Origin of the sequence: Polaromonas aquatica, assembly GCF_042659145.1 — a bacterium.
In the GTDB taxonomy this organism is placed as follows: domain Bacteria; phylum Pseudomonadota; class Gammaproteobacteria; order Burkholderiales; family Burkholderiaceae_C; genus Polaromonas; species Polaromonas aquatica.
Map to the genome: position 1 here is coordinate 964095 of NZ_JBHSRS010000084.1, position 112313 is coordinate 1076407.

113 protein-coding genes, 1 tRNA gene and 1 pseudogene (1 of these 115 only partly in view) are annotated in these 112313 nt (G+C 61.7%); 41 read left to right on the plus strand and 74 right to left on the minus strand.

All coding sequences use genetic code 11. The features are described 5' to 3' along the window. The 11 genes from ACFQND_RS25780 to ACFQND_RS25830 form a co-directional block, all read right to left on the minus strand. On the minus strand, positions 1-578 hold the start of the coding sequence (locus tag ACFQND_RS25780) for a GspE/PulE family protein (protein WP_371435146.1). 1234 nt of this gene lie to the left of the window's left edge; only the first 578 of its 1812 coding nucleotides appear in the window; the start codon lies at positions 576-578; its stop codon lies off the left edge, out of view. 50 nt (positions 579-628) lie between these two features. Then, a complete protein-coding gene (locus tag ACFQND_RS25785) occupies positions 629-1396 on the minus strand; it encodes a spermidine synthase (RefSeq protein ID WP_371435147.1) in 768 nt (255 codons plus the stop codon). A gap of 117 nt (positions 1397-1513) precedes the next feature. Next, positions 1514-2122, minus strand: a complete 609-nt coding sequence (locus ACFQND_RS25790) for a hypothetical protein (RefSeq protein WP_371435148.1) — start codon at positions 2120-2122, stop codon at positions 1514-1516. A 29-nt stretch (positions 2123-2151) separates the two neighbouring features. Continuing rightward, positions 2152-2748, minus strand: coding sequence for a GTP-binding protein (locus ACFQND_RS25795; RefSeq protein WP_371435149.1), 597 nt, complete (start codon positions 2746-2748; stop codon positions 2152-2154). 8 nt (positions 2749-2756) lie between these two features. Further along, on the minus strand, positions 2757-3860 hold the full coding sequence (locus tag ACFQND_RS25800; protein WP_371435150.1) for a hypothetical protein: 1104 nt from the start codon (positions 3858-3860) through the stop codon (positions 2757-2759). After that, on the minus strand, positions 3857-4351 hold the full coding sequence (locus ACFQND_RS25805) for a hypothetical protein (protein WP_371435151.1): 495 nt from the start codon (positions 4349-4351) through the stop codon (positions 3857-3859). Before ACFQND_RS25805 ends, ACFQND_RS25800 begins: the two co-directional genes overlap by 4 nt. An 84-nt stretch (positions 4352-4435) precedes the next feature. Continuing rightward, a complete protein-coding gene (locus ACFQND_RS25810; RefSeq protein ID WP_371435152.1) occupies positions 4436-5185 on the minus strand; it encodes a PhnD/SsuA/transferrin family substrate-binding protein in 750 nt (249 codons plus the stop codon). Next, positions 5182-5679, minus strand: coding sequence for a PAS domain-containing protein (locus tag ACFQND_RS25815; protein ID WP_371435153.1), 498 nt, complete (start codon positions 5677-5679; stop codon positions 5182-5184). Before ACFQND_RS25815 ends, ACFQND_RS25810 begins: the two co-directional genes overlap by 4 nt. Positions 5680-5689: 10 nt before the next feature. Then, entirely contained in the window at positions 5690-6058 is a 369-nt protein-coding gene (locus tag ACFQND_RS25820) for a roadblock/LC7 domain-containing protein (RefSeq protein WP_377415059.1), read from the minus strand. A 154-nt stretch (positions 6059-6212) separates the two neighbouring features. Continuing rightward, positions 6213-6761, minus strand: coding sequence for a DNA-deoxyinosine glycosylase (locus ACFQND_RS25825; protein ID WP_377415062.1), 549 nt, complete (start codon positions 6759-6761; stop codon positions 6213-6215). Then, entirely contained in the window at positions 6758-7603 is an 846-nt protein-coding gene (locus tag ACFQND_RS25830) for a TatD family hydrolase (RefSeq protein ID WP_377415065.1), read from the minus strand. The genes ACFQND_RS25825 and ACFQND_RS25830 overlap by 4 nt, the downstream gene beginning before the upstream one ends. A 192-nt stretch (positions 7604-7795) precedes the next feature. Here ACFQND_RS25830 and ACFQND_RS25835 point away from each other — a divergent pair, with 192 nt between their 5' ends. From ACFQND_RS25835 to ACFQND_RS25850, 4 genes are all read left to right on the plus strand, one after another. Continuing rightward, positions 7796-8731, plus strand: a complete 936-nt coding sequence (locus tag ACFQND_RS25835) for a S1C family serine protease (protein WP_377415068.1) — start codon at positions 7796-7798, stop codon at positions 8729-8731. Between the two features lie 50 nt (positions 8732-8781). Beyond that, positions 8782-9801, plus strand: a complete 1020-nt coding sequence (locus tag ACFQND_RS25840; RefSeq protein WP_377415071.1) for an AAA family ATPase — start codon at positions 8782-8784, stop codon at positions 9799-9801. Positions 9802-9942: 141 nt separating this feature from the next. Continuing rightward, the gene (locus ACFQND_RS25845; protein ID WP_377415074.1) at positions 9943-10899 is read left to right on the plus strand and encodes a DUF58 domain-containing protein; all 957 of its coding nucleotides are present in this window, start codon (positions 9943-9945) and stop codon (positions 10897-10899) included. 26 nt (positions 10900-10925) lie between these two features. Beyond that, entirely contained in the window at positions 10926-11975 is a 1050-nt protein-coding gene (locus ACFQND_RS25850; RefSeq protein WP_377415077.1) for a VWA domain-containing protein, read from the plus strand. A gap of 32 nt (positions 11976-12007) precedes the next feature. Here the strand turns inward: ACFQND_RS25850 and ACFQND_RS25855 are convergent, their stop codons facing one another. The 6 genes from ACFQND_RS25855 to ACFQND_RS25880 all read right to left on the minus strand — a co-directional run bounded on the left by ACFQND_RS25855 (position 12008) and on the right by ACFQND_RS25880 (position 17214). Further along, positions 12008-13258, minus strand: a complete 1251-nt coding sequence (locus tag ACFQND_RS25855; protein WP_377415081.1) for a hypothetical protein — start codon at positions 13256-13258, stop codon at positions 12008-12010. A gap of 36 nt (positions 13259-13294) precedes the next feature. Beyond that, positions 13295-14041: a hypothetical protein gene (locus tag ACFQND_RS25860; protein ID WP_371435162.1), complete on the minus strand. Its 747-nt coding sequence runs from the start codon at positions 14039-14041 to the stop codon at positions 13295-13297. A 160-nt stretch (positions 14042-14201) separates the two neighbouring features. After that, positions 14202-14753, minus strand: a complete 552-nt coding sequence (locus ACFQND_RS25865; protein WP_371435163.1) for a hypothetical protein — start codon at positions 14751-14753, stop codon at positions 14202-14204. Positions 14754-14785: 32 nt separating this feature from the next. Next, a complete protein-coding gene (locus ACFQND_RS25870; protein WP_371435164.1) occupies positions 14786-15061 on the minus strand; it encodes a J domain-containing protein in 276 nt (91 codons plus the stop codon). 186 nt (positions 15062-15247) lie between these two features. Then, entirely contained in the window at positions 15248-15931 is a 684-nt protein-coding gene (lolD, locus tag ACFQND_RS25875; protein ID WP_371435165.1) for a lipoprotein-releasing ABC transporter ATP-binding protein LolD, read from the minus strand. A gap of 29 nt (positions 15932-15960) precedes the next feature. Beyond that, entirely contained in the window at positions 15961-17214 is a 1254-nt protein-coding gene (locus ACFQND_RS25880) for a lipoprotein-releasing ABC transporter permease subunit (RefSeq protein WP_371435166.1), read from the minus strand. 34 nt (positions 17215-17248) lie between these two features. Here ACFQND_RS25880 and ACFQND_RS25885 point away from each other — a divergent pair, with 34 nt between their 5' ends. Together ACFQND_RS25885 and recJ are read left to right on the plus strand one after the other, a co-directional pair. Then, positions 17249-18214 (plus strand): hypothetical protein, encoded by a 966-nt coding sequence (locus tag ACFQND_RS25885; protein WP_371435167.1) that lies wholly within the window; start codon positions 17249-17251, stop codon positions 18212-18214. 26 nt (positions 18215-18240) lie between these two features. Next, positions 18241-19965: a single-stranded-DNA-specific exonuclease RecJ gene (recJ, locus tag ACFQND_RS25890; protein ID WP_371435168.1), complete on the plus strand. Its 1725-nt coding sequence runs from the start codon at positions 18241-18243 to the stop codon at positions 19963-19965. 69 nt (positions 19966-20034) lie between these two features. On the opposite strand, the gene ACFQND_RS25895 is transcribed toward recJ, so the two are convergent. Beyond that, a complete protein-coding gene (locus ACFQND_RS25895; RefSeq protein ID WP_371435169.1) occupies positions 20035-20718 on the minus strand; it encodes a glutathione S-transferase in 684 nt (227 codons plus the stop codon). A gap of 136 nt (positions 20719-20854) precedes the next feature. Here ACFQND_RS25895 and ACFQND_RS25900 point away from each other — a divergent pair, with 136 nt between their 5' ends. The 6 genes from ACFQND_RS25900 (at position 20855) to ACFQND_RS25925 (ending at position 26182) form a co-directional block, all read left to right on the plus strand. Continuing rightward, positions 20855-21733, plus strand: coding sequence for a 3',5'-nucleoside bisphosphate phosphatase (locus ACFQND_RS25900; protein WP_371435170.1), 879 nt, complete (start codon positions 20855-20857; stop codon positions 21731-21733). Next, the gene (locus tag ACFQND_RS25905) at positions 21730-22644 is read left to right on the plus strand and encodes a DMT family transporter (RefSeq protein ID WP_371435171.1); all 915 of its coding nucleotides are present in this window, start codon (positions 21730-21732) and stop codon (positions 22642-22644) included. Before ACFQND_RS25900 ends, ACFQND_RS25905 begins: the two co-directional genes overlap by 4 nt. A gap of 18 nt (positions 22645-22662) precedes the next feature. After that, positions 22663-23298 carry an L-threonylcarbamoyladenylate synthase gene (locus ACFQND_RS25910; RefSeq protein ID WP_371435172.1) on the plus strand — a complete coding sequence of 212 codons (636 nt, stop codon included), beginning with the start codon at positions 22663-22665 and terminating at the stop codon, positions 23296-23298. 50 nt (positions 23299-23348) lie between these two features. After that, positions 23349-24017, plus strand: a complete 669-nt coding sequence (locus tag ACFQND_RS25915; protein WP_371435173.1) for a site-2 protease family protein — start codon at positions 23349-23351, stop codon at positions 24015-24017. A gap of 19 nt (positions 24018-24036) precedes the next feature. Beyond that, positions 24037-25362 (plus strand): tryptophan--tRNA ligase, encoded by a 1326-nt coding sequence (locus ACFQND_RS25920; RefSeq protein WP_371435174.1) that lies wholly within the window; start codon positions 24037-24039, stop codon positions 25360-25362. Between the two features lie 235 nt (positions 25363-25597). Further along, positions 25598-26182, plus strand: a complete 585-nt coding sequence (locus ACFQND_RS25925; protein WP_371435175.1) for a LuxR C-terminal-related transcriptional regulator — start codon at positions 25598-25600, stop codon at positions 26180-26182. Positions 26183-26408: 226 nt separating this feature from the next. On the opposite strand, the gene ACFQND_RS25930 is transcribed toward ACFQND_RS25925, so the two are convergent. The 7 genes from ACFQND_RS25930 to ACFQND_RS25960 all read right to left on the minus strand — a co-directional run bounded on the left by ACFQND_RS25930 (position 26409) and on the right by ACFQND_RS25960 (position 33411). Further along, the gene (locus ACFQND_RS25930; RefSeq protein ID WP_371435176.1) at positions 26409-27050 is read right to left on the minus strand and encodes a 3-oxoacid CoA-transferase subunit B; all 642 of its coding nucleotides are present in this window, start codon (positions 27048-27050) and stop codon (positions 26409-26411) included. After that, positions 27047-27709, minus strand: a complete 663-nt coding sequence (locus ACFQND_RS25935; RefSeq protein WP_371435177.1) for a 3-oxoacid CoA-transferase subunit A — start codon at positions 27707-27709, stop codon at positions 27047-27049. The genes ACFQND_RS25930 and ACFQND_RS25935 overlap by 4 nt, the downstream gene beginning before the upstream one ends. Positions 27710-27784: 75 nt before the next feature. Continuing rightward, positions 27785-28654: a fumarylacetoacetate hydrolase family protein gene (locus ACFQND_RS25940; RefSeq protein ID WP_371435178.1), complete on the minus strand. Its 870-nt coding sequence runs from the start codon at positions 28652-28654 to the stop codon at positions 27785-27787. A 22-nt stretch (positions 28655-28676) separates the two neighbouring features. Next, positions 28677-29618 carry a VOC family protein gene (locus ACFQND_RS25945; RefSeq protein WP_371435179.1) on the minus strand — a complete coding sequence of 314 codons (942 nt, stop codon included), beginning with the start codon at positions 29616-29618 and terminating at the stop codon, positions 28677-28679. Beyond that, positions 29615-30721, minus strand: coding sequence for an aromatic ring-hydroxylating dioxygenase subunit alpha (locus ACFQND_RS25950; protein WP_371435180.1), 1107 nt, complete (start codon positions 30719-30721; stop codon positions 29615-29617). Before ACFQND_RS25950 ends, ACFQND_RS25945 begins: the two co-directional genes overlap by 4 nt. Before the next feature lie 27 nt (positions 30722-30748). Further along, positions 30749-31732: a Bug family tripartite tricarboxylate transporter substrate binding protein gene (locus ACFQND_RS25955; RefSeq protein ID WP_371435181.1), complete on the minus strand. Its 984-nt coding sequence runs from the start codon at positions 31730-31732 to the stop codon at positions 30749-30751. Between the two features lie 41 nt (positions 31733-31773). Continuing rightward, on the minus strand, positions 31774-33411 hold the full coding sequence (locus ACFQND_RS25960; RefSeq protein WP_371435182.1) for an FAD-dependent monooxygenase: 1638 nt from the start codon (positions 33409-33411) through the stop codon (positions 31774-31776). Positions 33412-33501: 90 nt separating this feature from the next. Between ACFQND_RS25960 and ACFQND_RS25965 the strand changes: the two genes are divergently transcribed. Both ACFQND_RS25965 and ACFQND_RS25970 read left to right on the plus strand, forming a co-directional pair. Further along, on the plus strand, positions 33502-34428 hold the full coding sequence (locus ACFQND_RS25965) for a LysR family transcriptional regulator (RefSeq protein WP_371435183.1): 927 nt from the start codon (positions 33502-33504) through the stop codon (positions 34426-34428). Positions 34429-34761: 333 nt separating this feature from the next. After that, complete coding sequence (locus ACFQND_RS25970) at positions 34762-35121, plus strand: RNA recognition motif domain-containing protein (protein WP_371435184.1); 360 nt, start codon at positions 34762-34764, stop codon at positions 35119-35121. Between the two features lie 396 nt (positions 35122-35517). Here the strand turns inward: ACFQND_RS25970 and ACFQND_RS25975 are convergent, their stop codons facing one another. Next, a complete protein-coding gene (locus ACFQND_RS25975) occupies positions 35518-36525 on the minus strand; it encodes a porin (RefSeq protein WP_377415090.1) in 1008 nt (335 codons plus the stop codon). A gap of 366 nt (positions 36526-36891) precedes the next feature. On the opposite strand from ACFQND_RS25975, the gene ACFQND_RS25980 reads away from it, so the two are divergent. Next, complete coding sequence (locus tag ACFQND_RS25980; RefSeq protein ID WP_371435187.1) at positions 36892-37182, plus strand: hypothetical protein; 291 nt, start codon at positions 36892-36894, stop codon at positions 37180-37182. 407 nt (positions 37183-37589) lie between these two features. Here ACFQND_RS25980 and ACFQND_RS25985 read toward each other — a convergent pair whose 3' ends face one another. Further along, complete coding sequence (locus tag ACFQND_RS25985; protein ID WP_371435188.1) at positions 37590-39557, minus strand: FAD-binding monooxygenase; 1968 nt, start codon at positions 39555-39557, stop codon at positions 37590-37592. A 102-nt stretch (positions 39558-39659) separates the two neighbouring features. On the opposite strand from ACFQND_RS25985, the gene ACFQND_RS25990 reads away from it, so the two are divergent. After that, positions 39660-40562, plus strand: coding sequence for a LysR family transcriptional regulator (locus tag ACFQND_RS25990; RefSeq protein ID WP_371435189.1), 903 nt, complete (start codon positions 39660-39662; stop codon positions 40560-40562). Here ACFQND_RS25990 and ACFQND_RS25995 read toward each other — a convergent pair. From ACFQND_RS25995 to ACFQND_RS26020, 6 genes and pseudogenes are all read right to left on the minus strand, one after another. Then, positions 40559-40672, minus strand: a pseudogene (locus tag ACFQND_RS25995) (4-hydroxyphenyl-beta-ketoacyl-CoA hydrolase); the annotation flags it as partial. The gene ACFQND_RS25990 and the pseudogene ACFQND_RS25995 overlap by 4 nt on opposite strands. A 271-nt stretch (positions 40673-40943) precedes the next feature. After that, positions 40944-41031: transfer RNA gene (locus ACFQND_RS26000), tRNA-Ser, on the minus strand. A 17-nt stretch (positions 41032-41048) separates the two neighbouring features. After that, complete coding sequence (gene serS, locus ACFQND_RS26005) at positions 41049-42377, minus strand: serine--tRNA ligase (RefSeq protein WP_371435024.1); 1329 nt, start codon at positions 42375-42377, stop codon at positions 41049-41051. Positions 42378-42401: 24 nt separating this feature from the next. Further along, positions 42402-43343, minus strand: a complete 942-nt coding sequence (locus ACFQND_RS26010; RefSeq protein ID WP_371435023.1) for a threonine/serine dehydratase — start codon at positions 43341-43343, stop codon at positions 42402-42404. A gap of 6 nt (positions 43344-43349) precedes the next feature. Then, positions 43350-44351, minus strand: coding sequence for a 4-hydroxy-3-methylbut-2-enyl diphosphate reductase (ispH, locus tag ACFQND_RS26015; RefSeq protein ID WP_371435022.1), 1002 nt, complete (start codon positions 44349-44351; stop codon positions 43350-43352). Then, entirely contained in the window at positions 44348-44836 is a 489-nt protein-coding gene (locus ACFQND_RS26020) for an FKBP-type peptidyl-prolyl cis-trans isomerase (RefSeq protein WP_371435021.1), read from the minus strand. Before ACFQND_RS26020 ends, ispH begins: the two co-directional genes overlap by 4 nt. A 143-nt stretch (positions 44837-44979) precedes the next feature. Between ACFQND_RS26020 and radC the strand changes: the two genes are divergently transcribed. Both radC and ACFQND_RS26030 read left to right on the plus strand, forming a co-directional pair. Further along, complete coding sequence (radC, locus tag ACFQND_RS26025) at positions 44980-45654, plus strand: RadC family protein (protein ID WP_371435020.1); 675 nt, start codon at positions 44980-44982, stop codon at positions 45652-45654. 9 nt (positions 45655-45663) lie between these two features. Then, entirely contained in the window at positions 45664-46320 is a 657-nt protein-coding gene (locus ACFQND_RS26030; protein ID WP_371435019.1) for a Smr/MutS family protein, read from the plus strand. Positions 46321-46450: 130 nt separating this feature from the next. Here ACFQND_RS26030 and ACFQND_RS26035 read toward each other — a convergent pair whose 3' ends face one another. After that, positions 46451-47194: a helix-turn-helix transcriptional regulator gene (locus ACFQND_RS26035; protein WP_371435018.1), complete on the minus strand. Its 744-nt coding sequence runs from the start codon at positions 47192-47194 to the stop codon at positions 46451-46453. Between the two features lie 146 nt (positions 47195-47340). On the opposite strand from ACFQND_RS26035, the gene ACFQND_RS26040 reads away from it, so the two are divergent. From ACFQND_RS26040 to ACFQND_RS26050, 3 genes are all read left to right on the plus strand, one after another. Next, positions 47341-48396 carry a class I SAM-dependent methyltransferase gene (locus tag ACFQND_RS26040; protein ID WP_371435017.1) on the plus strand — a complete coding sequence of 352 codons (1056 nt, stop codon included), beginning with the start codon at positions 47341-47343 and terminating at the stop codon, positions 48394-48396. Positions 48397-48407: 11 nt separating this feature from the next. Continuing rightward, positions 48408-48626 carry a DUF1059 domain-containing protein gene (locus ACFQND_RS26045; protein ID WP_371435016.1) on the plus strand — a complete coding sequence of 73 codons (219 nt, stop codon included), beginning with the start codon at positions 48408-48410 and terminating at the stop codon, positions 48624-48626. Positions 48627-48948: 322 nt separating this feature from the next. Continuing rightward, positions 48949-50265 carry an esterase-like activity of phytase family protein gene (locus tag ACFQND_RS26050; protein ID WP_371435054.1) on the plus strand — a complete coding sequence of 439 codons (1317 nt, stop codon included), beginning with the start codon at positions 48949-48951 and terminating at the stop codon, positions 50263-50265. A 266-nt stretch (positions 50266-50531) separates the two neighbouring features. Here the strand turns inward: ACFQND_RS26050 and ACFQND_RS26055 are convergent, their stop codons facing one another. The 18 genes from ACFQND_RS26055 to apbC all read right to left on the minus strand — a co-directional run bounded on the left by ACFQND_RS26055 (position 50532) and on the right by apbC (position 73514). Continuing rightward, positions 50532-50978, minus strand: a complete 447-nt coding sequence (locus tag ACFQND_RS26055) for a group II truncated hemoglobin (RefSeq protein WP_371435053.1) — start codon at positions 50976-50978, stop codon at positions 50532-50534. Between the two features lie 15 nt (positions 50979-50993). Further along, positions 50994-53552, minus strand: coding sequence for an ABC transporter permease (locus ACFQND_RS26060; RefSeq protein ID WP_371435015.1), 2559 nt, complete (start codon positions 53550-53552; stop codon positions 50994-50996). Positions 53553-53595: 43 nt separating this feature from the next. Next, on the minus strand, positions 53596-55149 hold the full coding sequence (locus ACFQND_RS26065; protein WP_371435014.1) for a C13 family peptidase: 1554 nt from the start codon (positions 55147-55149) through the stop codon (positions 53596-53598). Next, entirely contained in the window at positions 55146-56243 is a 1098-nt protein-coding gene (locus ACFQND_RS26070; protein ID WP_371435013.1) for a formate dehydrogenase accessory sulfurtransferase FdhD, read from the minus strand. The genes ACFQND_RS26065 and ACFQND_RS26070 overlap by 4 nt, the downstream gene beginning before the upstream one ends. An 88-nt stretch (positions 56244-56331) precedes the next feature. Continuing rightward, complete coding sequence (locus ACFQND_RS26075) at positions 56332-56745, minus strand: hypothetical protein (RefSeq protein WP_371435012.1); 414 nt, start codon at positions 56743-56745, stop codon at positions 56332-56334. 13 nt (positions 56746-56758) lie between these two features. After that, positions 56759-57949: a formate dehydrogenase subunit gamma gene (locus ACFQND_RS26080; protein WP_371435011.1), complete on the minus strand. Its 1191-nt coding sequence runs from the start codon at positions 57947-57949 to the stop codon at positions 56759-56761. 14 nt (positions 57950-57963) lie between these two features. Beyond that, a complete protein-coding gene (locus tag ACFQND_RS26085; protein WP_371435010.1) occupies positions 57964-58203 on the minus strand; it encodes a hypothetical protein in 240 nt (79 codons plus the stop codon). Continuing rightward, positions 58200-58820: a formate dehydrogenase FDH3 subunit beta gene (fdh3B, locus tag ACFQND_RS26090; RefSeq protein WP_371435009.1), complete on the minus strand. Its 621-nt coding sequence runs from the start codon at positions 58818-58820 to the stop codon at positions 58200-58202. The genes ACFQND_RS26085 and fdh3B overlap by 4 nt, the downstream gene beginning before the upstream one ends. Before the next feature lie 96 nt (positions 58821-58916). Further along, the gene (locus tag ACFQND_RS26095; RefSeq protein WP_371435008.1) at positions 58917-61892 is read right to left on the minus strand and encodes a formate dehydrogenase subunit alpha; all 2976 of its coding nucleotides are present in this window, start codon (positions 61890-61892) and stop codon (positions 58917-58919) included. Positions 61893-61930: 38 nt separating this feature from the next. After that, complete coding sequence (locus tag ACFQND_RS26100; protein ID WP_371435007.1) at positions 61931-62146, minus strand: formate dehydrogenase; 216 nt, start codon at positions 62144-62146, stop codon at positions 61931-61933. 202 nt (positions 62147-62348) lie between these two features. Continuing rightward, positions 62349-62966, minus strand: coding sequence for a TorD/DmsD family molecular chaperone (locus ACFQND_RS26105; RefSeq protein WP_371435006.1), 618 nt, complete (start codon positions 62964-62966; stop codon positions 62349-62351). A 13-nt stretch (positions 62967-62979) separates the two neighbouring features. Continuing rightward, a complete protein-coding gene (locus ACFQND_RS26110) occupies positions 62980-65103 on the minus strand; it encodes a 4Fe-4S binding protein (RefSeq protein WP_371435005.1) in 2124 nt (707 codons plus the stop codon). Further along, a complete protein-coding gene (locus ACFQND_RS26115) occupies positions 65030-65722 on the minus strand; it encodes a DUF3306 domain-containing protein (RefSeq protein ID WP_371435004.1) in 693 nt (230 codons plus the stop codon). The genes ACFQND_RS26110 and ACFQND_RS26115 overlap by 74 nt, the downstream gene beginning before the upstream one ends. Then, positions 65715-66302 carry a DUF3305 domain-containing protein gene (locus ACFQND_RS26120; protein WP_371435003.1) on the minus strand — a complete coding sequence of 196 codons (588 nt, stop codon included), beginning with the start codon at positions 66300-66302 and terminating at the stop codon, positions 65715-65717. Before ACFQND_RS26120 ends, ACFQND_RS26115 begins: the two co-directional genes overlap by 8 nt. A 67-nt stretch (positions 66303-66369) precedes the next feature. Continuing rightward, positions 66370-69252, minus strand: a complete 2883-nt coding sequence (fdhF, locus tag ACFQND_RS26125) for a formate dehydrogenase subunit alpha (RefSeq protein ID WP_371435002.1) — start codon at positions 69250-69252, stop codon at positions 66370-66372. Then, the gene (locus tag ACFQND_RS26130) at positions 69249-71081 is read right to left on the minus strand and encodes an NADH-ubiquinone oxidoreductase-F iron-sulfur binding region domain-containing protein (RefSeq protein WP_371435052.1); all 1833 of its coding nucleotides are present in this window, start codon (positions 71079-71081) and stop codon (positions 69249-69251) included. The genes fdhF and ACFQND_RS26130 overlap by 4 nt, the downstream gene beginning before the upstream one ends. Before the next feature lie 380 nt (positions 71082-71461). Then, the gene (locus tag ACFQND_RS26135; RefSeq protein WP_371435001.1) at positions 71462-72409 is read right to left on the minus strand and encodes a LysR substrate-binding domain-containing protein; all 948 of its coding nucleotides are present in this window, start codon (positions 72407-72409) and stop codon (positions 71462-71464) included. A 13-nt stretch (positions 72410-72422) separates the two neighbouring features. After that, the gene (apbC, locus tag ACFQND_RS26140) at positions 72423-73514 is read right to left on the minus strand and encodes an iron-sulfur cluster carrier protein ApbC (RefSeq protein WP_371435000.1); all 1092 of its coding nucleotides are present in this window, start codon (positions 73512-73514) and stop codon (positions 72423-72425) included. Between the two features lie 189 nt (positions 73515-73703). On the opposite strand from apbC, the gene metG reads away from it, so the two are divergent. Continuing rightward, positions 73704-75794 carry a methionine--tRNA ligase gene (metG, locus tag ACFQND_RS26145; RefSeq protein ID WP_377415101.1) on the plus strand — a complete coding sequence of 697 codons (2091 nt, stop codon included), beginning with the start codon at positions 73704-73706 and terminating at the stop codon, positions 75792-75794. An 88-nt stretch (positions 75795-75882) separates the two neighbouring features. On the opposite strand, the gene ACFQND_RS26150 is transcribed toward metG, so the two are convergent. Both ACFQND_RS26150 and ACFQND_RS26155 read right to left on the minus strand, forming a co-directional pair. Next, positions 75883-76830 (minus strand): c-type cytochrome, encoded by a 948-nt coding sequence (locus ACFQND_RS26150; protein ID WP_371435051.1) that lies wholly within the window; start codon positions 76828-76830, stop codon positions 75883-75885. Between the two features lie 125 nt (positions 76831-76955). Continuing rightward, positions 76956-77687, minus strand: coding sequence for a c-type cytochrome (locus ACFQND_RS26155; RefSeq protein ID WP_371434998.1), 732 nt, complete (start codon positions 77685-77687; stop codon positions 76956-76958). Between the two features lie 256 nt (positions 77688-77943). Here ACFQND_RS26155 and ACFQND_RS26160 point away from each other — a divergent pair, with 256 nt between their 5' ends. Beyond that, complete coding sequence (locus tag ACFQND_RS26160) at positions 77944-79614, plus strand: SulP family inorganic anion transporter (RefSeq protein WP_371434997.1); 1671 nt, start codon at positions 77944-77946, stop codon at positions 79612-79614. A 61-nt stretch (positions 79615-79675) separates the two neighbouring features. Here ACFQND_RS26160 and bamE read toward each other — a convergent pair whose 3' ends face one another. Then, entirely contained in the window at positions 79676-80191 is a 516-nt protein-coding gene (gene bamE / locus ACFQND_RS26165; RefSeq protein ID WP_371434996.1) for an outer membrane protein assembly factor BamE domain-containing protein, read from the minus strand. A gap of 134 nt (positions 80192-80325) precedes the next feature. Between bamE and ACFQND_RS26170 the strand changes: the two genes are divergently transcribed. Beyond that, entirely contained in the window at positions 80326-80559 is a 234-nt protein-coding gene (locus ACFQND_RS26170; protein WP_371434995.1) for a DUF3460 family protein, read from the plus strand. Between the two features lie 102 nt (positions 80560-80661). Further along, complete coding sequence (locus tag ACFQND_RS26175) at positions 80662-81552, plus strand: segregation and condensation protein A (protein ID WP_371434994.1); 891 nt, start codon at positions 80662-80664, stop codon at positions 81550-81552. Between the two features lie 20 nt (positions 81553-81572). On the opposite strand, the gene pabB is transcribed toward ACFQND_RS26175, so the two are convergent. From pabB to nadC, 3 genes are read right to left on the minus strand one after another with little or no spacing between them, the layout of a single operon-like run. Then, positions 81573-83351 carry an aminodeoxychorismate synthase component I gene (pabB, locus tag ACFQND_RS26180; RefSeq protein WP_371434993.1) on the minus strand — a complete coding sequence of 593 codons (1779 nt, stop codon included), beginning with the start codon at positions 83349-83351 and terminating at the stop codon, positions 81573-81575. Further along, positions 83351-84457 (minus strand): quinolinate synthase NadA, encoded by a 1107-nt coding sequence (nadA, locus tag ACFQND_RS26185; protein ID WP_371434992.1) that lies wholly within the window; start codon positions 84455-84457, stop codon positions 83351-83353. The genes pabB and nadA overlap by 1 nt, the downstream gene beginning before the upstream one ends. 22 nt (positions 84458-84479) lie before the next feature. After that, complete coding sequence (gene nadC / locus ACFQND_RS26190) at positions 84480-85343, minus strand: carboxylating nicotinate-nucleotide diphosphorylase (RefSeq protein ID WP_371434991.1); 864 nt, start codon at positions 85341-85343, stop codon at positions 84480-84482. Between the two features lie 150 nt (positions 85344-85493). Here nadC and panD point away from each other — a divergent pair, with 150 nt between their 5' ends. The 4 genes from panD to panC all read left to right on the plus strand — a co-directional run bounded on the left by panD (position 85494) and on the right by panC (position 88934). After that, complete coding sequence (panD, locus tag ACFQND_RS26195) at positions 85494-85874, plus strand: aspartate 1-decarboxylase (RefSeq protein ID WP_371434990.1); 381 nt, start codon at positions 85494-85496, stop codon at positions 85872-85874. 64 nt (positions 85875-85938) lie between these two features. After that, complete coding sequence (locus ACFQND_RS26200; protein ID WP_371434989.1) at positions 85939-87081, plus strand: ABC transporter substrate-binding protein; 1143 nt, start codon at positions 85939-85941, stop codon at positions 87079-87081. Positions 87082-87150: 69 nt separating this feature from the next. After that, positions 87151-88059 (plus strand): 3-methyl-2-oxobutanoate hydroxymethyltransferase, encoded by a 909-nt coding sequence (gene panB, locus ACFQND_RS26205; RefSeq protein ID WP_371434988.1) that lies wholly within the window; start codon positions 87151-87153, stop codon positions 88057-88059. A 26-nt stretch (positions 88060-88085) separates the two neighbouring features. Further along, positions 88086-88934, plus strand: a complete 849-nt coding sequence (panC, locus tag ACFQND_RS26210) for a pantoate--beta-alanine ligase (RefSeq protein WP_371434987.1) — start codon at positions 88086-88088, stop codon at positions 88932-88934. A 129-nt stretch (positions 88935-89063) separates the two neighbouring features. Here panC and ACFQND_RS26215 read toward each other — a convergent pair whose 3' ends face one another. The 6 genes from ACFQND_RS26215 to ACFQND_RS26240 all read right to left on the minus strand — a co-directional run bounded on the left by ACFQND_RS26215 (position 89064) and on the right by ACFQND_RS26240 (position 95614). After that, positions 89064-89789 (minus strand): ABC transporter ATP-binding protein, encoded by a 726-nt coding sequence (locus ACFQND_RS26215; RefSeq protein WP_371434986.1) that lies wholly within the window; start codon positions 89787-89789, stop codon positions 89064-89066. Beyond that, a complete protein-coding gene (locus ACFQND_RS26220; protein WP_371434985.1) occupies positions 89782-91584 on the minus strand; it encodes a branched-chain amino acid ABC transporter ATP-binding protein/permease in 1803 nt (600 codons plus the stop codon). Before ACFQND_RS26220 ends, ACFQND_RS26215 begins: the two co-directional genes overlap by 8 nt. Then, positions 91581-92441: a branched-chain amino acid ABC transporter permease gene (locus ACFQND_RS26225; protein ID WP_371434984.1), complete on the minus strand. Its 861-nt coding sequence runs from the start codon at positions 92439-92441 to the stop codon at positions 91581-91583. Before ACFQND_RS26225 ends, ACFQND_RS26220 begins: the two co-directional genes overlap by 4 nt. Next, a complete protein-coding gene (locus tag ACFQND_RS26230) occupies positions 92438-93664 on the minus strand; it encodes an amino acid ABC transporter substrate-binding protein (RefSeq protein ID WP_371434983.1) in 1227 nt (408 codons plus the stop codon). Before ACFQND_RS26230 ends, ACFQND_RS26225 begins: the two co-directional genes overlap by 4 nt. A gap of 48 nt (positions 93665-93712) precedes the next feature. Then, positions 93713-94567, minus strand: a complete 855-nt coding sequence (locus ACFQND_RS26235; protein ID WP_371434982.1) for a fumarylacetoacetate hydrolase family protein — start codon at positions 94565-94567, stop codon at positions 93713-93715. Between the two features lie 75 nt (positions 94568-94642). After that, on the minus strand, positions 94643-95614 hold the full coding sequence (locus ACFQND_RS26240) for a VOC family protein (protein ID WP_371434981.1): 972 nt from the start codon (positions 95612-95614) through the stop codon (positions 94643-94645). Between the two features lie 139 nt (positions 95615-95753). Between ACFQND_RS26240 and ACFQND_RS26245 the strand changes: the two genes are divergently transcribed. Continuing rightward, positions 95754-96467 carry a GntR family transcriptional regulator gene (locus tag ACFQND_RS26245; RefSeq protein ID WP_371434980.1) on the plus strand — a complete coding sequence of 238 codons (714 nt, stop codon included), beginning with the start codon at positions 95754-95756 and terminating at the stop codon, positions 96465-96467. Positions 96468-96509: 42 nt separating this feature from the next. On the opposite strand, the gene ACFQND_RS26250 is transcribed toward ACFQND_RS26245, so the two are convergent. From ACFQND_RS26250 to ACFQND_RS26265, 4 genes are all read right to left on the minus strand, one after another. Further along, a complete protein-coding gene (locus tag ACFQND_RS26250; RefSeq protein ID WP_371434979.1) occupies positions 96510-97526 on the minus strand; it encodes an NAD(P)H-dependent glycerol-3-phosphate dehydrogenase in 1017 nt (338 codons plus the stop codon). A 41-nt stretch (positions 97527-97567) separates the two neighbouring features. Continuing rightward, positions 97568-98041: a protein-export chaperone SecB gene (secB, locus tag ACFQND_RS26255; RefSeq protein ID WP_371434978.1), complete on the minus strand. Its 474-nt coding sequence runs from the start codon at positions 98039-98041 to the stop codon at positions 97568-97570. 105 nt (positions 98042-98146) lie between these two features. Next, a complete protein-coding gene (gene grxC / locus ACFQND_RS26260) occupies positions 98147-98407 on the minus strand; it encodes a glutaredoxin 3 (protein WP_371434977.1) in 261 nt (86 codons plus the stop codon). 42 nt (positions 98408-98449) lie between these two features. Then, the gene (locus ACFQND_RS26265; RefSeq protein WP_371434976.1) at positions 98450-98860 is read right to left on the minus strand and encodes a rhodanese-like domain-containing protein; all 411 of its coding nucleotides are present in this window, start codon (positions 98858-98860) and stop codon (positions 98450-98452) included. Between the two features lie 119 nt (positions 98861-98979). On the opposite strand from ACFQND_RS26265, the gene gpmA reads away from it, so the two are divergent. From gpmA to ACFQND_RS26280, 3 genes are all read left to right on the plus strand, one after another. Next, positions 98980-99723 carry a 2,3-diphosphoglycerate-dependent phosphoglycerate mutase gene (gpmA, locus tag ACFQND_RS26270; RefSeq protein WP_371434975.1) on the plus strand — a complete coding sequence of 248 codons (744 nt, stop codon included), beginning with the start codon at positions 98980-98982 and terminating at the stop codon, positions 99721-99723. A 182-nt stretch (positions 99724-99905) separates the two neighbouring features. Continuing rightward, positions 99906-101345: a S41 family peptidase gene (locus ACFQND_RS26275; protein WP_371434974.1), complete on the plus strand. Its 1440-nt coding sequence runs from the start codon at positions 99906-99908 to the stop codon at positions 101343-101345. A gap of 31 nt (positions 101346-101376) precedes the next feature. Further along, positions 101377-102126, plus strand: coding sequence for a HesA/MoeB/ThiF family protein (locus ACFQND_RS26280; protein ID WP_371434973.1), 750 nt, complete (start codon positions 101377-101379; stop codon positions 102124-102126). Positions 102127-102151: 25 nt separating this feature from the next. On the opposite strand, the gene ACFQND_RS26285 is transcribed toward ACFQND_RS26280, so the two are convergent. Beyond that, entirely contained in the window at positions 102152-104200 is a 2049-nt protein-coding gene (locus ACFQND_RS26285; protein ID WP_377415113.1) for an AsmA family protein, read from the minus strand. A 309-nt stretch (positions 104201-104509) separates the two neighbouring features. On the opposite strand from ACFQND_RS26285, the gene ACFQND_RS26290 reads away from it, so the two are divergent. Continuing rightward, positions 104510-104890 carry a response regulator gene (locus tag ACFQND_RS26290; protein WP_371434971.1) on the plus strand — a complete coding sequence of 127 codons (381 nt, stop codon included), beginning with the start codon at positions 104510-104512 and terminating at the stop codon, positions 104888-104890. 24 nt (positions 104891-104914) lie between these two features. Here ACFQND_RS26290 and ACFQND_RS26295 read toward each other — a convergent pair whose 3' ends face one another. Next, positions 104915-105547 carry a response regulator gene (locus tag ACFQND_RS26295; RefSeq protein WP_371434970.1) on the minus strand — a complete coding sequence of 211 codons (633 nt, stop codon included), beginning with the start codon at positions 105545-105547 and terminating at the stop codon, positions 104915-104917. Between the two features lie 134 nt (positions 105548-105681). On the opposite strand from ACFQND_RS26295, the gene ACFQND_RS26300 reads away from it, so the two are divergent. The 7 genes from ACFQND_RS26300 to ACFQND_RS26330 all read left to right on the plus strand — a co-directional run bounded on the left by ACFQND_RS26300 (position 105682) and on the right by ACFQND_RS26330 (position 109763). Continuing rightward, the gene (locus ACFQND_RS26300) at positions 105682-107034 is read left to right on the plus strand and encodes a sensor histidine kinase (RefSeq protein WP_371434969.1); all 1353 of its coding nucleotides are present in this window, start codon (positions 105682-105684) and stop codon (positions 107032-107034) included. A 238-nt stretch (positions 107035-107272) separates the two neighbouring features. Then, positions 107273-107437, plus strand: coding sequence for a DUF1328 domain-containing protein (locus ACFQND_RS26305; RefSeq protein WP_371434968.1), 165 nt, complete (start codon positions 107273-107275; stop codon positions 107435-107437). Between the two features lie 109 nt (positions 107438-107546). Further along, the gene (locus tag ACFQND_RS26310) at positions 107547-107948 is read left to right on the plus strand and encodes a hypothetical protein (protein ID WP_371434967.1); all 402 of its coding nucleotides are present in this window, start codon (positions 107547-107549) and stop codon (positions 107946-107948) included. A gap of 23 nt (positions 107949-107971) precedes the next feature. Further along, positions 107972-108337: a hypothetical protein gene (locus tag ACFQND_RS26315; RefSeq protein ID WP_371434966.1), complete on the plus strand. Its 366-nt coding sequence runs from the start codon at positions 107972-107974 to the stop codon at positions 108335-108337. Between the two features lie 13 nt (positions 108338-108350). Continuing rightward, positions 108351-108806, plus strand: a complete 456-nt coding sequence (locus ACFQND_RS26320; protein WP_371434965.1) for a hypothetical protein — start codon at positions 108351-108353, stop codon at positions 108804-108806. Continuing rightward, positions 108803-109345, plus strand: coding sequence for a ferritin-like domain-containing protein (locus tag ACFQND_RS26325; protein ID WP_371434964.1), 543 nt, complete (start codon positions 108803-108805; stop codon positions 109343-109345). The genes ACFQND_RS26320 and ACFQND_RS26325 overlap by 4 nt, the downstream gene beginning before the upstream one ends. Before the next feature lie 100 nt (positions 109346-109445). After that, positions 109446-109763, plus strand: coding sequence for a BON domain-containing protein (locus ACFQND_RS26330; RefSeq protein ID WP_371434963.1), 318 nt, complete (start codon positions 109446-109448; stop codon positions 109761-109763). Positions 109764-109959: 196 nt separating this feature from the next. Here the strand turns inward: ACFQND_RS26330 and ACFQND_RS26335 are convergent, their stop codons facing one another. The 4 genes from ACFQND_RS26335 to ACFQND_RS26350 all read right to left on the minus strand — a co-directional run bounded on the left by ACFQND_RS26335 (position 109960) and on the right by ACFQND_RS26350 (position 112303). Beyond that, complete coding sequence (locus tag ACFQND_RS26335; RefSeq protein ID WP_371434962.1) at positions 109960-110457, minus strand: BON domain-containing protein; 498 nt, start codon at positions 110455-110457, stop codon at positions 109960-109962. Between the two features lie 55 nt (positions 110458-110512). After that, positions 110513-110710: a CsbD family protein gene (locus ACFQND_RS26340; protein ID WP_371434961.1), complete on the minus strand. Its 198-nt coding sequence runs from the start codon at positions 110708-110710 to the stop codon at positions 110513-110515. Between the two features lie 151 nt (positions 110711-110861). Next, positions 110862-111416 (minus strand): thermonuclease family protein, encoded by a 555-nt coding sequence (locus ACFQND_RS26345; RefSeq protein ID WP_371434960.1) that lies wholly within the window; start codon positions 111414-111416, stop codon positions 110862-110864. Positions 111417-111469: 53 nt separating this feature from the next. Further along, positions 111470-112303, minus strand: coding sequence for a DUF429 domain-containing protein (locus tag ACFQND_RS26350; protein WP_371434959.1), 834 nt, complete (start codon positions 112301-112303; stop codon positions 111470-111472). Positions 112304-112313: the final 10 nt, after the last annotated feature.

Sequence of the window (112313 nt, forward strand, 5' to 3'; positions counted from 1 at the left end):
CCTGAATTGCCGCCTGCCTTGAGTGCGGCCTTGACGGACTTGGCCAGCGCAAAAAACTCGGCTGTGTATTTGGTGATCTCCAGCGGGTTTGCCACCACCAGGCGCACGCTGCGCCTGGCCTGGCGCTCTACCTCGGAGACCCAGTCGGTGATGAAGGGCTCGGACGTGGCCACCACGACCTCAGTGCTGGTGACCTGCACCGGCAGCACCTTGTGCCGCTCCGCGTAAATGGCGGACATGGTGTCGGCCACCTTGCCTACCTCAACCTTGAGCGGGTCTATGCGCAGGTAGTTCAGCCCGGCGCGGCCAGCCAGCCATTGGGCCATGGTTTCAATATCGAGCGGCTTGCCGTCCGACACCCGCGCCATGCTGACGCTGGCCAGCCTGACAAGAGGCGGCTGGGCACTTTGCACCTGCGAGCAGCGTGCAATGGTGCGCTGGGCTTCGGCTGCGCTGATGACGCCGTCCTCGCTCAACCATTCAACCAGCTTGCGCCAGTCCAGCGGGCCGATGTGCGGCACTTTGGCTACCGGTTTGCGCGCTGAAGCGGGGGGATTGGGGGGCATCACTGCACTCATTGCTTCACTTTAACGTATCCACAGCATGTTTAACGCTTGGAACAGGCTTCTCAGACCACAGGTTTGAACAGCCGCAGCCATTTTTTGGCGGGTAAACCTGCACGCGACTCGATTTCGCCGGCCCGCAACAACAGGTCCGCCCGGTCCGGACGCGTGGGTTCACGCTGGGCCAGCACCACGGTGTTGCCTTCCCGCGTGGGCCTGAAGGCCCAAACTGCCTGCGGACCAAAAGCCTCCGCGATTTTTTCAAGCGACTGCTGGTAGCTCGAATCCCGGCCAAAAAGATTGACCGTCATCACGCCGTCTTCGGTCAACAACTCATGGCACTGGGCGTAAAAGTCAGCACTGTCCAGCACAGGCGCCGCCGCTTCATGGTCATACAAGTCAACATGCAGCAGATCGACCGTGCCGTGATGCTGCGGTTTCTGTATTTCTACAGAAGCATCGGCCTCGATCACATGCAGGCGCAAATCGTCGCGCGGCAGCTTGAACCAGACCCGGCAGGCCGTGACGACCTGCGGATTGATCTCGACCGCCGTTGTTTTCATGCGCAGTTTCTTGTAGCAAAACTTGGTGAGAGCCGCCGAACCCAGACCGAGTTGCATGGCGTGCTTTCTGTACACATCCGCTGGCGCCATGAACAGCAGCCCGGCCATCATGCGCTGCACGTACTCCAGTTCGATGTCATAGGGCTCGTCTATCAACATCGACCCTTGCACCCATTCCGTTCCCAGATGCAGGTAACGCACATCGCCACTATCGGAAAAATTGACTTCCGGCAAATCCGGCATCGTTCGCGGCGTTTCTTTTCTCGACATTCCATTGACCTGTTGGTGCGTGTCCTGACGCCGCCTGGACAGATATACGCGGCCAGCGAGACACAAAAAGGCGGGATCGCCCGGCCCCTCAGAGCCAGGGACCAGCGCCCAAACAGTTCAGATTGTCACTCCAGTCGGCCCTGCCGGCGAAAACCGGCTCCCGGCGTCCCGGATACCCCAGAACAACTCGACCAGCGCCGGGTTGTTCAGCAGGGGCTCACCGCGCAGGATCAGCCAGTAGCCAACACCGTCCACCCAAAAGGGCACAAACGACACCTCGGGCAGCAGCATTTCCGGGTCCGAATGAAAAGCGACATAACGCCCGGCACCGGCCCAGCCGCGCCGCAACTGGCGCTGCGCAAAACCGGAAAAATCGGCGGCAGCCGCGCTCAAGACCTCGGCCTCATTCTGGGCCATGCCGGACCGTCCCAGGCAAAAGCCGGTCTCCGAGGCAAGCACGGCACACCGTTCGCCAGAAAGAGACGCAATCACATGCTGGACAAAATCATCAAGCCGCACATCCGGCCCCTCAATGCAGCGAGGCAGACATTCAATCCAGCCTTGCTCCTGCGCCTGGGCCAATAAGTCCTGCCGGCCGGAACCTTCGATCAGCCAGGCCTCACTGGCCAGCGCCCGCTTGCCGCCCAGCAGCGCCTGAAGCGCACGCGCGGGCTCATCGGGCCGGGCCTGGGCGAAGGCCTGCAATGCGCCTGCCGGCGTCAGCATCAGCCACTGCGGTTCTGCCGCGCGCCGTGTCACAGGCCCTGGCCCGCCCACGCCGGATTGATCGTCAATGGCGCATCAGGCTCCAATAAGGCACCGGCAAACGGGTCAATACTGAACAGCAGGCACTTCACCAGCATGGCCACATCCGGCCGGCTTCGGGCATCGGCATCCATGACGCAGGGCGGAATGCGCTGGCGATGCATCTCCTCTATCAGCAACTGGCGCACCGCCGGATCGCCCTTGTCCGTGTGGGTCACCCCCACCACGACGGCCGTGCGGTCTATCAATGCCCGGAAAGCATCCAGGTACTGGCGCAAGTCACCCACCGGCTCGGCGCCCGCCGCGCTTACAAGTACCACCAGACCGAGCGCATGCTGCGTGAGTATGTCCCACATGAAGTCAAAGCGCTTTTGCCCCGGCGCGCCGTACAGGCGCACCTGGTCGCCGTTGTCCAGCTTCATGAGCCCGTAATCCATGGCGACGGTGGTGGTGGACTTGAGTTGACGAACTACATCCGACGCCCTGGCCTCAGTGCTCACGACCTCTATATCCGACAGGGACTGGATCGCCGTGGTCTTGCCTGCACCTACCGGGCCGGCAAAAACAATCTTGTATTGCGTATGCATGGGAAAAATCAAAAGAGCTTGTTCAGCATGGACCGGAAAAAACTGCCTGGCGTTCTCACATGCTGCGGTGCCGGCCGGCACTGGTGCTGCCTGCCGACCGCGGGCTCCAGCAGGCGCAGGCGCCCCAGGCCGGAGACTGCAGACAGCAGGAAAAAGCGTGCAATCGCAGCCGGGTCCCGGTCCGGGAACACCGCACACAGGCCTGACAGCGTTTGCGGCAGGCGCACACAGATTGCGGCAAGCTGCAGGTCGAAATGGCTGGCGGCGGAAACCCGGGTGAAACCTGGCATGCTTCGCAGCTTGAGCTCCGCGTCCCGCACTGCCGGCAACGCCTGCTGCCCGATGGACGCCCCGGCCAGTTCCCATAAAAAGGTATCCAGGTTTTCACGTACAGGCAAAGCTGCAACCCGGCAGCCAGACTCGCGCACACGCATGCTGGCAACCGGCACGCCCTGGAGCGCCAGGCGCGCCAGCACGCCCGGCCCAGCATTGTGCGCAACCCAGCCCTGGGCCGGATGCAGGGCGATAGCCTGATGTACGCTCAATTGCAACTCGCAAGACGTACCAAGCGCCAGCAGGTCCATCAGCTTGCAAAGGAGCAGGTGTTGCCGCAAGCCCGGAAACATGGTCTGCGCGGCCCGCAGGTCGCCAAACAGAAATGCAGGCGCCGGTGATGACTCGGTGCCGGCCTGCCACACGCTGGTTTGCGCGATGTTCAGTTTGTTCCCAGGAGCAGGCTGGACACCATCAGACACAAAACCAGCCAGCGCCGCCCGCATGTGTTCCTGGCCATAAGGCTTGGGCAGACAGGCAATCTGTTGTTTGCTGCGTCCTGACATGACATGTGTCTTGTCTTGCCAGGAGCTGTTGTTGGCCGTGCTCAGCAACAAGGCGTTTTGGCCACCCAGCATGACGAGCAGATCGGCTTCGGCCTTGACCGACCATTGCGCCAGCCCCATACCAGCAAGGTCAACGATGCAAACTGTGGTGGCCGGCAAAGCCGGCGCCGGGCTGGAAACAACGCTGCTGGTCCAGCCCTTCATGCCCACACCTATAAAAATCTTCAGGGCGGCCGCTTCGCGCGCGGGCAGGCCCATAAAAACCGCGTTCATGGACAGGCTGCCTGACGCTGCAAGGCCCTTTCGACCGCCCCCCAGCCGGCGGGAAAACCAAGGTTTCGCCTGAGCAATTCACGCCGCAGCAGCATGAACGCCAGACGGTCCTGGCAGCTCAGGCAATGCTGCAGGAACAGCTCCTGACCGTCCGTATCCTGCGCCTGGAAAGCGGCCAGGGCTTGCCGGGCAATGGCCCGGGAATCATCGGCGCTACAGCGCCGCGAACGGGTTGATATATCGGCGGAGGGACGCGCAAACATGCTCCATCGGTTGGCCAGCGGCGTGATGCACGGCAGGACCGGCGCAGCAACCCAGGCTTCAAAGCTGCGCGCCATGCGCTCACCCAGACGCGGCGCAGCCAGTTGCAGGGCCGCACGCTTCAGTGAAACCGCCGCCGCATCAAAGCAGGCAAACAGGTCGGCCAGCGCACCCTGCACCGGCTCCACGCCCTCAAGCTGCATCGCGGCATGGACACGCGCCAGATGCATGCCCTGATCCTGACGTCGCCTTGCCAATGCACGGGACAGCCTGCGGACCTCCATCCTCGCCGAACAGGGTATTGCTGCCATGGCTCAGTCGAGCAGCGTATCCATGAGGTCGATCATGAATTCGGCGTCCTCCTGCGAGAAGGGCTCGAATCCTTCGGACATTCCCAAAGCCTCGAGCACGGACCGGCCGGCCTCATCGGCATGCAGTTGCAGCAAGGCAGAACTGATGGCCGGCAGGCTGGTGCCTATGCCCGGATGCGCGAGGAGCACATGGCTGATATCGTGAATCGCACTTTCCACCAACGGGCGTATCTGGCTGCGTGTCATCCGCGACAGCGAGGCAAACGCATCCGCCAGGAAAAAAGCGGCATCCACCTCCCCCTTGATGGCCATGCGGGCGGCCGCCTGGTAGCTGTCCACCAGTACCCATTCAACGTCGGCTTCGCCAATATCGGCCGGCTCCAGCAGGCGCAGGCCGATCAGCCTGATGTCCTTGTTGTCCGTCAGGGCGATGCGGCAACCCGGCCTGAGGTCTTCCACACTTTGTGCCTGCGACCCGGTGGAACAGGCGATCACCATTTCATCGTAGCGCAGCTTCGGCCGGGCGAACGGGATATAGCCCAGCGTGCGCACCATGTGCGTTGCGTCAAAGGGATTGGCGTACACCACCTCCGCCAGGCCTTCGGAAAGAATGGCAGCGTGTTCTGCTGCACTGGCAGGCGTCAACAGGTGCAACTGGACGCCCGACCGTTTTTGCAGTGCGGTATTGAGCATGTGCCAGCTGGCAAAGCGTTCCGGCGCAAAGTCGGGCGCAACCAGAAAGTTGTGGGTCATGACGTCGAAGCCTCCTGTTGTAGCCACTGCCGGTAAAGCGCCTCTGACTCGGCGACACGCCGGCGCGAGGGCTTGCGGCGCACCGCGGTATAACCGGTAGTCACGCCGCCGCGCACATTGGGAACCACCGTGGCGTAAACCCAATAGTGGGAGCCGTCCTTGCGCAGGTTCTTGACGTGCCCATGCCATTTTTCGCCGCGCCTGACGGTATCCCACAGGTCCAGGAATGCCGCTTTGGGCATGTCGGGGTGCCTCAGGATATGTTGGGGCGCGCCTATCAGGTCCTCTCGCTCGTAGCCGCTCATTTCAACAAAGGCGTCGTTGGCATGCGTGATGATGCCTTGCAGGTCGGTCCTGGAGACGATCAGGCGCCCCTCCGGAAACGGCACTTCGGTCGCGGTGCAATAAACCGTGCGCGCCGTGCCATCGCTGTAAACAAGCCTGGCCTCGCGGGCATCCGGGGCCGAAATGGCCATCATGTCGGGAAGTCCCATGCCGCCCTCCTCAAATCATTTGCGAGAGCGTCTCGGCTGCCCGCTTGATATCCAGAAAAATCAGGCCCAGCTTGGCATTGGGCTTGGCCAGCACCGTCAGCACAGCCTCGGGGCCGGCCGAACTCATGATGACGTAACCACGTTCGCCCTGAATCAGTACCCGGCCCAGAGCGCCCCTGGCAAGTTCGCGCGCCGTGCGGTCACCCAGGGCCAGCAGGGCCGCCGACATGGCGCCTATGCGGTCCTCGTCCATGCCGTGTGGAAGGGCCGATGCGATCATCAAGCCATCCGTTGAAATCAGCGCCGAGGCCTCTATGTCGGCCGTTGAGCCATTGAGTTCCCCTAGCGCCTGCTGAAACATCTCCGTGCGCAATTGCATTCCTTGGTTGGTTTTAACAGTGCATCAGCACGGCGTCATCCGCGTGATGTCTACCCAGCCAATTGGACAATATGAGGAGAAGTTACATTTTGATCCAGGTCAACAGATGAAAAGGCAGCGCCAGAATGCGCCGGACAGAATCAGGGCCGGCAGGTCAGCCAGAGCTTGCGTCCAGCGCCCCGCCTGCGGCAGGCTCCTGAACCAGGCCATTCCGCTCGAACACCTCACGCCAGGCCGCGAGCTTTCGCTCAAAACTCCAGGATGCATTGGCCGGACTGGTGGACGGCAGCTTGTAAACCGGCAAACCCAGCAGCATCGTGTGTTTCGCATGCCTGAAACTCTCGCCGCCGTTATGTGCAATCGCCTGCAAGCCGGGACACAACTCTTTCAGCAGCGAAAAGTCATTCAGCACGGCATTGCGGATATTGCTGTCCAGGCTGCCCTCACGCTCGCAAGCGGCATACACGTCCCACACACCCAGCTGTTTTGACAGCAGCCATTCGCTACGATTTTGATAGCTGGTCGCGCGCATATCCAGGTGGCCAGAAGGCCAAATCGCTTGCAAAATCCGCCAAAAATGGTTTTGCGGGTGGCCGTAGTACTGCTGCGCCTTCAGCGATGCCACGCCCGGGAAGCTGCCCAGTATCAGCAACTTTGTCCGGCTGGAAACCAGCGGTGGCAAGGCCGTCAAGGGACTGGTCATGGCACGAGGTTTCGCAGCTTGGGCAGGGCCTGCAGTGCATTCGCTGTGGTCGCAGCGGCCAATGCCTCTAGCGGCATGCCCCGCAAATCGGCGACCTGTTGGGCAATGCGCGGCAACTCACCCGGTTCGTTGCGACCCTGGGCCTGGCCCTGCGCACGCTGCGCCGCTGTTGTGTAAAGCCACTGTGGCGGAATATCCGGCGCGTCGGTTTCCATCACCAGTGCGTCCAGCGGCAGTTCAGCGGCAAGACGCCTGAGCTGCAGGGCCGGCTCATAGGTCACGGCTCCGCCAAAACCCAGCTTGAAACCCAGCTTCGTGAACTCCATGGCCTGCTGGCTGCTGCCGTTAAAGGCATGGGCGATGCCGCGCCAGCCGCCTTCCGGCTGCTGGTCGCGCAGGTGCTTGAGCAACTTGTCGGCCGAGCGCCGCACATGCAGGATGACCGGCAAGCCGTGTTTGCGCGCCAGCTTCAGCTGTTCCCGGTAAAAAAACTCCTGCCGTTCGCGCATGGGGCTTTGCGTGAGGGCGGGCACAAAATAATCCAGCCCGATTTCACCGACTGCCACCAGCCGGGGATCCGCCCTTCCACGCGCCAGCGCAGCGTCCAGCGCCTGCAGGTCGCCGTCCTGCGCCTGGGGAACATACAGGGGGTGAATGCCCAGCGCGTAGCTGTAGGAAAACTCATGGGCCAGGGAACGTACGGCCGCAAAATTGGCCAGCCCGACAGCGGGCAGCACGCAGTGGACAACACCACTATCGGCAGCGCGCAAGCGCACAGCCCCCACATCGGCGGAAAACTCCCCCGCATCAAGGTGGCAGTGCGTATCAATCCAGAAAGTCATAAGAAAAAGTTGGAAGGTGCGGCATGACAGTCAGACATGGTGACACAGAACCCGGGTGAAACCGCCAGCAGCCTTTCAAGTCACCCGGCGCAAGCACGCAGCCCCTAGCAGGGATGGAAAAATCGTGATACGGTGCTTGCGTCAGACCGGTAATTCTCTCCGGTTTTGAACACTAACCCCATAGGTGAACGGATGCGAAGGCCTGCACTTTACAGTAGCTCCAGCCGCCCTGCTGCGGACAACACCGCTGGCGCAGCCAGCCACGCTGGTGAGGTTCCGGACAATGGCGCTGCAGTGCCGGCCGGCCCTGGCGCAACCCGCTTTTCCCGGCTGAAAACGCATTTTCTACAGCACCACATCGCCCTGCTCTGGCTCATGGTGGGCATTCTGGCTTTATTGCTGGCCCTCAGCTTTTTAATGTCACCTCGGCCGGGCACCCGCAAGCTGACACAGGAAGACATCAATGCGGCAGTACTTAAGACGCTGGAAAACACCACGCTGCCATCGGCTGCGGCCAAGGCCTACGACATCATCAGCCCGTCGGTGGTGCGTGTGGTCGGCATCGGCAAGGACAAAAACGGCAAGGAAGGCGAGCGCAGCGTGGGCACAGGTGTGGTCATTGTCGACAAGGGCATCATCCTGACCAACCTGCATGTGGTGCAGGGCGCGGAAAGCATCAAGGTCACGTTTGCCGACGGTCTGGAAAGCACGGCCTCCATTACCGGCGTGCAGGCCGAAAACGACCTGGCCGTGCTGCAGGCACACAAAATTCCCGACGACATGATTGCCGCCACCATGCGCTCCACGGCCGACCTGCGGCCGGGCGACCAGGTCATGGCGGTCGGTTTTCCGTTCGGCATTGGCCCCTCGGCTTCTGCCGGAATTGTTTCAGGACTTAAACGCAATTTCCGCTCGCCTGAAGGCAAGCAGGAAATGACCAACCTGATCCAGTTTGACGCCGCAGCCAACCCCGGCAACTCGGGCGGCCCGCTGGTCACCATGGAGGGCGAAGTGGTTGGCATTGTCACCGCCATCTACAACCCCAACCAGCAGCGCACCTTTGTCGGCATTGGTTTTGCCGTACCCATAGAAAACGCAGCCTCCGCGGCCGGCATGCCGCCGTTCTGATCCCCGCTCCGGACTGCACCCTCTTTCTGAAAACCCCTTGAAAGAACTCCATGGAATCATTGAGCCCCGATCAGTCATCTGCGCACCAGGACACAGCCCAGCTGATGGAGCAAATCCTCTACGAAGTCAAACGTGTGGTGGTCGGGCAGGACCGCTTCCTGGAGCGGGTCATGGTTGCCATCCTCGCGCAGGGCCATTTGCTGGTCGAGGGCGTGCCCGGCCTTGCCAAAACACTGACGGTCAAGACGCTGGCCAGCACCGTGCGCGGCGAGTTCAAACGCATCCAGTTCACACCTGACCTGGTGCCGGCAGACCTGGTCGGCACGCGCATCTACAACCAGAAAACCGGCGAGTTCAGCACCTCCCTTGGACCGGTGTTTACCAACCTGCTGCTGGCCGACGAAATCAACCGCGCGCCGGCCAAGGTGCAAAGCGCGCTGCTCGAAGTCATGCAGGAGCGCCAGGTCACCATTGCCGGCGTGACACACAAGGTGCCTTCGCCCTTCCTGGTCATGGCCACGCAAAACCCGATCGAGACCGAAGGCACCTACCCGCTGCCCGAGGCGCAGGTGGACCGTTTCATGATGAAGGTGCTGGTCGACTACCCGACTGACGAAGAAGAGTTTGTCATCGTGCAGCGCGTGACCGGCCCTTCAGTAGACGTGTCCGCCGTCGCCACCACGGAGCAACTGGCCGCACTGCAGGCCGAGTGCCGGCGCATTTACGTGGACCCCTCGCTGGTGCAGTACGCAGTGCGGCTGGTGTCGGCCACCCGCAATCCTGAAAAACACGGACTCAAGGACCTGGCGCGTTTCATCACCTTCGGCGCCAGCCCGCGTGCCACCATCAACCTGACAGAAGGCGCTCGCGCCCTGGCCATGCTGCGCGGCCGCAGCTACGCCTTGCCGGAAGACATGACAGACCTGGTGCCCGATGTGCTGCGCCACCGGCTGGTGCTGTCGTACGAAGCCCTGTCGGAAGGTTTGTCTGCGGATGCCGTGGTCGGCAAGATCATGGCAAAAATCCCGCGCCCGGCCAAGCCGCTGGCCCATGAAAAACTCGCAGCCTGAAACCATGGCCCCCACGCTTTTCACTTCGTGTAATACGCTGCGCCCCCAGGGGGCCGCTGCGCCTGCGGCCCGGCAAAGCCGGTTCCGCGGCCCCGGCCTGGATAAAGAGCTCTCAGCGCTGCGACGGTCAGGAGCATGCCTATGAGCGGCTCCTCATCCAACGCAGAGCAACTGCTGCGGCATCTCGAATGGACGGTGTTGCGCCGCCTGGATGGCCTGCTGCAGGGCGACTACCGTACCTTGCTGCGTGGTGCAGGCATGGACCTGGCCGACCTGCGTGAATACCAGCACCATGACGACGTGCGCCACATCGACTGGAACGTCACGGCCAGGCTGTCGCAGCCGCATGTGCGCGTCTTCACGGAAGACCGTGAAATGAGCGCGTGGTTTCTGCTGGACCTCAGCCCCTCCATGGACTTCGGCTCGGGTGAGCAGCGCAAACGGCAGGTTTCGGCTGGATTTGTAGCCGTGCTGGCCCGCATGCTGACCCGCCACGGCAACCGGGTGGGGGCCATGCTTTATGGCTCCGGTGTCGACACCGTGATACCCGCGCGCGGCGGCAGGCAGCATGTCCTGCAGCTGCTGCACACCCTGCAAACACGGCCTGAAGCCGCCGAAGCCGATGTGTCCGGCCCCACGCGCCTGCACGAACTGCTCGAATCCGCAGCCAACCTGGTACGCCGCCGCTCCACCATTTTTGTGCTGTCCGACTTCATCAGCGAAACCGGCTGGGAAAGGCCCCTGGGCCTGCTGGCCCGGCGCCATGAGGTTGTTGCCGTGCGCCTGCTTGATCCACTGGAGCTGCAGTTGCCCGATCTGGGCCTGATCCCTATCCGTGATGCCGAGACCGGCGAGCAGTTGCTGGTGGACACGCACGATGCCGGTTTCCGCAAGCGCTTTGCACGCATCGCCGCCCAGCGCGAAGCCGACCTGCGGCAGTCGCTGGTGCGCGCTGGCGTGGATGCCCTGGAGCTGTCCACCGACGGCGACCTGGTGGACGCCCTGATGCGGTTTACCGAGCTGCGCAAGCGCCGCAGCCGTTTGGCTGATGGCGGATCGGCCGGCAAGTTGCCCACACACCTGCAGCAGGCCGCCTAGAACATCCAGCGCTTAAAGGAATATCGATGAACTTCCTCTGGCCCCAATTTCTCTGGCTGCTGCTGGTGTTGCCGCTGCTGGTGCTGCTTTATGTCTGGCTGTTGCGCCGCAAGAAAAAAGTGGCCCTGCGCTACGCCAGCCTGTCCATAGTCCGCGAGGCCATGGGCAAGGGCCAAAGCGTTCGCAGGCATATCCCGCCCCTGCTGTTTTTATTGTCGCTGGCCGCCATGCTGCTGGCGGCATCACGCCCGCTTGCCGTCGTCAGCCTGCCCTCCGACCAGCAGACCATCATGCTGGCCATGGACGTGTCGGGCAGCATGCGCGCCACAGATGTATTGCCAAGCCGGCTGGTCGCTTCGCAAAACGCCGCCAAGGCTTTCCTGGCCGAGCTGCCGCGCCATGTACGTGTGGGCATCGTCGCCTTTGCCGGCACTGCGGCCGTGGTGCAGTCCCCAACGCTTAGCCGCGAAGACCTTGTCACCGCCATCGACAAGTTCCAGCTCCAGCGCGGCACCGCCATCGGCAACGGTATCGTGGTGTCGCTGGCCGAGATATTCCCCGATGCCGGCATTGACCTGGCCTCCATGCAATACGGCCGGGATCGCCAGCGCGGCGTGGCGATTGACCAGCCAGTCAAGGATGAGAAAGACAAAAAGCCCTTCGTCCCTGTCGCCCCGGGCTCCTACACATCCGCCGCCATTATTTTGCTGACCGACGGCCAGCGCACCACCGGCGTGGATTCACTGGATGCTGCCAAGGCCGCCGCCGACCGGGGCGTGCGCATCTACACCGTGGGCATTGGCACGGTGGATGGTGAAACCATTGGTTTTGAGGGCTGGTCCATGCGCGTCAAGCTCGATGAGGAAACCCTCAAGGGCATTGCCAAAAACACCCAGGCCGAATACTTTTATGCGGGCACCGCGGCTGACCTGAAAAAGGTTTACGAAACCCTGAGCTCGCGCCTGACGATTGTGAAAAAGGAAACCGAAATTTCAGGCATCCTGGCCCTGGTTGCCGCCGCGCTGGCACTGCTGTCAGCCGGCCTGTCGCTGGCCTGGTTTAACCGGATTCTTTGAGTTGCCAGGGTGACCCACTTCAAGCCGCAAGGCTAGGACTTGACGTTGCACTCACGCCGCAACAATGCCAGGGCATCCTGCAGCGCGTGAACGGCATCGCTTTGCAGGGTCTGCTGTGCCTCGTCAACAAAGTCCGTCCACAACTGTGCGTAGTCGTCCCGGTACTGCACCGGGGCGTGGTCCAGGATGTATTGCCGGGCTAACTCGGGTTTGAAGCCTGATTTCTGGATCCTGCGGACCAGCGTGGCCGCGCTTTTTTCAGTCAGCAGTGTTTTGGGCGCAAGGCCAGCGGCCATGCTCAAAAACAGGGTGATCAGCGAACCGTCATCGCTGTTCCCGCCTGTGGCCTTGTTCCATGCAAGCGAAGCCTGGCGGTCATGGTGGTCTACCTCGCTCAGGCCATCTTCCACCCAGAAATACCGGCCCATGTAGGCGGGGGTCTGGTCAAAAAGCTGCCGGACAGGAATGGCCGTATCCAGAATTTTGGGCAGGTCACTTGCAATGGATTGACGCACGGCCTCCACCACGGACCTGAACCGGTCAGGCAAGCCAGGCGGCAAAGCGGCCATGAAGACAGTGGCCTTGGCACCCGTCTTTGTGGCTGCAGCGGATCCGTATTTTTTGCGCAGCGCCACAACCATTTTTTCAAACGCCACCCAGTCAGGCATCTCTGTGTGTCCGGTCGCCAGCAGCAACAGCGCCGTACGAATCACGGCCTCGGCATCCTTGCCGGCCTCTTCCAGTTCGGAGGCGTCCATGCCAAGCTGGTCTGCCAGCCAGATCGCAGCGTCCATCACCTGGGCAACCTGGTCACGCACGGCAAATTCAGCCTGATAGTCGGCCAGGCTTCGCAAGGACCATTTGGCAAGCAGCGGAATGTGTTCGTCGGTAAAACCCGCGCGCTCATTCATGCCAAAGTGGCTGTTTTGCGGCATGGCGATCATGGCTTTCAACATGTCCGAGCCACCTTTGGACCGGGACAAAAACGAATGGTCCCGCAGCGACTCTGCAGCCTGCCGCAAATCGCCGCCGCTGCTGCTTTCAAGGTAGAGGCTGACCAGGTTGACCATGCGCTCCCTGGCCTTCTCAAGATCGGGGCGCAGGAATTCGTTGCCGAAGTAACGCGCGATCTGCACCATGCCCTTGGGTGCGTCTGCACAGATGGTGTCCAGGCGTTGCCGGTCGATGATGCCGGCCTGCACGCCGTGCTGCAGCGCTTTTTCGAAAAAGGGCCGCGCATCGTAAAGCGAAATGGATGCTGGTGTTGACTGGCGTGTAGGCATGGCGTTAATCGCGGTTTGAAATGGACAGCACCTTCTTCAGATCGCAGACTCTTCGTCCGACTCGCGCGCCGAAGGCGTGGCCTTGCCGCGGTCGGTATCACCGGTCTCCACCTTGCCGTCGTCCTCTTCAACGTCTTCCTCGTCTTCACGGCCGGCATCATGTGCGCTGGCCTTGGCGCGCAATACCATCAACATTTCAATGAAAAGGTCCGGGCACTCGTAACGCAAAATCCAGGCGAGCTGCATCCAGTCCCCGTCCGCAACTTCATCCCGCTGCAGGACCGGCTTCGCGTAAGCCACGGCCAGCAGCGCCGTTTGCGACAGCATCTCGCCGTGGTCTTCCATCGCATCAAAGGTACCGGTGCGGGCAAAGGCCTCGACACGACTCCACTGGTCCGAGAAATAATCGGCCAGCGCTTCGCTGCCGCCATCCAGGTCGCCAATGGCATTGAGGAATTCCAGCGGATCAGCGTCATCCCTGAAGATGATGGCATTGATCATGCCGCGCAGGTGGGTGCGGGTCAGGTCCTTGTATTGTTTTTCAATCACCACCGCACGCGCGAACTGTTCAGGGCTGACCAGCAGGTTAATCACCGACTCTTTGGAGTTGTCGTACTCGCGTATCACCGCAAGGATGTCCTTGGGCGGCAGTTGCTCCAGCACTACCATCAGCGCAGCATCGCCCTCGGCATCGGCCAGTTCAACCAGCGCGGATTCGGCGCCCACGATGTCGCCGGCAGCAATCAGGGTTTGGGTTTTTGTGATCAGGGCGAGATGGTTCATAAAGGTTTCAGATTCTTGAGGAGATTTCTGGAAATTCGATTATCGGGATGCAGGGCAAGGCGCACGGAGCGCAGGACACCGGAATGCACTTCGGTGCATGAGGATTCCGAGCACCGCGCAACGCCGCCATGCGCCCGGGAATCGGATTTACAGGAGTCTCCTAATCCTTGCGGTCAAAGCCTTGTTCGGCTAACCAATCGTCGCCGGCCTCCTTGCGGGCTTTGGCATCGGTCTCTTCGTCGCCATCAAACGCGTCCGAAGGATCATCCTTGTCGTCGTCCTCATCGGCGTCTTCATTGTCATCCTGCACGGCAGCCGCCACACCCGGCTTGCCGGCCATGTACTCCAGCCCGGCAGCCACCGTCAAAAACCATTCACCGCCAGCCTCGTTCAGCACCACATCGGCAATCTCCTGCGCCCAGGGCGCCAGGCCGATCGCGTCGACAAAGCTGCCCCAGTCCGGAAACTCATCTGCCTCATGCGTAAGCAGGTGGTCCATCACCGCAGGCAGCCTGAAGTCAAAGCCCCTGTGGAATATCACCGCCACCATCTCCGGGCTGAGTTCCATCATCTTGACCAGGAAACCGATTTCCCGGCGTTTGTCGGCCAGGCGCTGGGACAGCACGTCGCGGCCTTCCGAATCAAAGCGCAGGTCGTCCAGTTCCGACTGATAGGCCGAGCCGAGATCTTGAAAGAATGGGGAAATGCTCATGTGGCCTGGTTTTTCATGTCGCTCGGTTCTCATCAAAGCAGTGGATTGAAGTAATTCGCCCATATCTCGCGCGCCGTATCGATGGGGCTGTCAAGAAGGTTGCGGCGGCGGTTGTCGTCGTAGGCCTGGCGTTTGTCAGCGTCGGAGAGCACGTCATAAGCCTCCTGCACCGCCCGAAAACGCGCGGCCGCATCGGCAGCGGGATTTTTATCCGGGTGCCAGAAGGACGCCTGCTGGCGAAACGCTTTTTTGACATCAGCCAGCGTTGCGGCGCTGCTGAGTCCCAGAGTGGTGTAGTGGTCTGTCACGCTTGGCTAGAGGGGGTTTCAGGAACCAGAAACGGCTGGTTCAAATGATGTGCTGACGCCCTGCCGCCGGGCCTTCAGGGCCTGCGCGGAATGCAGCGGCTAACCCTCGATTATGACCGCTAGCGCTTTTCAAGCCTTAGGCCGCCCAATTTCACCGCACCGCCAACAGGGCCGGCAGGCCTGGCGTCAAGCCCATTCCGACAGTTTCCCGGACACCAGCCGGAAGCGCCGCCCGCAGCGGGCAGCCAATGTTTCGTCATGCGTCACCATGACAAAAGCCGTGCCTTTGTCGCGTGCAAGCTGAAGCATCAGCTCAAACACGCCATCCGCGGTGCTTCGGTCCAGGTTGCCGGTGGGCTCGTCGGCCAGCACACAAGCCGGGTTGGCCACCAGCGCCCGCGCAATCGCCACACGCTGGCGTTCACCGCCCGAAAGTTCTGCGGGCCTGTGGTGGATGCGGTCCTTCAGGCCAACAGCTGCCAGCATTTTTGTAGCGACGTCCGCGGCTTGCGCCGGGGTGTCACGGCGGATCCACAGCGGCATGGCGACATTGTCCAGGGCACTGAATTCGGGCAACAGGTGGTGGAACTGGTAGACAAAACCCAAGTGCCGGTTGCGCAGCTCGCCCTGCTGCTGGGGCGAGAGCGCAGACATCGCCTGGCCCTTGAGTTCCACCTGCCCGCTGGTTGGCGCGTCCAGCCCGCCCATCAAATGCAGCAAGGTGCTTTTGCCCGAGCCTGACGAGCCGACGATGGCCAGCGTCTCGCCTGCAAATACCTGCAGGTCCACGCCCTGCAGCACGGTCAGGTCGATACGGCCTTCGTGAAAGCGTTTGGTGATACCGCTGGCTTTGAGAACAACTTCACTCATAAGAATCATCCAGAAAGAGTTTCAGAAGTTCACTCATACCTTAAAGCCTCAGCAGGATTCACCCGGCTGGCACGCCAGCTGGGGTAAATGGTGGCAAGGAAAGACAGCACCAGCGAAATCACGGCAATCGGCATGATGTCGCTGTACTGCGGCTCGCTGGGCATGCGGCTGATCAGGTAGATGTCTTTAGGCAAAAAGCTGGCGTTCAGCAGCCGCTCCAGCGCAGGCACGATCACGTCGATATTGAAGGCGATGCCCAGGCCCAGCAACAAGCCCGCCAGGGTACCAATCACACCAACCATGGCGCCCTGCACCACAAAAATGCCCATGATGCTTTTCGGGCTGGCGCCCAGGGTGCGCAAAATCGCGATGTCGGCGCGCTTGTCGGTCACCGTCATCACCAATGTGCTGACGAGGTTGAAGGCAGCCACCGCAACGATCAGCGTAAGGATGATGAACATCATGCGTTTTTCAAGCTGAACGGCCGAGAACCAGGTCCGGTTCTGGCGTGTCCAGTCGCGGATCAGCAAATCACCGCTGAGCGACCTGGACAGCTCCACTGCCACTTCGCGCGCCTGGTGCAGGTCCTTGAGCTTGATGCGTATGCCGGTCGGCCCTTCCAGCCTGAATATCCTGGCCGCATCGTCCTGGCGCATCATGACCAGCGCCGAATCGTACTCAAAGTGGCCGGAATCAAACGTCCCCACCACCGTCATCTGCTTGAGACGCGGCACCACACCGGCTGGCGTGACCTGGCCACTGGGCGCAATCAGCGTGACCGTGTCACCCTCGCGCACACCCATGGCGCGTGCCAGCTCACCACCCAGTACCACACCAAACTGTCCGGGGACCAGTTTGGCCAGCGTGGTGGAGGACGTCACCGCAAGGTCTGTGACCTGCCCCTCCAGCGCCGGATCGATGCCGCGCACCATGGTGCCCTTCATGTCCTCGCCGCGCGCCAGCAGGGCCTGCGCCGCTATGAAAGTGGCAGCACCTACGACCTGCGGATTGGCCCTGATCTCGGCCAGCGTTTTTTGCGGGTCAGGCAGCGCGCCGCCACTGGGCGTGAACACCTCGATATGCGAGATCACGCCCAGCATACGGTCGCGCACCTCTTTCTGGAAGCCGTTCATCACGCTCAGCACAATGATCAGCGCCGCCACACCCAGCGCAATGCCCAGCATGGACACGCCCGAGATAAATGAAATGAATCCGTTGCGCCGCGTCGCCCGGCCGGCACGGGTGTAGCGCCAACCCAAAATCAGTTCGTAGGGGATTTGCATAACTGGCGATTGTGGCATCCCGGACAATAGCCCCATGCCCACAGCCCAATCCCCCCATCTTGTCGTCCCGTTTGCCGCCTGCACGGGTGAGGCGTGGCTGCAGGCCATGAAGGCCCTGCCAGCCGGCAGCCTGAAAAACCTGAGCAAGCTGCTGCAGGGCATGATGCTGGTCGAAACCAGCACCGGCGAGGCCCTTTCGCTGTCCACGCCGCATGAGAGGGTGCTGGGCAAGGGCCTGACCGCCGCCGATCCGGTCGATGGCCTGATCCCATGGGCCGCACTTGAAGCTGCCGGCACGCACGGGCCGAACAGCAAGGCCTGGGCCTTCATCACGCCCTGCCACTGGGCCATGGGCCGCGAGCACGCCACCCTGACAGACCCGGCAGCGCTGGGGCTGACAGCCGACGAGTCGCGCACCCTGCTGGCGGCCATGCAACCCTATTTTGAGACCGAAGGCATCACGCTGCATTACGCCGCGCCCGAGCGCTGGCTGGCCGAAGGCGAGTTGTTTCGCCAGTTGCCCACCGCTTCGCTGGACCGGGTGCTGGGTCGCAACGTGGACACCTGGCTGCCCGGGGCGAAGACAGCCCCATCCCTCAGGCGGCTGCAGAATGAAATGCAGATGCTGCTGTACACACATGCGCTTAACGACGAGCGCGGCATAAAGCGGCAGTTGCCGGTAAATTCGTTCTGGATCAGCGGCACGGGCGCACTGGACAAGCCTGCACCCGCGCCCTCCCACAACATCACGGTGCCGCGCAACCTTGCACAAGCGGCTTTCACCGATGACTGGGATGCCTACGCACAAGCCTGGCTACAGCTGGACTCAGGTGACATCAGCAAACTGCTGGCACAGCAAAACGCCGGCGAGAGCGTGCGGCTGAGCTTGTGCGGCGAGCGCAACGCCCAGACCTTTGAAACCTCTGCGCAGAGCTTTTTTAGCCGGATTTCAAGCCTTTTATCCCCGCAGCCACCGTTGGCCGTGCTCGAGCAGCTATAAAAACGATAGTAAAGATTGAAACCAAAATGAAGATACAGGTACGCGACGCGCCGCCCCGCAGCGTCTGGGCGCTGCGGCAGGCCGGTGTTCACCCCCTGCTGGCGCAGCTTTATGCGGCGCGCGGCGTGCATACCTCCGACGAACTCGACGATGGCCTGGCCCGCCTGCTGCCACCGGCCGGCATGCTGGGCACACAGGAAGCGGCCCGGCTGCTCGCCGACGCCATGCAGGGCGGCAAAAGGATTTGTGTGGTCGCCGACTACGACTGCGATGGCGCAACCGCCTGCGCCGTGGCGCTGCGCGGCCTGCGGCTGCTGGGCGCACAAAACGTCAGCTACCTGGTGCCGGACCGCGTGGTCGACGGCTACGGCCTGACAGCGCCGATTGCCGAGCGCGTCAAGGCCACCGGCGCCGATATTCTGGTCACCGTGGACAACGGCATTGCCAGCATGGACGGCGTGGCGCGTGCCCGGGCGCTGGGCATGCAGGTGCTGGTGACCGACCACCACCTGCCGGCGCTGAAAGACGGCCAAATCGTGTTGCCCGACGCCGACGTGATCGTCAACCCCAACCAGCCCGGCTGCAGCTTTGAAAGCAAATCGATTGCCGGTGTGGGTGTGATGTTTTATGTGCTGCTGGCCTTGCGCGCCGAACTGCGTGAGCGTGGCGTTTTTACTGCACAGAACCAGCCAAAGGTAGACACACTTTTGCCACTCGTCGCGCTGGGCACCGTCGCCGACGTGGTCAAGCTCGACGCCAATAACCGCCGGCTCGTTGCGCAAGGCCTCAGGCGCATACGCGCCGGCCATTTGCCCGTGGGGCTGGCCAGCCTGTTCACCGCCGCCGGCCGCAAGGCGAATGTGGCCACCACCTTTGATTTTGGCTTTGCGCTGGGCCCGCGCATCAACGCCGCCGGGCGATTGAGCGACATGACTTTGGGCATTGAATGCCTGCTGACCGACGATGCGGGCCGAGCCGACGAACTGGCGCGCACGCTGGACGGCATCAACCGCGAACGGCGTGACATTGAAGCCGACATGCGCGAACAGGCTCAGCTGGCTGCCGACGCCATGATTGACGAAGATGCCGAGCCGCCGCCCGCCATCGCCATCTTCGACCCCGATTTTCACGAAGGTGTGGTCGGCATCGTCGCCTCGCGCATCAAGGACAAGCTGCACCGGCCCACCTTTGTTTTTGCAGCCAGCCAGGCGCCCGGCAAGGAACATGAACTCAAGGGCTCGGGCCGCTCCATTCCGGGTTTTCATTTGCGTGATGCGCTGGACCTGGTGGCCAAACGCCAGCCCGGCGTGCTGCTGCGCTTCGGCGGGCACGCCATGGCGGCCGGCTGCACCATCAATGAAGAGAACTTCGAGCTGTTTGAAAGCGCGTTGCAGCAGGTTGCCCACGAGTGGCTGGACGCCGCCACGCTCACGCGCCGCATGGACACCGACGGCCCGCTGGCGGCCGAATACCGCCGTACCGACGTGGTGGACACCCTGCACAAGGAAGTCTGGGGTCAGGGTTTTGCCGCGCCTACGTTCAGCGAGGAAGTGGAAGTCGTGTCACAGCGCCTGGTCGGCGAAAAACACCTGGCACTCAAACTCAAGCACCAGGGCCAGCCGGTGGACGGCATCTGGTTCGGCCACACAGAGCCCCTGCCCGCGCGGGTCAAACTGGCTTTCAGGCTGGACGCGGACGAGTGGCAGGGCGTGCGGCGGGTGCGTTTTCTGGTCGAAGCGGCTGAAATTTAAATAAAAAAGGCTGCTGGCCGCCTGCATATGCGCGCAACCAGCTATGCTTTTAATAGCATGTAAAAAGTCCTAGCTGAGCAGTTCGTACTCACCCCCACGTTCAATGGCCCGCTTGTAGGCGGGCCGTGCATGGATTCGGCTTAAAAAATCCATCAGACGGGGCCGGCCGGCATTGAGCCCGCCGCGCGCGGCTGCGGCTTCGATTGGAAAACTCAGCTGCACATCAGCCGCCGAGAATTCCTTGCCGGCAAACCACTCATTGTTCTCCAGCTCGCCTTCCAGATAATCCAGGTGCGTGGCGATTTGCGGCGTGATGAAGCTGCTTTTGGCCTTGCCCGAAATGGCCCTGGCGATAGGCTTGGCAAAAAACGGCATGGGCGAGCGCTCTATCTTGTCAAACACCAGTTTGAGCAGCAGCGGCGACATCAGCGAGCCCTCCGCATAGTGCAGCCAGTAGCGGTAACGCAGGTAAGCGGGTGTGCCGGCTGCGGGCGCCAGGCGGCCCTTGCCCACACTTGCGCCATAACGCTCGACAAGGTATTCAATGATCGCGCCCGACTCGGCCAACGTCAGCTCGCCGTCGGTGATGACCGGCGACTTGCCCAGCGGGTGCACGGCGCGCAGCGAGGCCGGTGCCAGCATGGTTTTGGGGTCGCGCTCGTAACGCTTGATCTCGTATTCCAGGCCCAGCTCTTCAAGCAGCCAGAGGACCCGCTGCGAGCGGGAATTGTTCAGGTGATGGACAACAATCATGAGCTTCGCTTCCTTGGGGCAGGACCCACCGGGCATCGGCGAGACAGGTGCCATTGTGCAGTCAGCTTGACCATCTGGCGAGACGGGTAAGCTGACACGCCGTGCAGGCCCGCGCCGCAAAGCCTAAAATGGGCTGGTGACCCCTTCGACCACGCCCCCCGCCTCCAGCATCCTGAATGCCGACCTGCACTGCCACTCGGTCGTGTCCGACGGCACCCTGACCCCGGAAGCGCTGGCAGCGCGCGCCAAGGCCAACGGCGTGGAGCTCTGGGCCCTGACGGACCATGACGAAATCGGCGGCCAGCATCGCGCCGCAGCAGCGGCCAGGGCCAACGGCATGAAGTACCTGACCGGCACCGAGATTTCCGTCACATTCGCCAATGAAACCGTGCACATCGTGGGCCTGGGCTTTGACCCGGACGATGCAGACATGGTGCAGGGCCTGCACAAGACTCGCGGCGGCCGCGGGCAGCGTGCCATGGAAATGTCGGACGGCCTGGCCAGGGTCGGCATCAAGGGCGCTTATGAAGGCGCGCTGAAGTTCGTCGGCAACCCCGAGCTGATTTCACGCACCCACTTTGCGCGTTTCCTGGTGGAAAGCGGCGTCTGCAAGGAGACCGCCGAAGTTTTCCGCAAATACCTGACCGAAGGCAAGCCGGGTTATGTGCCGCACCGCTGGGCTTCGCTGCACGATGCGGTCAAATGGATTACCAGCGCCAGGGGCATGGCCATCATTGCGCACCCGGCGCGCTACAAATTCACGCCCAACGAGGAGTACGCGCTGTTCACCGAATTCAAGGCCCACGGCGGCCAGGGTGTGGAAGTCGTCACCGGCAGCCACACCGCACAGGAGTATGTGAAATATGCCGAGACCGCCAGGGAGTTCGGCCTGGCCGCCTCGCGCGGCAGCGACTTCCACAGCCCGGAAGAAAGCCACACCGACCTGGGCACCCTGCCCTTTTTGCCTGGCGGGCTGACCCCGGTCTGGGAACTGCTGGCGGACCGCATCCAGTGAGCCGGCCAGCAACAGCCGCGTCGGGCATGAACGGCATCCTGCTCATTCTGGTGGCCATGGCCTGTTTCGCAGGCCTGGACACCACCACAAAATACGTCACCGCGAGCGTGCCTCTGGTAATGGCGCTGTGGGTTCGTTATGCCTTCCAGGCCGTGTCGACGACCTTGCTGGTGTTGCCCACACGCGGCCTGTCGGTCTTCAAGACGGCCCACCCTAAATTCCAGCTGCTACGCGGGTTGCTGATCCTCACCAGCAGCCTGCTGGCCTTCATCAGCCTGCGTTACCTGCCGGTGGGAGAGTTCACAGCCATCGTGATGATCACGCCCCTGGCCATCACCTTGCTGGCCCTGACTTCGCTCGGGGAAAAAGTCTCGCCGTTGCGCTGGCTGCTCGTTGCCGGTGGTTTTGCCGGCTCGCTCATCATCATGCGTCCCGGAGGCGACGCCTTCACGTGGGCGAGCGTACTGCCCCTTGGTCTGGTGGCGTGCAATGCAGCTTTCCAGGTGCTGACCAGCAAAATGGCCCGAACCGAAGATCCCGTCACCATGCACCTGTACACCGGGTGGGTTGGAACGCTGGCAGTTTCCTTCGCGCTGCCCTTTGTCTGGACGTCGGCGATTTCATGGCAACTGTGGACCCTGCTCATGCTGATGGGCGTGTTCGCAACCGTCGGGCACTTTCTGATGATCCTCGCCTACCAGGGCGCCCCGGCAGCATCATTGACGCCCTATCTTTATGCACAAATCGGCTTTGCGATGATAGGCGGCTGGCTGGTTTTTTCACATGTGCCGGACGGCTGGTCAACCATTGGCATGGTCATGATTGCCATCTGCGGCGCGGGCGGCGCCTGGCTGACGGTTCACGAAGGCCGTGCATCCAGGCAAATTGCAATACAACCAGTGGAAGCCTGAATTCACTGACATCACGCCATGGCCCAGTTTTTTGAAGTCCATCCTGACAATCCGCAGCTCCGCCTGCTCAAACAGGCGGTGAGCCTGCTGGAGCGCGGCGGCATTGCAGCCGTGCCTACAGACTCAAGCTACGCCCTCGTCTGCCACCTCGACGACAAGGCTGCAGCCGACAGCCTGCGGCGCATTCGCGGCGTGGACGACAAGCACCACCTGACCCTGCTGTGCCGCGACCTGAGTGAGCTGGCCAACTACGCCCGCGTAGACAACCGGCAGTTCCGCCTGCTGAAAGCCGCAACGCCTGGCCCCTACACCTTCATCCTGGAAGCCAGCAAAGAGGTGCCGCGTCGCCTGAGCCACCCCTCGCGCAAGACCATAGGCCTGCGCGTGCCCGAGCACAAAACCCTGCAGTGCCTGCTGGAACTGCACGGCGCACCATTGCTGGCCACCACGCTGATTCCGCGCGGCGAGACCCTGCCCCTCAACGATGCCGGCGCGATACGCGACCTGATGGAACGTGAACTGGCCGCCGTGATTGATGCCGGAGCCTGCCACCAGCAACCCACCACGGTGATCGACCTCACGCCCATGGGCGACGGCGGCGAAGCCGTCGTGATCCGGCAGGGCCGCGGTGACGTGGCGGCGCTTGGGCTGTAATCCCCATCCCGGGGCGCCAGGGCTTTAAGCGGGTCTGAGACAATCAGCGCATGGATATAGCCAACCTGATTCAAACCGTCGCCATCTACGCCCTGCCCGTGTTGTTCGCCATCACGATCCACGAGGCCGCCCATGGTTATGTAGCCCGTTATTTCGGCGACAACACCGCCTGGATGCTGGGGCGTGTCACGCTGAACCCTCTCAAGCATATCGACCCGCTGGGCACCATCGCCATGCCCCTGCTGCTGTACTTCGCCACGTCGGGGGCTTTTTTGTTCGGGTATGCCAAGCCCGTCCCGGTGAACTTCGGCAACCTGCGCAACCCCAAACGCGACATGGTCTGGGTAGCACTTGCAGGCCCGGCCTCCAATTTTGTGCAGGCCATACTCTGGGCGCTTGCGCTGGTGCTCATGGCCTGGCTGGGCGTGCAGGAGCGGTTTTTCATCCAGATGGCGCAGGCAGGCGCGCTGGTCAACCTGGTCATGTGGGCCTTTAACCTGTTTCCACTGCCCCCGCTGGACGGCGGCCGCATCCTGGTTGGCCTGTTGCCATGGAAGCAGGCCCAGTGGGTCTCGCGCATCGAGCCCTGGGGCTTTTTTATCGTGATGGGACTGGTGATTGCCGGTGTCGTGGGCACCTACTGGCTGCGTCCCCTGATGGCCATCGGCTATGCCGTGCTGAACACCCTCACCATGCCCCTGATTTCCCTGCTTCGCTAAACCGCCGTTTGACCCCTGTATGAATCCAGTATCACCCCTGCCTGCACAACGCTTCCTGACCGGCATCACCACTTCGGGCACACCCCACCTGGGCAACTATGTCGGCTCCATCCGGCCGTCCGTGGCCGCCAGCAAGGGCATTGGCGCAGAGAGTTTTTACTTCCTGGCCGACTACCACGCGCTGATCAAATGTGACGAGCCTGAACGCATACAGCGCTCGACGCTGGAGATAGCAGCCAGCTGGCTGGCAGCAGGGCTGGACCCGGAGCGTGTGACTTTTTACCGCCAGTCCGACATCCCTGAAATCCCCGAACTGACCTGGCTGCTGACCTGCGTCACCGGCAAGGGCATGCTGAACCGCGCTCACGCCTACAAGGCTTCGGTCGACAAGAACGAGGCCGCCGGCAACGACCCTGATTCGGATGTCACCGCAGGCCTTTTCATGTACCCGGTGCTGATGGGTGCCGACATCCTGATGTTCAAGGCGCACAAGGTGCCGGTGGGCCGTGACCAGATCCAGCACATTGAAATGGCGCGCGACATGGCGCAGCGCTTTAACCACCTGTACGGCGAGCACCTGGTGCTGCCCGAGGCGCTGATAGAGGAATCCGTTGCCACCCTGCCCGGCCTGGACGGCCGCAAGATGAGCAAAAGCTACGACAACACCATCCCCCTTTTCTCCTCACGCGAGCAGCTCAAGAAACTCATCGCAGGTATCGTGACCGACTCGCGCGCGCCCGGCGAGGCCAAGGAAGTCGAAGGTTCCGCGCTGTTCCAGATCTACCAGGCCTTTGCGAGCGAGGCAGAAACTGCCGCCATGCGGCAGGCCTATGCGGATGGCATAGGCTGGGGCGATGCAAAAACCAGGCTGTTCGAGCGCATAGACCAGGACATCGCCCCCATGCGCGAGCAGTACCATGCCCTGATCAATGACCCGGCAAAGATCGAAGCGATTTTGCTGGCTGGCGCCGACAAGGCCAGGCGCCTGGCCACGCCCCTGATGCGCGAGTTGCGCCAGGCCGTGGGCCTGCGCAAACTGGCCGCGCCCGCCGCGCCGGCAGGCAAACAGAAGGCCGCCAAAACCTCGCTGGCCAGCTTCAAGCAATACCGCGAAGCCGACGGGCAGTTCTATTTCAAGCTGCTCGGCAGCGATGGCCGGCTGCTGCTGCAAAGCCAGGGTTTTGCGGTGCCGAAAGAGGCCGCGCTTGCCATTGCATCACTGCAGCAACAAGGCGCGGCAGCATTAAAGGCACTTGAAGGAAAACTGCAACCGGTTGAGGGTATTGGCCCTGGCGACATCGCCGACGCGCTGCAACAGCTGCTTGACGCAAGCGCTGGTGCGTAAATAAATCCGTGGGACAAGCAACGGTTTCATGGCCGGATTGCCAGCCTGATTTATTCACATCAAAAAAATTAACAAAAAATTATTAGTTTTCTAACTGTGCATCAAGGCTGTTGCTCGAACACACAATAAATGCGAAGAAATACCGGTCTTTAAAAATTTCTTAACCGTTCAAGTTTACTTTGAACGGTTATGCTTGCTTTTTTAAAAGCATTGTCACTATTTTTAGACCTAATTCATGAGCGTTTTTGTCATAGATGGGCATCCCTTGATGCGTGAAGCCGTGGGGGCACTGATACGCCGCCTCGGCCAGGCAGTCACGGTGATTGAGCTCGACAGGCTGGCGACCGTTGCACATGCGGTCAATGCGCAAGGCATGCCTGAGTTAATCTGTCTCGAACTGGTGCTGTCCGATACCCACGGTGTCTCCGGTGTCCGGGAACTCCGGCAGCAGTTTCCCGATACCCCCATCGTCGTGCTGACCGCTGCCGCGGCAAAGGACTACGAGGACCTGGCGATGGAAGCCGGCGCAAACGCATTTATCCAGAAATCCGCCAGCGCCGGCGAAATCGCCAACGCGCTGCGGGCATTCCTGAACGAAGAACCCGGCGCAGAAGGGTTGGCACCGCCAGAAAAGTTGTCCAAGCGGCAAAAGCAGCTTTTGAACCTGCTCGACAAGGGCATGAGCAACCGGGACATTGCCGAGTCGCTGCAAATCAGCGAACACACCGTCAAGGTCCACCTCTGGCGGCTGTTTCGCAGGCTGAATGTCAAAAGCCGCTCACAGGCCAGCCACCTGGCGCGGACCCAGGGCCTGTTGTAAATCCTCGCGTCAGGAACAAGAGCGGCCTGAGCTGTCTTTTTTTTAATAGCGGCAGGCCGTTATGTATCGCGAAGGGTTAGCCGAAAATCAGACGGACTGGGCCTCCAGTCGTCTTGAGAAAGATGACGGTCAACCTCTACTCGCCGGTGTCCGAGACGGGCGCTCCAGTTCCGCAACAGCGGCGCCATCTCCAATCAGCCCGGCTCAGGGCCTTCGGCTTTTCTGATCACCCTTGGGTTAGATGCAATTTGGCGCCCGTCACACCCTGCAGGTATTCGAATGTCACGTCTTTCGCGAGCTCAATGACTTCAAGCCGCTCGCTGACATCGATAACAGCAAGCTCTGTGTAGATGCGCTTGACAACGCGCGCCGCAGTGAGCGGGTACGCGCATGTTTCCAGTATTCGCGGCAAGCCTTGCCGGGTGCAGTGCTCCATCAACACCCAGACTGATTTCGCGCCCGCCGCCAAATCCATGGCGCCACCCACGGCCGGGGGTTTCCCGTCCGGGCCGGTCGTCCAGTTGGCCAGGTCACCATCCGCCGACACCTGGAAGGCACCCAGCAATGCATAGTCGATATGCCCGCCGCGGATCATCACGAAAGAATCATTGTGGTGAAAAATCGACGCACCCGGGAGCAAGGTGACCGGGATTTTTCCGGCGTTGATAAGGTCCGGGTCTTCGCTGCCCGGCGCTGGTGCAGGGCCAACACCCAGCAGTCCATTTTCGCTATGGAAAACGATTTCCCTGTCGGGCTGCAGGTAGCCTGCTACCAGCGTCGGAAGGCCTATGCCAAGATTCACATAAGCGCCGTTCGGCAAATCCCGGCCGGCTCTTTGCGCGATCGCATGTTTGATATCGACTGTCATTCCGTGCACCAAACCCTGTTCACAAAAATCCCCGGAGTAACCACATCCTCAGGTGCAATCGCCCCAAGCGACACAACCTGCCGGACCTGTGCGATCGTCAATGCAGCTGCGCAGGCCATCACCGGTCCAAAATTACGCGCCGAAAGCCGATAGGTCAGGTTTCCCCAGCGATCCGCCCGGTCAGCCTTGATGAAGGCAAGGTCGCATTTGAAGGGCTTCTCGAAGACATATGTCTGGCCGTCAATCTCGCGGGTCTCCTTGCCTTCGGCCAGCTGCGTGCCAGCGCCAGTACGGGTGTAGAAACCTCCGATGCCGGCGCCTGCAGCGCGTATCCTCTCGCTCAAGGTACCCTGGGGCACCAGCTCAAGCTCGATCTTTCCTTCCGCATAAAGCTTTTCAAAAACAGAAGGTTCCGGGGTTCTGGGAAAGGAACAGACCAGCTTGCGAACCCGTCCCGCGGCAAGCAGTGCACCTATGCCGGTCTCACCGATTCCAGCGTTGTTGGTGATGACCGTCAGGTCTTTGCTGCCCTTGTCTATCAGCGCGTAAAGCAGTTCGTGCGGCATCCCCGCATCCCCAAAGCCGCTGACAAGTATGGTTGCCCCGTCACGGACGCCGTCCAGGGCATCCGTCGGGTTGTTGACGATTTTATTGATCATTGTTTTTATGTTTCATCGGGCGCACCTTGCCCTGCACGGGACGTGCACCTCGCAGTATTCCGGAAACCGAATTTTCTAGACGGGTTCCGCTACAACGATGTTTTCAATATGGCCTATGCCATCAATTTCAACGCGCATGACATCACCGACTTTCAGCCACGACGGCGGGCTCATGGCCACGCCAACCCCTGAAGGCGTGCCCGTGGCCAGCAAATCGCCTGGCTCCAGCGTCATGACGGTTGAGAGGTAGGCAATCTGTTCATAGATGTTGTGAACCATCTCGCCGGTGTTCACTTCCTGCTTGACCTGGCCGTTGACGAGCATGCGCAGGTTCAGATTGTGCGGGTCGGCTACCTCGTCGTCCGTCACGATCCACGGGCCAATGGGGCCGGTAGTGTTGAAGGACTTGCCCAACGTCATGGTGGCCGAGCGTTTTTGCCAGTCGCGCACCGAGACATCGTTGCAGACCAGGTAACCGGCAATCACCGAGCGGGCATCGGCGGCAGACACATGGCGGCAGCGCTTGCCGATGACCACGCCAAGTTCAGCTTCGTAGTCCAGGTTGTCCGACACCCTGGGCATGTGCACCGGGTCAAACGGTCCATTGACACAAGACACCTGCTTGTTGAACCAGACCTGGCTGTCAGGCACCTGGACGCCGAGTTGGCGCGCTTCCGCGGCATGCTTGGCGTAGTTCATGCCGATGGCGAGGAACTTGCTGGGGTTGGGCACAGGCGCTTCGAGGCGCACATCAGCCAGCGGATACGTCACACCCTTGCTGGCATTCACATCACGGGCGCGCTGCATCAAGGTGGCACCACCGGAGAGCAGCTCAAGCATGGTGGTGGGCAGGCTGGCGTCCGAAGCCGGCAAATCAACGACCTGGTCGCCGACGATTTTGCCGATGGAAAGGTGCCCGCGGCACGAGAAAGTTACGAGTTTCATGAATTATTCAAGGTTGGCTGATTTAAATGGCTGAGGTAGCTGGTGCAGTGAGGCCCTGCATTTGCGCAAAGACGGCGGGCGGCTGATGGCCCCAGATGCTGATGCGGTTGTACTCGCGCACGTCGTCCCAGTTGTCCGTGATCTGCCGGCCAGTAGCACCGACTTCGACCTGCCAGCCATCGGGGCCGACGCTGTAGAAACTGACCATGCCGTCGTTTTCATGCTGGCCCAGCATGTTGGCAAGCGGTGTGCCCGCAGCCAGCGCGCGTTCATAGGCGGCGCCTACATCGGCAACCTGCTTCACTTCAAAATTGATGTGGTGCAGTTTCTGCGGAACTTCAGGTGCAGGTATTTGGGCAATCGCGAGTGAATGGTGCCGCGCGTTGCAGTGAAAGAACGAGACGTTCAGTTCCACCGGCCCCATGGGCAGGCGCAGGTAATCTGAGAGCTTCAGGCCCAGGCCTTCCAGCGCAAACTTGCGCGATGCTTCGTATGCGTCCGCACCGGCAACCCCAAAAACGAAATGGCCGAAGCCCTGGCTTCCGGTGACAAAGCCGTTGGGATACACGGCGCTCGCAAATGGCGTGGCAGCGTTTTCAAGGCCCAGCACCAGCTCGACCTCCACACCCCAGGGTGCGGGCACCCTGACCATTGCGGCCACCCGGCGTTCCTTGTTCTGCGCAGCCGTTCCCTGCACCGGCTCCAGGCCCAGCGCGCGCAGGCGCGACACGGCCGCATCAAAAGCCTCGCGGCTGGTGACTTCAAAGCCAATGCAAGTTGCATCATTAGCCGGCCCCTGGGCCAGCACAACGCGCTGCGCCTTGTCATCGGCGCGCCAGGTGGAGGCACCACCTGGCGTAGGCTGCCCCGGCATCAGGCCGATGACTTCGCCGAAGTACTTGTTGATGGCGGCCGGATTGCGGCTCTCCAGAACAATATAAGCGGACTCGATATCTGTTTTCATGATGTTTGCTCCTGGGGCTGGCGTGCGAATTGCAGCGGCTTTTCGTCGCTGCCCGCACGCGCTCTGTTTTTTTGTTCGTTTTCGATCATTGCCGACACCAGCCGGCGGGCATGGACCAGCCCGGCATCCGAGGCGATCATCACCAGCGGCGCGTCTTCCTGCCTGTCGATGGCTTCCTGCTGCGCCTCAACCACGACCTTGTCCTCACCAAACGTGAGCGGCAGGCTTTGCATCAGTTGCTCTCTCACCTTGACGTGCCCTGACTCTCCGGGCGCACAGGTGCGCGCGCCCGACCAGAAATAGTGGGTCGTCTTTTCTGTTTCGGGCGTTTGCAGGTTCAGGCCCATGAAGGCAAATCCGCCCGTACGGTCTCCTTCGCGCGCGCCACTGTTGACATCCTTGGCCCCGGTATGAATCCGCACGGCCGCAGGCGGCAAGAAATCAATCTCCATCCAGCGGTCCACCGTCGGGGTGTTGAACTTGTGCGCGGCGACATAACTGGGTGGCGGCACCGAGTCCATCATCCACCGGGCTACGCTGACGCCGGTTTCCGAGCGTGTGGTTTTTGTGTCCGCATCCGAATGCGCCTGTGGCGTGCCGCCTATGGTGCGCTGGTGCACATAACCCACATGCGTGAGGTCCATCAGGTTGTCGGTGATCAACTGGTAGTTGGCCTTGATGGAATACCTGTCCTTGACCCAGGCCCAGCCCGGGTCGTTATGCCAGGGGTGGCGTGCGATCAGCGCGGGGTCGGCCAGTGCCGGATCGCCCATCCAGATCCAGAGCATGTCATCCTGCTCGACGACAGGGTAACTCCGGACTTTTGCCTGCGCAGGCACACGCTCCTGGCCTGGCACCTTGACGCACAGGCCGTTGCGGTCATAAACCAGGCCGTGGTAGCCGCACTGCAACTGGTCACCGACCACGCAGCCATGCGACAGCGGCAAGGCACGATGGCAGCAGCGGTCTTCCAGCGCGAGCGCGGTGCCGTCTTCCGTGCGGTAAAAAACAACCGGAAGATTGAGCAGGATTCGGCCCAGCAGGCCTTGTGGTTTGACCTCATCGGCCCAGGCACCCATGTACCAGGCGTTGTATGCAAACATGCTGTGTTCCTTTTCTCAGCGGGACTGTTATTGCGGCTTGGCGCCAACGTCCTGCAGCACTTTTTCCCAACGTACGCGGTCGTCGTGCCAGTATTTACCAAACTGGGCCGGCGTCAGGTTCCTGGCGTACACCCCGAAAGCATCAAAGCGCTCGGTCAGCTCGGGCGTCCTGGCGACCTGGACCACATCACGGTTGACGCGCTCAATGGCCTTGTCGCTGGTGCCCTTGGGCGCGATGATGCCGAACCAGCCATTGACGACCATGCCGGGGTAGGTTTCAGCCACCGATGGGAGTTGAGGACGATTCGGCAGGCGGCCGTCGGAGAACACGGCAATCGCCTTCAGCTTGCCGCCCTTGACCATGGGGTCGATTGGCGGGATACCGTCAATGATGAGTTGTGCGTCGTTATTCATTACGGCCGCAATCGCTGCGCCGCTGTTGGCATAAGGCACGGCACGCATGGGCACGCCGGCGGCCTTGGCAAGGAGGTCACCGGTGAGGTGCGGCACTGAATACATGGATGGTGATGTGACAACAAAGGTGTCCGGGTTTTTCTTCGCCATGGCCATCACATCGGCCAGGGAGTTGGCCGGCGATGAAGCGCTCACTGCCATCATCATCGGGCCTTCGGCAACAAGTGCGACAGGCACAAAGTCACGTACTGCATCGACTTGCGCACTCTTGAACATATAGGTCGACAGGGTGATGATGGAGGCGGGTACAAACGCAAAGGTGTGGTCGTCCTGCGTGCCGTTCTTGATGACGCTCAGGCCAATGGTGCCGCCCGCGCCGGGACGGTTCTCGACGATGACGGGCTGGCCCCAGGCCTTGGACAATTTGTCGCCCATGACGCGCGCGATGATGTCGGGCGCAGTACCTGCGGGTGAAGGCACCATCAGGCGTACGGCCCTGGTTGGCCAGGCAGGGGTTTGTGCGCTTGCGGTGCCTGCGGCCAGGACAAGGGTTGCCAGCGCGCAGGCTGCTGTCAATTGGCGTCGAAATTTGTTCATTTGAGTCTCCTTCGGTTTTATAAAAATTGCGGGTTCGAAATTCAGCTAACTGTTTCCAGCGATTTGCCGGCAATGGTTGCGAGGGCATTGCAAGCCTCATGGATGTTGTTGCCGCGCCAGGCCACGTACTGGTCCGGGCGGATCAATGCGAGGTCGCAGGCATAGAGTTCGTGCAATTCCTTAGCCGGCTGGAGCAGAATCTTTAATGGGATCCCAGCGCCTGCAGCAGCCTGGACCAGCGGGTCCACAACGTTGGCTGCGATTTTTGTGGTTACCAGCAGGGTGAGTCCGCTGGTTGAAAAATGGTCGTACAGCGAGGCGCCCATTGATCGTCCGGCCCCAAGCCAGGCATGTGGCGCCAGGCAACCGGGGCGCGCACTTGGGACATATTCATCGGAGCTGCCGCTGCTTGCCGCTGCAGCCTCTTTTTCCTGTGCAAGGCAGGGGGAAGCCTGGTAACTGCTGCCAAGCACGACGCCAAGCGAATAGAACTCGCGTCGTTTGGTTTCCTTGATGGTGGCAGCCACGGCCGATCGGATGGCCTTGCCCGCATCACCTTCATCTTCGAGGCCTGGTACCACCAGCCCTTTCGAATTGAACGCATGGTTGGCTACAGATTCATCGATCACCCGGCGATGGATTTGCCGGCGCTCGATTTCATAACTGGCCAGCAGGTTTTCACCGCCCCAGCCTGACAGAGCTGCAGACAGTTTCCAGCCCAGATCGACGGCGTCCCCTATACCCATGTTCATGCCGTAACCGCCAAAGGGCGGGTGAAGGTGGCAGGCGTCACCAATCAGAAAAACACGCCCTTCACTGTACTTTTGCGCAATCAACTGGTGCGCAGTCCATTCATCGCGGCTGAGAATTTCGATGTCAATTTCAAAGCCAAGCGCCTTGCGTATCAGGTCCTCAGGCTGCACTGACGCGTCTGCCAGTTTGGGGCAGCCGAAAGTCCATTTGTCGTCCGAGTCAAGCGGTGCCAATACCGAGGGAACCTCCTGGTTGATCAGCCAGTACATGACGGCGCGGCCCAGCTGGTGCCGCTGCGCCAGCCCGGGAGCGCGAAAAATGATGTTGTGATTGTGGGAAAGCGGTGAAATCCCCTCCATCCTGATGCCCAGCCGCTCGCGCACGGTGCTGCGCGCGCCATCGGCACCGACCATGTATCTGGCGCGTACCTGCTGCGACTCGCCGGTATTCACGTCGCTGACGGTAGCGACGACCGTTTCCCCGTCCTCCCTGAAGTCGTCCAGCTGTGTTGCAAAAAGCATTTGTATACCGGGCAACTCACTGGCGTGCGCCTTCAGAACCCCTTCAACCTTGTATTGGGGAATCCACTGCGCATGTTCGGAAAAACGATCATCCCTCTGCGGATTGCAATTGAATGCATTGGAAAAACGATGGAGCTCATGGCCGCCCAGCCTGGTTGCAAAAACCACGTCGGATGGGAAGTCAACACCGAAAGGCGACTCCGCGGCAAGTTTGTCCGCAATGCCCCAACGCCGGAAAAGTTCGCGTGACCGGACATTGGTGGTCTTTGCGCGCGGCGCATAGCCGACGCGGTCATTTCGCTCAACGACGACGCAGGTGTGTCCCTGGGTGCCAAGCTCCACAGCAAGTGCGAGGCCGGCCGGCCCTGCCCCCACTATCAGTACGTCAGTGTTTATCTCCGACATTGTCTTTTTTTCTTCCATCTTTGCCTCTTTAAGTGCGCCAGCATAAGTGCGGCGACAATGATTGGAAAGATCATTACATCAATAGAGGTTATGAAAACATTAGATACAGACATGCCGCAGCTTTCCGACCTGCGGGTGGTGCTGGCACTCATTGAGGACGGCACCGTGACCAAGGCTGCCGTGCGTCTGGGGGTAACGCAGTCCGCCTTGAGCTACCAGGTTGAGCGCATGCGCAAGCGGTTTGGTGATCCGCTGTTTGTGCGGGTCGGGAACCGGATGGCCGCCACGCCGTTCGCTTTGCGGGTGGCTGAGCCGGCCAGCCGAGTACTCCGTATCATGGAAGCCGAAATCGGTGGCATCAAAAGTTTTGATCCGCTGGAGACCAGGCGCGAGTTCCGGATAGGCATGAATGAGCTGGGCGCGTTGACTCTGTTGCCGCGTCTGGTCAAGCGGCTTGCCGAGCTGGCTCCGAACGCACGCCTGATGCCTGTGCCCGTCAATGCCGTCAATCTTTCACAGTTGCTTGAATCGGGAGATATCGACACTGCGGCCGGTTTTTTTGCGACTTCCGATACCAGGCTGTTTCAGCAGCGCCTGTACCAGCGTGACTACGCCTGCGTTGCGCGTCGTGACCACCCGAGCATTGGCCAGTCTTTAAGCTGGCGCGAGTTTGGCCGTGCGCCCAAGGTTCATTTGGGGGCGACGCCCAGCACCACGACCTGGCTGGAGTCGCAATTGCGCAAGGGCGGTCATTCACTGACCGTGCACATGACAAGCCAGTACATCGCTGCGATTCCATTCATTGTTGCCGCCAGCGATTTGATTGCGGTTATTCCGCGAGAGCTGTATGAGCTGTTTTTGCCGATTTCGGCGATCAAGGTGGTGCGCCTGCCTAAGGTGATTCCGGCCATCACCATCCGGCAGTACTGGCACCCCAGGCTGGCCGGGGATCCATCCATCAGGTTTTTGCGTGAGCTGGTTTATGCCGTGGCGAGAGAGCCCGCGATTGCAGCCTAGCCCGTTGACGTACGCCCGTCATTTCTGACATATACAAGTAGTTGGCTGGCAACCCCCGACTACAGACTCAGCCGGTCAATGCAACACGCAAACCCCTGTGTATGCAACAAGAGTGTTGCAGACAGGGGTGCAAAAGAGGTGAAAACCCTCCTATATCAGGCCCATCCTGGTCCTCTCGCGGTTGCCCTGAGCTTATTGGCGCATAATTCGCCTGTGCGGGTTGCAAATACCCGTACAAGTTAGGTGATCGGTCAGTTTCGCGCGCTACGGCGGGTTTGTTGTACTTTCGGGACTCCATCGCTTTTGTGTTTTGTGTATTTTTGAGGAGTCCCCATGGGCAATAAACTTTACGTCGGCAACCTGCCTTACTCAGTGCGCGACGAAGATCTGCAACAGTCTTTCGGCGAATTCGGTTCCATCACCAGCGCTAAAGTCATGATGGAACGCGACACCGGTCGCTCCAAAGGCTTTGGCTTTGTGGAAATGGGCAGCGATGCCGAAGCTCAAGCCGCAATCGCCGGCATGAACGGCCAGTCCCTCGGCGGCCGTAGCATCACCGTGAACGAAGCCCGTCCGATGGAGGCACGTCCTCCCCGTACCGGCGGCTTCGGTGGCGGTGGTGGCGGTTACGGTGGTGGCGATCGCTCCGGCGGTGGCGGCTACGGCGGCGGCGGTGGTCGCGGCGGCTACTAAGCCCTGCTAACCCAATCAACGGCAGCGATGCCGTTGAAACCAGCTCTCTCAGCCTTGCGCTGAGCAAAGCACAAAAGGCTTCGGAACTCCGGTTTTGAAGCCTTTTTTGCTTTTGGGCGGTTGCGTGTTGTTGAATCGCGCTGAATGTTGATTCCAACGCACATGCAACCCATGTTTTCACTAACGCTTGATCCACCCATATTCCCGCGCATGCCTCCAGTCCTGTAAACCATTGCCCAAAAGTGGGTCAGCACTCAATGGAAGATGGGGCGAGCGCGCGTGAAAATCTACACCGAGGGGTTCATTACGCCAAAGGAAAGTCAACTCAAAAAAAACCCGCTGCAGGCAGCGGGGTTCTTTGCATCTAACTCGTGACTGGACATGCCAGCCAGAAAATTAGAAATTGTGTGTGACACCAATAACCGTTTTACGCTCTCGGTATGCAAATTGATTGGCAGCGGTAGCAGCGTTATCGGTTGTCTGACCGTACATGGCGTAAGCCGTCGTACGCTTGCTCAGGCTGTAACGCACGCCCACTTGCGCCTGGCTCAAATCTGCACTTCGACCGGCTGCACCATCCGGCTGGGTGTAAGCTTTGCCAACGGTAATGTAGGGGACAAACGCACCAAACGGGGCCGACAGGCCTACTTGGTATGCGCGAATGCGTGAACTCACAGCACTGTCTGCAGTGCCGCCGCTTTTCCCCGTGTTGTAGGTACCGGCGAGCTTAACCACGCCGAAGTCGTAGCTCGCGCCCAACTGGGTCAGATTGCCATTACGGCTATTCGGATTGGCGTTGGTACCCACAGTCGTGCTTTTCAGGCTGGTGTAGGCAAGGGCTGCAGACAGAGGGCCATTTGCGTACTGACCCATCACGCCGAAACGACGGCCAGTGTTTTCAGAAGCCGTAACACCAGTAGCTACTGCAGTCTCAGGAGCAGCACCAGCAGCACCGTACTGAGCACGGACCGTGAAGCCAGAGAAGTTAGGGCTGATGTAGGTCAGGCCGTTGGCACGCGTGCCGCCGACTAAGTCATTACCATATTGATGGGAGCTATAGGCACCGGGAATGTTTTCACTACCAATGCTGTAGCCAGACGCCGTACCTAGCACATATGCATTGGTGTACTGGTAACCCATGTTGAAAGTACCGATACCACTTGTCACGCCAAGGTAGGACTGGCGGTTGGTAGAAGTGGAAAATGCATTCTTGGTGCCTGCAAGATTGCTGCCTGCAAACGGACTGACGACTGCAAACTGCTGACCGGTGCTCGAACGCACACCAAATAATTGACCGTTGGTTGGGCTGATGCCTTGCTCGATCACAAATTCGGCTTTCATGCCTGCACCGAGATCTTCCGTACCGCGAAAGCCGATACGGTTACCGCTATTGGCCCCTTCCATAACGCCGGAGCTGCGGATACTGCGCCAACGGTTGCAAGCGCAGCCAAGGCCAGAAGTGATTTTTTCATTACGTATTTCTCTAAGTTTAAAAATGTGACTTCAAAATTTGAGGCCACGGCAAAATCTTAGTAAGGACATATGACACCGTCGTTAAAACCCGTCCAGCTAACCGCTGTATGCACCCGCGCAATGCGCCGTCAACGCCTCAAGCCTGTGAGGCACGATCTAGCCTCTTCCGCGGATAAAAATCCGGGACTGATCCTGCTTGTGAAAGTGTGTCCTCAGCGACGCATCAGGCGATTGCTCTACCAGGAAAACCGTTGACGAGAAGTCGCGGTCATCGCCGCTTTCCAGCTATTCTCTTTTTTGGAAAACGGCGACTTCGACAACGACAGCTTTCAGCGTGCTTTGCGGGTAGCTGTAGATGCACATCTTTCGCCCTTCCTTTCAGGCCCTCAGTACAAGCACTGGCGCGGTGCGCGACAGCAGTTCGACTGCGCCATTTCCTTGGTAGTGATCTCGACCAACTGGTTTTCTACGGACAACTACAAAGCAACAAGGCACGCATCTTCTTCCATGCGTTTTTCGACGATGGTTGCCTTGCACCAAGATGTCTCGCCGACGATGTTGGGCCGTCGTACAGAGACGTCGTTTTGAGATCGACGCAAGAATCGGCCGGGTGTCGAAAACGGTGCATGGTCGCGCGGCGATGCGCCTGGTAGACGTGGCGACATTGAATGTCATCAAGCGTGGGCACTGCGAGATCAAATGCCCATCCGCGAGTTGCAAGGCGTACAGGCCTGGCTCGCAACACAGTGAACAAGTACCTGCGATCCGATCAAGGCAGCAGCTCCCGCAAGCTCGATCCCTACGCCGAGAAACCGGCCATATGGTTCGGAATCAAAACATCAAAATCGCGCAAACACGGGCGCACGTTGAGGCAGATCCACACAACTCAACACAAAAAAAGATCGAGAACTTATCCACACTGTTTAGTCAACGACCTGCACGCGCCCCGCCGCCGCAGCGGCGGGCCCAAGTACATGGCAGCGCGTGACGCGCGCTCAGGCCTCCCGCATGAAGCCGTCGAAAAACGCGGCCAGTGCATCGGTGTCGCCAAGTGGCAGGATATGCGCGATGTACTGGTCAGGGCGCACCACCACCAGACAGCCGTGCTCGCGGTCTATGCTGCGCAGGGTGTAAATGTTTTCGCTCGGGTTTTGACCTGCATCATCCAGCGCACAGAAGGCTTTTTCATAATCGCGCAAGCCGTAGCGCCCCTTGGGCGGAAACAACAGCTCGGGCATGGCAGTGATGGCAAGCGTGTGGTGACTCTGCTGAAACACGGCTCGCACATCGAAGATGGCGTCCACGTCCGCGCCTGCCGGGGTGTAGCGCCTGAGGGGGGATTGCGGCGACTCACCGAGATAGCTGCATAGCTTGCCGACGGGCGATGCGGGCTCTGCGCGATCACCTTGACCCGCAAAAGCCAGCAGACGCCAGCACCCATCCGCCTTCAGGGTCTCGCCCAGTTGCATCAGCTTGCCGTCGCCCAGGCGGACGACCGGCGTCGAATGAAAGCGTGTACCTATCAGCAACCCCTGGGCCAGGTGCTGGTGGGTGGATGGGCCGGTGAGCAGCGCAGGCTGGTAGCGCGTGGCGGTACCAGCCGTGTAGCGGCCATGCTGTACGAAGTAACGCGGCACCTCGGCCGGGTCAACCCCAGTTCCCGCCGGATCACCGGGTTTCTGCAATGGGGCGCTGAGCATCGCGGCCCATTCACGGTCGAAGTCGATCAATTCCTTGGCCACCGCCTGCCGCTCAGCGGAATAGGTGTGCAGCAGGCTGGGCGGGCAGCGCCCCCCCAGCACAGCCGCCAGCTTCCAGCCGAGGTTGAAAGCGTCCTGCATGGAGACATTCATGCCCTGCCCCGCTTTAGGGCTGTGGGTGTGGCAGGCATCGCCAGCGATGAAGATGTGCGGCAGGCGGGTCGCCATCTCCTGGGGTTGAAGGTCATCAAACCGGTCGCACAGCCGCTGGCCGATTTCATAGACCGACCACCAGGCCACCTCTTTTACATCGAGCGTATAGGGGTAAAAGATACGCTGCGCCGCTGCGATGATCTGGTCAATGCCGATGTTCCGGGCTGCAACGCGCTCGTTCACGGCAAGTTTGTCCAGCTCCACATAAAGGCGAACCAGATAACCGCCTTCACGCGGAATGATCACGATGCTGCCATCATCTGCGGACTGAATCAGCGCCTTGAAACGGATGTCGGGGAAATCGGTGACGACCAACACGTCCATCACGCCCCAGGCATGGTTGGCAGAGTCGCCTTTCAATGCCAGACCAATCGACTGGCGCACGGCGCTGCGCGCGCCATCGCAACCCACGACGTAGCGGGCGCGGATGGTTTCCAGCGTGCCTTTGTGTCCGGCGTCCTGCCGCTCGAAGCGGGCCGTGACGGGGTGGTCCGACGCGCCATCCGGCGCACGCTCCAGACCGGCCAGGCGACGGCTGTAATGCGGCACCAGGCGCGAGGCCGATCGCTGCATGGTCTCCAGGTAGAAATCGTGCACGCGCGCCTGGTTCAGGATCACGTGCGGCATGTGCGACAGGCCGTCCTCCACGTCCTGCACGCGTCCGCTGCGCATAATGCGCTTGCGGTCGCCGTCATTGCTGTCGTCGGGTTTCCAGAAGGTCGTCTCATTGACCCAATAGGCTTCCTTCAACACACGCTCGGCAAAACCGAAGGCCTCGAACATCTCCATCGTTCGGCAGGCGATACCATCGGCCTGGCCCAACTGCAAGGGGCCGGGTTTCTGCTCCACGATCACCGTGCGGATGTCCGGGAATGCCGCCAGTTGCGCGGCCAGCGTCAGGCCGGCCGGGCCGCAACCCACGATCAGCACATCGGCCTCGGCAGGAAGGCTGTCCCGCGCAGACCCTTCCATGGTCGATATCGAAGCGGAGGGAGCCGCGTCCAGAAGCCCGGGGTCCCCGGTTCTAAATCCGTTGAGATGAAATTGCATGTTTGTATCGTGCCTATGGTTTGACGAGACTGTCGCAGGCCTGGACTATTTCGTCAAAGCCAAATAAAGCATACTTTTCATATCATTTTTATATACTCATGCATGGCCAAACTTGATCTCGACTGGCTCGGCGTCTTCGTCGAGGTTTACAAGACGCAAAGCGTCTCGCGCGCGGCCCAGCGCCTTGGCATGGAGCAGGCCAGCGCCAGCATCGCTTTGGCCAAGCTGCGCCGTCACTTTGACGATCGCCTGTTCACCCGCACCTCGCAAGGCATGGAGCCAACGCCCAGGGCCCAGAGCATTTACCCGGACCTGGTCGAGGCGCTGGCCCGCATCGCCAAGGCGCGCGGCGCGGGCGACGCCTTTGTGCCGGGTGATGCGCAGCGCGAATTTCGCATCTGCATGACAGACATCAGCGAGATTATCTTGCTGCCGCGCCTGATCAACCACCTGCAGCAAACCGCACCTGGCGTGATGCTGCAAACCGAGAAGATATCGCCCGACAGCAGACGCAGGCTCGAATCCGGCGACATGGACCTGGCGATCGGCTTCACGCCCGACCTGGAGGCGGGTTTTTACCAGCAAGCGCTGTTTGAACAGGACTTTGTCTGCCTGGCGTCCAGTCGGCATCCGCGCATCCGGGCCCCTCTCACGCCACAGGCCTTTTCAAGGGAAGGCCATATGGTGGTCAGTACCTCGGGCACCGGGCACTCCATCGTTGACAAGGTGCTGGCCAAAAACAAGATAGGGCGCCGCATCGTGCTGCGCGTGCCAAGTTTTCTGGGCGTGGCGCGCATCGTGGCGCAGACCGAGCTGCTGGTCATAGTCCCCAGACAGCTGGGCAGGGCCCTGGCGACGCAGGAGCAGGTCCAATTCCTGGAACCGCCCATACCCTTGCCAAAATACAAGGTCAAGCAGCACTGGCATGAACGTTTTAATGCCGATGCCGGCAATATGTGGCTGCGCAAGGTCATGGCGCAACTGTTCTCCGAGCTGGCGGCTTAATCCAAACCCAACAGCCGCACCGCATTACCCTTGAGGATGCACGGCTTAACCTCGTTCCTGAAACCAGCCTCTTCACAATCTTTCGTCCAGCGCTCTGGGGTGATCCGCGGTTATCCACTCATGATCTCTTGGAGAATTTGGCAAAAATAATATGCTGGCCAACGTACGGCTATAGAGACGTTTCCCGGCTTATTTAGCAATCAGGTGGAAGTGCGCGGCGCTTGTACAGCGCATTGAGATAAGAAATCGGACCGGTTGGCTTGATCCAGTATTGCGGCAGCATGTTCTATGTGGCGCACAAGACAGCGAAAAGTATCTTATGGATAGAACGATGGATAGAAAGCAAAAACGCGGCTCGAAGCCGCGTTTTTCCTATAGTCTTGGCGGAGAGGGTGGGATTCGAACCCACGGTACCTTGCGGTACGCCTGATTTCGAGTCAGGTACATTCGGCCACTCTGCCACCTCTCCTGAGTGAATCCGTGATTCTAGCAGGCTGGAATCGCCTTTATCCCGCCCATATAGGGTTGAAGCGCTGCGGGGACCTCAACAGAGCCGTCTGCGCGCTGGTAATTCTCCAGAACCGCCACCAAAGTACGGCCTACCGCCAGCCCTGACCCGTTGAGGGTGTGGACAAATTCGTTTTTGCCCTGGGCATTCTTGAACCTGGCCTGCAGCCTGCGCGCCTGGAAGGCTTCGCAGTTGGAGACCGAGCTGATTTCGCGGTAGGCGTTCTGGCCTGGCAGCCACACTTCCAGGTCGTAGGTCTTGCTGGAACCAAAACCCATGTCGCCGGTGCACAGCAGCATCACGCGGTAAGGCAGGCCGAGTTTTTGCAGGATGGTTTCGGCATGGCCGGTAATGGCTTCGAGCGTCTCGTAGCTTTTCTCCGGATGCACGATCTGCACCATCTCGACCTTGTCGAACTGGTGCTGGCGGATCATGCCGCGGGTATCGCGGCCATAGCTGCCGGCTTCCGAGCGAAAACACGGCGTGTGGGCGGTGAATTTCAAAGGCAAGGCAGCCTCGGGCGTGATCACGTCACGCACAAAGTTGGTCAGCGGCACTTCTGATGTGGGGATCAGGTACAGCGCGGCATTCTCGCTCTCGCCCTCCTGGCCGCCTTTTTTCGCGGCAAACAGGTCTTCCTCAAACTTCGGCAACTGGCCGGTGCCGCGCAAGGAATCGGCGTTGACGATGTAGGGCACATAACACTCGGTGTAACCGTGGTCCTGCGTCTGCACGTCGAGCATGAACTGCGACAGGGCCCGGTGCAGGCGCGCCAGCGGGCCTGTCATGACCGTAAAACGCGAGCCGGTGAGCTTGGCGCCCATCTCGAAATCCAGTCCCATGGGCTGGCCGACATCGACATGGTCCTTGACCTCAAACGCCGGCGCCGCAGGCGAGCCGCCCAGGCCACCCAAGGGGCTCCATTTGCGCACCTCGACGTTGCCATGCTCGTCGCTGCCCTGGGGCACCGATTCATGCGGCAAATTGGGCACGGCCAGCAGCAAGCCCTGCAGTTCGGCCTGGATCTGGTCCAGCCGCACGCTGGAGGTCTCCAGCTCGGCCTTGGAGGCGCTGACCTGCGCCATGATGGCGCTGGCGTCTTCGCCTTTTGATTTGAGCTGGCCTATCTGTTTGGACAGCGTGTTGCGCTGGTTCTGCAGCTCTTCGGTCCTGGACTGGATCGCCTTGCGCTCGGCTTCCAGCGCCTGGAATGCGTCTACATTGAGGAAGGCCTGTGGCTTTTTGCGCGTTTCAAGGCGGGCAATGGCCGAGGGCAGGTCTTTACGGAGGAGATTGATATCGAGCATGGGGAGATTGTATTTTGAGCCGCTTCATGCCAACGAAGCCGGGTCCAGGTTGGCACCACAAATGATCAGACAGACCTTTTCATCAGGCCCCGGCAGGTAACGGCCGCTGTGCAGCGCAGCCAGCGGCAGGGCCGCAGCAGGTTCAACGGCGAGTTTGAGTTCTTTCCACAGCCACAGCTGCGCGGTGCGGATCGAGGCATCGCTCAAAAGCAGCGCATCGCGCACATAAGCCTGGGTGGCTTCCCAGGCCAGGCTGCCTAAACGTTTGGCGCCCAGAGAATCGGCGGCAATGCCGCTGACCGCCACATCGACCGGCTGGCCGGCCTCGCGGGCCTTGAACAGCGTCGGGGCCAGCTCTGGCTCCAGCGCCACAACCCTGGAGCGTTGTTCAAACCAGCTGGCCACGCCGCCAATCAGGCCGCCTCCGCCTACGCTGACCAGTACGGAGTCCGGCAGGCCGCCCTGCTGCTCGATCTCAAGCGCCATGGTGCCCGCACCTGCCAGCACCTCGGGCTGGTCGTAGGCATGGGTCAGCAGGGCACCGGTTTCCTGCTGACGGGCCAGGCAGGCTTTCAGGGCATCGGCGTAGGCCGCACCCGTGACCACCACCTGGGCGCCCAGCTCGGCCAGTTTGGCGCGCTTGGCAGGGCTGGATATCTCCGGCACAAAGACCTCGCAGCGGACGCCCAGTTCCCGGGCTGCTGCAGCCGTGGCAATGCCCGCATTGCCGCCCGAAGCCACGATCACGCCGCTGGCGGGAATCGGGTTGGACAGCAGGCGGTTCAGCATGCCGCGCGCCTTGAAGCTGCCACCGGTCTGCAAATGCTCCAGCTTCAGCCAGACTTCGGCACAATCCACACCCAGCGCCTTGCCAGGCAGCTTCCACAGCGGAGTTTTATGAATAAAGTGGCCGTAGCCACCATCGAAAGCACGCAGGCAGCTCTCAATTTGATAGCGGCTTGTCATGGCAGATTAATTCAGCTGGTGCAGCTGGCTGTCGCTGATTTCCATCACATGGCCCTGCGCATCGAGCTTGAGACCCTTGGGCAGCGGGAACTTGATGGTTTCCTCAATGCCGTCCATCTTGCGCACCGACACCGCGCCCAGCGCCTTGATGCGGTCTATCACCTGCTTGACCAGGATTTCCGGCGCCGAAGCGCCCGCCGTCAAACCGACGCGGCTCTTGCCCTCGAACCAGGCTTCCTGCAGCTCGCTGGCGTCGTCCACCATATAGGCCTCGGTGCCCAGCTTGGCGGCCAGCTCGCGCAGGCGGTTGCTGTTGGAGCTGGTCGGGCTGCCGACCACAATCAAAATATCGACTTGCGGGCTCAGCACCTTGACGGCGTCCTGGCGGTTCTGCGTGGCATAGCAGATGTCCTGCTGTTTGGGCGCCCGCACCTGCGGGAAACGTGCCTTCACGGCCGCGCTGATCTCGGCGGCGTCGTCCACGCTCAGGGTGGTCTGCGTCACCACGGCCAGGCGCTCGGTCTGCTTTGGTGAAATACGCGCCACATCGGCCACGTCTTCCACCAGGTGGATGCCGCTGTCGAGCTGGCCCATGGTGCCTTCGACTTCCGGGTGGCCCTTGTGGCCGATCATGATGAACTCGTAGCCCTCCTTGTGCAGCTTGGCCACTTCCACATGCACCTTGGTCACCAGCGGGCAGGTGGCGTCAAATATCTGGAAGCCGCGTCGTTCGGCTTCCTGCTGCACCGCCTTGCTGACACCGTGGGCGCTGAAGATCAGCGTGGCACCCGGCGGCACATCGGCCAGTTCCTCGATAAAGATGGCACCCTTTTCCTTCAGGTCGTTGACCACATAGGTGTTGTGCACGATCTCGTGGCGCACATAGATGGGTGCGCCGAATTTGGCCAGGGCGCGCTCAACGATTTCAATCGCGCGGTCCACACCGGCACAAAAGCCGCGCGGCTCGGCCAAAAGGATCTCACCAACAGTTCCGGCTTTTCCGCTCATAAAACCCCAATCACATGGACTTCAAACACAACCGGCTGGCCGGCCAGCGGATGGTTGAAGTCGAATTGAACGGCATCACCGGACGCCTTGACCTGCTGAACGCTGCCGGCGTACTGGCCCATGCCGTCAGGCGTGGGGAACTGCACCACATCGCCAACCTTGTACTGCTCGTCCGGGTCGCCCAGCTCATTGAGCAGCTTGCGCGCCACCCACTGCAGCAGGTCCGGGTTGCGCTCGCCAAAGGCCTCACCCGCCGGCAACTCAAAACTCGTGCGCGTGCCTTCCGGCAGTCCGATCAGGCGCTGCTCTATCGCCGGCGACAGCTCGCCGGTGCCCAGGCTCAGGGTGGCGGGCTTGCCGTCAAAGGTGTTGATGATGTCGGCGCCCGGTTTTCCGTCAACGGCAGGCCCTGCCATACGGTAATGCAGGGTCAGGAAGGACCCCTGCTGGACAACAGGCTGATTGGTGGTTTCCACGGTAGGCATAAGACTTTCGGGGCCGGCCCGGGCGGGCGGCGACTGTTTGTAAACTGCCCCTATTGTAGAAAGCCGGGCATAACCGGCAAAAACCAGTGTTTTCCTGCCCCAGCCTGCTGTTTTTCCCTGTTTGCACCTAACCAGAGTCCCCCATGCTCCTGAAAGACCTGCCCCTGGATGCCCGCCCGCGCGAAAAACTGCTGGCCCGCGGCCCCGGCGCGCTCAGTGACGCCGAACTGCTGGCGCTGCTGCTGCGCACTGGCCTGCCCGGCAAAAATGCCCTGCAAATGGGCCAGGAGCTGGTGGACACCTTTGGCGGCATGGCCGGTTTGCTGCACACCGGCCCCGAAGCGCTCAAAAGCATCAAGGGCCTGGGCCCGGCCAAACGCGCCGAACTGGTGGCCGTGCTGGAACTGGCCCGCCGCGCCCTGGCCGAAGAGCTGAAGGAAAAACCCCTGTTTGCCACACCGCAGGCCGTGCGTGACTATTTGCAATTGCAACTGGGCAGCCGGCCGCACGAGATTTTTGCCGTGCTGTTTCTCGACAGCCAGCACCGGCTGATCGCGCTGGAGGAGTTGTTCCGAGGCACCCTGACCCAGACCAGCGTCTACCCGCGCGAGGTGGTGGTGCGTGCGCTGGCGCTCAACGCCGCCAGCGTGGTGCTGGCCCACAACCACCCCAGCGGCACCGCCAAACCTTCACGCGCGGACGAAGCCCTCACACAGACACTCAAGTCCGCGCTGGCCCTGGTTGATGTGCGGGTGCTTGACCATTTTGTGGTGACGAGTACCGCTGCCGTGTCCATGGCCGAACTCGGCCTGCTATAAAGTCCGGCAATGAAAGCATTCGCCCTGAAAAGCCTGCAGGACCTCAAGGCCGTCAAAAAAGAAATTGAAACCCGCGCCCGGCTTGAAAAGGAAGCCACAGCGGCGCGGCTGGCCGCCGTTGCGCAGGCCCGGGTAGAAAAAGAACTTTTCGCACGCGCCATAGGTCCGGTCAAACCCCTGCCCGCCAAACACCGGCCAGGCCACAGGGCACACCTGCCTGTCGCCCAGCCCGCGCCCATCGCCGTGCAGCAGCAACGCGATGAACTGGCCGTGATGCGCGAAGCCATCTCGGACGAGTTTGACGTGGAGACCCTGCTCGACACCGACGAGGCGCTGAGCTTTCGCCGGCCCGGCATGGGGCCGGACGTGGTGCGCAAGCTGCGCCGCGGCACCTGGAGCATCCAGGGCCAGCTAGACCTGCACGGCCTGCGCCAGGGCGATGCACGCGAAGCCCTGGGCCAGTTCATCCGTGACGCCATCAAGATGGGCTGGCGCTGTGTGCGTGTGGTGCATGGCAAGGGGCTGGGCTCGCCCGGCAAAACGCCGGTACTCAAAAGCAAGGTGCAAGGCTGGTTGGTCCAGAAACAGGAGGTACTGGCTTTTGTACAGGCCAGGCCTTTGGATGGTGGCGCCGGCGCATTGGTGGTCTTGCTGACACAAAGTTAAGCTGCCTGCAACCGCTATCGATTCGATAGCTGCTTGCGCTTTACCTGCCTTTGCCACAGGCCATATTAATAAAAAGACCGGGGTAACACAGCAGGCCAGTGGCCAGTGCGGATTGGGTTTGGCCTTACCGCTAGGGCTCGCGCAGCACCGACCATTCGCTGATCTCCAGCGCCCGCATCACCGCCGCTGTGCGTGTCTCCACACCCAGTTTCACGTAGATGTGTTCCAGGTGTTTTTGCACGGTGCGCGGGCTGATGGACAGCAGCGCCGCGATGTCGGTGTCGGTCTTGCCGCAGGCCAGCCAGTGCATGACCTCGCCCTCGCGCAGCGTCAGCGCGGGCGGCTTGAGTTCGTTCAGCCTGGGCGACGGCGATGCGCTATCGCGAGCCTCAGTTGCGGGGCCATGACAGGCGTGGCGGTACAAAAAAGCCAGGTGCGGACGCAACAACTCCAGCCGCTCGCGATCCCGTTCGCTGAAGTCCAGCCCGCGCCGGTTCAGCACCACACTCACCAGGATGCGGGGGTTGCGCTGCAGCGGCACGGCAATCGCGTATTCCAGCCCTATACGCTGGTAGTAATCGCCATACAGGGCACTGCGCTGCACGCCGTGGTGCAGAACCAGCGGGCGCTCGAAAAAATGCCGCTCAAAACAGGCGATCTCGTCGGAGCCCAGGCGCACGCCGGGCAGGCCCACCACCTGGCAGTGGCCGGTGAACAGGTCGCAGATAGAAAGGGTTGTGAGTTCGGACGCGACATAGCCGTTGAGTGCCCGTACCGCCGCACGCGCAAAACTGGCGACGTCCTCCGCCTGCGCTTCGATACGCGCCAGCACCTGCAAGGCACTTGCGTAATCGTTGCGGGTGAGGTGGTTCATGGCGCTGCTCCACAGGAGTCAAACATACGCATTGCTGCGTATTGGCGCCCGGCGACGGCGGCCCCAGCATGTCGTTGCAGGCGATTTTTTCCGGTTCAGTATAGGAGCCGCTCCCCAGCGGTGCAAGCCAGGAAAAGGAGAACACCATGGCTATTGACGAGGCAAAACTCAACGCGTTCATGGGACAGTTTGTGAATGATTTTGGTGCCGTGATGCATGCCGCCACCGTCGTTGTGGGCGACCAGTTGGGCCTGTACAAGGCGCTGGCCGACGGGCCGGCCACGGCCGGGGAACTGGCGCGCCGTACCCACACCGACCCCCGTTATTTGCGCGAATGGTTGTCGGCGCAGGCTGCAAGTGCTTACGTCAGTTACGCACCCGAGAGTGATACTTTTTCGCTCAGCGAGGAACAGTCCTTCGCACTGGCCCAGGAGGGCAGTCCGGCCTTTATTCCCGGCGCCTTCCAGATTGCCGTGGCGCAGTTCAAGGCCATCCCGAAAATGCTGCAGGCCATGCGCACCGGCCTGGGTGTGGGCTGGCACGAACATGACGCGGCGCTGTTCCACGGCACCGAGCGTTTCTTCAGGCCCGGTTATGCCGCCAACCTGGTGAGCGCGTGGATTCCGGCGCTGGAAGGGGTGAGTGCGGCCCTGAGCCGCGGCGCCCGCGTCGCCGATGTGGGCTGCGGCCACGGCGCTTCGACCATCCTGATGGCGCAAGCCTTTCCGGCCTCCAGTTTCACGGGTTTTGATTACCACGAGCCCTCCATCCGGCATGCGCGCGATACGGCGCTAAAAGCCGGCCTGGACGGCCGCCTGCGATTCGAGGTGGCGAGCGCCAAGGATTACCCGGGCAACAACTACGACTTGGTCGCGGTGTTTGATTGCCTGCACGACATGGGCGATCCGGTCGGCGCCTCGAAACATGTGAGGAACAGTCTCAAGTCCAGCGGCACCTGGATGATCGTCGAGCCTTTTGCCAACGACAAACTCGAGGACAACCTGAACCCGGTAGGCCGGGCATTTTTTTCAGCCTCCACGTTTATCTGCACGCCCGCTTCACGCGCGCAGGAGGTGGGGCTGTGTCTGGGCGCGCAGGCCGGCGAGGCCCGCCTGCGCGATGTGGTCACACAAGGCGGCTTCAACCATTTCAGGCGTGCCGCCCAGACACCGTTCAACCTGGTTTTTGAAGCCCGTCCCTGAAAGGAGCCACCATGTCACGCCAATACATCGATTGCCGCGAATACCCCAGCACCATGAACTGCAGCGTGGCGCTGTCGGCCGACAGCGACAAGGAGTTGCTGGAAGCCGCCGTGCAACATGCGGTAGCCATCCACGGCCACACCGACTCGCCGGACCTGCGCAAGCAGCTGGCGTCCCTGTTCAAGCCGGGCACGCCGCCGCTGAAACAGACACAAGCCAAAGCCACCTGACAAGCGGCGGGCGCATGGCCGGCACGCCGGTGATGGAACCGGTAGCGAGCTGGCCCCTCTTGATTTGCTGCTGATTTGCAGTTGCTCACGCCTGTCCGTTGCCGGCTTCAATGCAGGTCGCGCGCCCTGGGCAACTACAACACCGGCGCAACTTTTTCGGTGATTCTTGCCAGCCGGTCCTTTGTGTAATTACAACGTCACATTGCTTGCACATGATGGGCGTTCTTTACAACAAAGGATTGCCTGCATGTCCCTGCCTTCTTTTTCTGCCGTTCCATCTGCCCGCCTGTTGAGCCGCCCGCGCGCCATTGCGCTGGCCGTCATGGCGACTTTCGCCGCCCTGCCATTGCATGCACAGACAGCCTTTCCCGCAACGCTGGCGGGTCACGTTGTGATGCCCGCAAAGTCATTCGTCGCAGCACCCAAGGACGCACCCGAGGACCTGAAGGTCAGCGGCAAATTCACCAACGGCACGCGCGTGGAGACCCTGGGCACAGTCGAAGGCCTGTCAGCTGGCCGGCCCACCGGCATCTCCGTGCCTTTCAGGGGCCAGCCCCTGCAAGGCCATTCCGGCATCAAAAAAATGCCTGACGGCAGCTTCTGGATACTGACGGACAACGGCTTCGGCGCCAAGGCCAATTCGCCCGATGCCATGCTTTACCTCAACCACTACACCATCGACTTCAAGGCTGGCAGCATGAAGAAGCTGGAGACGGTTTTCCTGCACGACCCGGACAAGAAAGTGCCGTTTCGCATCGTCCACGAAGGCACCAAAAAACGTTACCTGACAGGCAGCGACTTTGACACCGAAAGTTTCCAGTTTGCCGGTGGTGCCCTGTGGATTGGCGACGAGTTCGGCCCCTTCCTGATCAAGGCCGACCTGAAGGGCAAAGTGCTGGCGGTGTTCGATACGCTGGTGGACGGCAAGGTGGTGCGCTCCCCCGATCACCCGGCCATCACCACACCGGCAGCGCCCGGCGGCGCCGTGGAGTTCCAGGTGCGCCGCTCCAAGGGTTTTGAAGGCATGGCATCGTCGAAGGACGGCAGCAAGCTCTACGCCCTGCTGGAAGGCGCGCTGTACGACGCCGCCACCAGGGGCAATGAAAAGATCGGCGACAAGGACTACCTGCGCGTGCTGGAGTTTGATGTGAAGGCACAGAAATGGACAGGCCGCCACTGGAAATACATGCTGGAAGCCAACAGCCATGCGATTGGCGACTTCAACATGATCGACGGCAACACCGGCCTCATCATCGAGCGTGACAATGGCGAAGGCACGGCGGACAAGGCCTGCCCCGAAGGCCAGAAGCGCAGCGACTGCTTCCATGACATCGCCAAATTCAAGCGCGTCTACAAGATCGAGATGAGCGATGCCAACGTGGGCGGACCGGTGCGCAAGATCGGCTACATAGACCTGATGGCGATTGCCGACCCGGCCAAACTCGCGCGCAAGCCGCTGAACAACGGCGTGCTGACCTTCCCGTTTTTCACGATCGAGAACGTGGACGTGGTGGATGCCACGCACATCATCGTGGGCAACGACAACAACCTGCCCTTCTCCAGCAGCCGCGAGCCGAACAAAGCTGACGACAACGAGCTGATCCTGCTCGAAGTCGGCGAGCTCCTCAAAGCCAACTAGGCGCCAGACCGGGCCCGGGCTTCGGTCCGGGCCTTGGCGGCAATGCAGGCACTGCTGAAATCGCTACGTTTTTGATAGCTTCTTGCGCTTATCCAGTGGGGGCCTGCGGCACTTTTCGCTTCCAAAATACGCCAAAACTGGCTTTTTTTGCCCTGGAAAAGCCTCAATGGCAGCATTTTTTAATGAAACAGGCCCCTGGCCTCCGTCTCATCTGCGCAGCCAGCTATTATTTTTATAGCAATCGCCACAGCAAAAAGAGCCGGTGCTCACTCACCCCGGTTCCGCATCCAGTCCGCCGTCTGGAAAAACGAGGTGTTCAGCCGCGCACGCAAGGCTTCGTCAACACCGGTCTCGCGCATCGCCTGGTCCATGCAGGCCAGCCACTCGTCGCGCTCCCTGATGCCTATGGAACCCATGGCGCCGCCCCCGCTGCCGCCCTGCTGCGGCATGTGGCGCATGCGCAGGCGCGGGTGGCCGAAACGGTCGGTGTAATGCTGCGGCCCGCCCATCCAGCCGCACAGGAACCAGAACAGGCGCTGGCGCGCATTCTCCAGCGTGCTGCCATGCACGGCACGCAGCTGTGTGTAGGCCGGCTCCAGGTCCATCAGGTCATAAAACCGTTCGACCAGCGCCTTGACGCGCTCCTCGCCGCCTATCCATTCAAAGGGTGTGGCAAAAGGCGGGTTGCCCGGTGGTTTTTCTTCGATCTGCATCATGATGGATTTTATTTATTGCGCCTTGCGCAGGGTTTCTACGACGGGTGTGTTTAGAACGGAACGCAAACCCCACCAGCCGGCTGCCAGAGCCAGCAAGGCACCGGCGATGCTGCCAAACAGAGGCACAGTCCAGGAACCGGTCCAGTTGAAGTCAAACACATAACGTGCCAGGCCCCAGCCGACAGCCAGCGCCACCAAGGAAGCAAGAAAGCCCGCCAGCAAACCAACGCCAGCCAGTTCGGCACGCTGCACCTGGCGCAGCAGCGAGGCCCTGGCGCCGACAGCACGCATGATGGCGAACTCGCGGGCGCGCTCCTCGCGGGTGGCGGTGATGGCGGCAAACAGCACCACCAGCCCGGCCGCCAGGGTGAAGCCGAACAGGAACTCCACCGCGCGTATCACCTGGTCCAGCACACGCTGCACCTGCGCCAGCGTGCTGCTCATGTCCACATTGGTGATGTTTGGGAAGGCCTTGACGAGCTCATTGTCAAAGCTGGGAGCTTTGGCCTGGCCGGCAAGCACAGGGCGCGGTTCGGGCGCCCTGAACGCGCTGATATACGACACCGGCACGTCCTTGAGTTCGGCCACCGGGTACATCACAAAAAAGTTGACGCGCATGGAGCCCCAGTCCACCTTGCGCAGGCTGGTGATTTTTGCTTCGCTGAGCTGGCCGCCCATGTCAAAACGCAAGGTGTCTCCGAGCTTGAGCCCCAGCGTTTTGGCCAGGCCATCCTCAACGCTGACTGCGTCTTTTTCACCAGCCGTCCAGCGCCCGGCGACGATCTGGTTGTGGCCAGGCATCTCGGTGTTGTTGGAAAGATTGAACTCACGATCGACCAGGCGCTTGGCCCTGTCGTCCTCAAAATTATCAGGCGTGATGGCCTTGCCGTTGACCGCCACCAGACGGCCGCGGATCATGGGGTACCAGTCAAACTTCGTCACGCCGCCATCGCGCAGCGCTTTCTGGAAGGCATCGCCCTGCTCCGGCTGCACATTGATGACAAAACGATTCGGCGCATCGGGCGGCGTGGCCTTGCGCCAGCTGCTGATCAGGTCGGTGCGCAGCAGCACCAGCAGCATCAGGGCCAGCAGGCCGACGGCCAGCGCGCTGGTCTGCACCACCGCGTACACCGGCCGCGCCGACAGCTGCCGTGTGGCCAGCACCAGCCAGCGCGGCGCGGTGGCTTCGTTGACGCTGGCGCGCAGCAGCTTGACGGCAAAAAAACTGGCCACGGCAAACACCAGCACGGCAGCGGCAAAACCGCCAACGGCAATCAGCCCGAGTTTCAAATCACTGCTGGCGGCAACCAGCAAGGCCGCAAAACCCAGCACGCCCACGCCAAGCACGGCAACGGACGCTGGCTTGAGGTTGCCCACATCACGGCGTATCACGCGCAACGGCGGCACCGAAGCCAGCTGCAACACCGGCGGCAAGCCAAAAGCCAGCAGCAGGGTCAGGCCCATGCCCATGCCAAACAGCACAGGCCACATGGTGGCTGCGGGCAGCGCGGTCTCCACCAGTCCGGCCAGCAGCAATACAAAACCGTAGTGCACCGCAAAACCCACGGCAACACCCAAAGCACTGGCCACCAGGCCGGCCAGCACAAACTCAAACGCATACGCGAGCGCAATGGTGCGCTGCGGCTGGCCCAGCACACGCAGCATGGCGCAGTCGTCCAGGTGTTTGGCGGCAAAACCGCGCGCCACAATCGCCACCGCCACAGCACTGAGCAAGGCGGCCAGCAGGGCCACCAGGTTCAGGAACTTCTCGGCGCGGTCCAGCGTCTGGCGCATCTCCGGGCTGCCCGATTCAAGCGACTCCAGCCGCACGCCGCGCACGCCGGATTGCTCAAAGGGCTTTTTGATTTCTTCGTTCGCCCACTTCACGTACTCACCCACCGCCTTGTCATCCCCCGCCACCGCAAAACGGTAGCTGGTGCGGCTGGCCGGCTGGATCAGGTTGGTGGCTTTGACGTCGGCCTGGTTGATCATGGCGCGCGGCGAAAAGCTGATGAAGCCGGCGCCACGGTCCGGCTCCTGCACGATGATGCGTGTGAGCCTGAAGCTGGCATCACCCATCAACAGGGTCTGGCCCAGCTTGAGGCCCAGTGCATCCAGCAGCGAGGCATCGACCCAGGCCGTGCCCGGCGCAGGAACTTCGCGCGTGTCAGCGCCGGTCGCGTCAGCACTGTCGGCGACTTTCATGCTGCCGCGCAAGGGGTAACCATCGGGTACCGCCTTGAAGGCCACCAGCTTGCTGGCGCCGCCATCGGCATCCGTCGCGCGGCCCATGGTTGGAAAACTCACGGTCGAGATGGCCTTGAGGCCCAGCGCCTGCGCCCTGGCGATAAAGGCCGCAGGCGTTTCGCCGTCGCTGCGTATCACCGCATCGCCGCCCAGCAACTGGCGCGCGTCGCGCTGCAGGCCGCCCTTGAGGCGGTCGGCAAAAAAACCAACCGCCGTCAGCGCTGCCACGGCCAGCGTGACCGCCACGATCAGCAAGCGCAATTCACCGGCGCGCAGGTCGCGCAACAGGGTGCGCCAGCCGAGTTTCAGGAAAAGTGGATTCATGGCGTGACCATAACGCAAAGTCCACGCCCTTGGCTGGCGGACGTTATTTTTCAGGGGCCGTATCAGCCTGCGTGGAAACCTTCATCCCCGTTTGCCCTGTTTGCGGCTGGGCCGGGGCTTCCGCCGGCAGCAAGGCGTCAAGCCGCTGCTCAAGCGCCTTGAGAATTGGACTGATGTTGGCACCCACCCTGATCTGGGGGTTCGAGAACCCGTCGTCCTTGCCGGCATCTATCTCGCGCTGCCTGATCAGCGGCACCGCGCGGGCAAAGGCCTTCTCGAACGAATGGGTTTTGCGCAGTTGCTCGTCAAACAGCGCCCGGCCAAAAAATGTGAGCTCCGACAGGCGGCCGCAGCCATAAGAGGTGTGCGTGGCGTCCGCCGCCGTCATGACCAGCGTGCTGTCATTGGCCAGCACATCCACCCAGCCGCCCGAGTAGCAGGCTGAAACGGCGATCACGCGGTTGCGGATGCCTGCCTTGTCCAGGGCCGCGCGCAGGTCGGCGGGGCTGAGCGGCTCGACCTGCAGCGGCCAGTGCGAGGCGGCGAGTTTGAAGTCGCTGGCGCCGTGGGATGTGAGGTAGACCACCAGGACATCGTTGTCGCGGTCCATGCGCTGGGCCAGCGCGGCTATGGCCCGCTGCAGGTTGGGCGTGGTCGCCCATGGATGGGTGGCCGTGCTGCTGCCGTGGTTCAACAAATGGATCACACGGCCACGGGCGTCAAAACGCTCCGCAAGCACCTGGCTGACCAGGGTGCTCTCGCGCATGAAAACGTCTTCAGAGGCATAAGGCGCAAACACCAGCGCGTAAACATCGGCCACACCGGGGCGCTCCGGTGCTATCGCCGCGAGGGTGCTTTGCAGCAGGGCCTGCTGGGTTTCAAAGGTTTGCTGGCTCAGGTGCAGGCGGGGCCTGTTCTCTGCGGCAGCATCGCGCTCGGCATAGTCCTCCTGCCAGGCGCGGTCGTTGAAATACCAGGCCGTCAGGCCGGTAGAGGCCACCAGGGCCAGCGCAAAAACCGCGCCGCGCCAGGTCGGGCCGGTAAATCGCACAACCAGCAAAATGGCGGCGCCCAAAGACCAGGCCGTGAACACCGCATAAAACACCCAGTACAACCAGGTCTGCGAAAACACCGCGCCCTTGATCCAGCCATGCGCGATGGCGCCTATCAAGCCCTGGTACATCAGGCTGTTGGGAAGCGAGGCGAGCACCCACAATACAAAACCGGCGCCGACACCGACCGGGCGCCCGGCGCCCTCTCCACCCGGCTGCGCGGGCCCTGTCGGAAAAGCCCACCACGCCAGGCCGATGAAAAGCCCGGCAACCCACCATGCCGATAGCCAGGCCTGGACATCCAGTCGCGCGGGCCCCGCAATGCCGAGCCGGAACAGCCCGACCTCAACAAACACAACCAGCGCGGTCAGGACCAGCGCCTGCAGCGGCGTGGGTGCGCAGCCGGCCACCCGGGGCCTTAAAAAGACGCCGGCGCGCAAGCCCTCGACCAACCATTTCTGCAGAGGAAGCCGGGCGGCTGGGGTTGTGGCATCTGCAGCCCGGGTCGCGGGCAGTGTTTCGGAGCCTATGGTGGTGTCGTTCATGGCGTCAGCATGGATGAAGACGAAGAAGGTGCCGGCGGCCTGGCGCCAGCAAGCTCGGGCTGCAGCTTGAGCCGCTGCGGATTGGCATAACAGACAAAACGTTTGTTGGTGGCACGGCCAATCGCGCACAGCCCCACGGTTTGCGCAACCTGGTGCCCCATCTGCGTGATGCCGCTTCGCGACACGACAATCGGCACGCCCATCTGGGCGGATTTGATGACCATCTCGCTGGTCAGGCGGCCGGTCGTATAAAACACCAGGCCCGGGTCGGTGGGGCAGGCGCCGAGCTTGGGCTCCCCTTCTTCACCAGCCGGGGCCGCGGAACCGGCTTTGCCGGGCCGCAGGCGCAGCGCCCCCTCGGGGGCATCCTTCGACAGGCTCAGGACGATCGGGGCAGGGAGCATGGGGGCCAGCTCCGCCGACAGGCCGCCCTTAGGCGGAGCAGCCCCCTCGGGGGGCAGCGAACCACACGCAGTGGGGAGCGTGGGGGCCACATCCTGCATCCACATCCAGCCGGCGATAGTGTCTATGGCGTTGTGGCGCCCCACGTCTTCCACAAACAGCAGCATGTCGGGCTCGGCGGATGTTGTGTCGAACAATGCACAGGCATGTACGGAACCCGCAGACTTATAGGTTGTTTCCTTGAGGCGAATGGTGTTGACCAGCGAATACAGCTGGGCTTGCGTGATGCCTGCATCGGCCGGCAGTTTGATCTCGTCGACTTCGTCCATCAGTCCGCCAAACACACTGCCCTGCCCGCAGCCCGTGGTGACTACACGTTTGGCGGTTTTTTCCTCGATGTTTTCAATGCCGCGACGGGTCTTGACGGCGGCGGCGCCCACCTCCCAGTCCACCGTGATGGATTCGATGTCACCCACCTCTTTGACCAGGCGCTGGTTGCGCAGATAACCCAGCACCAGCAACTCGGGATGCGCGCCCAGCGTCATGAGGGTGACCAGCTCACGCTTGTCTACATACACCGTGAGTGCACGTTCGGCGGGGATAGACACCGGGTGGTGCTCGCCGTATTCATTGACGGTGGCGATCTCGCAGGTTAGCGGCGCACGGGCTTGGGTCAAAAATGGCAGTGACATGTCCCAAGCCTATCGCAAAAAGCCTGTCCTGAGCAGATCGAAGGGGCCGGCACCTTGCGGAGCCGGCCTTGAATGGGAGGGGAAAATCTCAGGATTTGTTGGCCGGATTAACCGCAGCATCCGGCTGCTTGCCACTTGGCGGGCTTGCCGCCGTAGCTGCCGGTGAATGCGCACCAGCCGCCTCGGCAGGTTTGGCCGCTTCAGGCGGCGTATAGGCAAAGACTCCCGGATTGGCGCAGGCCGGCGTGGCCAGCGGCGGCTTGGCGTCCTTGCCCGCGGCCTTGGCGGTCTTGTAATAACTGGCGGCTACCTTGTCCTGCGACTGGCACAACTGGTAGGCGTCCACCTTGCCTGCCCAAGCCGCCTTGGCGGCGGCCTCTGCGGCCTTGGCCTTGGCCTCGTCGCTGAGCGGCGGGAGTTTGGCCAGGGCCAGCGCGGACACGCCCAGAAGCAAGCCCGTGAACAGGCCCTTGAACAGGCCGGAAGTCAGCAAATTTTTCATGGCATCCTCTTTTTTATACCTGCACGGTCTGGCTGGGCGGCGCGGGTTCGCTGCGCTGGGCCGGCACACGGCCTGCCTTCACGTCTTCATACCAATAAGCGTGGTGCTCCCTGGCCCAGGCCTCGTCCACATAACCGCTTCGCATGGCCTTGTAGGCCCCCTGCATGCCTATGGTGCCCAGGTAGATATGACCGAGGAACATGCACATCATGAGCACCGTGGCCACAGCATGCACCATGTGGGCGATTTGCATGGTGGCGCGTTCGTAGACCAGGCCCGGCAGCAGTTTGTCGAGCACAAAACCCGAGGACACCACCACAATCCCAAGGAAGAACACACCGCCCCAGAAGATCAGTTTTTCACCGGCGTTGAACCGGTTGGAAGCCGGCTCGGCGCCGCCGAGCAGGCCGCCACCCTTGAGCAGCCAGTTCACGTCACCCTTTTGCGGCCAGTTGTCGCGCAGGAAGGTGAAAAACACAATCACCAGCGACACGGCAAACAGCGGGCCGGCAAAGTTGTGCGCGGTTTTAAGCACATAGGTCAGCCAGCCAAACAGCGTGCTGCCCATGAAAGGCAGGAGGAAAAATTTTCCAAAGGCCATCACCAGGCCGGAAATCGCCAGGATGGAAAAGGCAATCGCATTCGACCAGTGCGCAGCGCGCTCAAACGGCGTGAAGCGTTCGATCTTGCGGCCCGTGTCTGCGCCGTGCGTTTTGATGCTGCCCTTGCTGAAGTAAAAAATCGCAATTGCCAGCAGGACAATCAGGAACAGCGAGCCGCCATAAGGAATGATCCAGTTGTTGCGCACCTGGCGCCAGGCCTCGCCGGCATTGGTCAGGCGCGAACCGGGGTATTGCACAAAAGGCTGGATCAGGTTGCCGGCTTCAGGCGCTTCGCTTTTGGGCAGGCTGGTGTAGCCGGTGACGCCCGCGCCCACATCACGCCACATGGGTGCGTTGTTGCCGGGCTGCACCCTGGCCCGCTCACCGTTGCTTTGTTTGGCGTAATTGGGGTCTGCGCTGGCGTCGGGTTTGACCTCAAAAATATTCTGGCTCTGGATACCGCCTGCGGCTGGGGAAGCAGGCGCAGCAGGCTGTTGCGTGACTGCGCCTGCTGCCGCCGGCGGACTTGCTGGCGCTTGCGCACGGGCCCAGCCGGTCAGCCCAATTGCTATCAAAAATATAGCTAGTCGCGCATTTTGCATATGGCCTCCGGCTACTATTTATCCGTATTCAGCTTGTTGTATTCGTTCTGGCTGTTTTGCATGCGCACCTTGAGGCCCTGCTCCCAGCTGTTTTTGTCGCCGGCTTTCCAGCCGGGCACCGAAAAGCCGTTGTTCGTGCCCATGTAAGCCGGGACATCGTTTTTGGTGCCGCTCAGGGTTTGCGGCTTTTCGCCGCAGGCAGACAGACCGGCAACAATCACCAGCGCAGGAATCAGAAGGTTCAGGCGTTTCATGATTTGGCTCCTGCAGGTGGCTGGCCCGCTTGCCGGGAGCCGTAGGCCGTCCCCCAGCCCCAGACCTCGGCGCCCTTGCCACGCTGCACCACGCGGTTGCGGAAAATATCCGCCACCACGTCGCCGTCACCGGCCAGCAGCGCCTTGGTCGAACACATCTCGGCGCAGGCCGGCAACTTGCCTTCGGCCAGCCGGTTGCGGCCGTATTTTTCAAACTCGGCCTGGCTGCCATTGACTTCGGGGCCGCCGGCGCAGAAGGTGCATTTGTCCATCTTGCCGCGCACGCCGAAAGTGCCTTGTGCCGGAAACTGCGGCGCGCCAAAAGGGCAGGCATACGAGCAGTAGCCGCAACCTATGCAGACATCCTTGTCATGCAGGACCACACCTTCGTCGGTACGGTAAAAACAGTTGACCGGGCAGACCGCCATGCAGGGCGCGTCGCTGCAATGCATGCAGGCGACCGAGATGGATTTTTCGCCGGGCACACCGTCGTTGAGCGTGACTACGCGGCGGCGGTTGACGCCCCATGGGACTTCGTTTTCATTTTTGCAGGCGGTGACGCAGCCATTGCATTCGATGCAGCGCTCGGCGTCACAGACAAATTTCATTCTTGCCATATTTTCTCCGTACGCAGCGCAGGGCCGCCCCAAGCAAGTACAGCCCCCTCGGGGGGCAGCGTATTACACAAAGTGAAAAGCGTGGGGGCCATGTTCCTACGCTTTCTCTAGATTACAGATGGTTGTCTTGGTTTCCTGCATCATCGTTACGCTGTCGTAGCCGTAAGTCGTCCCCGTATTGACGGCCTCACCACGCACCACGGGCGCCGCGCCGTTGGGGTAATAAGCCAGCATGTCGGCGCCTTGCCAGTGCCCGGAGAAATGGAAAGGCATCCACACGGTGTCGGCCCCCACACGTTCGGTCACCAGGGCCTGCACATTCAGGCGCGCGCCTGTCGGCGTGCTCAACCACACGCGCCCGCCGTTGCTGATGCCGCGCTCGGAGGCCGTCTTGGGATTGACCTCGACAAAGGCTTCCTGCTGCAACTCGGCCAGCCAGGGGTTGGAGCGGGTTTCCTCGCCGCCACCCTCGTATTCGACCAGCCGGCCCGAGGTCAGGATGAGCGGGTATTTGAGCTCCACCTTGTCGGCCACGTTTTTATCCTGCAAGGTTTTATACAGCGTGGGCAGGCGCCAGAAGGTTTTGATGTCGTTATGCGTTGGGTACTTGGCTACCAGGTCCGGACGGATGCCGTAAATCGGCTCGCGGTGCTGCGGAATCGCATCCGGAAAATTCCAGACCACGGCGCGTGCCTTGGCATTGCCAAAGGGGTGGCAGCCATGGTTTTTCATGATGATGCGAATCATGCCGCCCGACGAATCGGTCTTCCAGTTTTTACCTTCGGCCGCGGTTTTTTCGGCATCGGTCAGTTCATCCCACCAGCCCAGCTTTTTAACCAGCACATGATCAAACTCGGGGTAACCAGTGGTGATATCAGCCCCCTTGGAATAAGACCCGTCTTCGGCCAGCAGGTTGACGCCGTCTTTCTCCACGCCGAAGTTGGCGCGGAAATTGCCGCCACCGTCCATCACGTGTTTGGAGGTGTCATACAGGTTGGGTGAACCCGGGTGTTTCAGCTCCGGATTGCCCCAGCATGGCCACGGCAGGCCGAAATAATCCCCCGTCACGTCGTAACCGGTTTCCTTGTCCTTGCCGGGCTTGGCCCTGAGTGTTTTTACATCGAACAAATGCATGTTGCGCATGTGGGCCTTCAGGCGCTCCGGGCTTTGCCCTGTGTAGCCTATGGTCCACATACACTTGTTGATCTCGCGCAGGATGTCTTCGGGCACGGGCTCGTCCATGCCCTTGACCTTCTGCATCTTGTAGTTTTTCGACAGCTCCTTGGCAAAGCCGAATTTTTCAGCCAGCTGGTGCATGATCATGTGGTCACTGCGGCTTTCCCACAGAGGTTCAATCACTTTTTCGCGCCATTGCAGCGAGCGGTTCGACGCCGTCACGGAGCCGCTGGTTTCAAACTGGGTGGCAGCCGGCAGCAGGTAGACCGCGCGGTTAGCGTTGAGGTCTTCGGCCTTGCCTGGCATGGCAGCCATGGCCGCGGTGGCCGACGGATAAGGGTCTATCACCACCAGCAGGTCCAGCTTGTCCATTGCCCGCTTCATCTCCAGGCCGCGGGTCTGGGAGTTGGGCGCATGGCCCCAGAAGACGACAGCGCGCAGGTTGGAGTCCTGATCAATGAGTTCGTTTTTCTCCATCACGCCATCAATCCAGCGCGACACGGTGATGCCGGGCTTGCCCATCATGGCGGCCGAAGCGTAGCGGCCCTTGATCCAGTCGAAGTCCACACCCCAGGTCTTGGCAAAGTGCCTCCACGACCCTTCGGCCAGGCCGTAATAACCGGGCAGGGAGTCGGGATTGGGGCCAACGTCAGTCGCGCCCTGCACGTTGTCGTGGCCACGGAAGATGTTGGCGCCGCCACCCGACACACCCACGTTGCCCAGCGCCAGTTGCAGGATGCAGGAAGCGCGGACGATGGCATTGCCCGTGGTGTGCTGGGTCTGGCCCATGCACCAGACGATGGTGCTGGGGCGGTTCTGGCTCATCATGGTGGCCACCTTGAGCGTGGTGGCTTCGTCCACTCCGCAAGCTTCCAGCACCTTGTCCGGCGTCCACTTGGCCATCACATCGGCCTTGACCTTGTCCATGCCGTAGACACGGTCATTGATGTATTTGCTGTCTTCCCAACCGTTCTTGAAGATGTGGTACAGCACACCAAAGAGAAAAGGAATGTCGGAGCCGGAGCGAATGCGCACGTACTCGTCGGCCTTGGCCGCGGTGCGTGTGAAGCGCGGATCCACCACAATCATCTTGCAGCCGGTTTCCTTGGCGTGCAGCATATGCAGCATGCTGACCGGGTGTGCCTCTGCCGCGTTCGAGCCTATGTACAACGCACACTTGCTGTTTTGCATGTCGTTGTACGAATTGGTCATGGCGCCGTAGCCCCATGTGTTCGCCACGCCCGCGACCGTGGTCGAGTGGCAGATCCGCGCCTGGTGGTCGCAGTTGTTGCTTCCCCAGAAGCTCATCCACTTGCGCAGCAGGTAAGCCTGCTCGTTGTTGTGTTTGGACGAGCCGACCACGTAGACAGAATCCGGGCCGCTGGCCTTGCGCAACTCCAGCATTTTGGCGCTGATCTCGTTCAGCGCGGTATCCCAGCTGATGCGTTCGTATTTGCCGTTGACCAGCTTCATCGGGTAACGCAGGCGGAACTCCCCGTGGCCGTGTTCACGCAGCGCGGCGCCCTTGGCACAATGCGCACCCAGGTTGATGGGCGAGTCAAACACCGGCTCCTGGCGCACCCAGACGCCGTTCTCGACCACGGCGTCCACAGCGCAACCCACCGAGCAGTGGGAGCACACCGTGCGCCTGACTTCTATTTTTCCGCTGCCGTCACCCGTCGCCGGCGAGGCCGCCCCGGCTTTCTTGACCAGTGTCAATTGGGTGGCCGCCAGGCCTACACCGACACCCAGCCCGGAGCGCCGCAAAAATGCGCGGCGGTCCATGGTCGGCAGCGCGCTGGACAGGCCGCGCGACAGGCTTTGCACAAAGCGCGCAGAACCCGCACGGCGCGCCGGATCAGTATGGATACCCTGGGACTTTTTCGTGAGAAGCATGCAGTTCTCCGTGAGGATGAAAACGGGAGGCGTTCAGGTCAGATACGCGTGGTCTTGTAATAGCGCTTGACGTGTTCAGAGAGGCTGTAACCGCCGCCTTTTTCAGGCGCCGGTTTGGCATCCTCAAGGCTGGCCTCCTGCACGGGGGCACCCGTTATGCCCGGCAGGGCTGCCACCGCTGCTGCGGCTGCGCCCGTGGCGGCTGCACCGAAAAAGAAACCCCTGCGTGAGGGTTTTGGCTGGCTTTCCTGCATTGTTGTCTCCAAGGAAGCGTGGCTGGGACGGCTGCACCCTATGCAACTCTTTGCATACTGTACGCTGTTGACGCCTGTATCGCAATCACCCGTGGCTGGTCCGGCCCTGCGTCTAGGGAAAACGATAGGTGTGCTTATTGGATGGAGGGCATTACCGGGCGTTGATATGTCTCAAATTGAGCCACGCAGCCCGGGCACACCATCACGCCAGCATGTCAAAGCCCTGTGCCTCAACGCTCATAAAGGCTTGCGTAAAGGCGGCAAGTGCGCGATAAAACCGCGCCTTGGGGTGCTGCATCACGGCCTCGCACATCAGCGGCAGCCAGGGCTGCACATGGCGCGCAAAAAACTCGCGCTGGCGTGTCAGGTTGGCAATGGCGACGTCATCGCCGGCAATCAGGTAACGCATGACTTCGCACAGGTAGGCCACATGGTCTTCGGTCTCCGGCATGGCCTCATCGCGGGCAAGCCCCAGCGCGGCGATATCGGTACGCAAGGCCGCCAGCGGTTTTTCGTTGAGGAAACCGCTGAGGTAGTGGGAGCCAAAAAGGTAGACCTCGGGTTTGCCCACGCCGCCAAACAAGGCATCGTATTCACGCCCGACATCTGCCAGATCCAGTCCACGTGCAGCGGCCACCAGTTCGGCCCATGAGGTTTCAAGCAGTGCACCCGGCGCTGGCGCTTCAGTCACGGCCACCTTGAGGTTTTCATGAAGCCCGACCGACGGCGCGGCGTAATACAGTGCGGCCAGCAGGCCATAGACTTCCGCCCGCGCGGTTTCTTCGTCAAGTGTGGGCGTCAGGATTGGGGCTTGCATCATGTTTGGGGCGGGCCTAGCGAATGTCGGTGATCTTGAGTTCGTTGTCGGCGGAGTAGATGTCGATGACGCGGCAGTCTCCGCACATCTTCAGGCGGTCTGCGGCGGCGCCCTGGAACATTGCGTGGCCGGCCAGCTTGCCGAGCATGGACTCGATCGCCTTCAGTGTGCCAAACGGTTTGTTGCAGCGTATGCACTGGTAGGGCTGGGTTTCGTTGAGTACCCGTGCTTCCTTGCGCTGCGCCGTGAGCAGCAGGCGCGGCTGCAGGGTGATCGCGTCTTCCGGGCAGGTGGTGGCGCACAGGCCACATTGCACGCAGTTTTTTTCTATGAACTTGAGCTGCGGCCGCTCAGGGTTGTCCTGCAGCGCGGCGGCCGGACAGGCGCTCACGCAACTCAGGCAAAGTGTGCAGCTGTCGGCATTGACCAGCAGGCTGCCAAAGGGCGAACCGCCGGCCGGCAGTTCAATCGCTTCCGGCAAGGCGGCAGGTGCGTGGCTTATCAGGTGGTCCAGTGCCATGTCCAGCGTGCTGCGTTTTTCCTGCGCCACGGCAAACCGCGCCGCGCTTGCGGGCACCACGGGCCGGGCTTTTGCCAGCGCCTGCAGGCTGGCATCCAGGCTGCTCGCGTTTTGCGTCTGCACCAGGTGAAAGTGAACGCCCGCATACCCCAGGCCGTTCAGCAACGCCTGCGCCACACGCATCTGCCCGGCCAGGCCCTCAAGGTAAGCCGGCGCCTCTTCGTCCGTGACCAGCACCGCGACCTGCGCCGCGCCAAAGGCGATGGCGCTTAACCACAGGTCCAGCCCCACACTGGCCGTGTGCCACAAGGCCAGCGGAATCACATTGGCGGGAACACCCTGCATGTCCTTTTGCAAGCGGGCGGCACGGCCAAGGGCCTCCACCGCCTGCTGCCCGACCGTCTGGCTGTGCAGCAGCAGCGTTGCATGCGCACCGCCAGCTTTGGCATAAGTTGAAAGCAGTGTCTTGAGCCGCACACCCTGCTCGCTGGCACGCGGGTAGGCATAGGTGAGCGCACCCGTGGGGCATACCGTGGTGCAGGCGCCGCAGCCTACACACAGGTTGGGGTTGACGACGATCTGCTGGCGGCTTTTCTCGCTGCTGATGGCGCTGGCCGAACAGATGTCTATACAGGCATTGCAGCCGACGGTTTCGTTGCGGCTGTGGGCGCAGAGCTTTTGTTTGTAGGCAAAAAATTTGGGCTTTTCAAACTCGCCCACCATGTCGCGCAGCTTGACCACGGTAGCCAGCAGGCCGGGCGAAGCCAGGCCCGCCGAAACGTCCAGGGCAAAGTAGCCCTGAGGCGGCGCATGCAGTGCGATCAGTGGCTGGGCGCCCAGGTCCAGCACCAGGTCGAAGGCCTCTGTGACGGCCTGCGGCTCGCGGTTGAAGTCAATTGCACCTGCCACCTTGCAAACCGCCACGCAGTCGCGGTGCGATGTGCACTTGTTGTTGTCAACCTGGTAGCTCAGGTCAATCGCCCCTTCCGGGCAAACCGCCACGCAGGCATTGCAGCGGGTACACAGGTCGAGGTCAATCGGATTGTTTTTTGTCCACTTCGCCTCAAAAGCGCCCAGCCAGCCATTGAGGCTCAAATCACCACCGCCGATGACCGGGTATTGCCGCTCCTGCCGGGGGAAAGCGGCCTGCGCCGTGCTTGAGACACCCTGCGCAAAAATCGTTACGTCCAGTGCGTCGGCCAGCAGTGCCGCCATCTCCTCAGCCTTGTCCAGCGCCCCCACAATCAGCAGGCGGCCCGCGCTTTTGTAAGTGACGGTTGAAACGGGTTCGGCATCGGGCAAATGGGCCGCAGCCAGCAAGGCCGCGATCTTGGGCATGGCGCTGCCGGCGTCCTTGCTCCAGCCGCCGCTTTCACGGATATTGACAAAGCGGATGACTGAAGTGGCGCCTCCGGTCTGCTCGCCGACTTCGGCAAACAGGCGCTTTTCCTGGGTGCAGGCCACCACCACATCGTCGCCGGACTGTATGGCTTTCTGGAAAGCACCGGCCTCGCGGCGGCACAACGCGGAATGCAGGCTCAGGTTTTCATTGAGGGCCGCGCCCAGCGCCTTGGGCTGGAGCGGCATGGTCTGGTTGCAGTCGCAAATCAGTGTCGGCATGGTCTTCTTGGCTGGCGCCGGAGCCAGGCAATGACTCGGGTTGGCTGGAATTTTCGGAACTGACGAGGTCCGGATGCGCTATGTCCGGGTTTTCATAGGACTGTGCCACGGTTTGGCCTGTGGGGTTATTCACGCTTTCCCGTGGAAGCGCGGCAGCCGCATTTTTTTCCGCATCGTCCTCATCATCAAAAAGCTTCAGCGCCTTCGCACTGACCATCTGCCTCAACATGGCTTGCGGTATAGGTTCGGACCTGGAGTAGTCGTCGATGTAGATATCCAGGCCATCCATCACATTGAAGTGCGGGTCGGAAAACAGCTTTTTCATCGCTGCGTTGCGCACATTGGCATCAACGCCTTTGGCCATGAAAGGTTTGAAGTCGGAATCCCTGGTCAGCAGCTTCACGTCTTCAAGGGACAGGGCTGGCGGCTCCGGCGCGGTGAGGGGCGGTGCCTCCACTGTTGCAGGATAGACCGGTGGGGCTGCGACGGCGGCGGTTGCCGGCACGGCAGCAGCGGGCGAACTGGCCACCCGTTCATCCAGCGGCTTGCCCTGCAGGGCGTCGTTCTTGCGGCGCGCCCAGCGGCCCAAAAATCCCTTGTCCCTGTTTTCCTCAGCCATGGCCGGGCCCGCCAGACGGTTTGCCAGTGCTGACCCGCGCGGGATTTCCAAAACGGTCCTGCAGGGATTTAAAACTTTGCGGACGCTGGCGGCGCTTGGCCTCCAGCACATGGTGCCTGTCCACAAACTCCTGCAGCCACTGCAGCACATCAGGCGGCGCGCGCACCTGCTCCACGGTTTCCTGAGCGTCCAGCCAGCGCCCGGCGTCGTGGTAACTCAGGGTCACGATTTGCGGCACGGCTATAGGCTCGCCGGCAAGCGCAGCCTCTTCCTCCATGCGCCAGACCACCCAGAAGCAGGGCTGCGGCGTCGTGACATTCAGGTAGTAACCTTCGGCATCGCCCAGGGACAGCTCAACATTGAAGCCTGGATGCAGCCAGCGTTCCTCCGTGTCGTCCTTGAACAGCAGGCGCGGCTCATGGCCGAACCCTTCCTCATTCGGCACCACATCGGCCAGCACCCAGCGCCAGGGCTGCCAGGGGTTGTTGATGTGTTCACGGCGCATGATGACCGCCGCAGACAGGCAGGGACGGCGGACGGTCTCATCCGTATCGGGGGACTGCATCAGGAAGTCGGGCATGTCCGCAGTGTACGGCGGTCTTTATGCCCAGGCTCTCCATGGTTTCTCGTACGGCTTTTTCAGCCGTCTATCCCTGGATCATCTCCAAGGGGTTTGTGCCATACCCCGGCAGTGCCGCCGGCTGGCCGCCACGCCGTATCGCCACCGCGCAATACTTGAACTCGGGGATCTTGCCGAACGGGTCCAGCGCGGCATTGGTCATCAGGTTGGCGGCCGCCTCGTAATAGGCAAACGGGATAAATACCGCGCCCTGCGGCGTGCCGTCATCACGCCGCACATGAATCGCCACACTGCCGCGACGCGACTGCACCGTGACGACATCACCCGCCGCAAGGCCAAAGGCGGCCAGGTCCGCACCGCACATGGAGGCCGTGGCCATCGGTTCAATCGCGTCCAGCACTGCCGCACGGCGTGTCATGCTGCCGGTATGCCAGTGCTCCAGCTGGCGCCCCGTGATGAGCACAAACGGGTAGTCGGCATCGGGCCGCTCGTTGGCGGGAATGATGTCGGCAGGCACCAGGTTCACACGCCCATTGGGCGTATCAAAACGGTCGATAAAAACGGTGGGGGCACCCGGGTCGTCGGCACCCAGGCAAGGGTAGGTGACGCTGGATTCGCGTTCCAGCCGCTCCCAGGTGATGCCGGATATCACCGCATGCATGGCCTGACGCATTTCCTCGTAGACCGCCGCCACGCCGGCATGCTCGCCTTCGTAATTCCAATCCAGTCCCATACGTTTGGCCAGTTGCTGGATGATCCACAAGTCCGGCTTTGCGTCGCCGGGGGCCTGAACCGCCTGCTTGCCCATCTGCACCATGCGATCGGTATTGCTGACGGTGCCGGTTTTCTCCGGCCAGGCCGTTGCCGGCAACACCACATCGGCGAGCCAGGCGGTTTCGGTCATGAAGATGTCCTGCACCACCAGGTGCGACAGGCTGGCCAGCGCATGGCGTGCGTGGTTCAGGTCGGGGTCGCTCATGGCGGGGTTCTCGCCCATCACATACATGCCGCGAATCTTGTGCGGGTCGCTGTCGGGTGCCAGTGCCTTGTGCATGATTTCAACCACGGTGTAACCAGGTTTGTCATCCAGCGGCGTTTTCCAGAAATCCTCGAACCAGGCGTGCACGCCCTTGTTGTCCACACGCTGGTAGTTGGGAAACATCATGGGAATCAAGCCCGCATCGCTGGCGCCCTGCACATTGTTCTGGCCGCGCAGCGGGTGCAGGCCGGAGCCGGGTTTGCCGATTTGCCCGGTGACCGTGCTCAATGCAATCAGGCAGCGCGCGTTGTCGGTGCCGTGCACATGCTGGCTGATGCCCATGCCCCAGAGGATCATCGCGCCTTTGGCCTTAGCGAATTCACGCGCCACTTCGCGCAGCGTTTCTGCCGGGATGCCGCAGATGGGCGCCATCGCCTCGGGGCTGTAGGCCTTGACGTTTTCACGCAGTGCCTCAAAGTTGCTGGCGCGCTCGCGGATGAACTCGCGGTCCGTCAGGTCCTCCTCTATCACTGTATGGATCAGCGCATTGAGCATGGCCACATCGGTGTCTGCCTTGAACTGCAGGGTGCGCCAGGCGTGTTTGCCGATGTCGGTAATACGCGGGTCGGCCAGCACGATTTTTGCGCCGCGTTTGGCGGCGTTTTTCATCCACGTCGCAGCCACCGGGTGGTTGGCCGTGGGATTGGAGCCGATGACAAATATAAGGCCTGCATGCTCAACGTCATTGACCTGGTTGCTCACGGCACCAGAGCCCACGCCTTCGAGCAATGCGGCCACGCTGGACGCGTGGCACAAACGTGTGCAGTGGTCCACGTTGTTGGAGCCAAAACCGGTGCGCACCAGTTTCTGGAACAGGTAGGCTTCTTCATTGCTGCCCTTGGCCGAACCGAAACCGGCCAGTGCTTTTTTGCCATGGGTGTCGCGCAGGCCCCTGAGTGTGTCACCGCTCAGCGCCAGCGCCTCTTCCCACGAGGCTTCACGGAAAACCTCTGACCAGTCTGCCGTGTTGCGGTTGAGTTTTTCAAGCGCGGCAGGGTCCTTGCCGACACCTTCTTTCCGGATCAGCGGTTTTGTCAAACGCTGCGGGCTGTGCGCGTAATCAAAACCAAAACGCCCCTTGACGCACAGGCGGTTGTGGTTGGCCGGGCCGTCGCGTCCGTCAACGCTGAGGATCACGTTGTCTTTGACGTTGTAGGTGATCAGGCAACCGACACCGCAAAAGGGGCACACCGAATCCACCTTTTTATCGACCAGCTGCGAGCCGATCTGCGTTTTGGGCATCAGGGCGCCGGTCGGGCAGGCCTGCACACATTCACCGCAGGCGACGCAGGTGCTGTCGCCCATGGGGTCGTTCAGGTCAAACACGATCTCGCTGTGCGAGCCACGCATGGCATAACCGATCACATCGTTGACCTGTTCTTCACGGCAGGCACGCACGCAGCGCTTGCACTGGATGCAGGCATCGAGGTTGACGGCCATGGCGGGGTGCGAGACATCGGCCTTCGGCTGTTCACGGCGCAGGGCTTTCAGCTCGGGTCGCACCTCAACATGCATGCGCGCAGCCCAGTCGCTGAGTTCACCGTGCTGCAGTGATTCGTCTTTCTCGTCCCATTTGTAGCCCGTGTCCGGCATGTCGGACAGCAGCATTTCCAGCACCATCTTCTGGCTTTTCAGGGCGCGTTCGCTGTTGGCCTGCACTTCCATGCCGGCCGTTGCATTGCGGCAGCAGCTGGGCGCCAGCGTGCGTTCGCCCTTGACCTCGACCACACAGGCACGGCAGTTACCGTCGGGGCGGTAACCGTCCTTGTAGCAAAGGTGGGGAATGTCCACACCATGTCTTTTCGCTGCCTTGAAAATGGTCTCGCCTTCGTAGGCGTGGACGGTTTTTCCGTCGAGCGTGAATTCGACGGTCTGAGGCAGCACTTCGATCAGTTTGGCGGGTGCGTTCATGGGGCCTCTCCATTGATTCGATGCTCGGTTCCCACGGATTCACCGGGCAAGGGCAATGTGCCCAGGTACTGCGGCTCGCCAACTTCCGCCGCAAAATATTTCTGGATGCTGCGAATGGGGTTGGGCGCGGCTTGCCCGAGGCCGCAGATGGATGCATCGCCCATGACCTGCGCCAGGTCTTCCAGCGTCTGCGCGTCCCAGGCCGGTGCCTGCATCAGCTTTGCTGCCTTGGCCGTACCAACGCGGCAGGGCGTACACTGGCCGCAGCTCTCGTGTTCGAAGAAACGCATGATGTTCAAGGCAGCATCGCGGGCCCGGTCCTTCTCACCAAGCACCATGACCGCCGCCGAGCCGATAAAACAGCCATGGGGCTGCAAGGTATCGAAATCAAGCGGGATATTGTTCATGCTGGCCGGCAAAATGCCGCCCGATGCACCGCCCGGCAGGTAGGCGTAAAGCTTGTGGCCCTCCGCCATGCCGCCGCAATACTCGTCAATCAGTTCCTGCACCGTGATGCCGGCCGGCGCCAGCTTGACGCCGGGTTGCTTCACGCGCCCGCTGACGCTGAAGCTGCGCAGGCCCTTGCGGCCGTTGCGGCCAAAACCGGCAAACCACTGAGGGCCTTTTTCCACAATGTCGCGCACCCAGTAAAGGGTTTCGAAGTTGTGCTCCAGCGTGGGCCGGCCAAACAAACCAACCTCGGCGATATACGGCGGACGCATGCGCGGTTCGCCGCGTTTGCCTTCAATACTCTCGATCATGGCCGACTCTTCGCCGCAAATGTAGGCGCCGGCACCGCGCCGCAGCTCAATCAATGGCAACTCGCAAGGTGGGTCGGCCTGCAGGCGAGCCAGCTCCTTTTGCAGGACGGCGCGGCAGTCGTGGTATTCGTCACGCAGGTAGATATAGCAGGCCTCCACACCCACCACCTGCGCGGCCACCAGCAGGCCTTCGAGGAAACGGTGCGGGTCGCGCTCCAGGTAAGTGCGGTCTTTAAAGGTGCCAGGTTCGCCCTCGTCGATGTTGACGGCCATCACGCGGGGGGCGGGCTGTGCGCGCACGATGCGCCACTTGCGCCCTGCCGGAAAACCCGCGCCACCCAGGCCGCGCAGGCCCGAATCTTCCATCGCCTTGATGACGTTCTCGGCCTCTTCCTCGCCATTGACAAGCGCTGCCGCCAGCGCATAACCGCCATGGCTGCGGTAGGTCGCGTAGTCGGAATAAGCCGGCACGTCGCCGCTGGTTTCAACCGGCAATGATTTCTCCGCGTAATCGGACACTACAAAATTGATAGCTGGTTGCGCAGGCATTACGGAGGCCACAGGCCATTTTTGTTCATGAATGGCGGTTTTTACGGCCTCCGGCGTGGCAAAAGGCACGGCCCGCTGGTCTACGGCAACCGCCGGCGCCTGCTCGCAACGGCCTATGCAGGGTGCGGCAATCACACGCACATCGGTGCTGCCCAGCAGCGCAGGCAGGCGCGTCAGCAGATCCCGCGCTCCGGCCAGCTCGCAGGCCAGGCCATCACACACGCGCACCGTCAGCCCGGGTGCCCGTTCATCGCCACGGACAACTTCAAAGTGGTGATAGAACGTGGCGACTTCATAGACCTCCGCCATCGGAATGTTCATCTCCTTTGCCAGCGCCACCAGGTGGCGGTCGTGCAGGCAGCGGTAAGCATCATTGAGTTTGTGCAGATGCTCGATCAGCAGGTCGCGCCTGTGCCCGGCTACTGGCTTCAAGCCAATCAGCGCGCGGACCTCGTCCATCGACACGTCGTCGGCCTGCCGGCCCTTGAGTTTGCTTTTGCGGCGAATGCGTTCGCGCATGTCGTCCGGCGTGGCGAGAACCACCGCCTTGACGCTGGATTCAAATAGCTGAGCCTTGGGGTTCATGGTGGCTGGGCCGTGGCCGCGTGCTTGCGGGAGCGCGCGGGCAGACTGGCTTAAAAAAAGTTGGGGCCTGGGGCCTGCGTCTACACACAGGCCTGCTTGTTAGCATCGGACCGATTGGCAGAAGTGTCAATCACCAGCCGGCCCGGGTCAAATTGAATCTGGACATGTCATGATTCAAAAACTAAATGCTGAATGTGGCCCCCACGGTTGCTCACTGCGTGTAGCGCCCTGCCCCCCGAGGGGGCCGCTGCGCCTGCGGCCCGGCTGAGCCGGTTCCGCGGCCCCTGCTTGAACAAAACAGCCCCGAAAACTCGCTACGCGCTGAGCAGCCCGCTATGGGCAGCGGCGTGGCGCAACCAGGCCGCGTCCTGCGCCATGGTCATGGCAGCATCCAGCGTACGTGAAGTGCGGTCGCCGCCCTGGATCATGAACCCGATCGCCGTGCGCACTTCGGGGCTGACCAGTGGCAGCGCTTCCAGTTCGCGGTAGCCGCGCACAGCGCCTATCAGTGCGCCCGGCAGGACGCTGCACACCTCACCGACCGCCACGCTCAAGGCCAGCGTGAGTATGGAGTTGGTTTCTATGGCCGGCTTGACCACCGCTGCGCCGGCCTCGGCAAAGGCAGCATCCACAATGCTGCGGTTGTGCATCTCGCGTGTCAGCAGGCACAGGGGCAATTTGGCGGCTTCCGCCCAGGTGATTTTGGGGCCTATCTGCATGTACTCGGAATGCGCCTGGCCCGCCTTGCGCACCAGGAAGTAATGCTCGGTGTACTGCGGCACATGGCGCAGGCGCGGGCCATGCCGCTCCAGCCGGTCGGTGTAGCCGAGCCCCATGTCCAGCGCCAGGCTTTCCAGGCCGTTTTCGAGTTCGGACGAACTCAGGGAACGCACAATGGGCGAAATGCCCGGGTGGCGCGCCTGCAGCATCGCCGAAAACCGCGCCGCCACCGGCATGGCCGTCGGCACGGCACCAATCGTCAGGCTGCCCTGCGGCTTGCCCGCCACGCTGTTGAGCTCCTGCTGCAGCAGCTCGCGCTCATGCAGCATGCGCTGCGCGCTGGCCAGCACGCGCGCCCCTTCCGCCGTAAAACCCGCAAAAGCCCGGCCGCGCTTGACGATGGCGGTGCCGAACTCCTCCTCCAGCGCACGCAAGGCATTGGACAGCGCCGGTTGCGTGATGTGGCAGGCCTGCGCCGCACGGCCGAAGTGCTTGTGTTCGTCAAGCGCGGCCAGGTAACGCAGGGATGCCAGCAGGTTCATGGGCTGCGGCTGTTCAGGTGTTTTTGCTGATAGTGATGGTCGGGAATTTGGCCGAGAAGTCCTTGGCCTTGGCCGCCACCGTGATCGCCATCTTGCGGGCCACGGCCTTGTAGATGGCCGCCACCTCGCCATCCGGGTCTGCCACCACCGTGGGCCTGCCGTTGTCGGCCTGCAGGCGGATGTTGATGTCCAGCGGCAGTGCGCCCAAATAATCCATCTTGTAGTCGGCCGCCATCTTCTTGCCGCCGTCTTCGCCAAAGATGTGTTCGGTGTGGCCGCAGTTGGAACACACATGAACCGCCATGTTCTCGACGATGCCCAGGATAGGCACGCCGACTTTTTCAAACATCTTGATGCCTTTTTTGGCATCCAGCAACGCGATGTCCTGCGGCGTGGTGACAATCACCGCGCCCGTCATGGGCACACGCTGGCTCAGGGTGAGCTGGATGTCGCCGGTGCCGGGCGGCATGTCGACGATCAGGTAGTCCAGGTCTTTCCAGTTGGTCTGGCGCAGCAACTGCTCCAGCGCCTGGGTGGCCATGGGGCCGCGCCAGATCATGGCTTCGTCCTGCGCGACCAGGAAACCTATGGACATGACCTGCAAGCCGTAGTTTTCCATGGGCTCCATGTTCTTGCCGTCCACGCTCTCGGGCCGGCCTTCGATGCCCATCATCATGGGCTGGCTGGGGCCGTAGATATCGGCATCCAGCAGGCCCACGCTGGCGCCCTCGGTCGCCAGGGCCAGCGCCAGGTTGACGGCCGTGGTGCTTTTGCCGACACCGCCCTTGCCCGAGGCCACGGCAATGATGTTCTTGACATTCGGCAACAACTGCACGCCACGCTGCACGCTGTGGCTGGCGATCCTGACGCTGAGGTTGACCGAGACGTTGTCCACGCCGGCCACGCTTTTGGCGGCCGCAATCAGGCTTTTGCGAAAAGCCGCAAACTGGCTTTTGGCGGGGTAGCCCAGCTCCACATCGAAAGACACGTCTGCGCCTGTGATCTGCAGGTTCTTGAGCGCCTTGCTGCTGACGAAATCCTTGCCGGTATTGGGGTCCAGCACGGTTTGCAAGGCGGTCAAAACTGCCTGTTGGTCTAAAGCCATCTGAAAAATCTCCGGGTGAATCTGGGGTGGCAGGCCGGCGGAATGCGCCCGGCGCGCCTGCTGCGGGGGTTGGTATGAAGTCTAACGCCGCAGGAGCGGGCCGTGGGGTCATGGGGGATTAGGGACGGTTCCGCCTGCCGCACACCTTAAAATTGCGGGTTAGCCCTCCAAAGCCCAAAGAAGCCCCTTATGTCCCAGCGTCGCCTGTTTGTCACCACCGCCCTGCCTTATGCCAATGGGAAATTCCATATTGGCCACATCATGGAATACATCCAGGCCGACATCTGGGTGCGTTTCCAGCGCATGCAGGGCAATGAGGTGAACTTTGTGGGCGCAGATGACGCCCATGGCGCGCCCATCATGATTGCCGCCGAAAAGGCCGGCAAGACACCGCAGCAGTTCGTCGCCGACATCGCCGCCGGCCGCAAACAGTACCTCGACGGCTTCCACATCGCCTTCGACAACTGGAGCAACACCGACAGCCCTGAAAACCACGAGCTGTCGCGCCAGATCTACCGCGACCTCAAGGCCGCGGGTTTCATCGAGACGCGCACCGTCGAGCAGTTCTTCGACCCCGAGAAGAACATGTTCCTGCCCGACCGCTTCATCAAGGGCGAATGCCCGCGCTGCCATGCCAAGGACCAGTACGGCGACAACTGCGAAGTCTGCAGCTCGGTCTACGCGCCCACCGACCTGATCAACCCGTTCTCGGCCCTGTCGGGCGCCAAGCCCGTGCTCAAAAGCTCCGAGCATTTCTTCTTCAAGCTGTCGGACCCGCGCTGCGTGGAGTTCCTGACCGAGTGGACGCAGGACGGCGTGCATGTGCAGCCCGAAGTTGCAGCCAAGATCAAGGAATGGTTTGGCGTGCGCACCAACCCCGACGGCACAACCAGCGAAGGCCTGGGCGACTGGGACATCTCGCGCGATGCGCCCTACTTCGGCATCGAGATCCCCGACGCCCCGGGCAAGTACTTCTATGTCTGGCTGGATGCGCCCGTGGGCTACCTGGCTTCGCTCAAGGAACTGCTGACCCGCCGCGGCGAGGACTACGACGCCTACATGGCCGATCCCGGCCTGGAGCAGTACCACTTCATCGGCAAGGACATCATCACCTTCCACACCCTGTTCTGGCCCGCCATGCTCAAGTTCAGCGGACGCAAGACGCCGACCAGGATCTGCGTGCACGGCTTCCTCACGGTGAACAACGGCGAAAAAATGAGCAAAAGCCGCGGCACCGGCCTGGACCCGCTCAAGTACCTGAACCTGGGCATGAACCCGGAATGGCTGCGTTATTACCTGGCCGCCAAGCTCAATGCGCGCAACGAAGACCTCGACTTCAACGCCGACGACTTCATGGCCCGCGTCAACAGCGATCTGGTCGGCAAGTTCATCAACATCGCCAGCCGGGCTGCAGGTTTTATCGCCAAACGTTTTGCAGGCAAACTGGGCGAGGTATCCTCCGACGGCACGGCCTTGCTGGAAGTTTTGCGCGCGCAGAAAGACAACATCCAGGCTTTGTATGAAAGCCGCGAATACGCCAAGGCCCAGCGCGAGGTCATGCTGCTGGCCGACCATGTCAATGCTTATGTGGACCAGAACAAGCCCTGGGAACTGGCGAAAAAAGAAGGCATGGAAGCCCGCCTGCACGACGTGTGCACGGTGTGTATCGAAGCCTTCCGCCTGCTGTCGCTGTACCTCAAGCCGGTGCTGCCCGCGCTGGCCGCGCAGGTGGAGGATTTCCTGAAAATCAGCCCGCTGACTTTTGCGGATGCCAGCGCCAGCCTGGGCCAGGGCCATCTGATCGGCGACTACAAACATTTGATGCAGCGTGTGGACCCCAAGCAGCTTGAAGCATTGTTTGAGCCTCCAGCCCAGGCAGAACCTGCGCAGCCAGCTATAGATTCAGTAGCAACCGTACCCGGCGGCAAGGACATTGCGCCCACCATCACCATAGACGACTTCGCCAAAATCGATTTGCGCATTGCAAAGATCGTCAACTGCGAAGCCGTGGAAGGCTCGACCAAACTGCTGCGCCTGACCCTGGACGCCGGCGAAGGCCGCATGCGTAATGTCTTCAGCGGCATTGCCTCGGTTTACAAACCGGAAGACCTGATCGGCAAACACACGGTCATGGTCGCCAACCTGGCACCGCGCAAGATGAAGTTCGGCATCAGCGAAGGCATGGTGCTGGCCGCCAGCCACGCCGACGAAAAAGCGCATCCCGGCATCTATGTGCTGGAACCCTTGCCAGGCGCCACGCCAGGCATGCGCATCCACTGAGCTGACTGCAGCATCCAAAAAGCGGAGGCCCGTCAAGAGCCTCCGCTTTTTTCTGCCCAGCCAACAACCGGTTCAGACGCCTGTGCCCTCACCTGGGGCTGCCAAGCACATGGCCGTTCACCGTGAGGCCATACATCGAGTCATCGCTGTCGTGGTATTTCTTGCGCGTGGCCGCTACAGACACGGCAAAGCGCGGATCCTGCGGGCGCTCGTGGCTGTTCATGAACATGGCCACATCCCAGGCGTCCTGCTCGCTCAGGCTGCCGCCCAGGCCCAGTGGCATGTTCGCCTGTATGAAACCGGCGGCATTGCCCATCTGGTGCATGCCCGCGCCCCAGTTGTAGGACTTTGGCCCCCACAGCGGCGGAAAAACCTGCTTGTCAGCTGACCGTTGCCCCTGGCCGTCCACACCATGGCACAGCGCGCAGTTCTGGGCATAGACCTTCTCGCCACGCGCATAGTCGGCCGGCTGCGCCGGTTTTTGGAGCTTTTTGTACCCGCTGCCCGGAACCGGCGTGCCTACGGGCGCACCCTTGGCCAGCCAGAACGCATAAGTCTGCAGCGCCGTGATGACTTCATCATCAGCCGCGGGGGCCTTGCCGTTCATGCTGTATTCAAAGCAGCCCTGAATGCGCGAGGCCAGCGTATCCACCTGGCCGGTTTTGGCCCGGTAGGCCGGGTAGTGGATAAAGGAAGCCCACAAGGGTGCGGAGTTGGGCTTGCGCCCGGCATCCAGGTGACAGTTGACGCAGTTCAGGTTGTTGCCGACAAAACGGCCGGCATATTTGCTGGTCTCCATAAAAATCTGCTCACCGCGGCGCACCACATCACCGTACTGGCCTTCGGGCATGGCGTCTTCGGGCGGCGGTGCAAATGCAATTGTGGTGACCGTGGCAGCAGGTGCGGCGGCTTTCTGCGCCTGGGCAGAATCAGGCGCGGCAGGCGCGGCAGGCGCGGCTGTGCCCGTGGTGGGCGCAACGTTTGCCGGTGCGGAGGCGGACGGACTCCGCGCAAACTTTTCCGGCTGCCTGCTCATGCGGTTAAAAGCCAGGTTACCGCCAACCAGCAACACCAGCAGCAATACCAGCAGTACGGCAGCAAAAATCGTCAGGCCATTGACCCGCAGCCCTGACGGGGTGGTGCGCAGAATGGATTTTTCACTCATGGCTGACCTTTCTTCGTCCCGGTTTGGGCAACTGCAACCGGCCCCGCTGATGGGGCGAGTGCGGCATAGTAGGCAGCGACCGCGCTGATGTCGGGATCAGACAGTTTTTTGGCCACGCTAACCATCAGGGCCATGGGGCCGGGCGGCCGTGTGCCGGCCTTCCAGGCCTGCAACTGCGCCGTGATGTAAGCCGCAGGCAGACCGGCCAGGGGCGGGAAGGTGGTCCCCACACCGCTGCCACCCGGGCCATGGCATTGCGCGCAGGCCGGAAGCTGGTCCTTGCCGCGCCCCCTTGTCGCCAGCCAGGCGCCTGCGTCGGCAGGCTTGGCCGAGGCCATGTCGGACACGCTCATGGGCGCCGGCAAACGGCTGTAATAAGCGGCCACTGCCAGTCGCTGCTCCGGCGTGAGTTTTTCCGCCATCGGCTGCATCACGGGATTTTTGCGGCTGCCATTGCCAAAAGCCTCAAGCTGGGCCTGCAAATACGCCTCCCCGGTGCCGGCCAGACGGGGGAAGGCCGCATTGCCCTCGCCTTTGGCCCCGTGGCAGCTGGCACAGGCCGCCACGCCCTGGGCCGTGCCCTGCGCGGCTATCTGTTTGCCCGCCTCCTGCGAAGCGGATTGCGCCACGGCAACACCTGCGAAAGGCAGGCTCAGCAACACCGGCAGGATGGCCCGCCAGGCGCTCTGGCGCCGGCTCAGGGGCTGATGGAGGGAGTTTTGATTCACGTGAGGCCTTTCCAAATGCATCCCTGGCCAGGGAACCCGGCCCATACGGGTGGGCATCGAACGGGGCTCCGGAATAGCCGCATTTTCGCGCTGCGGTGTATCCGGCCGCTGTAGGACAGCCGCTGAAATCACGCAATATGTCCCAATCCCCAGGCCACACCTGCAACAAAACCCCGGGCCTCGCTCAATCACAGGAAAACCACGTGCCAAAGCGCATAGACTGGACACCCCGCCCCGCAGCGTACCGTCATCACCCATGCACCTGCCCGACTACCTTGCTCCCTTTCGGCCCCGCCTGCTGTCCGCCATGGCGGGCTACACCCGGGAGCGTTTTGCCAGGGACGCAGGCGCCGGATTGACCGTCGGCATCGTGGCCCTGCCGCTGGCCATGGCCTTTGCGATTGCATCCGGGCTCAAGCCCGAAGCCGGCATCTGGACAGCCATCATCGCCGGTGCGCTGATTGCATTGCTGGGCGGCTCCGCGGTGCAGATTGGCGGCCCCGCCGGCGCTTTTATCGTCATCGTCTACGGCATCCTGGAGCGCTACGGCCTGGCCAACCTGCTGATCTCGACCGCCTGCGCCGGGGTGCTGCTGTTTTTGCTGGGCTTCTTCAGGCTGGGCACGCTCGTGCGTTATGTGCCGGTCAGCATCGTGGTGGGTTTTACCAACGGCATTGCGGTGCTGATCGTGCTGTCGCAAATCAAGGACCTGCTGGGCCTGCAAATACCCAAAATGCCGGCTGATTTTTTCTCACAGATACACGCGATCAGCATTCATCTGGACCGCGTCAACCTTTACGCGCTGGGCATCGGGCTGGCCTGCCTGCTGGGCCTGTTTGCCTGGCCCCGGCTGTTTGACACACGCCAGCGTGAAGCCGGCGGCTTTACGGCGAGGCTGCTCAAGCTGGTGCAAGCGGTCGAGGGCGTGCCGCTCAAGCGCGCCACGCGCATGGCCTCGCGCATGCCGGGGCCGATTGTGGCACTGGTCACGCTCACCGCATTTGCATATTTCCTGAAGCTGCCGCTTGAAACCATAGGCACGCGTTTTGGCGGCATTCCGCGGGCACTGCCGGTGTTTGCATTGCCCGATTTTTCATGGGAGACCGTGCGCCTGCTGCTGGCCCCGACCATCACGATCGCACTGCTGGGCGCCGTGGAGTCCCTGCTGTGCGCCCGCGTGGCCGACCAGGTGTCGGGGCTGCCGCGGCACGACCCGAACCAGGAACTGATGGCGCAGGGCGTGGCCAATTTTGTGGTGCCGTTTTTCGGCGGCATGCCGGCCACCGGCACGATTGCCCGCACGGTGACCAATGTGCGCTCGGGCGCCACCTCACCGGTCTCGGGCCTGGTGCACTCGATCACGCTGGTCGTGGTGGTGCTGGCGGCCGCGCCGCTGGCCGTGCATGTGCCGCTGGCGGTTCTCGCGGGCATATTGCTTTATGTGGCGTGGAACATGGGCGAATGGCGCGAGTTTGCGCGTTTGCGTCAGGCCAGCAGCCACTACCGCCTGATCATGCTGGGCACGTTTTTGCTTACGGTAATTTTTGACCTGACGGTTGCGCTGCAGGTCGGGCTGATCCTGGCCTGCGTGCTGTTTGTGCGGCGCATGAGCACCCTGTTCCAGGTTGTCGAGGTGTCGCGCACACCCGAGTCGGCGAGTTTCCAGCTGTACGGTTCGCTGTTTTTTGGCGCCGTGGCCAAGCTGGACCCGATTTTAAGCGCCGTGGAAAGCGCCCCGCAAGGCCTGGTGGTGCGTCTGGACCTGCAGTCGCTGCAGTCGCTGGACACCTCCGGCCTGGACGTGCTGGAACAACTGCGCAAGGCCATTGTGCTGCGCGGCGGCCGGCTGGTGCTGGCGGGCCTGAATGCCCAGCCCAGAACCGCGATGGAGCGCAGCGGCTTTCTCGAAAAAGTCGAATCGCTATAAAAAGCATAGCTGGTGGCGCGCATATCCAGCCGGCCACAGCCACTTTTCGTTAAAAAAACGGTCAACCGCCCTTTGGATTGGCGATTTCTTCCTCAACCGAGGCGGTGCCGGCCACCTTCATATCCTGGTCAAACACCACGGTAAAAACCATCGCGGTGCTGGGCGGGTTCAGGTAACGCCAGTCGTAGTGCGTCTGCTGTTTCGCTGCATAAGGCGTGATTTTCATGGGTTTGCCGAGCATCTTGCGCACCTGCTCCATGCTCATGCCGGGCAGCACTTTGGCGAAGTTTTGCGGGCTCAAGACCTGGCGCAGCGCGCTCATCTTGCCGTCCGCGCCAATGGTGATCATGTAATTGACCTGGCCCTGCGGCTGGCGGTTGTATTCAAAGGTCCGGGCACCAGGCGCCGCTGCTGCACCTGGCAATGGCGTAGCCGCCATGTCGGCGGCATCCCATACCTTTTCAGGCTCGCCAAAACGGGCGCGCACATCGGCCTCGGTCGAAACACCCTCTTCAAGCTCGGCAACACGCTGCTGGTCGCAGCCGGCCAGCCCCAGGAAAAATGACAGCAGTCCCATACAGGCAAGCATCCTTGTGGACAGGTTAAAGCGGGGCAAAAAGGCCCCGGGCGGGCGTAAAAAGAAGCGCAAGGCAGTCCCCCGGTAAAATCAGTCAAAACCACGTCAATTCACACCACAGGCAGTTTAGACCCATGTCCCTCCTTAGCATTTTCCGCCGCCCGGACTACACGTCTGAAACCACCCAGTTCATTGAGCAGCTCAAGGCCAACAAGCCGACGCTGGAAGCCGAGCAGCGTGCCGGCCGTGCCCTGCTGTGGGACAAAAACCTGAACCGCGCCGACCAGGCCGACTACCTCGACGCCCGCGTACCGCAGCAGGCTTATGTCTATGGCACCGCCAGCCACCCGAACGGCAAACAGGCCTGAATCTTAAGTAAAAAGGCTCCTGGCCATTGCCTGCAAGGCGCTGCCAGCTATATCTTTAATAGCGCCTCACATTAAGAAACCCCGGTCAATACGGCTGCCTGCATGTCCCAACCGCCCTCCAGCCCCCCGTCGCCGCCAGTGCACGGCCTGTCGCCCGCCGACGGGCTGAGCCTGCCCGTGGCCCTGAGCCCGGACATGCCGGCGGTGATAGACCAGGTGGCGCTGGCCCGGCTGTATGGCGAGCCGCTGTTTGCCATGCCGCATGACCTGTACATCCCGCCGGATGCGCTGCAGGTGTTCCTGGAGGCCTTTGAGGGCCCGCTGGATTTGCTGCTGTACCTGATCCGCAAGCAGAACTTCAACATTCTCGACATCCCGATGGCGGCAGTCACGCGCCAGTACCTCACCTATGTGGACGAGATACGTGCCACCAACCTCGAGCTGGCCGCCGAATACCTGCTGATGGCCGCCATGCTGATCGAGATCAAGTCGCGCATGCTGCTGCCGCCCAAAAAGGTGGCCGAGGGCCAGGAAGCCGAAGACCCACGTGCCGAACTGGTGCGCCGCCTGCTGGAGTACGAGCAGATCAAGCTGGCCGCCCACAAGCTCAACGAAATGCCGCAATTCGGCCGCGACTTCCTGCGCGCGCAGGTTTACGTGGAGCAGTCGCTGCAGCCGCGCTTTCCGGACGTCCATGTGGTCGACCTGCAGGACGCCTGGCGCGACATCGTCAAGCGCGCCAAGCTCGTGCAGCACCACGTCATCAGCCGTGAAGAGCTTTCCGTGCGCGAACACATGAGCATCGTTCTGCGCAAGCTGCAGGGCCGCAAGTTCCTGGAATTTGAGGACCTGTTCGACCCCACGCGCGGCATGCCGGTGCTGGTCGTCACCTTCATTGCCTTGCTTGAATTGTCAAAAGAAGGCCTGCTCGAAGTCACGCAGGCCGAGGCTTTTGCGCCCATTTACGTGCGACTGGCCTATACGCCCGCATAACCGGTACTGTCCAGGGATGGCTATCCCGGCAGCAGGTCCGCAGCAATCCAGCCGCGCAGGCTGTTGACAAAAGCCAGCGCCTCTACGCGCGGCAATTCATCCACGCGCACCACGGCTTCCACCAGCCGGCCATCACGCAAGGCATTGGCCCGCCCTATGCCGCCCAGCAAGCCGCAGCGCAGCGCAGGCGTCACCCAGCGGCCATCCAGCAGCAGCGCCAGGTTGCCCCGTGTGCACTCGGTGATCTCGCCCTCGGCGTTCCACAGCACGGTGTCGAACACACCGGGTTTTGTGGGCGTGAAAGCCTCGTAATGCGCGCGGTGCGTGGTCTTGAAACGTACAAATTCACCATGTGCCTCCTCGATGGCCCGGCTTGCCAGTTCCAGCTGCACGCGCTGCGGTGAAACCGGCAATGCATACGCCTGCGCCTCGGCCTGCCCGCGCGCATTGAGCAGCAGACGCACGCGCCACATTCCCTTCGGGTGCACCTCCAGCAGCGCCTGCAGACAGGACATCACCTGCGTTTGCAGCCAGGGGTAACCAAAATGCGCAGCGGCTGCGGCCATACGCGCCAGGTGGACGGGCAGGTCACGCAAACGCCCCTCCTCAAGCGCCAGGGTCTCCAGCAATTCGAAGGGCATGCGGGCCCGCTCCGCGAAGGCCAGCTTGTGGCGCCATTCCTGCCATTCGGCATCCGCCTGCGCGTCCGAAGTGATGGCGCTACCCACACCGCAGTGCAACGCTGCGCCTTGCAGCGTGACAGTACGAATCGGTACGTTGAAAGTGGCCGCAATGCCCCCTGCCACTGGCCGCACCACACCAAGGGCGCCGCAGTACACGCCGCGTGCCCCGGGCTCCAGCGCGTGGATCATCTGCATGGCCCGCACCTTGGGCGCGCCGGTCACAGAGCCGCATGGAAACAATGCGGCGAACACGTCGGCCAGCGAGCAGTCTTTGCGGGTTTGTGCCGTCACGTCGGAGGTCATCTGCCAAACGGCGGGCAGCGCCTCGGTGTGGAACAGGCGCGGCACACGCACGCTGAAAGGCTCGGCGATGCGCGACAGGTCGTTGCGCAGCAGGTCCACGATCATGACGTTTTCTGCGCGTTCCTTGGCCGACGTGCGCAGCCCCTGGTCGCGGGCGGCATCTTCATCGGGTGTGGCGCCGCGCGGCGCGGTGCCCTTCATGGGCCGCGTGAGCAGGCGGCCCGCGCGCCAGTCAAAAAAGAGCTCGGGCGACACCGAGAGCACCTGCTCCTCGCCCGTGTCGAGATAAACCGCATAGCCCGCGGGCTGGGCCCGTTGCAAGGCCGCAAAAAGGGCAGGTGCGGCGCCCGCGCGATCTTCTCCAGGCAAGTCCTGCGCCAGCAGGCCGGACATTCTTGCCGTGAAATTGACCTGGTACAGCTCACCCGCCGCAATGGCACGCTGGATGTCGTTGAAGGCCGCATCAAAAGCCGCACGCGGCAGCCTGTCCTGCCACTGGAAGCCCGATGCAGCATGCGCTTCCTCCTCTGGCCAGGGCAGGGCTTGGTCATACACCGCAAACCAGGCCAGCGGCCCCTCGGGTGCATGCACGGCAAGCGCCGCATCAAAAGCCGGCGCGGCCTCGTAACGCAGGTAACCAACACACCAGCAGCCCTGCTCCGCCGCAGCCTGCACGGCGTCCAGCACGGGCCGGACCTGCGCCGGCTCATGCGCCACCAGCGTCTGGGGGGGGGCGCCGAAAACGCGGCGCAAGCGCGGCCCTGCGGGCTGGTCCGGATCGCTGAAATCGATACGTGCCGAAAACGACTGCATCAGGCCGCGCCGAGATGCGGCACCAGGCCCGCAACCGGCTGGCCTTCACGCAGCGCGGCAGTGAACGCCAGCATCCGGTCTATCGGCAGCCGGGCGCGCAAGCCCAGGGCCGGGTCAATATGGACCTCGTTCGTGCCGTGCTCCAGCACATGGGCCAGCCCGGCCAGGCCGTTCATGGCCATCCACGGGCAGTGCGCGCAGCTCTTGCAGGTGGCGCTGTTGCCGGAGGTTGGCGCTTCGATAAACAGCTTGCCGGGATTGAGCGTGCGCAGCTTGTGCATCATGCCGTTGTCTGTCGCCACAATGAACTCCGGCGCATCGAATTCACGCGCGGCCTTCAGGATGGCCGAGGTGGAGCCCACGGTATCCGCCAGCGCCACGACGTCCGCTGGTGCCTCCGGATGCACCAGGACTTTGGCCAGCGGGTGCTCCCGTTTCAGCGCTTCGAGCTCAAAGGCCTTGAATTCGTCATGCACTATGCAGGCGCCGTTCCACAGCACCATGTCGGCGCCGGTTTCACGCTGGATGTAGGCACCCAGGTGCCGGTCGGGCGCCCACAGGATCTTGTGGCCCTGGGCCGTGAGCGCATGCACAACGTCAAGCGCGCAGCCCGACGTGACCACCCAGTCGGCCCGCGCCTTGACCGCCGCACTGGTATTGGCATAAACCACCACCGTGCGGTCGGGATGCGCATCGCAAAACGCGCTGAATTCGTCTGCCGGGCAACCCAGGTCGAGCGAGCAGCTTGCGTCCAGCTCCGGCACCAGCACGCGTTTTTCGGGCGACAGTATTTTTGCCGTCTCGCCCATGAAGCGCACGCCGGACACCACCAGCGTTTGCGCCGCATGGTCCCGGCCGAAACGTGCCATCTCCAGCGAGTCACTGACCAGGCCGCCGGTTTCCTCGGCCAGGTCCTGCAGGTCCGGGTGCACGTAAAAGTGCGACACCATCACGGCATTGCGCTCTTTGAGCAGGCGGCGGATCTTATCTTTCAGTTCACCACGTTCCCGGGGGCCGGGCTCCGCCGGCACACGTGCCCAGGCATGCCGGGTCTGCGGCACATCGCAGCCGGGCTGCTCGTATTCAATATCAATGACAGCGCTCATTGGTGTACCTTCATGACCCGCCTCACAGCTCAAGAAAGCGCATCGAAAAATCCACGGCCTTGACGTCCTTGGTCAGGCCACCTACCGAGATGCGGTCCACACCGGTTTCGGCCAGACTGCGCAGCCCTTCAAACGTCACGCCGCCCGAGATCTCCAGAGAGGCGCGCCCCGCATTGATGGCCACCGCCTGGCGCAGCTGGGCCAGGTCCATGTTGTCGAGCAGCACCATGCTGGCGCCGGCATCGAGTACCTGCTCAAGCTGGGCCAGGGTCTCGACCTCAACCTGCACAAAATCGGCCTGCCCGGCCACGGATGCCGCACGCGCCAGCACCTGCACAATGCCGCCGGCAGCGGCGATGTGGTTTTCCTTGATCAGTACCGCGTCATACAGGCCCATGCGGTGGTTGATGCCGCCGCCCATGCCGACCGCGTACTTTTGCGCCAGGCGCAGGCCGGGCAAGGTTTTGCGCGTGTCCACGATTTGCGCCGGCGTACCCTGCACCACCTCGACATAACGGGCGGTTTTGGTCGCCACTGCGCTGAGCAATTGCAAAAAGTTGAGGGCCGTGCGCTCTGCCGTGAGCAGGGCCTGCGCCCGGCCTTGCAGCTCCAGCACCACCTGGCCGGCCGTGCAGTGCTCGCCGTCGCGCACATGCCAGGCCAGCTGCGCCTCTGGGTCCAGCTGCTGCACGGTGGCCTGCACCCAGGCGCTTCCACAAATCACGGCACTTTCACGCGCCAGCACCTGCGCACGGGCGCTGCGCTGCGGATCAATCAGGCCGGCGGTCAAATCACCAGTGCCAACATCTTCGGCCAGCGCACGGGCTGCGTCAGCCCCGGCCAGGTCCATAACGGCTTGCGCCGAGAAATCAAATGACTTTTTCATAACCAATTCGAATAAGAAGTAACCTAGACTTGCGCCCAGTGCACTATTTTTGTTGCTGGCCGCTGCGAATTCAGCGGCACCGGGCCCTCCGTATTGTCTATCGTGTTTCGTTTCAGCTGATTCCCGCCAATCCATCTCACCGATCAAACCATGTTCCGTACACTGCTCAAATCCAAAATCCACCGCGCCGCCGTGACCCACTGCGAGCTCAATTACGAAGGCTCCTGCGCCATCGACGAAGACCTGCTGGACGCCGCCAACCTGGGCGAGAACGAGCAGGTGCACATCTGGAACATCAACAACGGCGAGCGTTTCATCACCTATGCGATCCGTGCCGAACGCGGCAGCCGCATCATCTCGGTCAACGGTTCCGCCGCCCGCCGCGCGTCCGTGGGCGACCTGGTCATCATTGCCGCGTTTGCACAGGTGGACGAAAAGGAAGTCGCGGGTTTTGAGCCCAAGCTGGTGTTTGTCAACCCCGACAACCGCATCAAGGAAGAGCGCTCGACAATTCCCGTTCAGCGCGCCTGAAAAGCAGGGCACGCCCGCGCCGCTCACCTTACCGTCCCGCAAACCATTCAAGGCAACAGACATCATGACCACTTCGATCAACGGCTCCTTGTTGCGCCGCGACTTCATGGCTCTCGGGGGCGTGACCGCCGCAGCCATGGCAATGCCCGTGCTGGCGCAGCCGCGCACACTGCGGATCGGCAGCACCTTTGACGACAGCGGCGCGGAAAAAGCCAACGGCAACGGCAACTTCCGGGGCGCGTCCGCATATTTCAATGCCATCAACAAGACGGGCGGCATAGGCGGAGCCAAGGTCGAACTGGTCATGGCCGACGACCAGTTCAAACCAGACATCGCCAAAAAGAATGCACTGGCTTTCCAGGGGGATCCATCGATTCTTGCCATGCTGAACCCGCTGGGCACCCGCCAGACCGCCGCCATCATGGAGACGGTCCAGGACATGGCCATCGTGGGCCCCAACACCGGTACCGCAGGCCTGCACAAAAGCAGCCCGCCCAACGTCTTCTGGATCAGGGCCAGCTACGACGCCGAAGTCGAAAAACTGATCCGCACAGCCGTCACGCTGGGCATGACCAAAATCGGCATTGTGTATCCCAAGGATCCGCTGGGCGCGTCGGTGCTGGCGGGGTTCCAGAAAGCCATGGCGGATGTCAAGCTGGAGCCCGTCATACTGGCCACCACTCCCGGCACCGCCAGTACGGAAGTCGAGCCCGCCGCGCAGGCCATTGCCAAGGTCCAGCCGCAAATGGTGGTCATGGTGCTGGGCGGCATCGCCCCACTGTTCCTGAAGGCCCTGCGGGCCGCGGGCGGCACCAGCACCATCTACGGCCTGTCGATCAGCGCCAGTCCCGCCAACATCACGGCCATGGGCGACAGCGGGCGCGGCCTGGGTTTTGCGATGGTGGTGCCCTCGCCGTTTGCAACCAAGAACGAGCTGGTACGGCGTTACCAGCTGGACATGGCTGCCAGCGGCTGGAGCGACTACTCCACGCCCACGCTGGAAGGTTATGCCAACGCCCGCGTGCTGGCCGAAGGCCTGCGCCGCGCGGGTGCCAAGGTGACGCGCGCCTCGCTGATCACGGCGCTGGACAGCATCACCGGCTTTAACCTGGGCGGCATGACCATCAGCTTCGGCAACGGCAACCGCAATGGCGGCAATTTTGTTGACGTGGGCGTTCTGGGCGCTGGTGGCCGGCTCGTAAGCTGACACAAAACCCCTGGGCCAGCGACTGGCCCCCATGCGCTTACACTCCCCCCAAAAACTTCGGCCCGGATCATGAGCAACAACACCCCCGCACCAACGACAGCAACCGTGGTGACAGGATCAGCCACACCCTATGGCACCCTGCCGCCCGCATCCACACCCTCGGCACGCAAACCGCTGAGCCTGCCGCGCCTGCGCGAGATGCATGCCCATGGCGAAAAAATCACCATGCTCACAGCCTACGACGCGACATTTGCCGCCGTGGCCGATGCCGCGGGTGTCGAATGCATACTGGTCGGCGACTCGCTGGGCATGGTCTGCCAGGGCCTGACCAGCACCGTGGGCGTGACGCTTGAAACCATGCGCCACCACACCGAGTGCGTGGCCAACGGCCTGCGCCGCTCGCAGGCCACGGCCTGGCTGATTGGCGACCTGCCTTTTGGCAGCTACCAGGAATCAAAAGAGCAGGCACTGCGCAGCGCAACGGTGCTGATGCAGGCCGGCGCCCACATGGTCAAGCTCGAAGGCGGGGGCTGGACTGCCGAAGTCGTGCATTTCCTGGTCGAGCGCGGCATTCCGGTCTGCGCCCACCTGGGCCTGACGCCGCAAACGGTTCACGCCCTGGGCGGCTACCGCGTACAGGGAAAAACAGAGGAATCCGCCACCGTCATGCGGCGCGAAGCCAGCGCCCTGCAGGATGCAGGTGCCTCCATGATGGTGCTCGAGATGGTGCCTGCAGTGCTCTCAGCCGAGGTCACACAGCTGCTGACGCATTGCCCCACCATAGGAATAGGCGCGGGCAACGGCACCGCCGGCCAGGTGCTGGTGCTGCACGACATGCTGGGCATGAACCTCGGCAAGATGCCGAAATTTGTGCGCAACTTCATGGACGACGGCCACAGCGTGCGCGGCGCCATGGAAGCCTATGTGCGCGCCGTGAAGGACGGCAGTTTCCCGGTGAACGCCACCCACGCCTGGTGATCACAATCAATCCCTGAGAAAACCTCATGCACATCGTTCACACCATTGCCGAACTGCGCGAAAAGCTCAGCGGCTTCAAACGCCCGTCTTTTGTGCCCACCATGGGCAACCTGCACGACGGCCACATCGCACTGGTCAAACAGGCCAAGCCGCTGGGCGACGTGTCGGTGTCCAGCATCTTTGTGAACCGTCTGCAGTTTGCACCGCACGAAGACTTTGACAGCTACCCGCGCACGCTGGACGCCGACGCCCAGCGCCTGGAAGCCGCCGGTTGCAACGTGCTGTTTGCACCGCGCGAAAAAGAGCTTTACCCCGAGCCGCAGACCTACAAGATCCACCCTGCCACCGATCTCGCCGATATCCTTGAAGGCCACTTCAGGCCCGGTTTTTTTATAGGCGTCAGCACGGTGGTGCTCAAGCTTTTCTCGTGTGTCTACGCCGGCATGCCCTCCGGCGTGGCGGCTTTCGGCAAGAAGGACTACCAGCAGGTCATGGTGGTGCGCCGCATGGTCCAGCAGTTTGCATTGCCGATTGAAATCCTCGCCGGTGAAACCCAGCGCGCCGAAGACGGCCTGGCACTGTCGTCACGCAACGGTTACCTGAGCGCAGCAGAGCGCCAGGAAGCCGCTGAACTCTCAAAAGCACTCAAGGCCCTGGGCGCCGCAGCCAAGGCCGCCAGCCCCGCCGACCTGCCCGGACTCGAAGCGCAAGCCATGCAAACCCTGGCCAGGCGCGGCTGGAAACCCGACTACCTCACAGTGCGCCGCCGTGCAGACCTGATGCCGCCGCAGGGCCCACTTGCGTCCGAGCCGCTGGTGGTGCTGGGCGCCGCCAAACTGGGCAGCACGCGCCTGATTGACAACCTGGAAATTTGAGCCCGCGCGCTACTGCCACTCACCTGCCAGGCCAAGACTCACTCCTTTTTTGATAGCTGCTTGCGCACATAGATAAAGGGCCACAGGCCCTTTTAATCAAAAAAATAGGCCGCTAAGCGCAGCGCACACTCACACAGGTGCGTGCACGGCCTCCAGCCCCAGGTAGGCACGCCGCAGTTCGGGCTGCGCCATAAGCTCCTCGGGGCTGCCCGAAGCAACGATGCGGCCTTCCTCCAGTACCGCTGCACGCTCGGCGATCTCCAGCGCCATGCTGACGTTCTGCTCCACCAGCAGCACCGCCACGCCGTCGGCATGAATGCGCTGTATGGCCTTGAACATGTCCAGCACAATGCTGGGCGCCAGTCCCAGCGAAGGCTCGTCCAGCAGCAGCAGGCGGGGCCGCGCCATCAGCGCCCGGCCAATCGCAACCATCTGCTGCTGGCCGCCTGACAGCGAGCCGGCAAGCTGGTCCATGCGTTCGGCCAGCACCGGGAACAGTTCACACACGCGCTCCAGCGAACGGGTGCGCTCGGCACGCGCCGCGCGCAGGTAGCTGCCGAGTTCCAGGTTCTCGCGCACCGTCATCTCGGTAAACAGTCGCCGGCCTTCGGGCACCAGTGCAATGCCCTGGCCGCAGAAGCGGTGCGGCGCCAGGCGCGAGATGTCCTGGCCGTCAAACATCAGCCGCCCGGCGCTGATTCGGTGCAGGCCGGCGATGGCGTTGATGAGCGTGCTCTTGCCTGCGCTATTGGGGCCGACGACACACAGCAGTTCGCCCCGGCCTATGGACAGCGAAACGTCCCACAGGGCCGTGGCCTGCCCGTAGGCGACGCGTATCGATTGAAGTTCAAGCATGGGCCGGCTCCTGCTGGATGGCGGGTCCGGATGCCGCGGGCTTGTCCTGCTCCATCGCCTGACCAAGGTAAGCCGAAACGACTTCCGGCCGCTGCATGACATCGCGCGGCGCGCCCTCGGCCAGCACCTCGCCACGGTTAAAGATCACCACGCGGTCGCACAGGGCCATCACCGCACGCATGACATGCTCGACAAAGATGATGGTCGCGCCCTGGTCGCGGATGCGGCGGATCAGCGCCACCGCCTCGTCGATCTCCGAAGGCGTGAGACCCGACAGCACCTCGTCCAGCATCAGCACCTGCGGCCGCGAAGCCAGGGCACGCGCGAACTCAAGGAACTTGCGCTGGTGCAGGTTGAGGTCGGCAGGCAGGGCATGCGCGCGTTCGGTCAGGCCGGTGAAGGCCAGCCATTGCCAGGCCTCGGCCTCGGCCGTTTTGCGGTCCAGTGCGGCGGCACCAAACATCGCCGGCAGCGCCACGTTTTCCAGCACCGTAAGGTGCGCAAAGGGCCGAGGTATCTGGTAGGTGCGCGCGATGCCGCCATGCGCAATGCGGTGTGCCGGTGCGCCCGAAATGCGCCGGCCCGCGAACTCGATCACGCCCGAGGTCACGGCGAAATGCCCGCTCGCCACGTTGATGAAAGTCGACTTGCCCGAGCCGTTGGGGCCCAGCAGGCCCAAGATTTCGCCCTGCCGCACGTCAAGGTCCACACCACGCAGTGCCTGTACACCCTTGAAGGATTTGCATACACCCCGGGCACGCAACAAGATCTGGCCGATGACGGGCGCTACAGACGGCGGCGCCGGTGCGACGACGGCTGCGACGGCTGCGACAGGTGCATGCGGCACGGCCGCACCGCGCCTGGCGCCCCACCATTTCAGCACCTGGCCCAGCAGGCCCTCCGGCATGAACAGGATCACCACGATCAGCACCAGGCCGGTCAGTCCCTTGCCGATGATGGCGCTGTCGCCGCCGGTAAAGGAATAAAGCAGCAGCGTGATGGCGGTGGCGCCTACGATAGGCCCGGCCCAGTGGCGGGTACCGCCCAGCACGGCCATCAGCACCACCGTCAGCGGCATGGCAATGGTGAAGGTGTCACCTGTCGTCACATAGGAAATGAAAAGTGCGTGGATGCCGCCCACCACACCCGCCAGCCCGCATGAAAGCGCAAAGGCACCGAGCTTGTAGCGGTAGGTCGGCACGCCCATCACTTCGGCCACATCTTCGTCGTCATGGATGGCAAACAGGCCGGTGCCAAAGCGCGAGTGGTAGACCACCAGCGCCGCCAGCACCGTGAGCACCGCCGCAGCCAGCGCCAGCAGGTAGAAGGTGCCCGAAGGCGTGGGCCCTATCGCAGGCACAGCCACCGCACTCATGTAAACACCCGGTCCGCCGTCTATGGGCGTGTTGAGGATGATGGTTGCCACGACAAAAGTGGCGGCCAGCGTCAACAGTGAAAACAGCTCGGCCCGCACCGCCTGCACACGAAAGGCCACGGCGCCCAGCAAGGTGCCGAACAGCGCTGCCATGGCTGCGGCCGCCGGGAGCGTCCAGAGAAAAGGCATGTCAAAGCGCGTGGCCAGCGTGGCCGTGGTGTACATGCCTATGCCGAAGAAGGCACCATGGCCGAACGAAAAATAACCCGAGTAGCCCGACAGCAGGTTCCACGAGGTGGCCAGCGCAACCCAGTGCAGCACCAGGTAGAGGATGGATTCGTAAAAGGCCGGCAGGCCCAGCCAGGGCAACACGGCCAGGCCGGCGCCGGCCGCGAGTATCAGCAGGAAGGAACGTTTCACCGCACCCTCCCCGGCCGCACCAGCAACACAAACATCAGCAGCGAGAACGACACCAGCGGTGCCCACGATGGCGCCGTGACGGCCATGGTGATGGCCTCGGTCACGCCTATGATGCAGCCGGCGATCAGCGGGCCCAGCGGCCGGCCAAGACCGCCCAGCATCACAGAAGCAAAGACCACACCTATCCACGCATAGATCTGCGAGGGTGTAAGCGTGTACGCCAGCGCGATGCAAACCCCGGCCACACCGGCCAGCGCGGCGTTCAGGCCGGACAACATCAGCCCCAGCGCCTGCTGGTTGACGCCAAAGGCGGCTGCGATGGGGGCATCTTCAGCAGCGGCGCGCATCGCCTTGCCAAGATCGGTGCGCCGCAGCACCAGCCACACCGCCACGGAAATGCCCACACCGAGCCCCAGTGTGATGAGTTCGGGTACCGGTAAAAACAGCGGGCCCAGGCGCAGCTTGTGCTCGGCATAACTGGACTCCAGCTTGCGGTAGTCGGCCGTCCATATCCATTGCAGCATCGCCTCGATGATCACGGTGATGCCGAACGTGACCAGCATCGAATTGAAAGGGCTCACGCGAAAGCGCGTCAGCACCCAGTGCAGCGCCGCGCCCAGCGCGAAGAAAAGCGGCACGATAAGAACCAGCGTCAGCAGCGGGTCCATGCCGCGATGGCTCGACAGCTCATAGGTCAGGTAAGCGCCCAGGAAGGCCAGCGCAAAGTGTGCGAGGTTGATCTGCCTGAGCATGCCCCATGACAAACTGAGGCCCAGTCCAAGCAGCCCGTAGAGCGCCCCGGTAAAAAGACCTGCGAGTATGGACTGGGCTAAAAGCGTTGCGCTGGGAAAGGTCATTTATCCACGCCGCGCGTCAACAGCCTGGCACCAGGGGCGGCCCACTCTTTCGGCCAGACGGTCACCCACTTGCCGTTCTGCACCTGCTTGACCTTGCTCAGGTCGGCACCGAAGTTGCCACGCTCATTAAAGCGCAACCGACCCTGGATGCTGTCGACCTGATTGGCGCGCAGCCATGTGGCCATGGCCTTGTCATCCAGCCCCTTGGTCGCATTGACAGCGGCTTCGATGATCTGCCAGGCCGTGAAGGAGGCTGCGGCCTGTGTCTCGACGGCGGTGTCGGGCATATTGGCCTTGGCTGCACGTTCGCGGTAGGTTTTGACAAACTCGGCTGCAATCGGGTTGTTGGTAAACGGCGGGTGGTCCTCGAAGATGGTCATCGAGATCGCACCGTTGGCTTCGGGCGCCTTGAGCATGGGCGCAGGCGCAGGCACATGGTAGAAATGGTGCACGGGTGCGTAGTCGATCTTTTTCATGGCATCGAGCAACTGGTTGCCCTCCAGGCCGATAGCGCCGGTCCAGATGAAGTCGGGGTTGGCTTCCTTGATACGGCCAGCGATGGGTCCGAAGTCGCGGTTGCCGAAATCCCACTCAAGGAACAGCACTTCCTTGATGCCGCGCTGCTTGGCCACCTCGCGCGCGCCCAGCGCAACAAAATGCACCGAAGGGAACTTGCTGGTCACCACCGCAATGGTTTTGGGTGGTTTGGCGGATGCAGCCAGTGCGTCCAGCACCAGCGCCGGCAGGGTTTTTTCGGGCTCGGGGCCGATCGACCAGGCGGGGAACTGCTGGTCGTACTTGGCGAGGTTGGGGACGCCGAAAGTGTGGTGCACCAGTGTCTTGCCATAACGCTGCGCCACACCCATGGCCGAGAGGATGGCACCCGTCGCATAGGGGCCGATCAGCAGGTCAACCTTGTCCGACGTCACCAGTTGCTCATAAAGCGTGCGTGCCAGGTCGGGCTTGGACTGGTCGTCCTTCAGCACCCACTCCACCGGCCGGCCCAGCAGGCCGCCGCGCTTGTTGAGCGAGTCCACATAAATCTCGCCCGTGAGCTTGTGCACCAGGCCGGTGGCCGACAGTGGCCCCGTCAACGCCAGCGTGCCGCCTACGCGTATGGGCGCGCCCGAGGGCTGCGCAGCGGCCTGGTTGCTCCACAACGTGGCGGCGCCGATGGCACCGGCAGTAGCGGTGGTGACGAAAGAACGGCGGTTGAGGTTCATGCTTGTCTCCTGTAATTGTTTGGGAAGCCGGGAAAATCTGAAACGGTGTCAGTCGCCGTCGACGATGGGGTTGGACAGCAGTCCGACACCTTCTATCTCTACTTCGCAAACGTCGCCGGCCTTCATGAAGACCTGCGGCTTGCGGGCAAAACCCACGCCTGCCGGAGTGCCGGCAATGATGATGTCGCCCGGCTGCAGCGCGAACGGCTCGGAGCACACCGACACCAGCGTTGCAACGTCAAAAATCATGTCGCGCGTGTTGGCCTCCTGCAATACCTTGCCGTTCAGGCGGGTCTGCAGCTTCAGGCCGCTGGCGCCTGCCGGCAGTTCATCGGGCGTGACGAACTCGGGGCCGAAAGAGCCCGAGTTGTCGAAGTTCTTGCCCATCATCCACTGCGCAGACTTGAACTGGTAGTCGCGGATGGAGCCGTCGTTGAACAGCGAATAGCCGCCCACGTGGTCCAGCGCTTTTTCTTTGGAGATATAGCGGCCGGCCTTGCCGATGACGATGACAAGCTCACCTTCGTAGTCGAACTGGGTCGACACGTGGGGGCGCACCAGCGGCTGGCCGTGCCCCACCCAGGACGAGGGAAAACGGTGGAACAGCACCGGGTACTTGGGCGGCTCAAAGTTGCCTTCGGCCGCGTGGTCCACATAGTTGAGGCCGACCGCGATGGCCTTGGCCGGTGCCTGCACAGGTGCAAGCCATTGCAGTCCGGCAAGCGGCAGGCGGGTGCGCGCCTTGTCAGCGGCGCGTTTCGCCGACGCCAGGCCTTCCGGGCCGGCGCGCAGCAATTCGTCTAGTGTGGCCGGCAGCCCCTGTTCCGTCAGGTTGATGATCTCCTGACCGAGGCGCAGGCCCAGGGCCGGCTGGCCCTTGTTCTGGAAAGCTAAAAGTCGCATGTTGAATATTTCTCTGCTGTAGTTAAGGGGGTAATGAACAAAAGAAGAACAAAAGGCGCTTCGGCACCTGCGGGATCACCCGCCCTGGATCTCGAAATTGGTCACAAAGTCCGCAGGCACCGCAGGCCCCCACGCATAAAACGAGTCCTCCGGCGGATGGTCGCCGGCTTGCCACTCGAAATTACCCGGGACGTAGTCGATGTCGAATGAATACTCCGAATGGCTGCCCCAGGGATCGCGCGCATAGTAAAAATAATTCGAGCCCAGCACATGCCGGCCCACGCCCCAGCCGCGCACATAACCCGCCGCATACATCTGCTCCATGCCACGGCCGACCTCGTCGATATTGCCTACATCCCAGCTCAGGTGGTGCAGGCCCGGGCCTTCGGACTTGGCCATGGCGATGAGGTGGTGGTCGCTGCCGTGGACGCCATGCATGAAGACCACCAGGTCCGCCGAGCGGTCGCTCAGGCGCAGGCCCAGCACGTCTTCGTAAAAGTGAATGGCACGCTCCACGTCGGGCGAGAACAGCAGCGCATGGGCCAGCCGGCGTGGCCGCACTTTCGGGATGCGCGCGCGGTTAAGTGATGCGCCTGTGCCTATGGGAACAGGAGCTTCGACCAGCGGGCCGCTCTTGGCATCCGGCGAGCTTTTGGGCGCCACCACAATCTGCACCGCAAAGCCGTCCGGGTGTTTGACCCAGATGCCACCCGCATCGCCCAGGGGATGCGGCTGGCAACGCGCGATGCCAAGGCGCTCAAGCCTGGCGGCAATCGGCTCAAAGTCCTCGGCAAAGCAGCCGAAGCTCAGGTACTGCAATTTTTTGTTGCCCGCTGCCTGGTACAGGCTGCCCCAGGTTTGCGGATGCCCCGCCGTGTGCAGGTCAAGCCGGTCGCCGTCACGACGAGTCTCAAGGCCGAATGCGTCGTAAAAACGTGCAGCCTCATCCAGGTCAGGCACGGTAAAAACAAAGCGGTCCAGCGAATGAACGCCATGGACGGCCGCGCGGTGCGGGTCCTTATGGGTGCGTAGCGGCGCAACTGCCATGATTTGTCTCTCTTTGCTGCTTTTTTGCAGGATTCTGCAAAAGAATATATTCTTTTAATCAAACTATATAGATAATAATTTCATCTATTGCTAGGGTTTACAAGTATGAACAACACATCCCAGGCACGGAGTCGGCGCCATGAGTGAGCGCCCCAAGGCCATGAGCCAGACACGTGTGGTTTTTGAACATTTGCGCACGGCCATCGTGGATGGACGGTTGCTGCCCGGCTCCAAACTGAACATCACCGCTCTCGCGGAGGAAATCGGGGTCAGCGCAGGCGCAGTGCGCGAAGGGCTGGCCATGCTGGAGGCCGAGGCACTGGTGGTGTCCGAGCCGGCCCGCGGTTACCGTGTCAGCCCGGTTTCTGCGGTGGAACTACAGGACCTGGTCAACGCCCGCATCGAGATCGAGAAGCTGTGCCTGGTCGAAGCCATAAGGCACGGCGACCTGGCCTGGGAAGGCGGTGTTGTCGCGGCATCTCACCGCCTTTCACGTATCGCCGAGCGCGACGCGGCGCTGCCGGACCGGGTCAACCCGGAGTGGGCGGCCAGCCATGCAGAATTCCACCGGGCGCTGGTGGCCGGCTGCCCCAACCAATGGCTGCTGCGGATGCACGAAATGCTCTACCAGCAGAGCGAACGTTACCGGCAGTTATCGGTTCCCCTCGCCAAGGTCAAACGGGATGTGAAGGCGGAGCACCAGGCACTTGTGGACGCCGTCCTGGGCAAGGACATCCGGCTTGCGCAGGAACTCATTGAAAAACATCTGGGCCTCACGGCACAGATGCTGCTGAACTCGCCGCACCTGGCCTTGTCGCCTGCAGAGATACAGGCACAAGGCCTGAACGGTTAAGAACGGTTTCCCGGCCAGCAGCCCCAACCGCGTGCGGCGGCCTTAAAGCACTTCAGCCGTCGGCCCGCGCCCCATCAGTGCAGCCACGGCTTCAGTCGGCGTGATCCTGCCATCCAGCAACGCTACCACACCCTGCGAAATCGGCATCTCGATGCCCAGGCCCGCTGCCCGCTGCACCACGGTGCGGGCGCAATAAACACCTTCGGCAACGTGGCCCAGCGAGGCCACGGCTTCAGCCAGGGTTTTGCCTTGCGCCAGCGCCAGGCCGACCTTGCGGTTACGGCTGAGGTCGCCTGTGGCGGTCAGCACCAGGTCGCCCAGGCCTGACAAGCCAGTGAAGGTTTCGGCCTTTGCACCCAGAGCTACGCCCAGGCGGGTTATTTCAGCCAGGCCGCGGGTAATCAGCGCGGCGCGGGCGTTGAGCCCCAATTGCAGGCCATCGCACAGGCCGGTGGCGATTGCCAGCACGTTCTTGACGGCACCGCCGACTTCCACGCCCACGATATCGTCATTGGCATAAACACGCAGGGTCGGGCTGTGAAAGGCCCGAACCAGCGCATCACGCACGTCGGCATGCTCGCTGGCGGCCACCAGGGCGGTTGGCTGGCCCTTGGCCACCTCTTGCGCAAAGCTCGGGCCGCTGAGCACACCCGCTCTCAAATTGATAGCTACCTGCGCACGTATTTCGTGGACCATCAGGCCAAAAGGCTGGTTAACCGGAGCTTCAAAGCCCTTGCTCAGCCAGGCCACCGGCACACTGGCGTTCGCCAGGCTTTGCAGCAGGCCACGCACAGCCGAAACCGGCGCGGCAATGATGATGAGGTCCTGGCCCTTGACGGCCTCATCCAGAGAGCCTTCCCCCCCCGCAAGCTTCAGGCTGCCGGGAAAGCTAATACCCGGCAAATACCGGCTATTGGCACGCGCGCTTTTCAGGGTTTCAAGCTGCGCCGCATCGCGCGCCCACAGGGTGACCTGGTGGCCCGGCGCGGCGCGGCTGGACGCCGCGCTGACAGCCAGCGCCGTACCCCAGGCGCCGGCACCCAGAACAATGATGTTCATGACCGGACAGTCATGGCTGTGCGCACCGACAGGTGACGCTATCAGACGATGATTTGCGGCGCGGCCGGTGCGGCAGCATCGGCAGCGGCCTGGGCCTGTTGCTGCTCGTACATGGCCTGGAAGTTGATTTCAGCCAGGTGCACGGGCGGGAAACCGCCGCGCTGGATCACGTCGGCCACGTTGCCGCGCAGGTAGGGGTAGACGATTTGCGGGCAGGCGATGCCGAGCACAGCGCCCAGCTGCTCAGCCGGCATGTTGCGCAGTTCAAAAATGCCGGCCTGCTTGGCCTCCACCAGGAACACGGTTTTGTCGGCGATCTTGGCCTGCACCGTTGCGGTCACCGTCACTTCAAACAGGCCCTCGGCCACTGGCGTGGCTTCAACACCCAGCTGGATGTCCACGCCGGGCTGTTCCTGGTTGAGCAGGATTTCAGGGGAGTTGGGTTGCTCCAGCGAGACGTCCTTGAGGTAGACGCGCTGGATCTGGAAAACGGGGTCAAGATTGGCTTCGGCCATGGTCAACTTTCGGTTTGCTTTTAAGGGAAAGGTTTTTTTGAGGGGATTGCCCCACTCGGTGAAGCGGGCGACGCCGCATTATCCATCCTGCTGGAGCGGGCTAACTCAGGCTGCGTTCAGCAGCGGCAGCAGGCCACCCCGGCCATCCAGCGCCATCAGGTCGTCACAGCCGCCCACATGGGTCTGGCCTATAAAAATCTGGGGCACCGTGCGCCGGCCGGTGATCTGCATCATTTTCTGGCGCTCGGCCGGGGCCATGTCCACGCGGATTTCATCCAGTTCAGTCACACCGCGTGCCTTCAGCAACTGCTTGGCATGGATGCAATAAGGGCAGGTGCCGGTGGTGTAGATCTTGACGGTTTGCATGGTTTGTTCCCTGGCATCACAGAATGGCAAGATGGGCTGGCTTCAGGCTTTCTCGATCGGCAGGTTGGCGTCTTTCCAGGCTTTCAGCCCTCCGCCCAATGCCTGGGCCTGCTCGTACCCCAGTTTTTTTGCGACAGCCACGGCACGGTTCGCGCGGGCACCCGTAGCGCAGACGAGGATAAGCGGCAAGGCCTTGTTCTTGACGGTTGCAGGCAGCTTTTCCTCCAACTGGCTGAAGGGCACGTTTTTGGCGCCGCCCACGTGGCCCGCCGCAAACTCCTCGGCCTCGCTCACATCAACAACCACCGCCTTTTCGCGGTTAATCAGTTGCACTGCACCGCTGGCGCTCAGCGCGCCCGCGTTCATGCCGCTGGCAATCATGGGCCAAATCAGCATGCCGCCCGAGGCAAGGGCAATGGCAATCAGCATCCAGTTATCGATCAGAAATTTCACATTGAACCTTTTAAATATTTTTCACCAAGCCGGTGATTTTAGAATGCAGGTACAAGGATGCCCGCCGGACGCCGGTTTTGCCCCTTATTCCCTATCACCCACCCCTCCGATTACACCCCATGCACAAACTTGTATTGATACGCCACGGCGAATCGACCTGGAATCTTGAAAACCGCTTCACGGGCTGGACCGACGTGGACCTCACGGAAACCGGCGTCGCCCAGGCCAAAAACGCCGGCAAACTGCTGAAAAATGAAGGCTACGACTTTGACCTGGCCTATACCAGTGTGCTCAAGCGGGCCACGCGCACCCTCTGGCACACGCTGGACGAAATGGACCGCACCTGGCTGCCGGTGGTGCACAGCTGGCGCCTCAACGAGCGGCACTATGGCGGCCTGCAAGGCCTGAACAAGTCCGAAACAGCCAAAAAATACGGCGATGAGCAGGTACTGGTCTGGCGCCGCAGCTACGACACGCCGCCGCCGCCGCTGGATGCAAACGACGAACGCTGCGAACGCAGCGACCCGCGTTACGCCAAACTGCAGCCGGCTCAGGTCCCGCTGACCGAATGCCTGAAAGACACGGTTGAACGCGTGCTGCCGTTCTGGAACGAATCCATGGCCCCGGCCATCAAGGCAGGCAAACGGATTGTGGTGGCTGCCCACGGCAATTCCATACGCGCACTGGTCAAGTACCTGGACAACATTTCCGACAACGACATCGTCGGCCTGAACATTCCCAACGGCATTCCGCTGGTGTATGAACTCGACGCCGACCTCAAACCACTGCGCCACTACTACCTTGGTGATGGCGAGGCTGCAGCCAAGGCCGCGGCAGCGGTAATGGCCCAGGGCAAAGCCTGAGTTTTTTGTAAATGTCCGGTAAAGCCCCGTGCCAAGCCCGCGAATTGGCACACTTTTACCGTGTTTTCCCCGGGTTCTCGGCACTCACCGCGGAACTGTAGCCCGGGGTCTTTGTCCTAGGTGTATATTGCTCCAGACATAGGGGGGCAAAGGCTCCTCAACAGGCTAAAGAAGGTATTTTTATGGGTCAGAAGCTCAAAATAGCAGGCTGGATTTCAATCGGCGCGGTGGCGGGAGCCCTCACCACGGTACAACTGCAGGCCGTTGCGCGCGGCGGCCTGATGCCCCTGCCGCTGGAAGAGCTGCAACAGCTGGCAGCCGTGTTCGGCATGGTCAAGACGGATTACGTCGAGCCGGTTGACGAGAAAAAACTCATCTCGGACGCAATTTCCGGCATGGTCTCCAGCCTGGACCCGCACTCCGCCTATTTCGACAAAAAATCCTTCAAGGAATTCCGGGAAGGCACCAGCGGCCGTTTTGTCGGCGTCGGCATTGAAATCAGCCAGGAAGACGGGCTGGTCAAGATCGTTTCGCCCATTGAAGGTTCGCCAGCAGACCGCGCAGGCCTTAAACCCAATGACCTGATCACCAAGATCGACGACACCGCCGTCAAGGGCCTGTCGCTCAATGACGCCGTGAAAAAAATGCGCGGCGAGCCCAAAACCAAAGTCACGCTGATGATTTTCCGGAAGGACGAAAGCCGCTCTTTCCCGGTGACCATCATGCGCGAGGAAATCCGTACCCAGTCCGTACGCAGCAAGGTAATGGAGCCCGGTTACGCCTGGATTCGCCTGAGCCAGTTCCAGGACCGCACGGTCGATGACTTTGTGACCAAGATGGAGCAAATCTACAAGCAGGAACCCAACCTCAAAGGGCTGGTGCTTGACCTGCGCAATGACCCGGGCGGCCTGCTGGATGCAGCTGTGGCCATCTCCGCCGCATTCCTGCCGGAGAACGTGACAGTGGTGTCCACCAACGGGCAACTGGCGGAAAGCAAGTTCACCTACAAGGCGGCACCCGAGTTTTACATGCGCCGCAACGGCAGCGACCCGCTGAAACGGCTGCCCGCAGCCATCAAGACCGTACCGCTGGTAGTGCTGGTCAACGAGGGCTCCGCATCGGCCAGCGAGATCGTGGCCGGTGCCCTGCAGGACCACAAGCGCGCCACCATCATGGGCAACCAGACTTTCGGCAAGGGATCGGTGCAGACTGTCAGGCCACTGGGCCCGGACACTGGCATCAAGCTCACCACCGCCCGCTATTACACGCCTAGCGGCAAGTCCATCCAGGCCAAAGGTATCGTGCCCGACGTGATGGTTGACGAAACCCTTGAAGGCAGCCCGTTTGCCGCGCTGCGCACCCGCGAGGCCGACCTGGAGAAACACCTCAACAGCGGCCAGGGTGCCGAGGTCAAGGATGTCAACCGCGAAAAAGCCCGGGAAGAAGCGCTGAAAAAGCTTGAAGAAGAAGCCAAGAAGCCGCCCGAGCAGCGCCGCCCGCCCGAGTTGGGCAGCGACAAGGACTTCCCGCTGATACAGGCCATCAACCAGCTCAAGGGACGCCCCGTGATGGTCAGCAAAACGGCCATCGTGGAAAACAAGAACGAGAAAAAAGAGAATTGATGGGATTTTTGGGGTCTAGGCCCGATGTCCCATGAACGATTCGCAGCTGCTGCGTTATTCGCGGCATATCCTTCTCGATGAACTGGGCATAGAGGGGCAGGAAAAACTGCTGGCCTCACGCGCCCTCATCGTGGGTGCCGGCGGTCTTGGTTCGCCTGTGGCCCTTTACCTGGGCAGTGCAGGCGTTGCCAGGCTGACCATTGTTGACGATGACCGGGTTGATGCCACCAACCTGCAGCGGCAAATTGCCCACAAGCTGTCCGGCGTGGGCGAGCTCAAGGCAGAGTCGATAAGGCAGGCCATCGCCGACCTCAACCCCGATGTCCAGGTCACCACGGTCACCACGCGGGCAGACGATGCGCTGCTGGACACGCTGGTGCAGCAAGCCGACGTCGTACTGGACTGCAGCGACAACTTCGCCACGCGACATGCCATCAATCGCGCATCCGTCAAACATCGCAAGCCGCTGGTATCGGGCGCCGCCATCCGCTTTGACGGGCAGGTGTCCGTTTATGACCCACGCCAGGCGCTGTCCCCCTGCTATGCCTGTGTGTTCCCCGAGACGGCACAGTTTGAGGAAACACAATGCGCCACCATGGGCGTGTTTGCGCCGCTGGTAGGCATCATTGGCAGCGTCCAGGCCGCCGAGGCCCTCAAGCTGCTATGCGGCGTGGGTGAGCCGCTCACGGGTCGCCTGTTGATGCTGGACGGACGCAGCATGTCGTGGAGCGAAATCAAAATGTCGCGCAATGCAGCCTGCGGCGTTTGCGGTTCGTGCTGAACGCCTCTTCGGGCTGTGCTCCCGGCTATCCGGCAAGCTGATCGGAGGGACGTGCGCGTGGTAATCCCATGGGCGGCTTCACTGCCGGCCTGGCAGGCCCGGCCGCAGGCGTTGTGGCTGGTTGTGCTTTTGCTTTCGGGTCCACCGCCAGCGCCAGTGCGCGCCGGCAATCTGCATCCTGCCCGGGCCCGGTTTCAAATGTCGCCGCGAGCGCCAACAAGGGATTGATCACGCCCAGCGCCAGCGTCAGGCCCGCACGCCCGGCAAGCGCAAGCTTGTCAGGCCCTGCGGAAGGCGAAGCAAAAGTACCAGCTATCCTGAGCGGCGAACGAAAGCTCAGGATGCTGTGGTCCTTGGGCTGGGGATGCAATGTGATGTCCAGGGTTTCGTTGGCCAGGCTGATCTGGCCGCTCCCGTTGAGGACGGTGTCCGTGGTATCGAGCACAATAACCTTGCTGCTCATCAGGCCCTGCTTGACCTCAAACGCCGCCGCCGAGCAAAGAAGCTTGACGTTGCGGTCGCCACGCACAAGAAACTTGATGATCTCGCCCCCGTCCAGGCCCATGAACTCCAGCAGGATGTTGCTGAGTTCACCCTTGCCCATCAGCACGGCAACGTCGCCCGAGGCGGAGCCCAGCATCCCGGCAGCAGAATTGCCGCGTCCCGTCAGGTTGACCTGGCCGCTGATTTTTCCAAGGCTGCTCTTGGTTGTCTGAATGGTGGGGAACAGCCGGTTCAACTGAACCGCGCGCAGGTCCAGTCTGGTTTCGAAAGCAGCGGGTTCCACATTGACATCGACCCTGATACGTCCGGCCAGGGATCCACCCGCCACGCCCAGCGCAATCGGATCAAGCTGCAAAACGCCGTTGACCAGCTTGACGTGCACGCTGCCCCTGTCGAGCGGCAGCTGTTCCACATGGCGGATATCAGCCGCGCTGTAGGTCACATCCGCATTCATGGCCTTGAGCCGCACCAGGTCCAGCGTGGCCGTAGGCAAGACCTTGCGCGATGCGTTGGCCTGGTCCGGTTTTTTGAGCCTTGCAGCGGTCGCAGCTGATTTGCCAGGGACACTGGCGGCCATAGCAGGAGGACTGACGGGCAGCCCGATCACCGGCCGCAAGTCCTCAAAATCCAGAAGTTTCGAGCGGACTTCTCCGGTCAGCAAAGCGACCTCGCCGGAAGTGTCAAAGTTAAGGTTCCCGCTCAGGTCAGAGCTGCCAAGAACGCCCTGTATCTGACTGGCGGCCCATACCTTGCCATGCTTGTCCAGTTTGCCGCGCAACTTATAGGGCGGCGTGGAGGGCAACACGATACCCGCCAGTTTGTACAGTTCCTCAAGGTTTCTGCCCTGCAGGTCAAACGTCGCATCCAGTCCGGTCAGTTCCTGGAGGTTTTCAATCGAGCCCTTGGCCTTCAGCGTGGTCTTGCCTGCCACCGCATTGATCTCCAGCGGAAAGGACTCTTTTAAGTCCTTGCTCAACTGCAGCACACCGCCCGTACGACCGCTCGCGGTGAAAGCTTCGTTTTTCCATTTGCCAGTCACTTTGTAGCCCAACGGCAATGTCACTGATGATCCTGATGGCGTGCCCGCCTCGGCGGCAATGGAAAACTGCGCCGTCATGTCGGCCCCCTGCCCTGATGCCTGGTATTTGAGCGTGCCCCGGTCTACAGTCAGGGAGCCAATGTTCGGCACTGCTGCGCTATCGGCCGTGTCCCGTGAAAGCGCCCAGGTCCGGCGCCCGTCCGGCTCCATCTGCAGGCCGATCTGCGGCTCAATCAGGGAAATGCGCGGCAAATCGACCTTGCCGCGCAGCAAGGGCCACAGGCGGATGTCAAACTCGGCGGCAGTCGCCTTGACCAGGTACGGCTCCCTGGCCCACGCCGGGTTGGCAAACTCCAGCCCCTCGGCCCTTACAGTGGTCGTCCTGCCCAGACTAACCGACAGGTGCCGGGTAATTTCAAAGCGGCGCCCAAGCTGGCCGGACACATAACTGTTGATCGGGCCACGCAGGACATCCCAGGGAAAAAACAGGAGCAGCAGCACCATCGCAAGCAGCACAACAAGCAGGCTCACGGTTACACGGCGGAAAACAAGGGAGCGAGGCATGGCGCCACGACCGGCAGGAGCTTGGAAAGACATGGCTCCAACTATCTGCCCGGACAGCAGATTGGGCAAGGGCACTACGCCACACATGTACGTGGGCGCACGCCTACACGCAGAGGTAGGAAACTTCCTACATGCAGCAGGTCCTGATACTGGCAGAATCAGCCTTGGGGCAAAGATACATTGGGAAACAAATCGTGCCCACATGTTTCCCGTCCATTGACCCGCCTACTTTTGCTCCCTGCCGAAAGCAATACCTGCCCTACCTGGACCCGCGCCGTGAGACTGAAAACCTATATCGTCGAAGACAATCCCACCATACGCGAAAACCTGATTGCGACGCTTGAAGAACTTGCCAGTGTTGATACCGTAGGCACGGCAGACACTGAAAACGAAGGCAAGGAGTGGCTGAACGGCAACCCCGAAGAATGGAATCTGGCCATCATTGACCTGTTTTTAAAGCAGGGGAGCGGACTGGGCGTGCTGGCAGCGTGCCAGCACCGCAAGGCATCGCAGAAGGTGGTGGTTCTCAGCAACTACGCCACGGCAGACATCCGCCAGCGCTGCGCCCAGCTGGGCGTTGACGCGGTATTCGACAAGTCCAACGAAATTGACGCGCTGGTGGACTACTGTATCCAGCACAGCGACGCCAGCGCCTGAATGCGGCCTGAACCGCGACTGAAATCAGTCGATCAACTTGTTCTTGAGCGCGTAGTAGGTGAGGTCGCTGTTGGACGCCAGGCTCATTTTTTCCATTACACGCGTCCTGTAGGTGCTTACAGTTTTTACGCTCAGCGAAAGCGCTTTGGCGATATCGCCAGCCGTTTCCCCCTTGGCCAGCTTGAGGAAAACCTGAAACTCCCGTTCCGACAATTGTTCGTGCGATGCCATGTCGTTGGGCCGGTTCAGCTGCTGCGCCAGCAGTTCAGCAACCGTCGGCGTGATGTAGCGTTTGCCCAGGGAGATCACACGGATGGCATCCACGATCTCCGACGGGTCGCACTCCTTGTTGAGGTAACCGCTGGCGCCCTGCCGGATCAGGTTGACGGCGTAATGCTCTTCAGGGTAGCCGCTCAGGATAAGAATGCCCACATCGGGCGCCTTGGCCCGGATCATGGCCAGCGCATCAATCCCGCTTTGCCCCGGCATGGACAGGTCCATGACCAGAATGTCCAGCTCGACGTTGCGCACAAGGTCAATGGCTTCGCGGCCGCTGCCGGCTTCGCCTACAACCCGCAAATCGACCTGGTCGGAGAAAAACTGCCTGAGCCCCGAACGCACGATGGCGTGGTCATCCACAATTCCAATTTTGATCATGTTGCAATCTTTCAGGGAAGGCTTGCATTTACAGGCAAACGTAATAAAAAAAGGGTCGGCCGTACCGGCCGTCCGCATTGGTCGTCGATACCTATTATTGACGAAACGCAAAAGCGTATTCAACGGATCTTGCCATGAAAAATTTTGCACTACCCAAAATGGCCATCAGCCTGCCCCTGGCAGTGCTGGCCGCCGCCATCCTGATCTTCATCAACGAAATCAGTTTTCGCGAGTCCACAGCGGCCACGGCCAATATAGAGCAGGCACAGCAAACCCGCGACTCGCTCAATGCATTGATGCGGCACGTGCTGGATGCGGAAACAGGACAACGAGGCTATCTTCTGACAGGTGACGAGCGCTACCTGGAACCCTACAACGCAGCCACCGCAGAAATCAACCCCAATCTTGATGTCCTGAGGCAATTGTTTGCCCCCTACAAGGACCAGATGGCGGAGTACGCGTCCATGTCACAGCATATCTCGAGCAAGATGGCCGAAATGGATCTCAGTGTCCGCATGCGCAAGGAAGGCAACGAGGACGCCTGGAAATTTGTCCTGACCACAAACGTCGGCCAGGAGCATATGGAAGCCATCCGCAAACAGGCGGCCGCGCTCGCCTCCAGCAGCAGCAGCCGGATGGTGCAGGGGCAAGAGCAGATCAAGAAAACGCTGCAGCTGTCCCGCGCGGGGGTAGCCATCATGGCACTTGCCGGGTTGCTGGCCTTTTATATGTACCTGCTGCAGACACAGGCCCTGTTCAGGTCGGGAGAACGCGAGAAGGAATCGCTGCAGAGGGAGCGGGACCAGCTTGACCTGCAGGTTCGCGAGCGTACCGCCAACCTGGCCGAGCTGGCCACCCATTTGCAAAACGTCCGCGAAGATGAGCGCGGCCATCTCGCGCGCGAATTGCACGATGAACTCGGGGCACTGCTGACTGCAGCCAAGCTCGATGTCGCCCGGCTCAAGTCCCGGCTGGCCGGCAGCCTGCCGGAAGCAACAGACCGCTTGGCGCACCTGACCAACACGCTGAACAGCGGCATCGCCCTGAAACGCCGTATCGTGGAAGACTTGCGCCCCTCTTCCCTATCCCATCTTGGCTTGGTGGCCTCGCTTGAAATCCTGGCCCGCGAATTTGAAGAACGCTCCGGGCTGTCCATCACCACCGACCTTGAAAACGTTGAACTCGGCGGATCGGCTCAATTGACGGTGTACCGGCTGGTCCAGGAGTCGCTCACCAACATCGGGAAGTATGCCGAGGCAAGCCAGGCCGTTGTCAGCCTGCAAAACATGGGCAGCTACATCACCGTGGAAGTGCATGACAACGGCAAGGGCTTTGACACAGCAAGCGTCGGCCCCACCAGCCACGGCTTGTCGGGCATGCGCCACCGCGTGGAAGCAGCCGGAGGCCGACTCACCGTAGCCAGCACCAAAGGCACCGGCACCCAGATCACGGCCGTGCTGCCCAAGGCACCCTCCTCGCCCTCCTGAGGGCCTGTTCATGATTCAGGGGTTTGCGGCGCCGGCATGGCCGCATCCATGGGCGCTTTACCGAGCGTAACAAACTGTCAGCCCCCTCCTACAGCCCGCCACCCATAGTCCTGACAAGGGGGCGGCACCACTGCCGATGAGGGAAATCCGGCGTCTTCATTAACCTTGCAGCATGTGTTGAAAAGATGTTTCCAGGGAAGCATCACCCGATACCAACCAGGCCAGCAAGGAACTACCGATGTTGCACTATTCCGTCATTTTTCTGGTGATCGCATTGATTGCCGCCGTCTTCGGTTTTGGCGGCATCGCGGCAGGCGCCGTTGAAATCGCCAAAATTCTTTTCTTCATTTTTGCCATCATGGCCGTCGTCAGTTTTGTAGTCAGCCTGCTCAGGAAAAACTGATACCGCAATACACACAGCTCCCGCGTTCCCGCGCCCGGCCGCGCGATCGCACATCAAAACCGCCGGCACTCCCATTTCATCAACCGTTTCAACCCAACAAGGACCTGTCATGAGTACTATTGCCTCCAAAATCGCCCAAGATGCCGCGCCCACCTTGCGGCATGCCTCCGACGAACTACTGCAGAGCGCCAGCCATGCGGTGGACTCCACACGTAGTTACGCCAACGATGCGCTGGACAAGGCCGAAGACAAGGTTCGTGAGTTGCGTGGCAACGTAGATCCCGTCGTCGACATGTTGGCATCCAAGGCCCAAAAACTTGCACGGCAAAGCCTGGACATCGCGGCCGAAGCCAAGGACCGCGCGCAGCAATCCCTCAGCCGTGCTGCGGGCGCCACCACCCGTTACGTGGCGGAGCAACCCTTGCGTTCAGTCCTGATAGCAGCCGCCGTCGGTGCCGGCGTGGCCTTGCTGATTTCGTCTGCACGCACACGCAACCGCAATCGCTACTGATCAACAGAACATCCAGTCCCGTCATGCTGCACCCTCTGTTCTCAACGCTCATACAAAGGCCCGACCTTGTCGCGGACCATGTCGCGGCTTACGCGGCGCTGTTTCAGGAGGAAGCCAGTGCAGCAGGTGCGGAGTGGCTGGCCAGGGCCGTGGCCTGGGTACTAGTGGTTCTTTGCGGCGTTGTATTCTTGGGGCTGGCAGGCACGGCATTGATGCTGGGCGTCCTGCACAACCAGTTCCATTGGGTGCTGGTCGCCGTGCCCGGCTTCGCATTGCTGCTTGGGATAATTGCTTTCTTTCGGGCCAGGAGGCCCTTCAGGAGTGAGCGTTTTCCCGAACTGAAAGCGCAGATCGACAGCGACGTTCAAGCTTTGCGTGCAGCTACCTGAAGAAGGCCCATATATGCCCTCTGCCCTGCCCCTCACGCCACAGGAGCGGCTTGCCATCAGCCGCAAAGCCATCGTCCGGCATATGAACCGGAACGAAACGCCCGGGCATGACAACGCAAGCCGGGCACCTGGCGATGCAAGCGACGAACAAGGCAGCAGCGCGTATGGTCCTTTGCAGCTCGTCCAGCGCGCCCTGCGGGCCTGGTGGCAACATCACCCCGCCAATATTGCACTGGATGTTGCCCGGCCTGTTGTTGCGGAATATGCCAGGGAACATCCGGTCAGGTTGCTTGGTGCCGCCGCCGGCATTGGTGCCGCAGCCGTGCTGCTCAAACCATGGCGCCTGGTATCGCTGGGCGGCATATTGCTGGCAACGATGAAGTCCTCGGACCTCTCGGGCATCGTGCTTTCGATGCTGTCCAGTTCCTCTCACTCTCAAGACCCGGATAACCCAAGGGAAACCCCATGACAAAAACGACTACTCTTTCCAGTGAATTTTCCCTTGATCAGAAGGGCCTGACTGCCGCCAGGAAAAGCCTGGACGACGGCGCGATCACCCCGGCTTACGGGCCACACCGCAACGCCATCATCAAGCTGCTCAACGACTCCCTGGCCACCGAACTGGTTTGTGTCCTGCGCTACAAGCGCCACCACTTCATGGCCAGCGGCTTGTCGTCACCCAAGATCGCCGAGGAATTCCTGGTGCACGCCAATGAAGAGTCGGCGCACGCCGACCGCATCGCAAGGCGGATAGTGCAGTTGGGCGGCGAGCCGGATTTCTCGCCGGGCACGCTTCTGGAGCGCAGCCACGCGGACTACGACGACTCAAACGACCTGAAGACCATGGTACGCGTCAACCTGATTGCCGAGCGCGTCGCGATAGAGACCTACCACCAGATGATCCAGCTGATTGGGGACAAGGACACAACCACTCGCAGAATGCTGGAAGACATCCTTGCCGACGAAGAAGAACATGCCGACGAGCTCAAGGACTGGCTCGAGGATTGATCCCTGTCCCTTTATAACCACCGGTTGATCAGCGTGGTGCGACTGATCCGCAGGCTTTTTAACTACAGCACTGACTGAACTCACTACTTAAGGAAATAATATGAAATACGCTCGCGCAATTGCATTTGCCGCCCTGGCCGGCATCACGATTCTGTCTACAACAGGTTGCGCCGTTGGGCGTGGTCAGGAAACAGCAGGTGCCTACGTGGATGATGCGGCGATCACCACGGCCGTCAAGGCAAAATTTGTTGAAGACAAAACAGTCTCGGCAATGTCCATCAGCGTTGAAACGCTGAACGGCACAGTCCAGCTGTCCGGCTTTGCCAAGTCCGGTGCTGAAAAGGCACAGGCTGAAGCCCTTGCGCGAGGCGTCAAAAACGTTCGTGCGGTACGTAACGACATCGTCATTCGTCCCTGACCCCAGCTGAGGTCTTCTCGACCTTAAAGCGCCAGGCTCAAGGCCTGGTAAAAAAGCAGGCACCGGTTTTAAACCGGTGCCTGCTTTTTTCTCGTCTGTCCCTGTGCGGACGTTTCTGCTTGCGTATGGAAAGGAAAACTCTCCACGCAAAAAAAAGCCTCCATATGGAGGCACGTCCTCTGCCGGGCCGTAAAAACTAGCTTGCCTTGACCATCAGCTTGTTGTCGACCGAGCTCACGCCCTTGATGCCTTTGGCAATGGCAGTGGCCTTGTCCCGTGCACTTGCGGTTGGCGCGGGGCCGCTCAGGGTCACGTTGCCGTTTTTGGTATCAACATCAATCCTGATGGCACTCAGGTCGCTGTCTTTGGCAAATGCCGCAGAAATGGATGCCGTGATGGCCATGTCATCCACGCTACCGGCAACCGAATCAGCCGCCTTTTGCCCGCTCACCTCGGCCTTTTGCGCCTCTTCCTTTACGGATGCACCGGCCTTGGCCATGGATGACTCGGCTTTGGCTTTTGCCTCGATCGCCGCCTGCTCGGTTTTGGCCACGGCTGAATCCAGCTGTTGGCCGACCGACTGGCCCTCGTCCTTTTTGCCGCAGGCCCCCAAGGCGAGCAGCAATGCAAGGGAGCATGCCGTTGTCAGGACCAGGGCGGGCCTGTGCGAAATAAATGGTGTGTTTGTTTTCATGAAAAACTCCTGGAATTAATGACTGAAAAATGAATGCGTTCAGGCGGTCATCGCCTCAGATCTTGTTGATCAGCTTTTGGGCCTTGTCTTTGGCGTCTTCCTTGGTATCGCCATAAACGGCCTGTACTTTTCCCTTGACCTGTCCAGCCAGTCCCTCCGCTTGCAACTTGTCGTTGCCCGCTACCTTGCCAGCCAGTTCCTTGACCTTGCCGACGGTTTGCTCCACGCGGCCTTTAACCTGATCCTTGTTCATGCGATGTCCTTTAAGGGTTAAAAATCGAATCGGCATTGGGTGCTTTGACCAATACCGTCAGGCCACGACAGCCAGTGATTTCAATTTAAGGCAGGGACACAAAACATGCGATCAGTGGAGACCGCTTTTCCTGTAGGACAAGGCTCGCTTGTCAGGTCCCTGAATGGCAGTTTCCGTGGCGTTTTCGGAAGTCGCGCGGGTTTTCCGCTGCGCCCAGGGCAAACAGCCCGCGCCGGGCTGCCATTGCCTGCGATTGCTCGGCGGCGTATGGCCCGGGGTTTCTGCGGTAGCTGTAAGACCATGCATGGCCATGGCTGACCATCCAACGGCCGATGTCCTGGCCCTGCCAGCTTACGGTTGCCAGTACCCGGCCATAGTCATCACGCCTTTGATATGAGATGCTGACTGTTTGCCCGAGTACCCGCTGCCTGAGCGCCTCACGCGCACCGCGCCCGCCCGGCTGGCAGATTTCAGGCGCATCAATGCCCATGATGCGGACTTTCAGGGGCTTGCCTCCGGCAGGCGTCCGTACCCAGAACGTGTCGCCATCCACCACACGGGTCACCACGCCTGACTGGTGTTGCTGGGCAGGCCGGGCGCCGGCCAGGCCATGAAACGACAGCAGCAGCACAAGCAGTAGCGCAAGCCGATGGAAAACCTTCAGGCGCCACGCCGCAAACGCTATCAATTCAATAGCTGATTGCACGCACCTCTCTTTGGCCTGAAGCATTTTTCGTTTCAAAAATCATGCCCCCCGCATCAGGCGGTAATGATCCAGCCTTCCAGCGGGTCCACGTCGGCGGGCAGGCCATAACAGCTTACGCCCTGAGCATGCCTTTCTTGCGCCCACGCTGCCTGCATCAGGCACAAAACGGCATCCAGGCTGTCGCCGCTGGCGTCGTCCACCAACCGGTCTCGCTGCGCATGGGTGAGCTTGAGCCGCAGCTTGAGGCGGGTCTGGCCATGCTCCAGCGCGGTGATCAGGTCCTTGCGGGCAATCAGGCGCTCTGGCGTCTGTTTGGCCTTGTCGTCGCTTTTATAGGAACGCTGGCCCAGAATCTCGCGCGCCAGCAAACCGGGATAGCCTTCCAGCGCGACACGTGTGTGGTCACCTTCATGCAGCCCCGGCAGGTACACGCCGGCGGCCAGCAGGCGCGGCACGCCCGCATGCAGCATGTAGGCCACCGGTGGATTGACCCATTTCATGGACGGACTGGCACCGGCCGGCCCGTCCGTGGCACGGTGCGCAAATTTGCCGCCCACGGGCCGTGCATCGCAGAATGCGGCAAAGGTACTGCGGATATCAGCGCGGCTCAGGCCCGCGTAATGCGCCATCAACGCCGGCCAGCCGCCGGGCCAGCCCAAGTGCAAAACCAGCTCGCGCGGCAGGCCAAAGGGAAAGTCGAATGCACCGATCCAGCCGGCGGGCTGCTGCAGCCACGCTTCAAAACCGTCGAGTGAATCGACCTGCTGCAATTTTGATAGCTGGACGCGCCCGCCACTGCTGGACCCGAGGGCTAAAACAATCGGTTTTTTGCGTGTGGGCGCGCTCGAAAAATCACAGCCGAGCAGCAGGCCCACGCCCTCGCTCATGGAAACCTCG

Bases quoted from the DNA above. Each gene is read 5' to 3' on its own strand.
- ACFQND_RS25785 (WP_371435147.1), bottom strand. From the start codon at position 1,396: ATGTCGAGAAAAGAAACGCCGCGAACGATGCCGGATTTGCCGGAAGTC.
- ACFQND_RS25790 (WP_371435148.1), bottom strand. From the start codon at position 2,122: ATGCTGACGCCGGCAGGCGCATTGCAGGCCTTCGCCCAGGCCCGGCCC.
- ACFQND_RS25795 (WP_371435149.1), bottom strand. From the start codon at position 2,748: ATGCATACGCAATACAAGATTGTTTTTGCCGGCCCGGTAGGTGCAGGC.
- ACFQND_RS25800 (WP_371435150.1), bottom strand. From the start codon at position 3,860: ATGAACGCGGTTTTTATGGGCCTGCCCGCGCGCGAAGCGGCCGCCCTG.
- ACFQND_RS25805 (WP_371435151.1), bottom strand. From the start codon at position 4,351: ATGCATCTGGCGCGTGTCCATGCCGCGATGCAGCTTGAGGGCGTGGAG.
- ACFQND_RS25810 (WP_371435152.1), bottom strand. From the start codon at position 5,185: ATGACCCACAACTTTCTGGTTGCGCCCGACTTTGCGCCGGAACGCTTT.
- ACFQND_RS25815 (WP_371435153.1), bottom strand. From the start codon at position 5,679: ATGGGACTTCCCGACATGATGGCCATTTCGGCCCCGGATGCCCGCGAG.
- ACFQND_RS25820 (WP_377415059.1), bottom strand. From the start codon at position 6,058: ATGCAATTGCGCACGGAGATGTTTCAGCAGGCGCTAGGGGAACTCAAT.
- ACFQND_RS25825 (WP_377415062.1), bottom strand. From the start codon at position 6,761: ATGACCAGTCCCTTGACGGCCTTGCCACCGCTGGTTTCCAGCCGGACA.
- ACFQND_RS25830 (WP_377415065.1), bottom strand. From the start codon at position 7,603: ATGACTTTCTGGATTGATACGCACTGCCACCTTGATGCGGGGGAGTTT.
- ACFQND_RS25835 (WP_377415068.1), top strand. From the start codon at position 7,796: ATGCGAAGGCCTGCACTTTACAGTAGCTCCAGCCGCCCTGCTGCGGAC.
- ACFQND_RS25840 (WP_377415071.1), top strand. From the start codon at position 8,782: ATGGAATCATTGAGCCCCGATCAGTCATCTGCGCACCAGGACACAGCC.
- ACFQND_RS25845 (WP_377415074.1), top strand. From the start codon at position 9,943: ATGAGCGGCTCCTCATCCAACGCAGAGCAACTGCTGCGGCATCTCGAA.
- ACFQND_RS25850 (WP_377415077.1), top strand. From the start codon at position 10,926: ATGAACTTCCTCTGGCCCCAATTTCTCTGGCTGCTGCTGGTGTTGCCG.
- ACFQND_RS25855 (WP_377415081.1), bottom strand. From the start codon at position 13,258: ATGCCTACACGCCAGTCAACACCAGCATCCATTTCGCTTTACGATGCG.
- ACFQND_RS25860 (WP_371435162.1), bottom strand. From the start codon at position 14,041: ATGAACCATCTCGCCCTGATCACAAAAACCCAAACCCTGATTGCTGCC.
- ACFQND_RS25865 (WP_371435163.1), bottom strand. From the start codon at position 14,753: ATGAGCATTTCCCCATTCTTTCAAGATCTCGGCTCGGCCTATCAGTCG.
- lolD (WP_371435165.1), bottom strand. From the start codon at position 15,931: ATGAGTGAAGTTGTTCTCAAAGCCAGCGGTATCACCAAACGCTTTCAC.
- ACFQND_RS25880 (WP_371435166.1), bottom strand. From the start codon at position 17,214: ATGCAAATCCCCTACGAACTGATTTTGGGTTGGCGCTACACCCGTGCC.
- ACFQND_RS25885 (WP_371435167.1), top strand. From the start codon at position 17,249: ATGCCCACAGCCCAATCCCCCCATCTTGTCGTCCCGTTTGCCGCCTGC.
- recJ (WP_371435168.1), top strand. From the start codon at position 18,241: ATGAAGATACAGGTACGCGACGCGCCGCCCCGCAGCGTCTGGGCGCTG.
- ACFQND_RS25895 (WP_371435169.1), bottom strand. From the start codon at position 20,718: ATGATTGTTGTCCATCACCTGAACAATTCCCGCTCGCAGCGGGTCCTC.
- ACFQND_RS25910 (WP_371435172.1), top strand. From the start codon at position 22,663: ATGGCCCAGTTTTTTGAAGTCCATCCTGACAATCCGCAGCTCCGCCTG.
- ACFQND_RS25915 (WP_371435173.1), top strand. From the start codon at position 23,349: ATGGATATAGCCAACCTGATTCAAACCGTCGCCATCTACGCCCTGCCC.
- ACFQND_RS25920 (WP_371435174.1), top strand. From the start codon at position 24,037: ATGAATCCAGTATCACCCCTGCCTGCACAACGCTTCCTGACCGGCATC.
- ACFQND_RS25925 (WP_371435175.1), top strand. From the start codon at position 25,598: ATGAGCGTTTTTGTCATAGATGGGCATCCCTTGATGCGTGAAGCCGTG.
- ACFQND_RS25930 (WP_371435176.1), bottom strand. From the start codon at position 27,050: ATGACAGTCGATATCAAACATGCGATCGCGCAAAGAGCCGGCCGGGAT.
- ACFQND_RS25935 (WP_371435177.1), bottom strand. From the start codon at position 27,709: ATGATCAATAAAATCGTCAACAACCCGACGGATGCCCTGGACGGCGTC.
- ACFQND_RS25940 (WP_371435178.1), bottom strand. From the start codon at position 28,654: ATGAAACTCGTAACTTTCTCGTGCCGCGGGCACCTTTCCATCGGCAAA.
- ACFQND_RS25945 (WP_371435179.1), bottom strand. From the start codon at position 29,618: ATGAAAACAGATATCGAGTCCGCTTATATTGTTCTGGAGAGCCGCAAT.
- ACFQND_RS25950 (WP_371435180.1), bottom strand. From the start codon at position 30,721: ATGTTTGCATACAACGCCTGGTACATGGGTGCCTGGGCCGATGAGGTC.
- ACFQND_RS25955 (WP_371435181.1), bottom strand. From the start codon at position 31,732: ATGAACAAATTTCGACGCCAATTGACAGCAGCCTGCGCGCTGGCAACC.
- ACFQND_RS25960 (WP_371435182.1), bottom strand. From the start codon at position 33,411: ATGTCGGAGATAAACACTGACGTACTGATAGTGGGGGCAGGGCCGGCC.
- ACFQND_RS25965 (WP_371435183.1), top strand. From the start codon at position 33,502: ATGAAAACATTAGATACAGACATGCCGCAGCTTTCCGACCTGCGGGTG.
- ACFQND_RS25970 (WP_371435184.1), top strand. From the start codon at position 34,762: ATGGGCAATAAACTTTACGTCGGCAACCTGCCTTACTCAGTGCGCGAC.
- ACFQND_RS25975 (WP_377415090.1), bottom strand. From the start codon at position 36,525: ATGGAAGGGGCCAATAGCGGTAACCGTATCGGCTTTCGCGGTACGGAA.
- ACFQND_RS25985 (WP_371435188.1), bottom strand. From the start codon at position 39,557: ATGCAATTTCATCTCAACGGATTTAGAACCGGGGACCCCGGGCTTCTG.
- ACFQND_RS25990 (WP_371435189.1), top strand. From the start codon at position 39,660: ATGGCCAAACTTGATCTCGACTGGCTCGGCGTCTTCGTCGAGGTTTAC.
- serS (WP_371435024.1), bottom strand. From the start codon at position 42,377: ATGCTCGATATCAATCTCCTCCGTAAAGACCTGCCCTCGGCCATTGCC.
- ACFQND_RS26010 (WP_371435023.1), bottom strand. From the start codon at position 43,343: ATGACAAGCCGCTATCAAATTGAGAGCTGCCTGCGTGCTTTCGATGGT.
- ispH (WP_371435022.1), bottom strand. From the start codon at position 44,351: ATGAGCGGAAAAGCCGGAACTGTTGGTGAGATCCTTTTGGCCGAGCCG.
- ACFQND_RS26020 (WP_371435021.1), bottom strand. From the start codon at position 44,836: ATGCCTACCGTGGAAACCACCAATCAGCCTGTTGTCCAGCAGGGGTCC.
- radC (WP_371435020.1), top strand. From the start codon at position 44,980: ATGCTCCTGAAAGACCTGCCCCTGGATGCCCGCCCGCGCGAAAAACTG.
- ACFQND_RS26030 (WP_371435019.1), top strand. From the start codon at position 45,664: ATGAAAGCATTCGCCCTGAAAAGCCTGCAGGACCTCAAGGCCGTCAAA.
- ACFQND_RS26035 (WP_371435018.1), bottom strand. From the start codon at position 47,194: ATGAACCACCTCACCCGCAACGATTACGCAAGTGCCTTGCAGGTGCTG.
- ACFQND_RS26040 (WP_371435017.1), top strand. From the start codon at position 47,341: ATGGCTATTGACGAGGCAAAACTCAACGCGTTCATGGGACAGTTTGTG.
- ACFQND_RS26045 (WP_371435016.1), top strand. From the start codon at position 48,408: ATGTCACGCCAATACATCGATTGCCGCGAATACCCCAGCACCATGAAC.
- ACFQND_RS26050 (WP_371435054.1), top strand. From the start codon at position 48,949: ATGGCGACTTTCGCCGCCCTGCCATTGCATGCACAGACAGCCTTTCCC.
- ACFQND_RS26055 (WP_371435053.1), bottom strand. From the start codon at position 50,978: ATGCAGATCGAAGAAAAACCACCGGGCAACCCGCCTTTTGCCACACCC.
- ACFQND_RS26060 (WP_371435015.1), bottom strand. From the start codon at position 53,552: ATGAATCCACTTTTCCTGAAACTCGGCTGGCGCACCCTGTTGCGCGAC.
- ACFQND_RS26065 (WP_371435014.1), bottom strand. From the start codon at position 55,149: ATGAACGACACCACCATAGGCTCCGAAACACTGCCCGCGACCCGGGCT.
- ACFQND_RS26070 (WP_371435013.1), bottom strand. From the start codon at position 56,243: ATGTCACTGCCATTTTTGACCCAAGCCCGTGCGCCGCTAACCTGCGAG.
- ACFQND_RS26075 (WP_371435012.1), bottom strand. From the start codon at position 56,745: ATGAAAAATTTGCTGACTTCCGGCCTGTTCAAGGGCCTGTTCACGGGC.
- ACFQND_RS26080 (WP_371435011.1), bottom strand. From the start codon at position 57,949: ATGCAAAATGCGCGACTAGCTATATTTTTGATAGCAATTGGGCTGACC.
- ACFQND_RS26085 (WP_371435010.1), bottom strand. From the start codon at position 58,203: ATGAAACGCCTGAACCTTCTGATTCCTGCGCTGGTGATTGTTGCCGGT.
- fdh3B (WP_371435009.1), bottom strand. From the start codon at position 58,820: ATGGCAAGAATGAAATTTGTCTGTGACGCCGAGCGCTGCATCGAATGC.
- ACFQND_RS26095 (WP_371435008.1), bottom strand. From the start codon at position 61,892: ATGCTTCTCACGAAAAAGTCCCAGGGTATCCATACTGATCCGGCGCGC.
- ACFQND_RS26100 (WP_371435007.1), bottom strand. From the start codon at position 62,146: ATGCAGGAAAGCCAGCCAAAACCCTCACGCAGGGGTTTCTTTTTCGGT.
- ACFQND_RS26105 (WP_371435006.1), bottom strand. From the start codon at position 62,966: ATGATGCAAGCCCCAATCCTGACGCCCACACTTGACGAAGAAACCGCG.
- ACFQND_RS26110 (WP_371435005.1), bottom strand. From the start codon at position 65,103: ATGCCGACACTGATTTGCGACTGCAACCAGACCATGCCGCTCCAGCCC.
- ACFQND_RS26115 (WP_371435004.1), bottom strand. From the start codon at position 65,722: ATGGCTGAGGAAAACAGGGACAAGGGATTTTTGGGCCGCTGGGCGCGC.
- ACFQND_RS26120 (WP_371435003.1), bottom strand. From the start codon at position 66,302: ATGCCCGACTTCCTGATGCAGTCCCCCGATACGGATGAGACCGTCCGC.
- fdhF (WP_371435002.1), bottom strand. From the start codon at position 69,252: ATGAACGCACCCGCCAAACTGATCGAAGTGCTGCCTCAGACCGTCGAA.
- ACFQND_RS26130 (WP_371435052.1), bottom strand. From the start codon at position 71,081: ATGCGCGAACGCATTCGCCGCAAAAGCAAACTCAAGGGCCGGCAGGCC.
- ACFQND_RS26135 (WP_371435001.1), bottom strand. From the start codon at position 72,409: ATGAACCTGCTGGCATCCCTGCGTTACCTGGCCGCGCTTGACGAACAC.
- apbC (WP_371435000.1), bottom strand. From the start codon at position 73,514: ATGGCTTTAGACCAACAGGCAGTTTTGACCGCCTTGCAAACCGTGCTG.
- metG (WP_377415101.1), top strand. From the start codon at position 73,704: ATGTCCCAGCGTCGCCTGTTTGTCACCACCGCCCTGCCTTATGCCAAT.
- ACFQND_RS26150 (WP_371435051.1), bottom strand. From the start codon at position 76,830: ATGAGCAGGCAGCCGGAAAAGTTTGCGCGGAGTCCGTCCGCCTCCGCA.
- ACFQND_RS26160 (WP_371434997.1), top strand. From the start codon at position 77,944: ATGCACCTGCCCGACTACCTTGCTCCCTTTCGGCCCCGCCTGCTGTCC.
- bamE (WP_371434996.1), bottom strand. From the start codon at position 80,191: ATGGGACTGCTGTCATTTTTCCTGGGGCTGGCCGGCTGCGACCAGCAG.
- ACFQND_RS26170 (WP_371434995.1), top strand. From the start codon at position 80,326: ATGTCCCTCCTTAGCATTTTCCGCCGCCCGGACTACACGTCTGAAACC.
- ACFQND_RS26175 (WP_371434994.1), top strand. From the start codon at position 80,662: ATGTCCCAACCGCCCTCCAGCCCCCCGTCGCCGCCAGTGCACGGCCTG.
- pabB (WP_371434993.1), bottom strand. From the start codon at position 83,351: ATGCAGTCGTTTTCGGCACGTATCGATTTCAGCGATCCGGACCAGCCC.
- nadA (WP_371434992.1), bottom strand. From the start codon at position 84,457: ATGAGCGCTGTCATTGATATTGAATACGAGCAGCCCGGCTGCGATGTG.
- nadC (WP_371434991.1), bottom strand. From the start codon at position 85,343: ATGAAAAAGTCATTTGATTTCTCGGCGCAAGCCGTTATGGACCTGGCC.
- panD (WP_371434990.1), top strand. From the start codon at position 85,494: ATGTTCCGTACACTGCTCAAATCCAAAATCCACCGCGCCGCCGTGACC.
- ACFQND_RS26200 (WP_371434989.1), top strand. From the start codon at position 85,939: ATGACCACTTCGATCAACGGCTCCTTGTTGCGCCGCGACTTCATGGCT.
- panB (WP_371434988.1), top strand. From the start codon at position 87,151: ATGAGCAACAACACCCCCGCACCAACGACAGCAACCGTGGTGACAGGA.
- panC (WP_371434987.1), top strand. From the start codon at position 88,086: ATGCACATCGTTCACACCATTGCCGAACTGCGCGAAAAGCTCAGCGGC.
- ACFQND_RS26215 (WP_371434986.1), bottom strand. From the start codon at position 89,789: ATGCTTGAACTTCAATCGATACGCGTCGCCTACGGGCAGGCCACGGCC.
- ACFQND_RS26225 (WP_371434984.1), bottom strand. From the start codon at position 92,441: ATGACCTTTCCCAGCGCAACGCTTTTAGCCCAGTCCATACTCGCAGGT.
- ACFQND_RS26230 (WP_371434983.1), bottom strand. From the start codon at position 93,664: ATGAACCTCAACCGCCGTTCTTTCGTCACCACCGCTACTGCCGGTGCC.
- ACFQND_RS26235 (WP_371434982.1), bottom strand. From the start codon at position 94,567: ATGCGACTTTTAGCTTTCCAGAACAAGGGCCAGCCGGCCCTGGGCCTG.
- ACFQND_RS26240 (WP_371434981.1), bottom strand. From the start codon at position 95,614: ATGGCAGTTGCGCCGCTACGCACCCATAAGGACCCGCACCGCGCGGCC.
- ACFQND_RS26245 (WP_371434980.1), top strand. From the start codon at position 95,754: ATGAGTGAGCGCCCCAAGGCCATGAGCCAGACACGTGTGGTTTTTGAA.
- ACFQND_RS26250 (WP_371434979.1), bottom strand. From the start codon at position 97,526: ATGAACATCATTGTTCTGGGTGCCGGCGCCTGGGGTACGGCGCTGGCT.
- secB (WP_371434978.1), bottom strand. From the start codon at position 98,041: ATGGCCGAAGCCAATCTTGACCCCGTTTTCCAGATCCAGCGCGTCTAC.
- grxC (WP_371434977.1), bottom strand. From the start codon at position 98,407: ATGCAAACCGTCAAGATCTACACCACCGGCACCTGCCCTTATTGCATC.
- gpmA (WP_371434975.1), top strand. From the start codon at position 98,980: ATGCACAAACTTGTATTGATACGCCACGGCGAATCGACCTGGAATCTT.
- ACFQND_RS26275 (WP_371434974.1), top strand. From the start codon at position 99,906: ATGGGTCAGAAGCTCAAAATAGCAGGCTGGATTTCAATCGGCGCGGTG.
- ACFQND_RS26280 (WP_371434973.1), top strand. From the start codon at position 101,377: ATGAACGATTCGCAGCTGCTGCGTTATTCGCGGCATATCCTTCTCGAT.
- ACFQND_RS26295 (WP_371434970.1), bottom strand. From the start codon at position 105,547: ATGATCAAAATTGGAATTGTGGATGACCACGCCATCGTGCGTTCGGGG.
- ACFQND_RS26300 (WP_371434969.1), top strand. From the start codon at position 105,682: ATGAAAAATTTTGCACTACCCAAAATGGCCATCAGCCTGCCCCTGGCA.
- ACFQND_RS26305 (WP_371434968.1), top strand. From the start codon at position 107,273: ATGTTGCACTATTCCGTCATTTTTCTGGTGATCGCATTGATTGCCGCC.
- ACFQND_RS26310 (WP_371434967.1), top strand. From the start codon at position 107,547: ATGAGTACTATTGCCTCCAAAATCGCCCAAGATGCCGCGCCCACCTTG.
- ACFQND_RS26315 (WP_371434966.1), top strand. From the start codon at position 107,972: ATGCTGCACCCTCTGTTCTCAACGCTCATACAAAGGCCCGACCTTGTC.
- ACFQND_RS26320 (WP_371434965.1), top strand. From the start codon at position 108,351: ATGCCCTCTGCCCTGCCCCTCACGCCACAGGAGCGGCTTGCCATCAGC.
- ACFQND_RS26325 (WP_371434964.1), top strand. From the start codon at position 108,803: ATGACAAAAACGACTACTCTTTCCAGTGAATTTTCCCTTGATCAGAAG.
- ACFQND_RS26330 (WP_371434963.1), top strand. From the start codon at position 109,446: ATGAAATACGCTCGCGCAATTGCATTTGCCGCCCTGGCCGGCATCACG.
- ACFQND_RS26335 (WP_371434962.1), bottom strand. From the start codon at position 110,457: ATGAAAACAAACACACCATTTATTTCGCACAGGCCCGCCCTGGTCCTG.
- ACFQND_RS26340 (WP_371434961.1), bottom strand. From the start codon at position 110,710: ATGAACAAGGATCAGGTTAAAGGCCGCGTGGAGCAAACCGTCGGCAAG.
- ACFQND_RS26350 (WP_371434959.1), bottom strand. From the start codon at position 112,303: ATGAGCGAGGGCGTGGGCCTGCTGCTCGGCTGTGATTTTTCGAGCGCG.